Annotated in this window: 123 protein-coding genes, 2 pseudogenes and 1 CRISPR repeat array (1 of these 126 running past the window's edge); of the genes and pseudogenes, 83 read left to right on the top strand and 42 right to left on the bottom strand. The window is 69.5% G+C overall.

Going from position 1 to position 111416, the window contains the following annotated elements:
* Positions 1-571, top strand: the 3' end of a protein-coding gene (locus ACFHWE_RS04130; protein ID WP_416599246.1) for an ABC transporter ATP-binding protein. 1220 nt of this gene lie to the left of the window's left edge; 571 of the gene's 1791 nt are visible here — the last part of the coding sequence; its start codon lies off the left edge, out of view; it ends in the stop codon at positions 569-571.
* Positions 572-628: 57 nt separating this feature from the next.
* Here ACFHWE_RS04130 and ACFHWE_RS04125 read toward each other — a convergent pair whose 3' ends face one another.
* The 3 genes from ACFHWE_RS04125 to ACFHWE_RS04115 form a co-directional block, all read right to left on the bottom strand.
* Complete coding sequence (locus tag ACFHWE_RS04125) at positions 629-2059, bottom strand: pyridoxal phosphate-dependent decarboxylase family protein (RefSeq protein WP_416599245.1); 1431 nt, start codon at positions 2057-2059, stop codon at positions 629-631.
* Complete coding sequence (locus ACFHWE_RS04120) at positions 2049-3416, bottom strand: MFS transporter (RefSeq protein WP_416599244.1); 1368 nt, start codon at positions 3414-3416, stop codon at positions 2049-2051. Before ACFHWE_RS04120 ends, ACFHWE_RS04125 begins: the two co-directional genes overlap by 11 nt.
* A gap of 129 nt (positions 3417-3545) precedes the next feature.
* Complete coding sequence (locus ACFHWE_RS04115; RefSeq protein ID WP_416599243.1) at positions 3546-3812, bottom strand: hypothetical protein; 267 nt, start codon at positions 3810-3812, stop codon at positions 3546-3548.
* 38 nt (positions 3813-3850) lie between these two features.
* On the opposite strand from ACFHWE_RS04115, the pseudogene ACFHWE_RS04110 reads away from it, so the two are divergent.
* Positions 3851-4687 (top strand): annotated as a pseudogene (locus tag ACFHWE_RS04110) (aminoglycoside phosphotransferase).
* A 169-nt stretch (positions 4688-4856) separates the two neighbouring features.
* Here the strand turns inward: ACFHWE_RS04110 and ACFHWE_RS04105 are convergent.
* Both ACFHWE_RS04105 and ACFHWE_RS04100 read right to left on the bottom strand, forming a co-directional pair.
* Positions 4857-5036, bottom strand: a complete 180-nt coding sequence (locus ACFHWE_RS04105; RefSeq protein WP_416599242.1) for a DUF397 domain-containing protein — start codon at positions 5034-5036, stop codon at positions 4857-4859.
* A complete protein-coding gene (locus ACFHWE_RS04100; protein ID WP_416599241.1) occupies positions 5033-5842 on the bottom strand; it encodes a helix-turn-helix domain-containing protein in 810 nt (269 codons plus the stop codon). The genes ACFHWE_RS04105 and ACFHWE_RS04100 overlap by 4 nt, the downstream gene beginning before the upstream one ends.
* A gap of 303 nt (positions 5843-6145) precedes the next feature.
* Between ACFHWE_RS04100 and ACFHWE_RS04095 the strand changes: the two genes are divergently transcribed.
* Positions 6146-6592: an ATP-binding protein gene (locus ACFHWE_RS04095; protein WP_416599240.1), complete on the top strand. Its 447-nt coding sequence runs from the start codon at positions 6146-6148 to the stop codon at positions 6590-6592.
* Positions 6589-6792, top strand: coding sequence for a hypothetical protein (locus tag ACFHWE_RS04090; RefSeq protein WP_416599239.1), 204 nt, complete (start codon positions 6589-6591; stop codon positions 6790-6792). Before ACFHWE_RS04095 ends, ACFHWE_RS04090 begins: the two co-directional genes overlap by 4 nt.
* A gap of 77 nt (positions 6793-6869) precedes the next feature.
* Here the strand turns inward: ACFHWE_RS04090 and ACFHWE_RS04085 are convergent, their stop codons facing one another.
* The 9 genes from ACFHWE_RS04085 to ACFHWE_RS04045 form a co-directional block, all read right to left on the bottom strand.
* Complete coding sequence (locus ACFHWE_RS04085) at positions 6870-8072, bottom strand: cytochrome P450 (protein WP_416599238.1); 1203 nt, start codon at positions 8070-8072, stop codon at positions 6870-6872.
* Complete coding sequence (locus ACFHWE_RS04080) at positions 8069-9304, bottom strand: cytochrome P450 (protein WP_416599237.1); 1236 nt, start codon at positions 9302-9304, stop codon at positions 8069-8071. Before ACFHWE_RS04080 ends, ACFHWE_RS04085 begins: the two co-directional genes overlap by 4 nt.
* A 24-nt stretch (positions 9305-9328) precedes the next feature.
* Positions 9329-10375 carry an ABC transporter substrate-binding protein gene (locus tag ACFHWE_RS04075; protein WP_416599236.1) on the bottom strand — a complete coding sequence of 349 codons (1047 nt, stop codon included), beginning with the start codon at positions 10373-10375 and terminating at the stop codon, positions 9329-9331.
* Between the two features lie 54 nt (positions 10376-10429).
* Positions 10430-12211, bottom strand: a complete 1782-nt coding sequence (locus tag ACFHWE_RS04070; RefSeq protein ID WP_416599235.1) for an ABC transporter permease — start codon at positions 12209-12211, stop codon at positions 10430-10432.
* Complete coding sequence (locus tag ACFHWE_RS04065) at positions 12208-13347, bottom strand: ABC transporter ATP-binding protein (protein ID WP_416599234.1); 1140 nt, start codon at positions 13345-13347, stop codon at positions 12208-12210. The genes ACFHWE_RS04070 and ACFHWE_RS04065 overlap by 4 nt, the downstream gene beginning before the upstream one ends.
* 184 nt (positions 13348-13531) lie before the next feature.
* Complete coding sequence (locus ACFHWE_RS04060; protein ID WP_416599233.1) at positions 13532-14533, bottom strand: PaaX family transcriptional regulator C-terminal domain-containing protein; 1002 nt, start codon at positions 14531-14533, stop codon at positions 13532-13534.
* 117 nt (positions 14534-14650) lie between these two features.
* Positions 14651-15916, bottom strand: a complete 1266-nt coding sequence (locus ACFHWE_RS04055) for a 2-hydroxyacyl-CoA dehydratase (protein WP_416599232.1) — start codon at positions 15914-15916, stop codon at positions 14651-14653.
* Positions 15913-17034: a 2-hydroxyacyl-CoA dehydratase gene (locus ACFHWE_RS04050; RefSeq protein WP_416599231.1), complete on the bottom strand. Its 1122-nt coding sequence runs from the start codon at positions 17032-17034 to the stop codon at positions 15913-15915. Before ACFHWE_RS04050 ends, ACFHWE_RS04055 begins: the two co-directional genes overlap by 4 nt.
* A 2-nt stretch (positions 17035-17036) precedes the next feature.
* Positions 17037-18272 (bottom strand): CaiB/BaiF CoA transferase family protein, encoded by a 1236-nt coding sequence (locus ACFHWE_RS04045; RefSeq protein WP_416599230.1) that lies wholly within the window; start codon positions 18270-18272, stop codon positions 17037-17039.
* Between the two features lie 290 nt (positions 18273-18562).
* Between ACFHWE_RS04045 and ACFHWE_RS04040 the strand changes: the two genes are divergently transcribed.
* A complete protein-coding gene (locus ACFHWE_RS04040) occupies positions 18563-20944 on the top strand; it encodes a lysylphosphatidylglycerol synthase domain-containing protein (RefSeq protein WP_416599229.1) in 2382 nt (793 codons plus the stop codon).
* Here the strand turns inward: ACFHWE_RS04040 and ACFHWE_RS04035 are convergent, their stop codons facing one another.
* Complete coding sequence (locus ACFHWE_RS04035; RefSeq protein WP_416599228.1) at positions 20945-21790, bottom strand: Sir2 family NAD-dependent protein deacetylase; 846 nt, start codon at positions 21788-21790, stop codon at positions 20945-20947.
* Positions 21791-21827: 37 nt separating this feature from the next.
* Complete coding sequence (locus tag ACFHWE_RS04030) at positions 21828-22331, bottom strand: hypothetical protein (protein ID WP_416599227.1); 504 nt, start codon at positions 22329-22331, stop codon at positions 21828-21830.
* A gap of 138 nt (positions 22332-22469) precedes the next feature.
* Here ACFHWE_RS04030 and ACFHWE_RS04025 point away from each other — a divergent pair, with 138 nt between their 5' ends.
* Positions 22470-22835, top strand: a complete 366-nt coding sequence (locus ACFHWE_RS04025; RefSeq protein WP_416599226.1) for a YrdB family protein — start codon at positions 22470-22472, stop codon at positions 22833-22835.
* A 1482-nt stretch (positions 22836-24317) separates the two neighbouring features.
* Positions 24318-26945, top strand: a complete 2628-nt coding sequence (locus ACFHWE_RS04020) for a hypothetical protein (protein WP_416599225.1) — start codon at positions 24318-24320, stop codon at positions 26943-26945.
* Positions 26946-27044: 99 nt separating this feature from the next.
* Here the strand turns inward: ACFHWE_RS04020 and ACFHWE_RS04015 are convergent, their stop codons facing one another.
* The gene (locus ACFHWE_RS04015; protein WP_416599224.1) at positions 27045-28841 is read right to left on the bottom strand and encodes an acyl-CoA dehydrogenase; all 1797 of its coding nucleotides are present in this window, start codon (positions 28839-28841) and stop codon (positions 27045-27047) included.
* Positions 28842-28975: 134 nt separating this feature from the next.
* On the opposite strand from ACFHWE_RS04015, the gene aroQ reads away from it, so the two are divergent.
* Complete coding sequence (gene aroQ, locus ACFHWE_RS04010) at positions 28976-29440, top strand: type II 3-dehydroquinate dehydratase (RefSeq protein WP_416599223.1); 465 nt, start codon at positions 28976-28978, stop codon at positions 29438-29440.
* A 112-nt stretch (positions 29441-29552) separates the two neighbouring features.
* Here aroQ and ACFHWE_RS04005 read toward each other — a convergent pair whose 3' ends face one another.
* Positions 29553-30188: a histidine phosphatase family protein gene (locus ACFHWE_RS04005; protein WP_416599222.1), complete on the bottom strand. Its 636-nt coding sequence runs from the start codon at positions 30186-30188 to the stop codon at positions 29553-29555.
* 162 nt (positions 30189-30350) lie between these two features.
* Between ACFHWE_RS04005 and ACFHWE_RS04000 the strand changes: the two genes are divergently transcribed.
* Together ACFHWE_RS04000 and ACFHWE_RS03995 are read left to right on the top strand one after the other, a co-directional pair.
* Positions 30351-31004, top strand: coding sequence for a hypothetical protein (locus tag ACFHWE_RS04000; RefSeq protein WP_416599221.1), 654 nt, complete (start codon positions 30351-30353; stop codon positions 31002-31004).
* Positions 31005-31083: 79 nt separating this feature from the next.
* Entirely contained in the window at positions 31084-32427 is a 1344-nt protein-coding gene (locus ACFHWE_RS03995; protein WP_416599220.1) for a TIGR01777 family oxidoreductase, read from the top strand.
* Between the two features lie 15 nt (positions 32428-32442).
* Here ACFHWE_RS03995 and ACFHWE_RS03990 read toward each other — a convergent pair whose 3' ends face one another.
* On the bottom strand, positions 32443-34740 hold the full coding sequence (locus ACFHWE_RS03990; RefSeq protein WP_416599219.1) for an FdhF/YdeP family oxidoreductase: 2298 nt from the start codon (positions 34738-34740) through the stop codon (positions 32443-32445).
* 167 nt (positions 34741-34907) lie between these two features.
* Between ACFHWE_RS03990 and ACFHWE_RS03985 the strand changes: the two genes are divergently transcribed.
* Entirely contained in the window at positions 34908-35693 is a 786-nt protein-coding gene (locus ACFHWE_RS03985) for an SAM-dependent methyltransferase (RefSeq protein ID WP_416599218.1), read from the top strand.
* A gap of 45 nt (positions 35694-35738) precedes the next feature.
* Here the strand turns inward: ACFHWE_RS03985 and ACFHWE_RS03980 are convergent, their stop codons facing one another.
* Positions 35739-36578, bottom strand: a complete 840-nt coding sequence (locus ACFHWE_RS03980; protein ID WP_416599217.1) for a siderophore-interacting protein — start codon at positions 36576-36578, stop codon at positions 35739-35741.
* Between the two features lie 559 nt (positions 36579-37137).
* Between ACFHWE_RS03980 and ACFHWE_RS03975 the strand changes: the two genes are divergently transcribed.
* From ACFHWE_RS03975 to ACFHWE_RS03950, 6 genes are all read left to right on the top strand, one after another.
* The gene (locus ACFHWE_RS03975) at positions 37138-38544 is read left to right on the top strand and encodes a family 2B encapsulin nanocompartment shell protein (RefSeq protein WP_416599216.1); all 1407 of its coding nucleotides are present in this window, start codon (positions 37138-37140) and stop codon (positions 38542-38544) included.
* Between the two features lie 35 nt (positions 38545-38579).
* On the top strand, positions 38580-39908 hold the full coding sequence (locus ACFHWE_RS03970; RefSeq protein ID WP_416599215.1) for a family 2 encapsulin nanocompartment cargo protein terpene cyclase: 1329 nt from the start codon (positions 38580-38582) through the stop codon (positions 39906-39908).
* A gap of 55 nt (positions 39909-39963) precedes the next feature.
* On the top strand, positions 39964-40824 hold the full coding sequence (locus ACFHWE_RS03965; protein WP_416599214.1) for a geranyl diphosphate 2-C-methyltransferase: 861 nt from the start codon (positions 39964-39966) through the stop codon (positions 40822-40824).
* Positions 40825-40907: 83 nt separating this feature from the next.
* Positions 40908-41501, top strand: coding sequence for an isopentenyl-diphosphate Delta-isomerase (gene idi, locus ACFHWE_RS03960; protein WP_416599213.1), 594 nt, complete (start codon positions 40908-40910; stop codon positions 41499-41501).
* A gap of 18 nt (positions 41502-41519) precedes the next feature.
* Positions 41520-42077 (top strand): class IV adenylate cyclase, encoded by a 558-nt coding sequence (locus ACFHWE_RS03955; RefSeq protein WP_416599212.1) that lies wholly within the window; start codon positions 41520-41522, stop codon positions 42075-42077.
* A gap of 183 nt (positions 42078-42260) precedes the next feature.
* Positions 42261-42857, top strand: coding sequence for a TetR family transcriptional regulator (locus tag ACFHWE_RS03950; protein WP_416599211.1), 597 nt, complete (start codon positions 42261-42263; stop codon positions 42855-42857).
* Between the two features lie 201 nt (positions 42858-43058).
* Here the strand turns inward: ACFHWE_RS03950 and ACFHWE_RS03945 are convergent, their stop codons facing one another.
* A complete protein-coding gene (locus ACFHWE_RS03945; protein WP_416599210.1) occupies positions 43059-43523 on the bottom strand; it encodes a DUF3237 domain-containing protein in 465 nt (154 codons plus the stop codon).
* A 156-nt stretch (positions 43524-43679) separates the two neighbouring features.
* On the opposite strand from ACFHWE_RS03945, the gene ACFHWE_RS03940 reads away from it, so the two are divergent.
* The gene (locus ACFHWE_RS03940) at positions 43680-44960 is read left to right on the top strand and encodes an MFS transporter (protein WP_416599209.1); all 1281 of its coding nucleotides are present in this window, start codon (positions 43680-43682) and stop codon (positions 44958-44960) included.
* Between the two features lie 59 nt (positions 44961-45019).
* Entirely contained in the window at positions 45020-45943 is a 924-nt protein-coding gene (locus tag ACFHWE_RS03935; RefSeq protein WP_416599208.1) for a LysR family transcriptional regulator, read from the top strand.
* 30 nt (positions 45944-45973) lie between these two features.
* On the opposite strand, the gene ACFHWE_RS03930 is transcribed toward ACFHWE_RS03935, so the two are convergent.
* Positions 45974-46930 (bottom strand): SDR family NAD(P)-dependent oxidoreductase, encoded by a 957-nt coding sequence (locus tag ACFHWE_RS03930; RefSeq protein ID WP_416599207.1) that lies wholly within the window; start codon positions 46928-46930, stop codon positions 45974-45976.
* A gap of 246 nt (positions 46931-47176) precedes the next feature.
* On the opposite strand from ACFHWE_RS03930, the gene ACFHWE_RS03925 reads away from it, so the two are divergent.
* Positions 47177-48505: a glycoside hydrolase family 6 protein gene (locus tag ACFHWE_RS03925; protein ID WP_416599206.1), complete on the top strand. Its 1329-nt coding sequence runs from the start codon at positions 47177-47179 to the stop codon at positions 48503-48505.
* A gap of 114 nt (positions 48506-48619) precedes the next feature.
* Here ACFHWE_RS03925 and ACFHWE_RS03920 read toward each other — a convergent pair whose 3' ends face one another.
* The gene (locus ACFHWE_RS03920) at positions 48620-49900 is read right to left on the bottom strand and encodes an isochorismate synthase (protein ID WP_416599205.1); all 1281 of its coding nucleotides are present in this window, start codon (positions 49898-49900) and stop codon (positions 48620-48622) included.
* A gap of 144 nt (positions 49901-50044) precedes the next feature.
* On the opposite strand from ACFHWE_RS03920, the gene ACFHWE_RS03915 reads away from it, so the two are divergent.
* On the top strand, positions 50045-51637 hold the full coding sequence (locus tag ACFHWE_RS03915; protein WP_416599204.1) for a glycoside hydrolase family 10 protein: 1593 nt from the start codon (positions 50045-50047) through the stop codon (positions 51635-51637).
* 272 nt (positions 51638-51909) lie between these two features.
* Positions 51910-53439, top strand: a complete 1530-nt coding sequence (locus ACFHWE_RS03910) for a hypothetical protein (RefSeq protein ID WP_416599203.1) — start codon at positions 51910-51912, stop codon at positions 53437-53439.
* Positions 53440-53472: 33 nt separating this feature from the next.
* Here the strand turns inward: ACFHWE_RS03910 and ACFHWE_RS03905 are convergent, their stop codons facing one another.
* Positions 53473-53679, bottom strand: coding sequence for a DUF5988 family protein (locus tag ACFHWE_RS03905; RefSeq protein WP_416599202.1), 207 nt, complete (start codon positions 53677-53679; stop codon positions 53473-53475).
* Between the two features lie 236 nt (positions 53680-53915).
* Here ACFHWE_RS03905 and rhaI point away from each other — a divergent pair, with 236 nt between their 5' ends.
* The 9 genes from rhaI (at position 53916) to ACFHWE_RS03860 (ending at position 63558) form a co-directional block, all read left to right on the top strand.
* Positions 53916-55157, top strand: coding sequence for an L-rhamnose isomerase (gene rhaI / locus ACFHWE_RS03900; protein WP_416599201.1), 1242 nt, complete (start codon positions 53916-53918; stop codon positions 55155-55157).
* On the top strand, positions 55145-57241 hold the full coding sequence (locus ACFHWE_RS03895; protein WP_416599200.1) for a bifunctional aldolase/short-chain dehydrogenase: 2097 nt from the start codon (positions 55145-55147) through the stop codon (positions 57239-57241). Before rhaI ends, ACFHWE_RS03895 begins: the two co-directional genes overlap by 13 nt.
* On the top strand, positions 57238-58731 hold the full coding sequence (locus tag ACFHWE_RS03890; RefSeq protein WP_416599199.1) for a rhamnulokinase: 1494 nt from the start codon (positions 57238-57240) through the stop codon (positions 58729-58731). The genes ACFHWE_RS03895 and ACFHWE_RS03890 overlap by 4 nt, the downstream gene beginning before the upstream one ends.
* Positions 58732-58927: 196 nt before the next feature.
* Entirely contained in the window at positions 58928-59782 is an 855-nt protein-coding gene (locus tag ACFHWE_RS03885) for a helix-turn-helix domain-containing protein (protein WP_416599198.1), read from the top strand.
* The gene (locus ACFHWE_RS03880; protein ID WP_416599197.1) at positions 59779-59994 is read left to right on the top strand and encodes a DUF397 domain-containing protein; all 216 of its coding nucleotides are present in this window, start codon (positions 59779-59781) and stop codon (positions 59992-59994) included. The genes ACFHWE_RS03885 and ACFHWE_RS03880 overlap by 4 nt, the downstream gene beginning before the upstream one ends.
* Before the next feature lie 78 nt (positions 59995-60072).
* Entirely contained in the window at positions 60073-60306 is a 234-nt protein-coding gene (locus ACFHWE_RS03875) for a hypothetical protein (protein WP_416599196.1), read from the top strand.
* 149 nt (positions 60307-60455) lie between these two features.
* A CRISPR array of direct repeats spans positions 60456-61948; the repeat unit is 29 nt; unit sequence CTGCTCCCCGCGCACGCGGGGATGGACCC.
* Positions 61949-62088: 140 nt separating this feature from the next.
* A complete protein-coding gene (locus ACFHWE_RS03870) occupies positions 62089-62895 on the top strand; it encodes a sporulation protein (protein ID WP_416599195.1) in 807 nt (268 codons plus the stop codon).
* An 84-nt stretch (positions 62896-62979) separates the two neighbouring features.
* Positions 62980-63111, top strand: coding sequence for a hypothetical protein (locus ACFHWE_RS03865; protein WP_416599194.1), 132 nt, complete (start codon positions 62980-62982; stop codon positions 63109-63111).
* A 300-nt stretch (positions 63112-63411) separates the two neighbouring features.
* Positions 63412-63558 carry a hypothetical protein gene (locus ACFHWE_RS03860; protein WP_416599193.1) on the top strand — a complete coding sequence of 49 codons (147 nt, stop codon included), beginning with the start codon at positions 63412-63414 and terminating at the stop codon, positions 63556-63558.
* A gap of 43 nt (positions 63559-63601) precedes the next feature.
* Here the strand turns inward: ACFHWE_RS03860 and ACFHWE_RS03855 are convergent, their stop codons facing one another.
* Together ACFHWE_RS03855 and bla are read right to left on the bottom strand one after the other, a co-directional pair.
* Positions 63602-63946 (bottom strand): DUF3817 domain-containing protein, encoded by a 345-nt coding sequence (locus tag ACFHWE_RS03855; RefSeq protein ID WP_416599192.1) that lies wholly within the window; start codon positions 63944-63946, stop codon positions 63602-63604.
* 65 nt (positions 63947-64011) lie between these two features.
* Positions 64012-64959, bottom strand: a complete 948-nt coding sequence (gene bla, locus ACFHWE_RS03850; RefSeq protein ID WP_416599191.1) for a class A beta-lactamase — start codon at positions 64957-64959, stop codon at positions 64012-64014.
* 332 nt (positions 64960-65291) lie between these two features.
* On the opposite strand from bla, the gene ACFHWE_RS03845 reads away from it, so the two are divergent.
* Positions 65292-66254 carry a LysR family transcriptional regulator gene (locus ACFHWE_RS03845; RefSeq protein ID WP_416599190.1) on the top strand — a complete coding sequence of 321 codons (963 nt, stop codon included), beginning with the start codon at positions 65292-65294 and terminating at the stop codon, positions 66252-66254.
* An 87-nt stretch (positions 66255-66341) separates the two neighbouring features.
* On the opposite strand, the gene ACFHWE_RS03840 is transcribed toward ACFHWE_RS03845, so the two are convergent.
* From ACFHWE_RS03840 to ACFHWE_RS03785, 12 genes are all read right to left on the bottom strand, one after another.
* Positions 66342-67253, bottom strand: a complete 912-nt coding sequence (locus ACFHWE_RS03840) for a hypothetical protein (protein WP_416599189.1) — start codon at positions 67251-67253, stop codon at positions 66342-66344.
* A gap of 66 nt (positions 67254-67319) precedes the next feature.
* Complete coding sequence (locus tag ACFHWE_RS03835) at positions 67320-68552, bottom strand: vWA domain-containing protein (RefSeq protein WP_416599188.1); 1233 nt, start codon at positions 68550-68552, stop codon at positions 67320-67322.
* Positions 68536-69270, bottom strand: a complete 735-nt coding sequence (locus ACFHWE_RS03830; protein WP_416599187.1) for an SRPBCC family protein — start codon at positions 69268-69270, stop codon at positions 68536-68538. The genes ACFHWE_RS03835 and ACFHWE_RS03830 overlap by 17 nt, the downstream gene beginning before the upstream one ends.
* Positions 69271-69286: 16 nt before the next feature.
* Positions 69287-70174 (bottom strand): AAA family ATPase, encoded by an 888-nt coding sequence (locus ACFHWE_RS03825; RefSeq protein ID WP_416599186.1) that lies wholly within the window; start codon positions 70172-70174, stop codon positions 69287-69289.
* A 3-nt stretch (positions 70175-70177) separates the two neighbouring features.
* Entirely contained in the window at positions 70178-71092 is a 915-nt protein-coding gene (locus tag ACFHWE_RS03820) for an XdhC family protein (protein WP_416599185.1), read from the bottom strand.
* 34 nt (positions 71093-71126) lie between these two features.
* Complete coding sequence (locus ACFHWE_RS03815) at positions 71127-73490, bottom strand: aerobic carbon-monoxide dehydrogenase large subunit (protein WP_416599184.1); 2364 nt, start codon at positions 73488-73490, stop codon at positions 71127-71129.
* On the bottom strand, positions 73490-73999 hold the full coding sequence (locus ACFHWE_RS03810) for a (2Fe-2S)-binding protein (RefSeq protein ID WP_416599183.1): 510 nt from the start codon (positions 73997-73999) through the stop codon (positions 73490-73492). The genes ACFHWE_RS03815 and ACFHWE_RS03810 overlap by 1 nt, the downstream gene beginning before the upstream one ends.
* 2 nt (positions 74000-74001) lie before the next feature.
* A complete protein-coding gene (locus ACFHWE_RS03805; RefSeq protein WP_416599182.1) occupies positions 74002-74874 on the bottom strand; it encodes an FAD binding domain-containing protein in 873 nt (290 codons plus the stop codon).
* 260 nt (positions 74875-75134) lie between these two features.
* On the bottom strand, positions 75135-75524 hold the full coding sequence (locus tag ACFHWE_RS03800; RefSeq protein ID WP_416599181.1) for a hypothetical protein: 390 nt from the start codon (positions 75522-75524) through the stop codon (positions 75135-75137).
* 436 nt (positions 75525-75960) lie between these two features.
* Positions 75961-77118, bottom strand: coding sequence for a tyrosine-type recombinase/integrase (locus ACFHWE_RS03795; protein WP_416599180.1), 1158 nt, complete (start codon positions 77116-77118; stop codon positions 75961-75963).
* A 141-nt stretch (positions 77119-77259) separates the two neighbouring features.
* Positions 77260-77442: a helix-turn-helix domain-containing protein gene (locus ACFHWE_RS03790; RefSeq protein ID WP_416599179.1), complete on the bottom strand. Its 183-nt coding sequence runs from the start codon at positions 77440-77442 to the stop codon at positions 77260-77262.
* 47 nt (positions 77443-77489) lie between these two features.
* A complete protein-coding gene (locus ACFHWE_RS03785) occupies positions 77490-77984 on the bottom strand; it encodes a helix-turn-helix domain-containing protein (protein ID WP_416599178.1) in 495 nt (164 codons plus the stop codon).
* Positions 77985-78201: 217 nt separating this feature from the next.
* On the opposite strand from ACFHWE_RS03785, the gene ACFHWE_RS03780 reads away from it, so the two are divergent.
* Complete coding sequence (locus tag ACFHWE_RS03780) at positions 78202-79485, top strand: hypothetical protein (RefSeq protein WP_416599177.1); 1284 nt, start codon at positions 78202-78204, stop codon at positions 79483-79485.
* A gap of 290 nt (positions 79486-79775) precedes the next feature.
* Here ACFHWE_RS03780 and ACFHWE_RS03775 read toward each other — a convergent pair whose 3' ends face one another.
* Complete coding sequence (locus ACFHWE_RS03775; protein WP_416599176.1) at positions 79776-80462, bottom strand: helix-turn-helix domain-containing protein; 687 nt, start codon at positions 80460-80462, stop codon at positions 79776-79778.
* A 133-nt stretch (positions 80463-80595) separates the two neighbouring features.
* On the opposite strand from ACFHWE_RS03775, the gene ACFHWE_RS03770 reads away from it, so the two are divergent.
* The 6 genes from ACFHWE_RS03770 (at position 80596) to ACFHWE_RS03745 (ending at position 82749) form a co-directional block, all read left to right on the top strand.
* The gene (locus tag ACFHWE_RS03770) at positions 80596-80862 is read left to right on the top strand and encodes a hypothetical protein (RefSeq protein ID WP_416599175.1); all 267 of its coding nucleotides are present in this window, start codon (positions 80596-80598) and stop codon (positions 80860-80862) included.
* Positions 80863-80924: 62 nt separating this feature from the next.
* Positions 80925-81242 carry a hypothetical protein gene (locus ACFHWE_RS03765; RefSeq protein ID WP_416599174.1) on the top strand — a complete coding sequence of 106 codons (318 nt, stop codon included), beginning with the start codon at positions 80925-80927 and terminating at the stop codon, positions 81240-81242.
* 44 nt (positions 81243-81286) lie between these two features.
* Positions 81287-81712, top strand: a complete 426-nt coding sequence (locus ACFHWE_RS03760) for a hypothetical protein (RefSeq protein WP_416599173.1) — start codon at positions 81287-81289, stop codon at positions 81710-81712.
* Positions 81709-81879, top strand: a complete 171-nt coding sequence (locus ACFHWE_RS03755) for a hypothetical protein (RefSeq protein ID WP_416599172.1) — start codon at positions 81709-81711, stop codon at positions 81877-81879. Before ACFHWE_RS03760 ends, ACFHWE_RS03755 begins: the two co-directional genes overlap by 4 nt.
* Positions 81866-82282 (top strand): hypothetical protein, encoded by a 417-nt coding sequence (locus ACFHWE_RS03750; protein WP_416599171.1) that lies wholly within the window; start codon positions 81866-81868, stop codon positions 82280-82282. Before ACFHWE_RS03755 ends, ACFHWE_RS03750 begins: the two co-directional genes overlap by 14 nt.
* A complete protein-coding gene (locus ACFHWE_RS03745; RefSeq protein ID WP_416599170.1) occupies positions 82279-82749 on the top strand; it encodes a hypothetical protein in 471 nt (156 codons plus the stop codon). Before ACFHWE_RS03750 ends, ACFHWE_RS03745 begins: the two co-directional genes overlap by 4 nt.
* A gap of 265 nt (positions 82750-83014) precedes the next feature.
* Here the strand turns inward: ACFHWE_RS03745 and ACFHWE_RS03740 are convergent, their stop codons facing one another.
* Together ACFHWE_RS03740 and ACFHWE_RS03735 are read right to left on the bottom strand one after the other, a co-directional pair.
* Positions 83015-83155 (bottom strand): hypothetical protein, encoded by a 141-nt coding sequence (locus ACFHWE_RS03740; RefSeq protein ID WP_416599169.1) that lies wholly within the window; start codon positions 83153-83155, stop codon positions 83015-83017.
* 24 nt (positions 83156-83179) lie between these two features.
* The gene (locus ACFHWE_RS03735) at positions 83180-83428 is read right to left on the bottom strand and encodes a hypothetical protein (protein WP_416599168.1); all 249 of its coding nucleotides are present in this window, start codon (positions 83426-83428) and stop codon (positions 83180-83182) included.
* A gap of 106 nt (positions 83429-83534) precedes the next feature.
* On the opposite strand from ACFHWE_RS03735, the gene ACFHWE_RS03730 reads away from it, so the two are divergent.
* The 11 genes from ACFHWE_RS03730 (at position 83535) to ACFHWE_RS03680 (ending at position 90024) form a co-directional block, all read left to right on the top strand.
* On the top strand, positions 83535-83957 hold the full coding sequence (locus tag ACFHWE_RS03730) for a hypothetical protein (protein WP_416599167.1): 423 nt from the start codon (positions 83535-83537) through the stop codon (positions 83955-83957).
* Between the two features lie 225 nt (positions 83958-84182).
* Complete coding sequence (locus ACFHWE_RS03725) at positions 84183-85001, top strand: helix-turn-helix domain-containing protein (RefSeq protein ID WP_416599166.1); 819 nt, start codon at positions 84183-84185, stop codon at positions 84999-85001.
* Complete coding sequence (locus ACFHWE_RS03720) at positions 85001-85651, top strand: hypothetical protein (protein ID WP_416599165.1); 651 nt, start codon at positions 85001-85003, stop codon at positions 85649-85651. The genes ACFHWE_RS03725 and ACFHWE_RS03720 overlap by 1 nt, the downstream gene beginning before the upstream one ends.
* Positions 85652-85708: 57 nt before the next feature.
* Complete coding sequence (locus tag ACFHWE_RS03715) at positions 85709-86296, top strand: WhiB family transcriptional regulator (RefSeq protein ID WP_416599164.1); 588 nt, start codon at positions 85709-85711, stop codon at positions 86294-86296.
* Positions 86293-87111 carry a hypothetical protein gene (locus ACFHWE_RS03710; protein WP_416599163.1) on the top strand — a complete coding sequence of 273 codons (819 nt, stop codon included), beginning with the start codon at positions 86293-86295 and terminating at the stop codon, positions 87109-87111. The genes ACFHWE_RS03715 and ACFHWE_RS03710 overlap by 4 nt, the downstream gene beginning before the upstream one ends.
* Before the next feature lie 513 nt (positions 87112-87624).
* Positions 87625-88104, top strand: a complete 480-nt coding sequence (locus tag ACFHWE_RS03705; protein WP_416599162.1) for a single-stranded DNA-binding protein — start codon at positions 87625-87627, stop codon at positions 88102-88104.
* 116 nt (positions 88105-88220) lie between these two features.
* Positions 88221-88550, top strand: coding sequence for a hypothetical protein (locus ACFHWE_RS03700; protein WP_416599161.1), 330 nt, complete (start codon positions 88221-88223; stop codon positions 88548-88550).
* A 61-nt stretch (positions 88551-88611) separates the two neighbouring features.
* Positions 88612-88902 (top strand): hypothetical protein, encoded by a 291-nt coding sequence (locus ACFHWE_RS03695; protein WP_416599160.1) that lies wholly within the window; start codon positions 88612-88614, stop codon positions 88900-88902.
* A gap of 160 nt (positions 88903-89062) precedes the next feature.
* Positions 89063-89269 (top strand): hypothetical protein, encoded by a 207-nt coding sequence (locus ACFHWE_RS03690; protein ID WP_416599159.1) that lies wholly within the window; start codon positions 89063-89065, stop codon positions 89267-89269.
* Complete coding sequence (locus ACFHWE_RS03685) at positions 89266-89691, top strand: hypothetical protein (protein WP_416599158.1); 426 nt, start codon at positions 89266-89268, stop codon at positions 89689-89691. The genes ACFHWE_RS03690 and ACFHWE_RS03685 overlap by 4 nt, the downstream gene beginning before the upstream one ends.
* Before the next feature lie 132 nt (positions 89692-89823).
* Positions 89824-90024 (top strand): hypothetical protein, encoded by a 201-nt coding sequence (locus tag ACFHWE_RS03680; protein WP_416599157.1) that lies wholly within the window; start codon positions 89824-89826, stop codon positions 90022-90024.
* A gap of 19 nt (positions 90025-90043) precedes the next feature.
* On the opposite strand, the gene ACFHWE_RS03675 is transcribed toward ACFHWE_RS03680, so the two are convergent.
* Positions 90044-90382, bottom strand: coding sequence for an SHOCT domain-containing protein (locus ACFHWE_RS03675; protein ID WP_416599156.1), 339 nt, complete (start codon positions 90380-90382; stop codon positions 90044-90046).
* Positions 90383-90520: 138 nt separating this feature from the next.
* Between ACFHWE_RS03675 and ACFHWE_RS03670 the strand changes: the two genes are divergently transcribed.
* The 33 genes and pseudogenes from ACFHWE_RS03670 (at position 90521) to ACFHWE_RS03510 (ending at position 111403) form a co-directional block, all read left to right on the top strand.
* On the top strand, positions 90521-90778 hold the full coding sequence (locus tag ACFHWE_RS03670; RefSeq protein ID WP_416599155.1) for a hypothetical protein: 258 nt from the start codon (positions 90521-90523) through the stop codon (positions 90776-90778).
* Positions 90779-90860: 82 nt separating this feature from the next.
* On the top strand, positions 90861-91661 hold the full coding sequence (locus ACFHWE_RS03665; protein WP_416599154.1) for a hypothetical protein: 801 nt from the start codon (positions 90861-90863) through the stop codon (positions 91659-91661).
* Positions 91654-92172 carry a hypothetical protein gene (locus tag ACFHWE_RS03660; RefSeq protein WP_416599153.1) on the top strand — a complete coding sequence of 173 codons (519 nt, stop codon included), beginning with the start codon at positions 91654-91656 and terminating at the stop codon, positions 92170-92172. Before ACFHWE_RS03665 ends, ACFHWE_RS03660 begins: the two co-directional genes overlap by 8 nt.
* A 124-nt stretch (positions 92173-92296) precedes the next feature.
* Positions 92297-92488: a hypothetical protein gene (locus ACFHWE_RS03655; RefSeq protein WP_416599152.1), complete on the top strand. Its 192-nt coding sequence runs from the start codon at positions 92297-92299 to the stop codon at positions 92486-92488.
* Positions 92489-92548: 60 nt separating this feature from the next.
* Entirely contained in the window at positions 92549-93265 is a 717-nt protein-coding gene (locus ACFHWE_RS03650; protein WP_416599151.1) for a DUF2786 domain-containing protein, read from the top strand.
* A gap of 65 nt (positions 93266-93330) precedes the next feature.
* Positions 93331-93531 (top strand): hypothetical protein, encoded by a 201-nt coding sequence (locus tag ACFHWE_RS03645; RefSeq protein ID WP_416599150.1) that lies wholly within the window; start codon positions 93331-93333, stop codon positions 93529-93531.
* The gene (locus ACFHWE_RS03640; protein WP_416599149.1) at positions 93521-93700 is read left to right on the top strand and encodes a hypothetical protein; all 180 of its coding nucleotides are present in this window, start codon (positions 93521-93523) and stop codon (positions 93698-93700) included. The genes ACFHWE_RS03645 and ACFHWE_RS03640 overlap by 11 nt, the downstream gene beginning before the upstream one ends.
* 130 nt (positions 93701-93830) lie before the next feature.
* A complete protein-coding gene (locus ACFHWE_RS03635) occupies positions 93831-94022 on the top strand; it encodes a hypothetical protein (RefSeq protein ID WP_416599148.1) in 192 nt (63 codons plus the stop codon).
* A complete protein-coding gene (locus tag ACFHWE_RS03630; protein WP_416599147.1) occupies positions 94019-94390 on the top strand; it encodes a hypothetical protein in 372 nt (123 codons plus the stop codon). The genes ACFHWE_RS03635 and ACFHWE_RS03630 overlap by 4 nt, the downstream gene beginning before the upstream one ends.
* Before the next feature lie 35 nt (positions 94391-94425).
* Entirely contained in the window at positions 94426-94668 is a 243-nt protein-coding gene (locus ACFHWE_RS03625; protein WP_416599146.1) for a hypothetical protein, read from the top strand.
* Positions 94665-95447 carry an exonuclease domain-containing protein gene (locus tag ACFHWE_RS03620; protein ID WP_416599145.1) on the top strand — a complete coding sequence of 261 codons (783 nt, stop codon included), beginning with the start codon at positions 94665-94667 and terminating at the stop codon, positions 95445-95447. The genes ACFHWE_RS03625 and ACFHWE_RS03620 overlap by 4 nt, the downstream gene beginning before the upstream one ends.
* Positions 95444-95614 carry an SLOG family protein gene (locus ACFHWE_RS03615; protein ID WP_416599144.1) on the top strand — a complete coding sequence of 57 codons (171 nt, stop codon included), beginning with the start codon at positions 95444-95446 and terminating at the stop codon, positions 95612-95614. The genes ACFHWE_RS03620 and ACFHWE_RS03615 overlap by 4 nt, the downstream gene beginning before the upstream one ends.
* Before the next feature lie 244 nt (positions 95615-95858).
* Positions 95859-96119 (top strand): hypothetical protein, encoded by a 261-nt coding sequence (locus tag ACFHWE_RS03610; protein WP_416599143.1) that lies wholly within the window; start codon positions 95859-95861, stop codon positions 96117-96119.
* The gene (locus tag ACFHWE_RS03605; RefSeq protein ID WP_416599142.1) at positions 96119-96391 is read left to right on the top strand and encodes a hypothetical protein; all 273 of its coding nucleotides are present in this window, start codon (positions 96119-96121) and stop codon (positions 96389-96391) included. Before ACFHWE_RS03610 ends, ACFHWE_RS03605 begins: the two co-directional genes overlap by 1 nt.
* Before the next feature lie 3 nt (positions 96392-96394).
* The gene (locus ACFHWE_RS03600) at positions 96395-96625 is read left to right on the top strand and encodes a hypothetical protein (RefSeq protein ID WP_416599141.1); all 231 of its coding nucleotides are present in this window, start codon (positions 96395-96397) and stop codon (positions 96623-96625) included.
* Between the two features lie 118 nt (positions 96626-96743).
* Positions 96744-100094: a type ISP restriction/modification enzyme gene (locus ACFHWE_RS03595; RefSeq protein ID WP_416599140.1), complete on the top strand. Its 3351-nt coding sequence runs from the start codon at positions 96744-96746 to the stop codon at positions 100092-100094.
* An 83-nt stretch (positions 100095-100177) separates the two neighbouring features.
* On the top strand, positions 100178-100996 hold the full coding sequence (locus ACFHWE_RS03590; protein WP_416599139.1) for a hypothetical protein: 819 nt from the start codon (positions 100178-100180) through the stop codon (positions 100994-100996).
* 100 nt (positions 100997-101096) lie between these two features.
* Positions 101097-101693, top strand: a complete 597-nt coding sequence (locus ACFHWE_RS03585) for a hypothetical protein (RefSeq protein WP_416599138.1) — start codon at positions 101097-101099, stop codon at positions 101691-101693.
* A 34-nt stretch (positions 101694-101727) separates the two neighbouring features.
* Positions 101728-102240, top strand: coding sequence for a flavoprotein (locus ACFHWE_RS03580; RefSeq protein ID WP_416599137.1), 513 nt, complete (start codon positions 101728-101730; stop codon positions 102238-102240).
* 81 nt (positions 102241-102321) lie between these two features.
* The gene (locus ACFHWE_RS03575) at positions 102322-103527 is read left to right on the top strand and encodes a helix-turn-helix domain-containing protein (RefSeq protein ID WP_416599136.1); all 1206 of its coding nucleotides are present in this window, start codon (positions 102322-102324) and stop codon (positions 103525-103527) included.
* A gap of 113 nt (positions 103528-103640) precedes the next feature.
* A complete protein-coding gene (locus ACFHWE_RS03570) occupies positions 103641-103865 on the top strand; it encodes a hypothetical protein (RefSeq protein ID WP_416599135.1) in 225 nt (74 codons plus the stop codon).
* The gene (locus tag ACFHWE_RS03565; protein WP_416599134.1) at positions 103856-104071 is read left to right on the top strand and encodes a hypothetical protein; all 216 of its coding nucleotides are present in this window, start codon (positions 103856-103858) and stop codon (positions 104069-104071) included. The genes ACFHWE_RS03570 and ACFHWE_RS03565 overlap by 10 nt, the downstream gene beginning before the upstream one ends.
* A 99-nt stretch (positions 104072-104170) precedes the next feature.
* Positions 104171-104608 (top strand): hypothetical protein, encoded by a 438-nt coding sequence (locus tag ACFHWE_RS03560; RefSeq protein WP_416599133.1) that lies wholly within the window; start codon positions 104171-104173, stop codon positions 104606-104608.
* 119 nt (positions 104609-104727) lie between these two features.
* The gene (locus ACFHWE_RS03555; protein WP_416599132.1) at positions 104728-104949 is read left to right on the top strand and encodes a DUF397 domain-containing protein; all 222 of its coding nucleotides are present in this window, start codon (positions 104728-104730) and stop codon (positions 104947-104949) included.
* Positions 104942-105100: a hypothetical protein gene (locus ACFHWE_RS03550; protein WP_416599131.1), complete on the top strand. Its 159-nt coding sequence runs from the start codon at positions 104942-104944 to the stop codon at positions 105098-105100. The genes ACFHWE_RS03555 and ACFHWE_RS03550 overlap by 8 nt, the downstream gene beginning before the upstream one ends.
* A gap of 61 nt (positions 105101-105161) precedes the next feature.
* Positions 105162-105557 carry a DUF397 domain-containing protein gene (locus ACFHWE_RS03545; RefSeq protein WP_416599130.1) on the top strand — a complete coding sequence of 132 codons (396 nt, stop codon included), beginning with the start codon at positions 105162-105164 and terminating at the stop codon, positions 105555-105557.
* Between the two features lie 371 nt (positions 105558-105928).
* Entirely contained in the window at positions 105929-106402 is a 474-nt protein-coding gene (locus tag ACFHWE_RS03540; RefSeq protein WP_416599129.1) for a hypothetical protein, read from the top strand.
* 635 nt (positions 106403-107037) lie between these two features.
* Positions 107038-107169: a hypothetical protein gene (locus ACFHWE_RS03535; protein ID WP_416599128.1), complete on the top strand. Its 132-nt coding sequence runs from the start codon at positions 107038-107040 to the stop codon at positions 107167-107169.
* Positions 107170-107781: 612 nt separating this feature from the next.
* Complete coding sequence (locus ACFHWE_RS03530) at positions 107782-108504, top strand: hypothetical protein (RefSeq protein ID WP_416599127.1); 723 nt, start codon at positions 107782-107784, stop codon at positions 108502-108504.
* 146 nt (positions 108505-108650) lie between these two features.
* Positions 108651-108842, top strand: a pseudogene (locus tag ACFHWE_RS03525) (transposase); the annotation flags it as partial.
* Between the two features lie 16 nt (positions 108843-108858).
* On the top strand, positions 108859-109500 hold the full coding sequence (locus ACFHWE_RS03520; RefSeq protein ID WP_416599126.1) for an IS5 family transposase: 642 nt from the start codon (positions 108859-108861) through the stop codon (positions 109498-109500).
* 171 nt (positions 109501-109671) lie between these two features.
* Entirely contained in the window at positions 109672-110286 is a 615-nt protein-coding gene (locus ACFHWE_RS03515) for a hypothetical protein (RefSeq protein ID WP_416599125.1), read from the top strand.
* Positions 110287-110980: 694 nt separating this feature from the next.
* A complete protein-coding gene (locus ACFHWE_RS03510; RefSeq protein WP_416599124.1) occupies positions 110981-111403 on the top strand; it encodes a hypothetical protein in 423 nt (140 codons plus the stop codon).
* The last annotated feature ends 13 nt before the right edge of the window (positions 111404-111416 follow it).

Genomic DNA, 111416 nt, shown 5'->3' with positions numbered 1-111416 from the left:
CAAGGACGTGCAGATGGTGTTCCAGAGCCCCTACTCCTCACTCAACCCGCGCGTGACCGTCGGCGACGCGATCGGCACCGCGCTGCGCGTGCAGGGCGAGAAGGACACCAAGAAGGTGCGCCTGCGCGTCCAGGAACTGCTGGAGCGCGTCGGGCTGGAGGCCGCCCACTACAACCGGTTCCCGCACGCCTTCTCCGGCGGCCAGCGCCAGCGGATCGCCATCGCGCGGGCGCTCATCCTCAAGCCCAAGCTCATCGTCTGCGACGAACCGGTGTCCGCGCTGGACGTGTCCACCCAGGACCAGGTGCTCAAGCTCCTGTCCGAACTCCAGGACGACTTCGGCCTCACCTACATCTTCGTCGCCCACGACCTGGCGGTGGTGCGCCAGATCTCGGACCGCGTCGCGGTGATGAAGCAGGGCGAGATCGTGGAGCTGGGCGACAGCGACAGCGTGTACGAGAACCCGCGCAGCGACTACACGCGCAGCCTGCTCAACGCCGCACCGCTGCTGGACCCCGACGAGGCGCGCCGCCACCGCGCCGAGCGCGAGGCCGCCCGCGCCGCAGTCTGACCCGGGCACGGCGCGGGGCCGGTGGCGGCCCGTCGCGGGCGGCCACCGGCCCCGCGCTCACTCCGGGGACGGACCCGCGTGCGGCGAGTACAGCGCCGACAGGAACCGCACCAGCAGCGCCTCGCGGGTGGCCGGGTCCAGGGCGTCCAGCACCGTGTTGACCACCGCCATCGAACCGCCGCCCACACCGGACAGGTCCACACCCACCGCCGACAGCAGTTCGGTGAAGGCCGCGTCGTCCAGCTCCGACAGGTCCATCGCGGCCACGGCCTCCGCCAGCCCCTCGGGGACCGCCACGCGCCCGCGCGCCTTCGGCACCGCCTCGGCCAGGGCGGCCAGCAGGTCGTCCACCCCCGCCAGCGACACCCCGGTCAGCGTCAGGTGCAGGTTGGCGGGCATCCCCGCGTGGGAGAGCTGCGACTGGAGGAACCAGCCGTGCTCGGCCACCGCGTCGGCCAGCGCGAACACGTCCACGCCGTCCTCCCCGGCCAGCGCCACCAGCGGCGCGTCCGGACGGCCCAGCACCCGCAGCCCCCCGATCCGCGCCACCCCCGCCACCAAGCGGTCCGCGGCGGCCATCGCGTCCCGGGCCAGCGTGCGGTAGCCGTCGGCGCCCACCGCCATCAGCGTCGCCCACGCCCCGGCCAGCGGCCCGGCGCCCTTGCTGCTCTGCACGGTCGAGTTGATCACCGGGTACCCGGGCCAGCCCGCCGACGCGAAGTAGGCGGCCCGGCGCGACTCCTCCTCGGCGAACAGCACCACCGAGGCGCCCTTGGGCGCGTAGCCGTACTTGTGCAGGTCCACCGACAGGGACGTCACCCCCGGCACCGACAGGTCGAAGTCGGGGGAGCCCTCCAGCCACGGCAGCACCCACCCGCCCACACAGGCGTCCACGTGGCAGGGCACGCCCCGCGCGGCGGCCGCGGCGGCGATCGCGGGAACCGGGTCGGCCACCCCGTGCGGGTAGGACGGCGCCGAGGCCACCACCAGGACCGTGTCCGGGCCGATCGCCCGCTCCACGGCCGCCGCGTCCGCGCGCAGCGACTCGGGGTCGACCGGCACCTCCACCACCCGCAGCCCCAGGTAGTGGGCGGCCTTGCGGAACGCCGGGTGCGCGGTCGCCGGAAGGACCAGCGCGCCGCGCTCCACCGGGGAGCGGTCCCGGGCGGCCTTGACCGCGAGCATGATCGACTCGGTGCCGCCGCTGGTGAAGATCCCCGGCGTCCCGGGTCCGCCGCCCAGCACCCCGGCAACGGTGGAGACCACCTGCCGCTCCAGCGCGACCGTGCTGGGGAAGGCGGTCGGGTCCAGCCCGTTGACCTCCAGCATCTCCAGGTAGGCGCGGTGCCCGGCCTCCCGCGCCTGCGGCAGGCCCGGGTCGTAGACGTAGGCGGCCACCCGCCCCTCGCGCACGGGCACGTCGCCGCCGCGCAGCGCCTTCAACTCGGCGAGCAGGTCCTCGGCGGACCGTCCGGACTCAGGAAGCATCGTTCTCCTCACGGGTGTGGGCCGCGGCCAGGCGGCGGTAGAGCAGCACCGCCGGAAGGCTCACGGCGAGCAGCACGGCGGGCAGGACGGTGAAGCCGAAGGTCAGGCCGGCGACCGCCGACGCGGGCTGGGCCACCTCGGTCTCCACGTTGCCCGACACGAACGCGGTCGCCGCCAGCACCACGGAGAACAGCCCCGGCCCGAGCGCCATCGCGCCCGTCTCGGCGGCGGTCCACACGCCGGTGAACGCGCCCGACTGGGCCTGGCCGGTACGGACGGCGTCGGCGCGCACGGTCTCGGGCAGCAGCGACAGCGGCAGCAGTTGCAGCGCGGCGTAGCCTACGCCGACCACTGCCAGCAGCGCGAACACCGAGACGGCGGATGCGGCCGTGGCGGCGGGGAAGAGCGCGGCGCACGCGGCGGTGACGGCGAGCAGGGCGGCCAGGTAGCACGGCACGGTGCCGAACCGGCGGGCCGCCGCCGCCCACAGCGGGACACACAGCATGCTCGGCCCCACCACGCACGCGAACATCACCGTGGTCAGCGAGTAGTCGCCCAGCCGGTAGACGGCCACGTAGGGGGCGCCCGCGAGCATCACGGCGATCGCCATCGCCTGGAGGGCGAAGCCGGTGAGCAGGGCGAAGAAGGGCCGGTTGCCTCGGGCGGCGCGCAGCGCGGCCAGCGGCCCCAGCACCCGCTCGCCGGGGCGGCTGGGCACCCACCGGGTGGACAGGGCGGTGACCAGCATGGTCGCGCACATGAGGGCGCCCATGGTCAGCCCCATCGCGGTGTGCCCGGCGCGGCCGCCGCCGAAGGCGTCCACGACCACCGTGGCCAGGCCGCCCGCCGCCAGGATGCCCACGGTGAGGAAGACGATGCGCCAGGAGATCGCGCGGGCGCGCTGGTCCTGGCGGGGGGAGAGTTCGGCGGCCAGCGCGATGTAGGGGACCTGGAAGCAGGAGTAAGCGGTGGCGGCCAGAACGAACATCAGCCCGGTCCATACCAGCGCGGCGGTGGGGGAGGAGAAGGGCGAGGTGAACAGGGCGGTGAACAGCAGCGGCAGGCCGAGGGCGCCCACGAGGAGCAGCCGGGTGCGGCGGCCGGTGCGCACCGCCTCGCGGTCGCTGAGCAGGCCCACGACGGGGTTGCACACCGCGTCCCACACCTTGGCGGCGACGATGACCGCCCCGGCCGCGGCGGCGGGGACCGCCATGACCTCGGTGAGGTAGAAGAGCAGCAGCAGGCCGGGGACGGCGCCGAACACGCCGTTGCCGACCGATCCGACGGCGAAGCCGAGGACCCGGCGCCGGGGCAGGGGGTCGGCGGTGGGGGATGGTGTGATCTGGGGTGATGTCACCCGGTTACGGTATCCGTGCCCGTTTCACCAGGCAAGAGGCTTGCGGGGCTGGCCGGAAGGCGTGTCCGGATCGTGTGGAAGACTGCCCTTTTCCGAGGAGGAGGGAGAGAGGATTCGTGTTCGAGAGGTTCACCGGCCAGGCGCGGACCACGGTGGTCCTGGCGCGGGAGGAGGCGCACGGCCTCTCAGCTCAGCCGGGTCGAGGTTGATCTGCTCTAGCCGTTCCCTGCCGAGCACGCCCCCGTCGAAGACGAAGAGTTGCTTGTCGCCCTCGGCGGGGTTGGGTGCCCAGTCGATGACCAGAAGCCGTCCGATCGGTGGGGTGATCCCCACCTGGCCGTGCACGGGTTCGGCCACGTGCGGGTGTGGCAGGAGCCCGCACCGGAAGCCGACCACGTGGGCACCGTGATCGGAGTCGCTTCCCGGATCGAACCATGACCTCGGACCGGGCAGTGGCGAACCGGCGCCACCGGGAGTACATGCGGGGGCTTCTCACCCGAGCGGCGGAAGGCCTTGGTCTCACCCTGGACGGCGAGGCGGTGTTCGGGTGGCGCGACCGCAGTATCGGCGCACCAGCACACGGCCCTCAGGGGGATCTGTGGGTGCGTGTGACCACCGAGCACTTCGCCTGGGCGCACGGCACCTCTACTGGACGGGCAACGCCGACTCCTCAGCGGTGGCGGGCGTACCCAAACCGGAGATCGTGGGGGTCACCGAGTGGGAGGAGACGCCCGACCGTGTCCGGGCCGAGGCGATGACCCGCCCCCCGGGAGGACGTGCTCGCCGACCGCTGAACTCCACCACGATCCGCAGGTGCCCGCCGCCTGGTGGACCGGCCTGCGAGGTGCGCTCGACCGGATCGAGCGGGTTCCCACGGAGCGGGTGGCGGTCGGCCAGGAGGCCGTCACACGCCGGTTGACGGTGTTCTTCGGCGACGCCGTGGACCCGACCGTCCACGAGTGGCGGACCGCCCACGCCGACCTGCACTGGAACAACCTGCTCGGCCCGGAGCTGGCCATCCTCGACTGGGAGAGCTGGGGCCGCGTGCCCCGGCAGGGCTGGATGCCGCGACCCTGCTCTGCCACAGCCTGTTGCGGCCGGAGACGGCCGGACGTGTGCGGGAGGTCTTCGCCGACCGGCTCGACACCCCGGACGGGGTGCGCGCCCAGCTCTACGTCATCGCCCGTCTGCTGCTGCGTATCGAGCGCGGCGACGATGCGGAACTCGCGGTGCCGCTGCACCGGCACGCCGCCCGGCTGCTCCACGGGTGAGCCGTGGTCGGCTGGGGGCCGAGGTTCGTCCTGGGGCGAACCTTGAACCCGAAAATTCGTCGCAGGGTGAACCTCGACGGCAGGACACACGCGGGGCACGGTCGGCCGGGAGACCCGGACAACGGGGAACCGACCTCGCCGAGGGGAGGGGCGGGGCCGGTTCGGTGGTTCAGCGGTCGGTGCGGAGGGCGGTCAGGAGCGCGGACCACTCGCGGGCGGGGATGTCGAGGTGCCCCAGGTCGCGGTTGCGGGTATCGCGGACGGCGGTGACCTTCCCCTCCGCGACCTCGACACACTCGCCACCACGGCCATCGCTGTAGCTGGATTTATGCCAGGTGCGTGCACTCATTGCATGCCTTTCATGACGCTACGGATAAAACTGATCGAACGAGTGGGTGACAAAGCCTCTGCCTGAAGCGCTCCGAACAGCGCTGACATCTCGTCAACCGCGTCCAGCTTCTCGAAGGTCGCCCCGCCGAGCGTGTGCTCCATGCGCACGACCTTCCTACTGTCTCGCATCGTCATCAGCCGAAACGGAGAGCACAGACCGCAATGTGCTCGGACATCTCCCGGGACCACCTGAAAACGGATCGTACCCTCTTCGGCCAACGCCACGATGTGTCCCAACTGGCTCACCATGGTCTTCTCATCACCCACGATGCGCGTGATGACGATTTCGTCCACGACGAACCACAGGTTCGGCCGGTTCGGTTGGATCTTGGGGAGCCGCTCCGATCGGACTCTCACGAGTTCCTTGATCTCGTCCTCGGAAGCTCCGACCAGACGTGCTCTGATGAGGACTCGTGAGTAGTCCGTTGTCTGCAACAGGCCGGGGATCAGGATGGAGTGGTATTCGCAGATGGCGCGCGCCCTGCGTTCCATCTCCAGAGCGTCCTTGAACCACGGGAGGACGTGGCGGCCTTCGATGACCTCCAGCCATTGTTTCAGCATCTCGCCTTCGGTAGCGAAGATAGTGTCCAATTTTTCCGCATGATCCCTACTTGGAACCCGTGTCGCCCTCTCGATGTGGCCGATCATACCGCCGGTCAGTTGCAGGGACTTGCCCACCTCGGCTTGGGAAAGACCTGTTCGCGCGCGGTTCCTGCGGACTTCACGACCGAACTGTTTCCACTCCTGGTGCACCTTGTCAGTCATGTGACCATTGAACTACAGAAAGTCTTGGCCAACAACGGAAACAAAACCTTCTCACCCTGTTCTGTTGTATCCATGGCATTCTGACCTGCGGTCTTCCATAGTCGTGGGTGTCGCCGGAGGGAGTTTCGGACATGCTTCCGGTGGCGCTATGGCGCGGCTGCCTCGTCTTCCTGTCCCCTCGGCGGGGCAGCCGTACACACTGAAAGGGACAAAGCTTCCCTTGAATGGAAAACGCCCCGAAACCGGTACCAGCGGTCTCGGGGCGCGGATTCCCACCCGCGACCATACCGAGGTGAGAACGACATGCACTCTACCGCCGACCCTCCCGGACTTCCGCGCCGACTGTGCGGCACCGCCACCAGGTCGGGCATCGTGCTCGGCCCGGACCTCCACCACATCCGCGAGGCCCGCCGCTGGGCGGTGCGCGCCACCCGCGCCCGCGCGAACGTCTCCGAGGCGGTGGGCCTGGCCGTGTCCGAGCTGGTCACGAACGCGCTCACCCATACCGCCTCCGGACTGCCCGGCGGTCAGGTGCTCGTCGAACTCCACCGCGCCGCCCGCCTGGAACTGCGGGTGACCGACGACGGCCCCCGCCCCGGCCTGCCTCCCACCCTGCCCGCCGTGCCCGAAGCGAACCCGCTGCGGCCGGGTGGGCTGGGGCTGCGCCTGCTCGAAGGGGTGTGCGCCTACTGGGACTGGACGCGCGCCGCCGACCGGCGCGTCACCGTGCGGGCGGTGTTCCGCCGGTGACGGGCTCTCGCATCGGACCTTGGACCGACCGGTTCGAGGAGCTTCGGCGTGAGGCCGCGCTGCGCGGGTTCGTCCTGAACCGGGGCAGGCGCCTGGTCGGTGCCCTGTACACGCTCACCCCGCCGCGCGGGGAGACACTGATCCTGCATGACTTGGGTGAGGTGGAGCGCCGTCTCGGCCTTCGGGGTCCGACACGGTGAGGCCCCGTCCCCTCAAGGGGACGGACGGGGGAGTACGGCGCGTGCGCCCCCGCCCGCCCCCATGAGGGGACGGGGCCTCATGCCGCTTCCAGGCGCAGCGGCACCGACACCGCGCCGACCTCGGGCATCCGGGCCCCCTCGACCTCGCCGTCCAGGGTGAACAGCCGGGTGCGCTGCAACAGGGTGCGCAGTGCGGTGAGCAGGCCCAGCCGCGCCAGCGGCATCCCCGCGCAGTGGTGCCGCCCCCGCCCGAAGGCCAGGTGCTCGGCGATGTTGGGCCGCCCCATCCGGAAGGTGTCGGGGTCGGGGAAGACCGCGCCGTCGCGGTTGGCGGAGGCGTAGGACAGCGTCACCGGCTCACCGGGGCGGATCGTGCGCCCGTGCAGGGTCTGCTCGGTGGCCACGGTCCGGGCGAACCCCCGGTAGGGGGTGTACAGCCGCAGGAACTCCTCCATCGCCTCCGGCAGCAGTTCGGGCCGCTCGCGCAGCTCGTGCTGCAGGGCCCGGTCCAGGGCCAGGTGGCGGCAGACCGAACCCAGGATGATGGGGGGCGCCACCATGCCCACGACCAGGCACTGGCGCAGCGCGCCCACGACGCCCTCGCGGTCCAGGGGGACCCCGCCGGGCCGTTCGGCCAGCAGCGAACTGGCGGGGTCGCGCTCCACGGGCAGCGGTGCGCGCTCACGCGCGGCCACGAGTTCGCGGGCGATGTCGTACATGCGCCCGCTGTGCTCGTTCACCGCCTCGCGGTCCTGCTCGCGCCAGGCGTTGACCCAGCGGGAGGCGTGGTGGGCGAGTACGGGCGCCGTCTCCGGGCTCAGGTTGAGCCACTCCACGGTCACCCACGCGGGGAACCGCGCCCCGTACTCCTGGGCGATGTCGCCCCCGCCGCGCTCCAGCAGCGGCCGCAGCTCGCGCTCGGCGTGCCCGTTCAGGGGATCGGCCAGGGCCGCCACGCGGGCGCGCTGCAAGGTGCGGTCCAGCGCCCTGCGGTAGGGGGTGTGCTCAGGGGCGTCGTAGTTGAGCGGGGGGCGCCGCAGACCCCGCGGGTCGCTGGGGACCACGGCGCGCACCGAGGAGATGAAGGTCCGCGCGTCGCCCGCGGCGGCCCGGACGTCGGCGTAGCGGCTGAGCGCCCAGTGGCCGCCGTAGGCACCGCTGTAGGCCACCGGGCACTCGCTGCGCAGCCGCGCGTACATCGCGTACACGTCCGCGGGGTCCTGGCTCGCCGACGGGTCGAAGTCGTCGGCGAGGCCGGTGTGCGGGCAGGACCCGCTCATGACGGTCTCCGGGCCGGGGTGAAGCGCATCGGCACCTTGTTGGTGCCCCACTCCGCCCACTTGGCCATCTCGACCTCCCCGGTGACCGCGAAGTCCTCGGTGCGCGCGAGCGCCTCCTCCAGGGTCACGGTCATCATGATGCGGGCGAGCGGGGCGCCGGGGCAGCTGTGCACCCCGCCGCCGAAGGAGATGTGGTCCTTGAGGTTGGGCCGGTCGAACTCGAACTCCTCCCCGTTGGGGAAGACCTCCGAGTCGCGGTTGGCGGAGGTGTACACCAGGGCGATCGGCTCCCCGGCCTTGATGAGGCGCCCGCCGAAGACGACGTCCTTGCGGGCGGTGCGGGCCATGCCCCGGTAGGGGCCGTACAGGCGCAGGAACTCCTCCACCGCGGCCGGGATCCGCTCCGGCCGCTCGCGCAGCGTGCGCGCCAGGTCCGGGTGGCGGTCCAGGTGCACGAACATGTTGCCGATGAAGACGCTGGGCGCGACCATTCCGGTCACCAGCAGTTGGCGCACACAGCCCAGGACCATGTCCGGGGGCAGGGGCTGGCCGTCGTGGGTGGCCTGCATCAGGGCGGTGGTGAGGTCCTCGGCGGGGTCCATCGGGCTTGCGCGGCGCTCGTCGATGACCGCTTGGGCGATCTCGTAGAGCCTGCCGCTGAGCCGTTTGACGGTGGCGTCGTCGACCTGGATGATCGCGGCGACGTAGTGGGAGCTGATCTCCTTGATCAGCGCCGACTGCTCCCGCCGCAGGTTGAAGAACTCGGCGAAGACCACCGCCGGGAACGTGCGGGCGTAGTCGCCGGACATGTCGCCGTAGCCGGCGTCGATCAGGGGTTGCAGCAGTTCCACCGAGGCCTCGCGCACCCTGGGGTGGATGGCGCGCATCTTGCCGGGGGTGAAGAACCGGTTGATCACCCTCCGGTAGGAGGTGTGCTCGGGGGGATCGAGGTGCAGAGGAGGGCGCCGACCGGTGAAGGCGAACTTGGGGACGGTGTTCTGCACCGACGTGGTGAAGGTGTCCGGGTCGCGCAGGACTCGGTTGACGTCCTCGTGCCGGAACAGGGCCCAGAAACCGTCGTAGGTCTGGCTGTGCGCGACGGGGCACTCCCGGCGCATCCGGGCGTAGTTCTCGTGTGCGCTGGTGAAGGTCTCCGGCGCCCTGGGGTCGAAGTCGTCGGTCAGTTCGCGGACCGCGTGTTCGGGGGTCTCCTCGGTGGGGCGGTCGGTCATCGGTGCCCTCCTCTGCTTCTGGTGTTAGTTGGTGCCCAACAGCTCCGCGATCTGCGCGGCCTGTTCATCGGAGACGGCGATGGGACGGTTGAAGGTGTCCAGGCCGTAGCCGTAGGGGGAGGCGGCGTCGGAGATCTCGGCCAGGTGCGTGCTGCCCGCCTCGGAGAGGATGTAGTGGGCGAACAGCGCGGCGGCGTTGGGGTTGGCGGACTCGGCCGACAGGCCCAGCGCGATCTCCGGTCCGGTCGTCGGGCCGGGCAGGACGCCCTCCAGCGGGGCGCCCTCGCCCTGGAGGTTGTTCACGATGGCCTGCACGCCGGGGTGGCCCAGCGAGTCCTCGCCGGCGGCCACGGCCTGGGTGCCGGGCACGGCGCTGTTGTGCCAGGTGGGCTCGTTGGCGGCCACGCCCTCCAGGAACGCGTCGCCGTACTCGTCGCGCATCAGCTGCCAGAAGGCCAGGTTGGCCGGGGAGCTGGAGGGGTCGGCGATGGCGAGCTGGCCCTTGTACTGGGGATCGGCGTAGGCCTCCCAGCTCTCCGGCGCCTCCCCGACCGCGTCGGTGTTGTAGACCATGAGGGTGGGCACCAGGCTGACCAGGGCGGTCTCGCCGTCGTCGACGAGGTAGTCCTGCGGGTAGTCCTCGGGCATGCCCGGGACGCCCGCCTCCGACAGCGGCGTGATCCACCCCTCGGCGAAGGCCTCCTCGTAGAAGGGGGAGTGGGTCAGCAGGAACGCGTCGGCGGCGGGGCTGCCCGTCTCGGCCTCGGCGGAGTAGCGCTGCGCCAGGTCGGAGGAGACCAGGCGGACCGGCTCCACGCTCACGTCGTACAGGGCGGTGAACTCCTCGGCCACGGCACGCAGCAGGTGCTCGTCCGGCGCGCCGTACAGGGTGAGTGAACCCTCCTCCTGGGCGGCCTCGATGAGCGCCTGGAGTTCGGGGTCGTCGACCTGGTTCGCCGCGTCGCCGCCGCCGGTGCCGCCTTCTTCGGAGCCGCCGCCGCAGGCGCTGAGCGCGAGCACGAGCGCGGCGCCCGCTCCGAGCCAGGGGAGGCGGTTTCGGTTGATCATCATGGTCTTCCTCCGGGGGGTTGATTCATCGGGGGGGAACGGACCGGTCGGCGTGTGTCACACGCCGCCGACCCGGGCTCTGGTGCCGGTCCTTCGCGCGGCGAACCGGGTGTAGGACAGGACCGCGACGAGCACCACGGCGGTCACCAGGACCAGCACGGTGGACAGTGCGGCCAGGTCGGCGAAGGAGCCGTTCTCGAAGCGTTCGAGGATGCGGAAGCCGACCACGGAGTTGCTGGTTCCGGCCAGGATCGCCGAGGCGGTCAGGTCGCCGACCATGCGGATGAACAGCATCGCCCAGCCGGCGACGAGTCCGGGCAGCATCAGCGGCAGGTGGACGGTGCGGAACACGCGCAGCGGGGAGGCCCCGGAGACCGCGGCCGCCTCCGGCAGTTCCTCGCCCACGCCGCTGACCGCCGCGTCGGCGGCGATCGACGCCTGGGGCATGTACAGGGCCAGGTAGCCGATGAGCAGGATCACCAGGGTGCCCGAGAGCATGAACGGCGCTCCGCCGAACACCAGCAGGATGCCCACCGCGATCACCATGTTGGACACCGCCGCGGGGAGCTTGATCCCGGCGTCCATGGAGCGGGCCAGGACGGTGCGGTGGCGGGCGACGTAGAGCGCGACGACCGCGGCGCTGAGGATGCCGATGATCCCGCCGACCACGCCCAGCCCGAGGCTGTTGGCCAGGGCCTGCTGGGTGAGCGGGTCGTCGAACACGGTGCGGCGCAGCGAGTCCAGGTCCAGGTCGCCCCAGGCGATGTTCGGGGTCCAGTAGCCGTTGAGGGAGACCAGCACCAGGGCGATCACCGGCAGGATCGTGGAGAAGAACACGTATCCCAGGACCAGGGCGCGCATCGGCCACTTCCAGGCGCCCAGGTCGATGCGGCGGGTGCTGCCGCCCTTGCCGCCGACGGTGGCGTGGTGCCCGCGCCGCAGGATCCAGGCCTGGATCATGTAGGCGATGCCCACGAAACCGACCACGAACATGCTCAGGCCGACCGCGACCTCGGTGTCGGGCGGGTAGGTGAAGGTCAGCAGTCGGACGATCTCCACCGAGAGCACGTCGATGCCGGCGGGGGCGCCGACGATCGCGGGCAGGGAGAACATGCCCGCGCCGAACCACACGCACAGCAGCAGGCCGGCGCCCAGGCTCGGGGCGACCATGGGCAGGGTCACCTTGCGCATCGTGCGCCACACGCTCGCCCCGCTGAGCCGGGAGGCCTCCTCCAGGGAGGAGTCCAGGTTGCGCAGCCCGGCGGAGGTGGTCATGAACACGAAGGGCACGGCGTAGAAGGCGAACACCATGATGACGCCGTACCAACTGTGGATGTCGAAGGGGCCGCTCTCCATCTCGATGCCCACGAGCCCCACCGCGTCGCGGATCCAACTGTTGAGCAGGCCCGCGTTGGGCGAGAGCAGCATGACCCAGCCCACGGCCCCGGCCACCGGGGGCAGCAGGAACGGCAGCAGCGGCAGCGAGTCGGTGAGCAGGCCCATCCGGGCGTTGGTCCGCTCGTTGAGCCAGGCCAGCAGGGCCCCGATGACCCAGGCCGCCAGGCTGCTGCCCACGACCACGATCACCGTGTTCAGGAGCAGCTCGCCCAGGCCGGGGTAGCTGAGGGTCCGGGTGATCGGGCTGGCGGTGAAGGCGCCGTCGACCCAGAACAGGCCGACCGCGACCCGTAGCAGGGGCACCATGACCAGGGCGACGAGGACGCCGCCGATGATCAGTCCGGCCTTCTCGAAGGAGGAGCGGTCGCGCAGGCGGCGGAGCGGGCCGCGTGCGGGCGGCAGGGGAGGAGTGGGGGGTGCGGGGGCGGTCGCGGTGCTCACACGTCCTCCAGCGGCATGACGAGGGTGTCGGCCTCGGCGGCCTCGACCCAGACCTCGGAGCCGTGCTCCTGGAGGGCGGCCCCGGCGCTGCGCACCCGCAGTTCGCGTCCGGCGGCGTCGACGACCTGCTCGGTGTAGGCGCCGACGAACAGCGAGGCCTTGACCCGGCCCCGCAGGCGGTTGGCTGCGACGGGCTCGCCGGTGGTCAGGGTGCCGTTCTCGGGGCGCCACATGGCCGCCGCCCGGTCGCCCACGCTGAGGCCGCCGCTGACGCGGCCGGTCAGGGTGCCCAGCTCGGTCTCGACCTCGGCGGTCTCGCCCTTGACGGCGGTGACCCGGCCCGGGCACTCGTTCATCGTCCCCACGAACGAGGCGACGTAGCGGTTGGCGGGCTGGGTGTAGACCTCCAGGGGCGGGGCGAGCTGCACCAGGCGGCCGGAGTCCAGGACGGCGATCCGGGTGCCGAGCTGCATCGCCTCGTCCTGGTCGTGGGTGACGAAGACCGCGGCGAAGCCCAGTTCGCGCTGGAGGGAGACCAGTTCGACGCGCAGTTGCTCGCGCACCTTGGCGTCGACGTTGGACAGCGGCTCGTCGAAGAGCACCAGCGAGTCGCCGCCGACCAGGGCGCGGGCCAGGGCCACGCGCTGCTGCTGGCCGCCGCTCATCTGGGAGACGTGGCTGTGCTCCAGTTCGGGGATACCGACCATCTCCAGGACCTCCCGGACCCGCCGGGCGGTCTCGGAGCGCGAGATGCGTGCGCCCTTGCGGGACTGGAGAGGATAGGCGACGTTGCGGAAGGCCGTCATGTGCGGCCACAGGGCGTAGGACTGGAAGACCATGCTGACGCCACGCTTCTCCGGCGGTACGTTGACTCCGTGCTCGGGAGAGAACTGCGGCCTCCCGGCGAAGCTGATCGTGCCGGCGTCCGGGGTCTCCAGCCCGGCGAGGGAGCGCAGCAGCGTCGTCTTGCCGCATCCGCTGGGGCCGAGGAGGACCAGGAAGTCCCCGGCGTGGACGTCGAAGGAGACGTGGTCGATCGCCTTGACGGGGGAGCCGTCGCGGCGCTGGAACTCCTTGACGAGCTGTTCGACCCGGACGACGGGTTCACGGCCGTCACTGGGGGAGGGGTGGTTCATCGACGGCCCTCCTAAGGGCGGTGCGGTGCGGGGGCGGAAACTGTGGTGCAGGACACTATCGTCTAAATTGTGTCGGTCGTCAAGATTTTGACGTACTTCATTCGCGACGCCTGTGCAGGATGGTCACCCGGGGTGAGAACGGCTGGTCGGATGACCGGGTAGCCGGGCGACGGGCGGACGGCTCTTACCTGTGGTGTTCGTCGGAGTGCCGAGGGGAGCCGTTCTCGGCGTCGCGCAGGCGGCGTGCGTCGGCGGCCCTCTCGAACGGAGTGTCACCACTGGGATGTTCCGCGAGTGACTCGTACAGTTCGGTGATCCCCGCCAGGCGGTGGCGGGCCGACAGCTCCGCGAGATCGGGGGAGATCCGCCCGACCACCTGGCGGAACCGCAGTTCGGCGAGGGTACCCAGCCGCTCGTAGATCCCCAGGAACACCTGGTAGGCCCGGTCGCGCTCCCAATCGGCGGGCAGCAGCTCGGCGGGCAGGTCCGGGTCGGTCTCCTCGAAGCGGCGCCACCGCGCCCCGACCACGGTGCGCACGCGCAACGCCTCGGCCGGGTCCACACGGCCGGCCTCGGCGCGTTCCAGCAGCGGTTCGTAGTGTTCGGCGAACTCCCGGTAGCGCCGTGTGTAGGGGGCCAGATCGAAGGCCCGCTGCAGCCGTTCGGTGCCCCCCGCCTCGGTGGAGCGCAGCACGGTCGCGGTGGTGGTGCCCAGCTCGTCCAAGGCATCCGAGACGCCCTCCACCCGGTCGTGCGGGGTGACCCACACTCCGTCGTAGAGCGGCGCGAACCGCAGGACGCGCAGCCGGGAGCGCAGCTCTGAGCGCAGGGAGCGCTCCCTTTCTGGCACGGAGAAGACCACCACGGTCCACAGGCCGTCCCACGAGGGCGCAGAGGCGCCGAAGGAGAGCATGCGGTAGGCATGCTCCACGATCACCGCCGCCGAGCGTCGCGGGATGCCGTAGGCGGTGGTGCGCCCGTTGCGCTCCACCGTGAGCAGGCCGCGGGCGGCCAGGCGCCGCAGCGCCGACCGGGCTCCGGCGGGGGTGACGTCGAAGTCGCCGAGCAGCTCCACCAGAGCGGCGGAGGGCAGGTGCTCCTCGCGCCAGTGCCAGAAGTCGCCGAGCAGGGCGCGCAGCAACTGCTGCGGCTTGGCGTCCTTGGGGCCGGGGGCCGCCGGGTTCACCGCTCTCGCCCCCTCATCGGCATCGGTGCGGTCGGAGACGGGTGGCCGCACTGGGACCGAGGTTCGACCGGATCGGCTGGGGGGCCGTACATTCACCGCATTATTCCATGTCCGCCCTCACTGTGCATCCGGCCGGTCCGCACGCGGTGCGACCTCGCGTTCCAGCCACTCCCGGACGGTACGACCCAGTACCTCCCCTCCGGTACGGGCGTCCACGTTGTCGGCGTGCAGCTCCAGGACGGGGATCCCCGCCGCCTCCAGCGCGCGGGTGGTGAAGTATCCGCCGCGCTCGTCGTCGGAGACCAGGTGCACCACCCCGTCCACGCCGTGGTGGCGGGCCTCCTTCACGTACCACTCCGAGGACCACGGCGGCGTGTAGAGCTGGTCGGAGAAGGCCGCGAAGCGCGCCGCCAGGGCGCGCATCGGCTCCCCGCCGTGGCGGGCGTAGCCGTCGGCGGCGATGGCCAGGTACATCGACCACACGAACACCGCGCCGTGGGAGTCCTCGAACCGCCGGTAGAAGTCCAGGTCGAACCACAGGCCGCGGCCCACCCACATCAGCCGGAGCCGCTCGCCCCCGCACGCCGCCCGCCCCGAGCGCACCCGTTCGGCCACCTCGTCGTGCAGCGCCCGGGCGGCGTCACGCGCCCACTCGGTGCCGCGGTGCCACTGCGGCACCATCACCGCGGGGAAGGTGTCGGTGACGTGCACCGGGCAGGGCCGCGCCGCCGCGATGAGGTCGCGGGTGCGCCGGTTCCACTCCGCCTGCTCGTTGGCCAGCGCCATGACCTCGTCGAAGCGCGCCTCGGAGAACACCCGGCCGGTGGTGGCCTCCAGGAAGCGGACCAGCCCCGTCAGCTCCTCGGCCATGAGGTCGATCCGGTCGGTTCCCACCGCCTCCTCCCACCGGTGCGGCATCAGCTCCCACCAGCGCTCGGGCACCTCGGCCTCGGCCGCGCTCTCCAGCGGGAAGAACGTGGTACCGGGCTCGGCGCCCCACACGTCGAAGATCTTGCGCGCCGCGTCGCCGGTGGTCTCGCCCAGGACGAGGGAGGGGCGCGGCAGGCCGCCCCAGGGCGCGGACTCCGGCTCCGGGTCCAGCAGCGAGCCCAGGGACAGCGCGTTGTACTGCTCGATGTCGTCGGGCAGTCCGCGCTCGCGCACCAGCCGCAGGTAGTCCTGGCCCCGGCCCTTGGCGGCGATGATGGAGGTCCACCACTGGGCCACCACGTAGGGGATGTCCATGGTGCGCAGGATCTCGTGCGGGGTGTCGGCGTTGACCAGTGCCACCGGAGTGCCCTCCGCGGCGCGTTCGTGCAGCCGCGCGAACCACGCCCGCTGGTGGGCCAGTGCGGCCCGCGCCGTTTCCAGTCGCTCGCTCAATCCGACCCCGCAATCGTCTCGCGCAGCGCCGCCGCACGCGACGACGCCTCCTCGGTGAGCCCGCCGTGGGGCTGTCGGTCCAGGAGCACGGCGGGCAGGCCGGCCGCCTCCCTCTGGGCGGTGAAGTCCCACGGCGGGGCGTTGTCGTGCTCGCGCACGTAGCACACCAGGGCCTTCGCCCCGCAGGCCCGCGCCGCGGCGGCGGTGTGTCCGGCGCGCCGGACGATCGACGCCCGCTGCGACGTCGGCCCGTTGTACTGGTAGCGCTCGGCCAGCGCCGCCTCGGTGGTCCCGCCCACGAGCCGGTGGGAGAGCAACTCGCCCCAGTCGTGGTCCTCCCCGGCGATGAGCAGGCCGAGCCGCTCCAGCTCCGCGTAGACCGCCGGGGTGTCGTGGGAGCTGCCGGTGGCGAACACGCGGACCCCCTCCGCGCCAGGCAGGAAGGCGGGGTCGGCGAGCACGGCCTCCAGCAGTTCGGTGGCGCGCTCCACCGGCATGCGTGTGGTGGCGGCCACCGCCTCCAGCAGGTGGGTGCCGCCCAGTCGGGCCGGGCGGCTGCGCCGCAGGTCGGAAAGGCGGGAGAGCAGGCTCCGCAGCCGGTCGTGGGCGGTGATCGCCTTGGCCAGGGCGTCCGCGTCGACGGTCCGGCCGGTCCAGGACCCCAGCACCTCGCGCAGCCGCCCGATCTCGGTGCGCACGTAGCGCGTGGTGGAGCGGTGCGGCAGGTGCAGCACGTCGACCAGGTGCACCGGGACGGGCACCGTCTCCGGTTCGATCCGGCGCAGCTCGCGCAGAGCGTAGAACAGCCGCGCGGACGCCTCGCAGTCGCGGGAGACGACCACGGCGTCCAGGCCCTCGAAGGCGCCGCCGACCAGGTCGGAGAGCAGGGCCCGCGCGGCCGGGTCGAGGCCGCGTCCCAGGTAGCGGTCCCCGGTCGAGGGGTCGGAGCCGGGTATGCCGCGCAGCCGCACCCCCAGGGCCCCGGCGGCCGTCAGCGCCTCCACGGGGACGTCGGCGCCCACGTAGCCCACGACCGGGCCCTCGGGCGCCCACCGGGCGCGGGCTTGGGCGGGAGTGTCGGCGGAGCGGGCGGAGAGTTCCTCCCAGGCTGTGGCCATGGTCAGATCACCGCTTCGGCGGTCAGGTCGGCGATGCGCTCCTCGGTGTAGCCCAGCAGGTCGCCGTAGACGCGGTGGTTGTCCGCGCCCAGGCCGGGGGCGGGGCGGTCGAAGCCCACCCGGGAGTCGGAGAAGCGGATGGGCAGGCCGGTGGCGGACAGGCCCTCCACCGTGCCGAACTCGGGGTGGTCCACGGGCACGACCTCCTCGCGGGAGGTGACCAGGGGGTCGCGGGCGGCCTCGACGGGGCCGCGCACCTGGGCGGCGGCCACCCCCTCGGCGTTGAGGGCCGCCACCGCCTCGGCGGCGGTGCGCCCGCGGGCCCAGTCGCCGATCAGGGCGTGCAGCGCGTCGGCGTTGCGCACCCGCTCGTCGCGTGTGCCGAACCGGGGGTCCTCCACCAGGTCGGCGCGGTCCATCGCGCGCAGGACGCCGTGGGCGAAGGGGTCGGTCGGCGCGCACAGGGCGATGTGGCCGTCGGAGGCGGCCAGCAGTCCGAAGGGGGCCAGACGCGGCAGCAGGTTCCCGGTGCGCTGCTCCAGGCCCACGGCCTCCTGGGCCTCGAAGGGCTCGCAGGCCACTAGGGAGGTCAGCGCGCCCAGCATGGACACGTCCACGTGCTGGCCCTGGCCGGTGCGGTCGGCCTGCACCAGCGCCGAGAGCGTGCCGATGACCGCGAACAGCGGCGCGAGCAGGTCTCCCACGGGCAGGCCGAAGCGGACCGGCGGCTCTCCGGGCTCGCCGGCGGTCATCATCACCCCGCTGAGCGCCTGGACGATGGTGTCCATCGCCTTGCCCGGGCCGGGGCCGCCCTCGGGGCCGAACCCGGTGATCGAGGTGTAGACGATGCGGGGGTTGAGTCCGCGCACGGTCGCGTAGTCCACCCCCAGGCGTTCGGTGACGCCGGGGCTGTAGTTCTCCACGACGACGTCGGCGGCGCGCACCAGGTCGGCGAAGACCTCCCGGGAGCGGGGGTTCTTCAGGTCGAGGGTGGCGCCGAGCTTGTTGCGGCCGCGCACGAGCATCGAGACCGACATGTCCTCGTCCCCGCGCGAGGCGAGGGAGAACCCGTCGCGCCCCGCGTAGGGAGCGTTGCCCCGCGCGGGGTCGCCCCCGGCGGGGTTCTCCACCTTGACGACCGTGGCGCCGAGCCCCGCCAGGAGCAGGGTCGCGTACGGGCCGGCGAGGGCGTTGGTGAGGTCGATGACGGTGCGTCCGGCCAGTGGCTGTTCAGGCATGTTCTCCCCTCGGCGGTGCCGTGGTGCGGCTCCGGAACAATACATTCGTCTAAAAGATGACGATCGTCAAGATATTGACGAGTATAATGTCCGGGGGTTCATCGGGCCCCGAGGGGAATGGTGGAGCCCGTGGCCGCGCGAGCGGCCACGGGCTCTCCGGGGGCGGTGCGGGATCAGTCCCGCGGCCGCGCCATCTGCCGGGCCGCACGCAGGCCGAACACCGCACCGTCCGGCGCGAAACACCCGGGCCCGTCGTGCGCCGAGCACCGCGGTTCCGGCAGGCTGGGGACGTGACAAGCCCGACCCGAGAGACCACCCGGCCGGGGCGCCGCTCCCCGAGCGCCCCCCGCAGACCCGTCGACCTGCTCGCGGGTGCGGCCGGACTGCTCGCCGTCGCCGCGATCCTGCTCACGGTCCGCGCCCTCTCCAACGGCGAACAGGTCACCGCCCCCGCCGAACTCGGCGCCCTGCTCCCCCGCGGCCTGCTCTTCCTCGCCGGGGTGAGCGCCAACCTCCTGCTCATCGTGCTCATGTGCTTCGTCGTGCTGCGCACCCTCGTCAAGGGCAGCGGACGCGACCTGCTGCGCGTCGCCGCCGCGGCGGTCAGCGCCTACGCCTTGGCCGCCCTCATCAACGCGGCACTGGTCGCCATCCTGGGTTCGCGCGACGTCGTCGCCATCCTCACCGGGTCCCCCGCCGACGTCGTCACCAACGCCACCCTCGGCTACGCCGCGGCCTGCGTCGCCTTCACCCTGACCATGCCCGCCGGACTGCCCCGGGTCCGCTCCCTGATGTGGACCGGCATCGCCGTCGTGGCCGTCGGCGCGCTCCTGGCCCTGGTCACCACCGCACTCGCCCTCGTCCTGACCGGCCTGTCCGGCCTGCTGTGCGCCGCGCTGGCCCGCTACGCCGTCGGCGTGGTCCCCGTCGACCCCACCGACACACGCCTGCGCGACGAACTGCGCAGGTTCGGCATGCACGCCACCGCCGTCCGCCCCGCCGACACCGACGACGAGGGGCACCCCCGCCACATCGCCGAACTCGACGACGGGACGCGCGTGGAACTGACCGTCCTGAGCTCGGAGAACACCGCCGGATTCTGGCGGCGGCTGCGCGACCTGCTCCTGTTGCGCGGCCCCGTGGCGCCCCGCATGCTCTACGGGGTGCGGCGCCGCGCCGAGCACGCCGCCCTCCTGGGCTTCGCAGCACACGACGCGGGCGTCACCGTCCCCCGAGTCCTGGCCCTGGGCGAACTCGGCCCCGAGACCGTCCTCCTGGCACGCGAGATCCTCGACACGCGCGCCCTGGACGGCCTGGAGCCGGACGAGTGCACCGGCGACCTGCTCGAACGCTGCTGGAGGACACTGGGCGACCTGCACCGGCGCCGTATCGCCCACGGCCGGATCAGCGGAGCCACCGTCGGCGTCCAGGGCGACGGCTCCGTGGCCCTCACCGGTATCGACCGCGGTGCCGTCGCCGCCCACCCGCTCAAGACCGCCCTGGACAACGCCGCCATGCTGACGCTGCTGGCACTGCGGGTGGGCCCCGAACGCGCCGTCGGGTCGGCCGTGCGCGCCCTGGGCCTACCCGCCACCGCCGCCCTGCTGCCCCTGCTCCAGCCCGCCGGCCTCCCCTCCGACCTGCGCAGACGGCTGCGCGCGCACTCCGGCCTGCTCGCTGACGTACGCGCCCGCATCGCCGCCGCCGCGCCCGAGGCCCCCGCCGCCCCCGCCCGCCTGGAACGGATGCGCCCGCGCACCGTCGTCAGCGTGATCGTCGTGACCGCCGTGGGCCTGGCCCTGGCCTACCAGCTCGCCGGGGTCGACCTACGGGGTATCGGCGCGGCCCGGCCGGGATGGACCGCCGCGGCCTTCGCCATGGCCACGCTGTGCATGGTCGCCGCCGCGATGGCCCTCATCGGGTTCGTCCCCGTCCGCCTGCCCTGGTGGCGCACCCTCATGGTGCAGTACGCCGGATCGTTCCTGCGCATCGCCGCCCCCGCCGGACTGGGCGCGCTGGCCATCAACACCCGGTTCGCCGTCAAGTCCGGCGCGCCCACACCGCTGGCGGTCTCCGCAGTGGGGCTCAGCCAGCTCGTGGGCTTCGCCCTGCACGTCCCCCTCCTGCTGGTGTGCGCCTACCTGACCGGCACCTCCTACTGGACGGGCTTCACCCCATCGCCGACCGTCGTCGCCATCGCCGCCGCGGGCACCGCCGCCGTCGCCGCCGTCCTCTTCCTGCCCAAGCTGCGCCGGCCGATCGCCGACCGCGCCGCCCCCTACCTGCGGGGCGTGCTGCCCCGGTTGCTGGACACGCTGCAACGGCCCGCCAGCCTCGCCCTGGGGGTGGGCGGAACCCTCCTGCTCACCGTCGGGTTCGTCCTGTGCCTGCACTTCTCGGTGCTGGCCTTCACCGCCCCCCGAACCGGGGTCAGCCTCGTCGCGGTCGCGGTGGTGTTCCTGGCGGGCAACGCGATCGGGTCGGCCGCGCCCACCCCGGGCGGACTCGGCGCGGTGGAGGCCGCCCTGATCGGCGGTCTGACCACCGTGGCAGGGGTGCCCGCCGAGGCCGCCTTCCCCGCCGTCCTGCTGTTCCGGGTACTCACCTTCTGGTTCCCCGTGCTGCCGGGCTGGGCGGCCTTCTCCCACCTCCAGCGCCGTGAGGCCATCTGATCAGGCGCGGTACGACTCGGCCAGGGACCGCAGGACGGGGGAGCAGCCCGCGTCCACGGTGAGCGCCGCCAGATGGTCGGCGCGCGTCGCGCCCCGGTTGACGATGACCACCGGCTTGCCCTGCTCGGCGGCGTGCTTGACGAAGCGGCGCCCCGACAGCACGGTCAGCGAGGAGCCCGCCACGAGCAGGGCCCGTGCCTCGTCGACCATCCGGTAGGCGTCGTGGACGCGCCCCTTGGGCACGTTCTCGCCGAAGTAGACGATGTCGGGCTTGAGCACGCCGCCGCAGGAGGCGCAGTCGGCCACCCGGAAGCCCTCGGTGGAGGTCAGGGCGGCGTCGGCGTCCGGGGCGATCTCCACGTCGGGTACGTCGGCGGTGAAGCCGGGGTTGAGCGCGGCGAGGCGCTCGGCCAGGCGGGCGCGGGAGGTGCGTTCGGAGCACGACAGGCAGACCACCCGGTCGTAGCGCCCGTGCAGGTCGATGACGTGCTCGCTGCCCGCGACCGAGTGCAGGGTGTCCACGTTCTGGGTGATGACTCCGCGGACCGCGCCGAGGCGTTCGAGGTCGGCCAGTGCGCGGTGCCCGTCGTTGGGGCGGACCCGGTCCATGTGGTGCCAGCCCACGTGGTTGCGCGCCCAGTAGTGGCGACGGAAGGCGGGATCGCCGGTGAACTGCTGGTAGGTCATCGGCGTGCGCGGTGGTGAGTCCGGGCCGCGGTAGTCGGGGATGCCGGAGTCGGTGGACATCCCGGCCCCGGTCACGGCGGCCACGGGCCCCGGCCCCAGGGCCCGGCGGACGCGCGCGGCCCAGTCCGCGGCCTCGCCGGTGTGGAGCGTGCTGGTCACGCTGCCGAGGATACGCGCCGCGTCCAGCCCGGTCCGGTCAGCCGCCGGAGCGCTCGCCCAGTTCGGTGTCGACCCACTCCTCCAGGGAGGCGCGGTACCCGCTCGCCGCCTCCGACAGGAACTGTGGGTCGGCCTCGCTCAACTCGTTCTTCAGTTTCAAAGCGCTGGCGATGCCCACCCGTTCGTGGAAGCTTTTCTCGATGGCTTTCGCGACGGTTCGGTCGGTGCAGACCGCGCCTGTGTCGTAAAAACGGACGTGCTGCACCCATGAGTCCATCTTCTTTGCATATGAGCTTTGCAGGGTTGGGGCGATGTGCCGGTCATAGCTTTCGCCGAGCATCTGGCCGCCGACGAAGCCACGCGTCAGCGACGGATCCTCCTCCTGGCACACCCGTTCCAGGAGTGCGCTGACCGCGTGGACTTCGGTATGCAGCTCTTCAGGCATGATCCCGAGCGCCGTGTCGCGTGCCGCGGTGCAGCCGGTGAGAGTGAGTACCGTGCAGACGGCGAGGGGCAGGGCGAGTCGGCGCAGGGCACGCATGGAGCCTCCATGTGACTTTTTGTAGTCACGATGATACATAGGGCTGCGAGTTCGGTGTGCGGTGGCGGACCTGCCCACCGGCCGCTACTCTCCCGGTGAAGGGCCCGCCCCCGGGGCCCGAACGCTGTGGAGTCGGCCGTGCTGAACCTCGCCAAGGGTGCCAACCTCCTCCTCATGTTCCTGCTGGAACTGGGGGTGCTGTTCTCCGTCGGATACTGGGGGTGGACGCTCGACGCCCCGCTCCCGCTCCGGCTGGCCGCCGCGGTCGGCGCCGTCGCGCTCTTCGTCGGGGTCTGGGCAGTCTTCGGCGCCGCCGCCAACGCCCGGATCCCCCTGCGCGGACCCTCCCGCGCGGTCCTGGAGGTCCTGTGGTTCGGTGGGGGAGCCGTGGCGCTCGCCTTCGCCGGAGCCGTGACCGCCGCGCTCGTGTTCGCCGCGCTCTTCGCCGTCAACGCCGCGCTGCGCTTCCTCTGGCAGGAGGGGAGCGAAGAGGCCCCGCGGTGACGGCGGCGCGCGTTCAGGCGGACCACGTTGAGCCCTTCCCGGATCGGCGTCACCGTGGGAGCCGCGCCTGTCATCAACAGGCAGCGGAAATGATCTTCGTCGAGAAGAACTCAGCGGAAGCGTCACTGCCCCGAGAAGGCGCTGTATTTGACTTTGTCCACGCCTTTGACCTATTGGATTGATTATCCAAGGTGACTGAATCCTTGTGAGTGCTTGGCATTCCGTTGTGGCCGGTGTAGCGGCGGGTGAATCAAGGAATCCGGGATCTCGACTCGCCAGTGCCGCACACAGCTTTTCCCCGCGTATCCATCTAGTGTGGCTTCAGGGCTTCGCTGAGCGAGCGAATTTCCCGCGTTTTCAAGAGCGACGAGCTCATCCGTGATGTGTGTGGAGGGATCAGCAATGACTATACATACCGGACAAGAGGTGGCTGTCCCATATGCTCGCAGTTCCAGGGAGCTTCCCACCGTACAGGGGAAGGTTCCGGACCTGTCGAATGCGAGCATGCAGAGCTCGTTCATCGACTCCCGCCCGGAGAAGCCGGATGCGGCGAGCACGCTCTACATCCGGCGGTTCTCCACGAAGACCGCGGCGGGGCCGGAGGACCACACGGTAGTGGGCGTGCACGTCGTACTCCGGAAGGGCCACCCGAACGGGCTCTGGGAGGCTTTCCATGTCGACCGGAGTACTCAGAGGGTCGACGGCGACAAACCCCGGGTGTCGGTCGGATCGCTGCGGATCTACTGCGACACACTCGAAGTGCACGGGGCTTTCTCGCTGCCGGAGGCGGACGTGGAGATCTTCGCCCGCCGCCTCAAGTGGGCCGACGACACTGCCAGCATCAATACATCGCCACTCCTCTGGACGGTGGACAAGGCACGGAACGCCGCCAACGGAACTCCGGGTGCGAACGGCGCCGAGGGGCGGAACGCCGGTTCGCTTCGTGTATTCGTTGACGAGGTGGACCCGTCCGGTGATTCCGGCCTCCGGGTTATCGCCGAAGGTGGGCGCGGCCAGGATCCGGGGTCGGGCGAAGACGGAAAAAACGGCGATGACACGGGGGTGTACTACCATCAGAAGTTTACAGTAACCAGCAGGGCGCCGTGGTTTACGGAATTCAAATGCACTGCCAATGTAAATTTTGACCCCGGAGCCTCCTACTATGAATATAAATGGAAGTGGGCAGGTATTGCCTCCACGTCAGGAAATAGCGGAGCCAAACGCTTCCCCGGAGACGGGACGGATGCCCTGGCTCCGGGTGTCCCTGGCAATGGTGGAAACGGTGGATCTCTGACGACAAATCTGAACCACCATGCCTTGAAAATCTCAAACAAGGGGGGATCTGTTGGGGTCCGGGGGCGTGACTGCAAAGGTGGAAGGGCCGGGTGGCCGGAGAAATCTGCCCATTACAAGGTCACGATGGTGATGGATGTCACTGGAACGGATAATGCCGATTATGAGCGTGAGGAAATAGATTCCCGTGTGACCAAAGCGGGGGCGGACGCCCCGGGCCGGCCCGCGACCCGAGGTGCGGGACGCACACCGGAACCGGTCTTCCTCGACATCTCCAATGCCTGGGTGCACCCGCTCGGTGTGCAGGCGGCACTGGAGTACGCCCGCGACCTGTTCCTCGCAGGAGCGCAGGAAGAGCTGCGGGCACTGCTGCCTGTCTACGACAAGGCTCTCGCCCAGCCCGTCCCGGCCACCGAAGCCTGGGACGGCGTGCCGCCGTCGGTCTGGAGGGCCGCCCAGACCGAGTTCGCCACCATGCTGTACCGGCACCGATCCCATCTCGACTACTTCGGCAACCCCGCCGGATACACCCCCCTGCTCTCACTCTCCGGGTCGATCGAGCTGTACAAGGAGGAGACCAGGCGCGCGCTCCGGATGATGTTGCTCAGCGCATGGGTCACTGCTGCGGACCGCGATGCCAAGGAATCGGGTGCCATCCTCGGCGACACGATCCGCACCGTGAACGAGGACAGTGACGCGGCGGCAGAGCAGGTCACCGTCGGTGAGAAGAAGATCAGTGAGGTCAGTGGCTCGATCGACAGCATCACCCGCGACCTCAAGGACCTCGCCAACCGACTGGCCGACCTCCGCAACAGGCTGCTCAGCGAAGCGCAGAACGACCTGAGGCGGCAGGCCACGATCAAGTTCGGTATCAAGATGGCCGGCGCGCTGTGCCAGGTCATCCCGGTCGGCCAACCCGTCCTGGGAGCCGTCGGATCACTGGCGGGGGTCTCCGCCGACCTGGTGGGCGCGGACCAGGACTCGGCCCCCGACACCATCTCGAAGATCGGCGGTGCCCTCACGAAGGTCGCGGAGGCCGCGGAGCAGGCCCGTGAGGCCGGGAAGAAGGCCGGTGACGCGGCGTCCTCGGAGAAGTCGGTGGACTGGATCACGGTCGGCAAGGGGCTGGGGCCCGCGTTCTCCTCGGCTTCCGAGGGCATCAAGGCGCTCCAGGTGCCCAAATCCGAGGTGGAGGCGGCACTGGCCAAGTTGGAGGCCGAGAACCCCGAGTGGAACGACTTGACCCGTCGTATCCGAGAGGTCAACGAGAAGAAGACAGCGCTGTTCGGCGACCTTGCGAAGGCCGTCAACTCTGTGGGCGAGGGTTTCAGCCGTTTGGCGGCCAACGCGGGCACGGTCGTCCGCTTGCAGCAGAAGAAGGGGAGGATCTCGACCGACCCGGAGGCGGTCTTCGCCGTACGGCAGATGGACCAGCGGGCACGGCTCACGCTGCAGAAGTACCTGTATCTGCTGGTCAAGTCCTACGAGTCGGCACTTCTCAAGAAGCCCTCCGTCGACTGGCGGCTGCCCAAGGTCACCGAGAAGATCGCCGACCTTGCGAAGTCGAACACGGAGAAGGATCTGACCAGGATCAATACCGAGGCCGACCAGCTCAGCGGCCTCTTCGAAGAGAACCTGTCGGTCCTCCGCGAACAGTTGCTGAACGACAACGCCCTCGTGCAGGAGGCCACGGGCGTACAGCAGTTCGCGCTGACAGCACGGCAGACCCCGCAGGCGATCGACGCGCTGAACAGGGGAGGGAGCCTGGCCATCGACCCCCTGTCGTTCGGCCTGATCAGGCCGGACCGCCAACGCGCCCGGCTGAGCGGGGTGGAGCTGGTGGAACTGGTCTTCGACCCCGAAGGTCCGCCGGTGCCCGAGGACACCAACGTCGTGCTCAACCTCGTCCCCGCCGAGAAGGGCATCATGCGCCGGGACCAGGACCTGTACCTCTTCAGCTCCGAGTCCCCGGTCCGCTGGGGGTGGACGATCGATGCGTCCGGAGGGATCACCCCCGATACGCAGAGCCTCGCGAGCAAGGACCTACTCGATTTCATCCTCGGTGAGAAGTCCGCGAACACCAGGGGGAAGGTCTCCCTTCCGCCCGCGTGGTCGGAACTGGCCCTGTCCGTGCTGTACTGGCCGTCGCTGAAGCGCAAGGACCGCCCGAGGATCAGCAAAGTCCGCTTCAAGGCCAGGATCGACAGCAGCCCCGCGCCAGAGGACCAGCGGGTCCTCACCGTTCTTCCGGAGGGGGTCGTGGGCGACTCCGTGATCACGTGCTCCGCCGACCTCGCCGGGCGGGGCGACGGGTACGGCCCGATGATCCGGATCTACAGAAAGGGCCGGACCGTCGACCTGACGGCCCCTTCGCTGTCCGGAAACGCCGTCTTCGAAGGTTGGGACACCAGCGAGGAGGAGCCCGAGCCCGGGGTGGCTTCCGTGCGGGTCAATCTCGATAACCATGTGCAGGCGGTACCGAGCTGGACCCGCGACGGCGTGGTGGTCCACTCCACCGTGGACCTGGCCCAGATGGTGCGGACGATGGGGGAACAGGAATTCGCTGCGGCCGTGGCGGAGGAGATCGAGAACGAGGAGACCCGCCGCGAGCTGATCGCACGCGCTTACGCGCAGGAGGTCACCCCCGCCGTTCCCGAGCCGAAGACGCGGTCGATCCGGGTGGAGCCGGACGTCAGGAGCGCGGCCGTCGGGTTTGTCCCTCCGCAGGGGGAGCCCGACGTCATGGAGCACGGTGCGGGCTGGAACCTGGTGAACTACCGGGGCGTCGTGGGCTGGGTGGAGTCCACCCGATCGTAGGAGCCGGCCCGTTCCGCGGTGGCCGAGGCCGATCCGCTCACCGGGGCCGACACGGCCGCCGTGGTCCAGGGCGATTCCTGGGCCACGGCGGCGCGTCCGCTAGAACACGCTCGGGTCGGCGTCCAGCGTGGTGCGGTCGCGCGAGGCGACCAGGTCGAACTGCGGGCCGGTGCGCGGCAGCTCGTAGTGGAAGAAGTACGCCGCCGCCGTGCGCTTGCCGTCGTAGAACGCGCCGTCCTTGCCGTGCGCCGCCACGGCCTGCTCCAGCCACAGCCACGCGATCACCACGTGCCCGACCGCCTCCAGATACGGGGTGGCGTTGGCCAGCGCCACGGCCGCCTCGCCCTCGGCCCAGGCCGCGGCGGCGGTCTCGGTGACACGGTTCAGCGCCGCGTCCAGCAGGTCCGCGTACCCGGCCTCGGCGCCGCCGAGCCCCCGGGCGCGCTCCACGGTCTCGCGGACGGTCTCCACCAGGATCGCCAGGCGTCGGCCGTCCTCCATCACGGCCTTGCGCCCCAGCAGGTCCTGGCCCTGGATGCCGTGGGTGCCCTCGTGGATCATGTTGAGGCGGTTGTCGCGGTAGTGCTGCTCCACGTCGTACTCGCGGGTGTACCCGTAGCCGCCGTGCACCTGGATCGCGAGGCTGTTGGACTCCAGGCACCACTGCGACGGCCAGCTCTTGACGATGGGTGTGAGCATGTCCAGCAACAGGTCGGCGCGCTCGCGGCCCTGCTCGTCCTCAAGGCTGACGCTGTCGTCGTACAGGCGCGAGGCGTACAGTACCAGCGCCAGCGCGCCCTCCACGTAGCTCTTCTGGGCGAGCAGCATCCGCCGCACGTCGGCGTGCTCGATGATGGGCACCTGCGGCTGCTTCGGGTCCTTGGCGCCCAGCGGGCGGCCCTGCACCCGCTCGCGGGCGTAGTCGAGCGCCTTCAGGTAGGCGGTGTAGCCGAGCGAGGTGGCGCCCGAGCCCACGCCGATCCGGGCGCTGTTCATCATGTGGAACATGTACTTCAGGCCCTTGTGGGGCTCGCCGACCAGATAGCCCACGGCACCCGGGGCGCCGCCGGGCGTGTGCTTGCCCTCGCCGAAGTTGAGCAGGGTGTTGGTGGTGCCGCGGTAGCCCATCTTGTGGTTGAGCCCGGCCAGGACCACGTCGTTGCGCTCGCCCACGGAGCCGTCGTCGTTCACCAGGTACTTGGGGACGATGAACAGCGAGATGCCCTTGACCCCGGGGGGACCGCCGGGGATCTTCGCCAGCACCAGGTGGACGATGTTCTCCGACATCTCGTGGTCGCCGCCGGAGATCCACATCTTGTTGCCGAAGAGCCGGTAGGTGCCATCGTCGGCGGGCTCGGCGCGGGTGGTGATGTCGGACAGCGAGCTGCCCGCCTGCGGCTCGGACAGGCACATGGTGCCGGTGAAGCGGCCCTCCAGCATCGGCGCCACGAAGGTGTCGATCTGCTCCTTGGTGCCGTGGGTGAGCAGCAGGGCGGAGTTGCCGCCGGTGAGGGAGGCGTAGGCGAACGTGCCCAGGTTGGCGGCCTGGAACCAGGCGTTGCAGGCGCTGGCGACCAGTCTGGGCGCCTGGGCGCCGCCGACGGACTCGGGCATGGCGAGCGTGGCCAGGCCGGTCTCGGCGTAGACCTCCAGGGCCTTCTTGGCCTCGGGGTTGGTGTGGACGCGCTCGCCGTCGAAGGTGGGCTCGTTGGTGTCGTTGAGCTTGTTGTGCGGCGCGAAGTGGTCCGTGGCCACGCGCTCGGCCAGCTCCAGGGCCCCGTCGAAGGTCTCCCGCGAGTGGTCGGCGAAGCGCGGCCGCTCGGTGAGAGACTCGGCGTCGAGCCACTCGTAGAGCAGGAACCGCAGATCGCGTGCGGACAGGATGGTGGACGCCACGGGGAGCCTCCTAGAAGACGTAGACCGACTGGTCGGTATGGTATCCGTCGCGGCAAGTGTCCGTGCAGGCGGGGCCGCGGTTCCGTTCTAGGGTGGACCGGTCAGAACGCCTCAGCCACAAGGAGCACCGCCCGATGACCGGCCCCGCCGACCCCTCCCGCACCGTCCTGCTGCTCAACGGCCCCAACCTCAACCTGCTGGGCACCCGCGACCCTGAGCAGTACGGCACCACCACCCTGGAACAGGTCGAGCGGCGCGTGAGCGGCCTGGGCGGGGAGCTGGGGGTGGAGGTGGTCTGCGCCCAGAGCAACAGCGAGGGCGCCCTGGTCGACCGGATCCACCAGGCCCGCCACTGGGCGGGGATCGTCATCAACCCCGGCGCCTACGCGCACTACAGCATCGCCCTGCGCGACGCCATCGACGCGATCGAGGCGCCGGTGGTGGAGATCCACATCTCCAACATCTACGCCCGCGAGGAGTTCCGCCACACGTCCGTCACCTCGCCCGTGGTGGCGGGCTACGTCGCCGGGTGCGGCGTGTTCGGCTACGAACTGGCCCTGCGCGCCGTGCTCCAGCGCGACGCCGAGCGCCGCGCGTAGTCCGCGTGCGCGCCGGACCCGCTGTCCGGGTCTGCCGGAGCGGAGCGCGGCACCGGCCGGTCGGCATCCGCGGAATCGGGAACCGACCGGTCGGTTTGTTCTGGGCGCGCGTCTACCGGTAGGTGAGCAGCGTCGGGCCGCCCCGCTCCAGGTGCGCGTGGTCGTTGAGCGACAGCGCCTGCGTGCCGCCGCGCCCGTGCGCGATCTTGCTGATCGAGGCGTTGACCACCACCCGGTTCATCGCCACGAACGACGCGGGCGGCATGTCCAGCAGGAACGAGTACGCCGCCGAGATCACCCCGCCCGAGGTGAACACCAGCGCGGTCTGGCCGCGCTCCAGCCCGGACGCCAGGTCCCCCAGCGCCGCCACGACCCGATCCCGGAAGACCGTCCAGGAGTGATCACCGTCGGCGGGGTCGGAGGTCCACGCGTGCAGGCAGGCGTCGAGCCGCTGCTGGACTGTCCCCTCGCCGATGTCGTAGCGCTCCAGCATCGACACGTGGTCGTACTCGTTCCACCGCTCGTCCACGCTCGCGGAGGCGTCGAAACCGGCCTCCTCCAGAGCGGTGGCGGCCGTCTGCCGCTGGCGGCGCAGGGAACCGGTGACCACGGGCCCCACCTTCAGCCCGCGCTGGGCGAGTTCGGCGCCCACCAGGCGGGACTGCTCGTAACCGGTGGTGCTCAGTTCGTCGTAGTCGTCGGCCTCGGGGGAGGCCTTCCCGTGGCGGATCAGGTAGATAGCTGGCATGCCGACACAGTACGCGGGGGTCCTCCCCTCCCCGCCCGCCGGGTGGGGAACCGTCCTCGGATAGAGTCGGAGTGAGACGCGGTATCGGCCCGGCCGCCCCCCGCCACGGGCCCTTCGAGAGGTCCTCGTGTACCAGCGTGTCCACCACCCGCGCAGGCCCTGATGGTGTGGCGCAGGGTCCGCCCCGGCACCGGCTCCCCGCCCCCGCCGGACGGGCGTCCTCCCGGGTTCGTCCGTGTCCGGGTCCGTGCCCAGCGCGATCCGGTCCGGTACGCGACCATTGTCGGAACCGTCGTCGGAGCCACCGCGGGCGGCTTGGCGGCCGTGCTCGCGACGTTCGTGTTCTCGCTCCTGGCGGTAGGGGCGGTGGGTGCTCCCTCCCTTCTGACAGGTGTGGCCGTGGCGGTCCCCTTCGGCCTCTTCCACGGCGTGACCGCCTTCAGAGGGCTGCCGTCGACTCCGATGCCGCCCGACACCGACCGCGCCCGGCTCACAGCGGCCAGGGATCTGCTGCGCAGCGGCGCACCCGGCGCCGGCCCCGAGACCGGCCAGGTCGCCCGCCACCTGGCCGAGACGGCACTGGGGGCGACGGACTGGAGCATGCACCTGGTCATCGCCCATGTCACGGTCCTCTCGATATGTGTCTGGAACGCGGTGGCCGCGGATCCGGTGCACTCGGCGGCCGGCATCGGCATCGCCCTCCTCTCCCTGCTGCTGTCCGCGCTGATGGTCGCCTACGTCTACCTGTGGAGGCCGCAGCGCGCCCGGGCCAGGGCCTTCCTCGACGCCTGTGGGCGACACGAGCCGGTGGACTAACCTCCAGCGCGCCCTTCCCCGGCTCCGCGTGCCCGCGCGCTACGGTGGCCGAAGGCCGCAGCGACGAGGAAGGGACGGCATGGTCTTCCGCTACGAGAGCACGGTGTTGGCACCGCGCGACGAGGTGTTCGCTTGGCACGAGCGGCCCGGGGCGTTCGCGCGCCTCACCGCCCCCTGGCAGCCGGTGCGGCTGACCGCTGAGGCCGACTCCCTGCGCGACGGCACGGCCGTGCTGACCCTGCCGGGCGGTCTGCGATGGAGAGCCGCCCACCTGCCCGACCGCTACGACCCGCCGCGCCGGTTCGCCGACCACCTGGTGGGCCGCCCGCTGTCGACGGTCCTGTCGTGGACCCACGCCCACGACTTCCTCGAAGAGCCCGGCGGCGGCACCCGCGTGGTCGACCGGGTCGCCACCTCCGTCCCCGAGGCGCTGCTGCGCCCCATGTTCGCCTACCGGCACGCCCAGCTCGCCGACGACCTGGCCGCCCGCGCCCGCTTCCGCGAATGGAGCGACCGCACGCTGACCGTCGCGGTCACCGGCTCCAGCGGACTGGTCGGCCGCAACCTGTGCGCCCTGCTGACCGTCAACGGCCACCGCGTGGTGCGGCTGGTACGCCGCGACCCCGCTTCCCCCGGTGAGCGGCGCTGGGACCCCGAGGAACCCGCCCCCGACCTGCTGCACGGCGTGGACGCGCTCGTGCACCTGGCGGGCGAGCCCCTGTTCGGACGGTTCACCGAGCGGCACAAGCGGGCGCTGCGCGAGAGCCGTCTCGGCCCCACCCGTGCGCTGGCCGAACTGGTGGCCCGCGAGGACGGCCCGCGCGTGTTCGTCACGGCCTCCGCGATCGGCTACTACGGCCCCGACCGGGGCGAGGAGGTCCTCACCGAGGACAGCCCGCGCGGCGAAGGCTTCCTCGCCGACCTGGTCGCCGACTGGGAGGAGGCGGCCCGCCCCGCCGCCGACGCCGGGACGCGGTGCGTCCAGGTGCGCACCGGCATCGTCCAGAGCCCGGCGGGCGGGGTGCTCGGGCTGCAGTACCCGCTGTTCGCGGCCGGTCTGGGCGGCCGGATCGGCGACGGCCGGCAGTGGCTGTCGTGGATCGGGGCCGACGACCTCTCCGACGTCTACGTGCGCGCCCTGCTCGACGACACCCTGTCGGGTCCGGTCAACGCCGTGGCGCCGAACCCGGTACGCGGTGCCGAGCACGTGCGGCTGCTCGCCCGCACCCTGCGCCGCCCGGCGCTGCTCCCGGTCCCCGCACCGGCCCCGGCGGTCGTGCTGGGCCGCGAGGGGGCGCAGGAGGTCGCACTCGCCGACCAGCGGGTGGCCCCGGCCCGCCTGGCGGCGTCCGGACACCGGTTCCGGTATCCCGAGTTGGAGGGGGCACTGTCCCACCTGTTCGGCCGCCCCCGCCCGGAGTGAACCTCCCGGCGCCGGTCAGAGCCCGGTGTCGGGCTCCAGGCGCACCACCACCGACTTCGACGTCGGGGTGTTGCTCACGTCGGCGGTGGAGTCCAGCGGCACCAGCACGTTGGTCTCCGGGTAGTAGGCGGCGGCGCAGCCCCGGGCCGTGGGGTACTCCACCACCAGGAAGTGCGGTGCGCGCCGGTCGACACCGTCGGACCACTCGCCCACCAGGTCCACGTACTGACCGCCCCGCACCCCCAGGTCGGCGCAGTCCTCGGGGTTGACCAGCACCACCCGGCGCCCGTCGGTGATACCCCGGTAGCGGTCGTTGAGCCCGTAGACCGTGGTGTTGTACTGGTCGTGCGAGCGCAGGGTCTGGAGCAGCAGCCGCCCCTCGGGGATCTCCGGGGCGTATCGGCCGTTCACGGTGAAGTTGGCCCTCCCCGTCGCCGTGGGGAAGCGCCGGTCGTCGCGCGGGGCATGCGGCAGGGTGAAGCCGCCCGGTCGGCGCGCCCGGGCGTTGAAGTCCTCGAACCCGGGGACGACCGCCGCGATGTGGTCGCGCACCCGGTCGTAGTCGGCCAGGCGCGACCACGCCACCGGGCTCTCCCCGAACAGTCGTTCCCCCAGGCCGCGGACGATGTCCACCTCCGAGCGCATCCCCTCCGACAGGGGCGGCAACACCCCGTGGGAGGCGTGCACCTCGCCCATGGAGTCCTCCACCGTCACCCAACGGCTGCGGTCCCCGTGCAGGTCGCGGTCGCTTCGGGCCAGGGCGGGCAGGATGAGCGCCCGCGTGCCGGTGACCACGTGCGAGCGGTTGAGCTTGGTGGACACGTGCACCGTGAGCCCCACCCGGCGCATCGCCTCCTCGGTGGCGTTCGTGTCGGGACTGGCCGCCACGAAGTTGCCGCCCATCGCGAGGAACACCCGCACGCGCCCCTCGGCCATCGCGCGGATGGAGTCCACCGTGTCCAGGCCGTGTGCGCGCGGCGGCTCGAACCCGAACTCGGCGCCCAGCGCGTCCAGGAACGCGGCCGGAGGGCGCTCGAAGATCCCCATCGTCCGGTCGCCCTGCACGTTGGAGTGCCCTCGGACCGGGCACACGCCCGAGCCGGGGCGGCCCACGTCGCCGCGCAGCAGCAGGAGGTTCACCACCTCGCGGATGGTGGGCACCGAGTGCTTGTGCTGGGTCAGGCCCATCGCCCAGCACACCACGGTCCGTTCCGAATCCATCGCCATCCGCGCGATGCGCTCGACCAGCTCCCGTTCCAGCCCGGTGGCCCGCTCCACCCGCGGCCAGAACTCCGCCTCGGGTTCGGAGAGCAGTTCCTCGGCGTAGGCGTCGAACCCGTGGGTGTGCCCGTCGATGAACGCCCGGTCCAGCACCGGCTCGCCGCGCCGGTCGGCCTCCAGCAGCAGCCGGTTCACGGCGGAGAACAGAGCCAGGTCGCCGCCCAGGCGGACCTGCGCGAACAGGTCGGTGAGCTCGGTGCCGAGCCCGGCCAGGCCCCGCGCCGTCTGCGGGTTGCGGAACTCGCGCAGCCCCGCCTCCGGCAGCGGGTTGACCGTGACGATCCGGGCCCCCGCGCGCTTGGCGCGCTCCAGGGCGCTGAGCATCCGGGGGTGGTTGGTGCCCGGGTTCTGCCCGGCGACGATGATCAGATCGGCCTTGTACAGGTCCGACAGGGACACGCTGCCCTTGCCCACGCCCAGGGTCTCCGTCAGCGCCGACCCGGAGGACTCGTGGCACATGTTCGAGCAGTCGGGCAGGTTGTTGGTGCCCAGGAGGCGGGCGAGGAGCTGGTAGCAGAACGCGGCCTCGTTGCTGGTGCGGCCGGAGGTGTAGAGCACCGCCTCGTCCGGGGAGTCCAGGGCGCGCAGCTCCCCGGCGACCAGGTCCAGCGCGCTCTCCCAGGTGATCGGCGCGTAGCGGTCGGCGCCCTCGGCGAGGTAGAGGGGTTCGGTGAGTCGGCCCTGCAGCCCCAGCCAGTAGCCGGAGCGCTCCGCCAGTTCGGAGACGGGGTGCTCGGCGAAGAACTCCGCGGTCAGGGCCCGGCTGGTGGCCTCCTCGGCGACGGCCTTGGCGCCGTTCTCGCAGAACTCCGCCGTGTGCCGCCGCCCCGGTTCGGGCCAGGCGCACCCGGGGCAGTCGAAGCCGCGCTTCTGGTTGACCGCGAGCATGGCGGGCACCCCGCGCCGGACCCCGGCGTTCTCGCCGACCTGGCGGAGGCTGTTGAGGACGGCGGGCAGGCCCACGGAGGTGCGCTTGGGCGGGTCCACCCGGGGCGCGTCCTGGGCGGGGTCGTTCTCGGCTTGGCGTGTCACGTCTCCGATTGTCGCATCTGTGGCCGTTCCGGGGCGGTTCAACACAGTGTGCGCGCCGTCGCGGGGAACCCGCAAACCCCGGCGGGGCAGGCGATCCGGTTTGCGTGGGGCCGTCCGCAGGGCGGACAATGCTTCTGATTCGTCCCTTGTAAAGAATTAAGGTGCCCATGCCGGACGTGCCGCACATCGATACGACGATCCCTCACTCCGCGCGGGTCACCAACTACTGGCTGGGCGGCAAGGACTACTATCCGGTCGACCGAGAGATGGGCGACCAGGTCCTGGACGCCTTTCCCGAGCTGGCGGCCTGTGCCAGGGCCGGCCGCCAGCTCCTGATCCGTGCGGTCACCCACATGGCCGCGAAGGAGGGGATCCGCCAGTTCCTCGACGTCGGCACCGGACTGCCCACGCAGAACAACGTCCACGAGGTGGCCCAGGGCGTGGCGCCCGACGCGCGCGTGGTCTACGTCGACAACGACCCCCTGGTCCTGGCCCACGCCCGGGCACTGCTCACGAGCAGCCCCGAGGGCGAGACCCACTACGTCGACGCCGACCTGAGTGATGTGTCCGCCGTTCTGGAGCGGACCCGCGCCCACCTGGACCTGTCCCGGCCGGTCGGGCTCACCATGATGGGCACGCTGGGCCACTTCGACGGCGCCGAGGCACGCCGGATCGTGCGCGGCTACGTCGACGCGCTGCCTTCGGGCAGCCTCCTGGCGCTGGGGGACAACACCGACACCAGCGAGACGGTGGTGGAGGCCGCGCGCCGGTGGAACGCCACCGCGAACGTCCCCTACCACCTGCGTTCGCCGCAGGAGATCGAGGACCTCTTCGAGGGGACGGAACTTCTCGAACCCGGGGTGGTGTCCTTCCCGCTGTGGCGGCCCGAGGACTCCGAAGTGGGCGCTCCCACCGAGATCGACGCCTACTGCGGGGTCGCTCGCAAGCCCTGACCCGGAGCCGGCCGGGGCGGCGCGCGGTGCCCCGGCCGGCTTCGCTCAGCCCATCGCGGCCTTGCCGTGGCGCCAGTAGCCGATGAAGGCGATGTCGGCCTTGGCGACGCCGTGTTCGCGGACCAGGTGGCGCCGCAGGCCGGTGGGCAGGTCCTTCTCGCCGACCAGGAAGCAGTACGGGCGTCCCTCGGGCAGCTCGGCGGCCCGGACGGTCTCCAGAGCCAGGCGTCCGGGGACGGCGCGGGTGTCCTCCCGGGGCAGCCAGTGCACCGTCACGCCTTCGGGAGCCGACAGTTCCCGCACGTCGGCCTTGGCGGGAACCTCCAGGTAGACCTCGGCGCGCAGGTCGTCGGGGGCCTGCTCCAGGATCGAGGCCACGGCGGGCAGCCCGCTCTCGTCCGCGACGATGAGCTGCCAATCCGCCCCCTCCGTGGGCAGGTAGCACGCCCCTTCGGTCAGGAGTCCGACCTCGTCGCACGGCTGTGCCGTGGTGGCCCAGGCGGAGGCCGGTCCGGCGTCGCCGTGGTCGATGAACTCGATGTCCATCTCCGGCTTGTCGGCGTCGAAGCGCCGCACCGTGTAGTTGCGCACGTGCGGGCGCTTGGCCCTGGACATGGCCAGGAGCTGCACGTACCACCCCCTGTTTCCGGTGGAGGTGGGCATGTGCAGCTCCTCCTGGCCTTCGCGGGGCAGGAAGAGGCGTACGAACTGGTCGCGGCCGAGGAACTCGAAGCCCTTGAGCCCGTCCCCGCCGAGGGTGATGTTGACGAAGTGGTCGCTGACGCGTTCGGTGCGCACCACACGGGCGCGGATCAGCGCGCGCTGCTCGGGCTGGCGGATCTGCACGGGGGACTCTCCAGGGGACAGGACTGCGGCCGGTTGCATAGTTAGGTTAGCCTAACCAAATTTCGCTGTCGACCGGGGTGGTCCGTCCGGTGGCCGATCCTGTGCGGTCGGATGGGATGTCGTTTATGTGAGTTTTCCTCCTGTGGTTCTGTGGGTCCGGAATGGTGGGGGAGCGGGGATCTTAAATCTGTGGGGTTCTCTCCTGAATATGGGGAAGAATGTCATGAAATAAAGGGCGAAGCGGACGTGTGGGCGGGGTGTGGACGTGCCTCTTTCCCCTTGGCTCCGAGAGTCTGCGCAGGTGGAGGTCGATTTTTGCGGTCGGTGGCGTGTGTGAGGAAGTTGGAGTGTCATTCGCATTCCCCGGGATTAGGACTTGTCGGGAGAGGACTCCGACTCCCGGGGGTGTGGGGGAAATCCGGGAATCGGTTGTGCGGCCAAGACGGCACTTTTAGTGTGTTCCTCGGTTTACGGAGCGTGCCCGAAGGTCGACGTGCCTGTTCGGCCCGGGTGCCCCACTGCACACGACCCAGCGGATACCCGCCCGCGGCACGGCCTGCGGACGGGTTCGCGAAAACCACGAGGAGAGACACCGCGGATGTCGATCGACTCAGTCCCCGAGGTGCGAACCGAAGAACAGCGCAGCCTCGCCACCAGGGCGGCGCGCAACCTGGCCACCACCACCAAGTCCGCCCCGCAGATGCAGGGGATCAGCTCCCGCTGGGTCCAGAAGACGCTTCCGTGGGTGCAGACCGACGGCGGCGCCTACCGGGTCAACCGGCGCCTGACCTACACCATCGGCGACGGGCGGATCGAGTTCAACCAGACCGGCTCGCACGTCCGGGTCATCCCCCAGGAGCTCGCCGAGCTGTCCCTGCTGCGGGGCTATGACGACGAGGAGGTCCTGGAGGCCCTCGCCGACCGCTTCGTCCAGCGCGAGTTCGAACCCGGGGACGTGCTCGCCCAGCAGGGTGCGCCGGCCACCCACCTCTACCTCCTCGCGCACGGCCGGGTGCACCAGACCTCCCAGGGCCACTACGGGGAGACCAACCGGCTCGGCATCCTGGCCGACGGCGACAAGTTCGGCGAGCGCCACCTCCTCGACTCCGGTGAGCCCACGTGGGAGTACACGGTCAAGGCGGCCACCGCCGGAACGCTCCTCGAACTGCCCCGGGAGCGGTTCATCTCCCTGGTGGACGAGTCACCCAGCCTCCAGGCCCAGATCACCCGGATCCAGAGCCTGCCCCAGCAGCGGCAGAACTCCCACGGCGAGGCCGAGATCGCGCTGGCCTCCGGCCACGAGGGCGAGCCCGACCTGCCCACCACCTTCGCCGACTACGAGCTCCGGCCCCGCGAGTACGAACTCAGCGTCGCCCAGACCGTCCTCAAGGTGCACAGCCGCGTCGCCGACCTCTACAACAAGCCGATGAACCAGACGGAGCACCAGCTCCGCCTGACCATCCAGGCCCTGCGCGAGCGCCAGGAGTACGAGCTCGTCAACAACTCCGACTTCGGCCTGCTCAACAACTGCGACTTCAAACAGCGCATCCAGACCCACAGCGGCCCGCCCAGCCCCGACGACCTCGACGACCTGTTGACGATGCGGCGCAACACCCAGTTCCTCTACGCCCACCCGCGGGCCATCGCCGCCTTCGGCAAGGAGTGCAACAGCCGGGGCCTCAACATCCCGACCATCGACTTCAACGGCAACCAGGTGCCCTCCTGGCGCGGTGTGCCGATCCTGCCCTGCGGCAAGATCCCGATCTCCGACCACCAGACCTCGTCGATCATCGCCGTGCGTACCGGCGAGGACAACGAGGGCGTCATCGGCCTGCACCAGACCGGCCTGCCCGACGAGGTCGAGCCCGGCCTGAACGCGCGCTTCATGGGCATCGACGACAAGGGCATCATCTCCTACCTGGTCAGCACCTACTATTCCGCCGCGGTGCTCGTCCCGGACGCCCTCGGTGTCCTGGAGAACGTCGAGGTCCACCCGCGTGGCTGACCGCCCGCCGCAGACAGGGAAGGAGGACTGAGACGGTGTCACTGCTGTCCCGGATGTCCGCCTCCGCCGCCACCCACACGGCGGCGGACCTGGTGGACGTGCTGCTGCGCGACCCGCAGCGGCCCGGCCGATCCGACCTGCTCGCACCCCGGCCCGCTCCGGCGGGTACCGGGGATGCGGCCGCGGCCACCCGGCTGCCGACCGGCCCGCGAGGGCTCGGCAGCGCGGCGGCCACGGCCCTGCTCCCCGAGCGTCCGCCCACAGTGGGCACGGCAAGGGGCGCCTCCGCGGCCGCGGTGCTCCCACCCGTTCCACAGGCCCCCTCCGGACCCCGGCTGCCGCCCTCCGACGGCGGCCCGGCGGCCCGGGCCGCCGGGCACCCCGGTAGGCGGGGGGACGGCCGGACCAACCTGGTGCTGTACTGCCCGCCCGCCGTCCGGGACGACCCGGCCCTGGGCCGGGAGGTCGACGCACGGCTGGTGGAGTGGGCCGAGGAAGTGGGGATCTACCCCGGACAACTGGACAAGATCCGCAGAGCCGAGTTCGGACGGCTCATGATGCTCGCCCACCCCGCCACCGACGACCCCGACCGCCTGCTGGCAGCGGCCAAGTGCGCACTGTCGGAGTGGGCGGTGGACGACCACTACGTCGACGGCGAGGTGGAGGAGGCCCGTCCCGAACTGCTCGGCCAGCGCCTGGCCATCGCCCACTCCGTCATCGACCAGGCCCACCTGCCGCTCGACTACGCCCCGCAACTGGAGGAGGAGGTGCGGGCCGACCCGGTCGCGGTCGCCCTGCGCTCGGCACTGCGCAACCTCTCCACCATGGCCACCTCCGCGCAGGTGCGGCGCCTGCGCCACGAACTGGCGATCATGTTCGTCGCCTACAACCAGGAGGCGGTCTGGGCGACGGCCGGCCAGCGGCCGCCGGTCTGGGAGTTCCTCATGCACCGGCACGAGAACAGCTTCGTGCCCTGCATGGTGCTGGTGGACACCATCGCCGGCTACGAGATCTCCCAGGAGGAGTTCGCCGACCCGCGCGTGCGCCGCGTGTTCACCATGGCCGGCACTGCCAGCGTGATCGTCAACGACCTGTACTCCATGGGCAAGGAGGACCCCGGCGACTTCAGCCTGCCCAGACTCATCGCCTCGGAGGAGGACCTCTCCCTCAGCGACGCCGTCGCACGGACCGTCGAGATCCACGACGAGGTGATGCACACCATCGAGGCGGAGGCCTTCGCCCTCGCCACGGCCGGATCGCCCGAGCTGCGCCGCTTCCTGGCCGACCTGTGGGCCTGGATCGGCGGCAGCCGCGAGTGGCACGCCCAGAGCGGCCGGTACCACGACACGAACAACGACACCTGAGGGCCCCGCTTCCCCTCGCAACCCGGTAAGTCGAACACGAAGGAGCCATCCCTACATGACGTCCACCATGCCCCAGGCCGACCACGTCCTGCGCACCGACTACCAGCGCTCCGTGGCCGAGTACTGGAACGCCGAGAAGGACCCCGTCAACATCCGCCTCGGTGAGGTCGACGGCTACTACCACCACCACTACGGCCTCGGCGACTACGACCCCTCCGTCCTGGAGGGGCCGGAGGAGACCCGCAACCAGCGCATCATCGAGGAGCTGCACCGCCTGGAGACGGCCCAGGCGGACGTACTCCTGGACCACCTCGGCAACATCCGGCCCGAGGACCGCATCATGGACACCGGGTCCGGCCGGGGCGGCACCAGCTTCATGGCCCACCAGCGCTTCGGCTGCCACGTGGACGGGGTGAGCATCTCCCAGCAGCAGGTGGACTTCGCCAACGGCCAGGCCGAGGAACGCGGCGTCTCCGACAAGGTCGCCTTCCACTTCCGCAATATGCTGGACACCGGGTTCGACACCGGTTCACTGCGGGCCAGTTGGAACAACGAGTCGACCATGTACGTGGACCTGTTCGAACTCTTCAGTGAGCACGCCCGCCTGCTCCGGCACGGGGGCCGCTACGTCACCATCACCGGCTGCTACAACGACGTGACCGGAGGCCGGTCCAAGGCGGTCAGCCGCATCGACGAGCACTACACCTGCAACATCCACCCGCGCAGCGCCTACTTCAAGGCGATGGCGGCCAACGGCCTCGTGCCGATCAACGTCGTCGACCTCACGGACCAGACGATCCCGTACTGGGAGCTGCGCGCCCAGTCCTCGGTGGCGACCGGTATCGAGGACCCGTTCCTGACCGCCTACAAGGAGGGCAGCTTCCACTACCTGCTCATCGCCGCCGACCGGATCTGACCCGGTCGGTCCCGGGTGCCCGCCGCCACTGCGGCGGGCACCCCGCCCCTGACCGCAGCGTGCCCAGGCCCCTACCGCGAAGGATGCCCATGTCCACCAGTTCCGTCGCCGCCCGCGCCGCCTCCGCGGACCGCGCCGACGCACCGATCATGCTCGAATTGGTCGACGAGGACGGTGCCACCATCGGCACCGCCGAGAAACTGTCCGCCCACCGGGCGCCGGGGCAACTGCACCGGGCCTTCTCGGTCTTCCTCTTCGACACCGAGGGCAGGATGCTCCTCCAGCGCCGCGCCCTGGGCAAATACCACTCGCCCGGGGTGTGGTCCAACACCTGCTGCGGCCACCCCTACCCCGGGGAGGAGCCCTTCGCCGCTGCGGCCCGGCGCGTGGCCGAGGAGCTGGGCACGGCACCCGACCTCATGCGCGCCGCCGGAACGGTGCGCTACCACCACCGCGACCCCGACTCCGAACTGGTCGAGCGGGAGTACAACCACCTCTTCGTGGGGATGGCGCACGGCGATCTGAAGCCCGATCCCGAAGAGATCGCCGAAACCGTGTTCGCCGACCCCGCCGAGCTGGAGCGGATGGTGTCCCGGCACACGTTCTCGGTGTGGTTCCCGACGGTTCTGGACGCCGTGCGGCCCGCGGTGCGCGAACTCGTCGGCGGGGCCTGGTAGACACCCCCGGGCCGACCGATGCGTGAGATCGAGACCAAGTACCGTGTGGCGGACCTCGACGCCCTGCTGAACGCCCTCGAACGGGCCGGCGTCGAACTGGGGGAGCCGGTGCTCCAGGACGACCAGGCCTACGCGCCCGCCGACTGGGATCCGGGGATGCCCAAGGCGGGGCGCACCTTCTGCCGTCTGCGCACCCAGGACGGCATGCACGTGTTCACGACGAAGACCCCCTCGGCCCTGCCGATGGAGTGTGTGGAGCACGAGTCGGTCGTCGCCGACCGCGCACAGATGCACGCCGCCGTTCTGGCGATGGGCTATGTCCCGAGCCTGCGCATCGTCAAATACCGCAGGGTGGGTGTGGTCGACCGGATGCTGGTCTGCGTCGACCTCGTCCGCCGGGCGGGCGTGTTCCTGGAACTGGAGGTCGTCGCCGACGACGATCGCGACGCCCGAGTCGTCCAGGGGGAGCTGGCCGCCTGGGCGCGGGGCCTGGGGGTGGACCTGGAACCCACCAGCGACACCTACGACACGCTCGTGCGTGCAGCGGGGGAGCCCGAGGGCGACCGCGTCGAGTGACACCGGCCCCGGCCGCCCACCCGTTCAGCGGTCCGCCATGCCGGCGTGCGGTCCTTCCCAGCGTGCCGGAGGAGGGCTCGGCCCAGGACCCGGCGCTTCGGACGGTTCCCTCGCGGACTACTCCGAGTCGACCGAAGAATCGGATATCGCCCCAGGTAGGAGAGCCGGCCCTAAGATGGTGGTATGGAACGACCACTGGGGCGGACCGAGTCGCTCCGTGAGCGCAAGCGGCGGCGCACGCGCGAGAGCATCGTCGCCGCCGCGCTCGCCCTGTTCGCCGAGCGCGGCTTCGACCGGGTTACCGTCAGCGACATCGCCGACCGCGCCGAGGTCGGCCGGGCCACCTTCTTCCGGTACTTCGGCGACAAGCAGGAGGTGGTCTTCGGCGCTCAGCGCGTGCCCGGCCCCGAGGAGGTCGGCCGCCTCGCCCCGCCGCCGGGACGGCCAGTCGGGGACTCCCTGTCGGCGGCGCTGGCGTACCTGCGCCGGGTCGTGGACGTACTGGCGACCGCCCGGACCGAGGACCGTGAAGCCTATCTGCGCCACGAGCGCCTGCTGGCGGAGAACCCCGACCTGGCCGCCCGGGAGCTCACCAAGCAACGCGACTACGCCGAGGCCATGGCCGGGGCCCTCATCGACCTGGGCACCGAGCGCTCCGTGGCGGTCCTGGCCGCCGAACTCGCCGCCGCCTGCTACCGCTCCGGCCGCGCGCAGGCGGGCGGGGCCCCCGAACGCCTCCCGGCGGCGGTCGACGCCGCCTTTGCCCGCCTGCTGGAGTGAGCCCCCGAAGGAGCCCGGCCCGTCGGGCACCCGGTACGGGACGCGCAGTCCGGCTCCGGTTCCGCTCCGCAGCGCCCCTCAGGGCTCGGGCACCCGCCCATCGGGAACCCGAGGATGCCATAGCGCAGCCCGACCTTCTCCAACAGGTCCTGGTGCGCCCCTGAAGTAATGAAATGGGCCCGGATGCGGTGCGTCACGCGGTCAATCCACGGTGAACAGGGTCAGGCGGACCTCGTCGGGGTGTCGCTCGCCGGTGCCCACGACGATCCGTGAGCGCAACCACTCCCACCGCCGCCCGGCGGGCTCCAACCGCGGGGTGCAGCGGAAGTAGATCCGGGCCGGGTCCACCGGCTCGCCCCGCACCAGGGCCGCGACGTCGTCACGGCTGCCCGAGCGCAGGCCGAAGTTGGACACCTGGATCCGCTCGCCGTCCTCGGTCTCGATGGCGTACTCCGCCCTCAGTTCGGTGAGGGTGTCCGTGCGCAGCACCTGGAAGTCCGCGCCGGCCGGGAGCACCCGTCCCCGCAGCAGCGGCCCCGCCACGCTGCCCCCGGTGATCGGGATGATGCGGCGGTGCCCGTCCGCGGTGGGGCCCACCTCGACCGGGGCGGCGACCTGGACGGAGATCGTCGCGAGGAACGACAACTGCGGCGGAGTCGGCAACATGGCCAGAACATAGCACCAGCGCTTTCTCACGGTCGATGACACTTTTACCGGCATCCCATGCCTGGAGAATGGTGTTGACGATGTTTCGGGGCGATTACATAATCGGCGCAATCGATTCATGGATTTCGGGGGAGACACTCGGACACGGAGGAGAACATGAGCCTTGCGACCGCAACTTCCAAACGCCGCAGAGACCTGGTGGCGGTCAATATCGGTAACGCTCTGGAATGGTTCGACTGGAATATCTACGCGGTTTTCGCCCCGTTCTTCGCCGCCCAGTTCTTCCGGAGCGAGGACCCGGTCTCGGCTCTGCTGGCCACCCTCGCCGTCTTCGCCGCAGGGTTCCTGATGCGGCCGGTCGGCGGCTGGCTCTTCGGCCGGATCGCCGACCGGCGCGGGCGCCGCTTCAGCCTCACCCTGGCCATCACGCTCGCCGCGGCGGGCAGCCTCGTCATCGCCGTCGCCCCCACGTTCGACTCGGCCGGTGTGCTCGCCTCGTTCGTCCTGCTCGCGGCGCGGCTGCTCCAGGGGCTCTCACACGGCGGTGAGACGGGTTCGGCGTTCACCTACCTCGCCGAGGTCGCCCCCGAGCACCGGCGCGGCCTGTGGGCCGCCACCCCGTGGCTCGGGGTGGGCCTGGGCTCGCTGATGGCCACCGGCCTGGGCGCCCTGCTCACCGGGGTGCTCAGCGACGAAGCCATGGCCGCCTACGGGTGGCGGATCCCCTTCCTCGTCGGCGCGGCCCTGGGCCTGTACGCGCTCTACATCCGGCTGACGATGGCCGAGTCCGAGGTCTACGAGCGGGCCAGGGACGACTCCTCCTCCGCCGCCACCGAGCGCGGATCGTTCAAGGAGCTGTGGCGCGAGCGGGCGGGGGCCCTGCGCATCGTCGGGCTCACCGTCAGCGGCGTCGTCGCCTTCTACACGTGGATCATCTTCGCCCCCGGCTACGCCTCGTCCGAGTACGGCATGGACTCCACGACCGCGCTGATCGCCGGGGTGTGCGCCCAGGCGGTGTTCATCGCCGCGATCCCGTTCATGGGCCTGGCCTCCGACCGGTGGGGGCGCCGCCCGGTCCAACTGGTGTTCGCGGTCGGCTTCGCCCTGGCGGCCTTCCCCCTGGAGTGGCTCCTGGGCCCCCGCCCGCTGAACCTGTTCCTCACCATGGCCGCGGCGGCCGTCCTGCTCGCCGCCAACTGCGCCCCGCTTGGGGCGGTCTTCGCCGAACTCGTGCCCACCCGCCAGCGGGCCACCGTGATCGGTATCGCCTACGCCACGTCCGCCGCCGTTCTCGGCGGCACCGCGCCCTATCTCAACACCTGGCTGGCCAGTATCGGGCTACATTGGGTCTTCGTCGGTTACATCTCGGTGCTGTGCGTCATCACCGCGGTCGTGGTGCTGTTCATGCCGGAGACCCGTGGCCGAACACTCAGGTGAGCCCTCTCGGCTCCGATATCCCCCGGAGGCTGGCCGTGCCGGATTTCACCCTTCGCCAGTTGACCTATTTCTGCTCGATCGCCTCCACCGGGAGTATCAGCGCCGCGGCGGAACGAGAACATGTCTCCCGTTCCGCCGTGGCGGCGGCGCTGGACGATTTGGAACGGGCCCTGCGCACCCGGCTGTGCACCCGCCACAAGTCCTCGGGGGTCGTCCTCACCCCCGCCGGAGAGCACGTGTTCGAGAGCGCGCTCTCGCTGCTGCGCGAGGCCGACGAGCTCCGGGCCGCCGTCGACGGGCGCGGGCTCTCGGGCACCCTGTCGGTCGGCTGCTTCCCCTCGCTCGCCCCGACACTGCTGCCCACCATGTTCACGCTGTTCGAGCGACTGCACCCCGACGTCACCCTCGACCCGGTCACCGCCGACCAGGAGACCCTCCTGCGGGGCCTGCGCTCGGGGGCGGTCGAGATCGCGGTCATGTACAACATGCACCTGGACCGGGCCTTCAAGGCGGTGCGCCTCTACGACACCGCCATGCACGTCATCCTGGCCGGCGACCACCCGCTGGCGGCGGGGGACACCGTCTCCGCGGCCGACCTCGAACCCGAACCACTGCTCCTGCTGGAGGTCCCGCCCAGCGCCGAGGACGTGCTGGGCTACTTCCGGACGCAGGGGCTGTCCCCGCGGGTGCGGCTGCGCACACCGCACTTCGAACTGGTGCGCTCGCTGGTCGCCCAGGGGGTCGGATACTCGCTGTTCATCCAGCTTCCCCGCATCCGCCACAGCTACGAGGGGCTGCCCGTCGCGGCCAGGGCGCTGGAGCCCAGACCGCACCTGGAGCGGGTCTCGGTGGTGTGGCCCGCGGGGCGCCGCCTCTCCGGCCGGGCGCGGCGGTTCGTGGAACTGGCCCGGGAGAACGTCGACGCCTACGCGCCCCAGCCGCTCTACCCGGACACCGGCCCCGGGGCGTACCGCGCCGGGTGACCCGGCCGGCTCCGGTCGGCGGGCCCCGCCTCAGGCGAAGGCGTCCACACCCGTGAGTCCGGCGGAGAACGCCCACAGCCGTTCGGCCTGTCCGGGGTCGACGGCGTAGGGGCGCACCCCGGGGCGCGTACCGTCGGTCCCCGCGGGCACGGAGACGTCGCAGTCCTCGCAGTAGACACCGCCCATCCCCGCCAGGCGGGGCGAGGTGGCGGCCCAGACCTGCGTGGCCGCGCCCTGCTCGGCGGTTTTGAACGAGGGGTCGGCCAGGGCGCCGTCCTCGTCGATCCACCCGTTGGCCACCATCTCCTCCCGGGCCATGTGGCGCTGCAGCGGTGTGAGGATCGCCCCCGGGTGCAGGGAGAACGCCCGCACCCCGGACGCCTCGCCCAGTCGGTCGAGGTGGACGGCGAAGAGCACGTTGGCCGTCTTGGCCTGGCCGTAGGCCAGCCACCGGTCGTAGCCGCCCTCGAACCACGGGTCGTCCCATCGGATCGGCGAGTTGTGGTGTCCGGCCGAGGAGACCGACACGACCCGTGCGCCCCCGTCTGCGAGGGCGGGCCACAGCCGGTTGGTGAGGGCGAAGTGCCCGAGGTGGTTGGCGGCGAACTGGTACTCCCAGCCGGGGCCCGCCGTCCACCGGGGGCAGGCCATGACACCGGCGTTGTCGATGAGGATGTCGATCGTGCGGCCCGTGGCCAGGAACCGGTCGGCGAAGGCGTGCACGCTGTCCAGGTCGGACAGGTCCAGGGCGTCGACCTCGGTGCCCTGGATCCCGGCCAGTTCCCGCTCCGCCGCCTCCGGGCGCCGCGCGGGGACCACCGCCCGTGCGCCCGCGGCGGCCAGGGCCCGGGTCGTCTCCAGGCCGATCCCCGAGTATCCGCCGGTGACCACGGCCGTCCGTCCGGTGAGGTTGATCCCCTCCAGGACCTCCTCGGCGGTGCTGTGCGCGCCGAAGCCGGAACCGATCATCTGCTGCGGTGTCGTCATGGCCCGAACACTAGGACCTGGACTGCGCTCCAGGTCAACCGGACACTCCCGAGGTCCCGAGCCGAGCGTCCGCGTGGCGGCGGACGGGACACCTTCTCAGCCCCCCTAGTCACGGAGAGGCGCTCGGTGTAGCCTCCCGGTGACTGGGAGCGCTCCCACCCCCCAGGGGCGCCTTTCCAGAAGCCCGGCGGGACGACCGGCGGGCCGGAGGAACGCGACGGGGAGAGTTTGCGAAGGAATAGAGTCATGTCTCGAACACGAACGGCCGCAGGAGGCACCTTGGCCGCCGCCGCGGCCCTGGCCACCACGGTGGCACTGCTCGGCACGGTGCCGGCCTCGGCCGACGAGAGCGAGTTCTACGTCAACCCCGACACCTCGGCCGCCGTCTGGGTCCAGGAGAACCCCGGCGACCCCCGGGCCGACGTCATCGGCGACCGCATCGCCTCGGTCGCCCAGGCCACCTGGTTCACCCAGTACAACCCCGACGAGGTCCGCGGCGAGGTCGACGCCCTGGTCGGCGCCGCCGACGCCCAGGACCAGGTCCCCATCATGGTCGTCTACAACATCCCCGGCCGCGACTGCGGCAACCACAGCAGTGGCGGAGCGCCCGACCACGCGTCCTACCGCGCCTGGGTGGACGAGGTGGCCGCCGGGCTGGAGGGCCGCCCCGCCACCATCGTCCTGGAACCCGACGCGCTTCCGCTGGTGAGCGGGTGCAGCGACCCCACCGAACTCCTGGACTCGATGGCCTACGCGGGCCAGGCGCTCATGGCGGGCTCCTCCCAGGCCCGGGTCTACTTCGACATCGGGAACTCCGCCTGGCTGTCCCCCCAGCGGGCCGCCGAGCTGCTCAACGGCGCCGACATCGCCGACAGCGCCCACGGCATCGCCACCAACACCTCCAACTACAACCACACCCACGATGAGGTCGCCTACGCCGAGGCGATCATCGCCGCGACCGGGGTGTCCGGGCTGGGCGCCGTGATCGACACCAGCCGCAACGGCAACGGCCCCGCTCCCGGCAACGAGTGGTGCGACCCGCCGGGGCGGATGATCGGCACCCCCAGCACGACGGACACCGGGAACCCGCTCATCGACGCCTTCCTGTGGACCAAGCTTCCCGGTGAGGCCGACGGCTGCATCGCTCCCGCCGGGCAGTTCGTGCCCCAGGCCGCCTACGACCTGGCGGTCGACGCCCCCGACCCCACCGAGGAGCCGACCGACGAGCCCACCGACGAGCCCACGGAGGAGCCCACGGACGACCCGACCGACCCCGGCGGGGACTGCACCGCCGAGTACGAGATCGTCTCCCAGTGGTCGGGCGGCTTCCAGGCGGCGGTGACCGTCACCGCCCACACCCCCGTCTCGGGTTGGACCGTGGTGTGGGACTACACCGACGGCCAGAGCGTCAACCACGGGTGGAACGCCCAGATCAGCGGCAGCGGGTCGCGGGTGACCGCCTCCGACAGCGGCTGGAACGGCACGCTCGGCGCCGGCGACACCGCCGAGTTCGGCTTCACCGGCAGCCACAGCGGCACCAACGGGGTGCCGGACCCGGTGTGCTCCGCCGGGTGAGGCCGCCTCGGGCGTGACGCCTGAACCGCACGGCGGTCGGTACCGTCACGCCTCCTCCGAACGCGGGTGCGCCCCGTGTGCCTCCAGCGGGGCGCACCCGTCCACCGGCCCCGATCAGCGCGGGTCGGCGAGGGCCTCGCGCATCACCCGGAACTTCGCCTCGGTCTCGGCCAGCTCCGCCCGCGGGTCCGAACCGGCCACGATCCCGCAGCCGGCGAACAGCCGGGCCCGCGCCCCCTCCACACGCGCCGAGCGCAGCGCGATACCCCACTCGGCGTTGCCCGCACCGTCGAGCCAGCCCACCGGCCCCGCGTACCCGCCACGGTCCATCCCCTCGACCTCGGCGATCAGCCGCATGGCGTCCGCGGTGGGCGTCCCCCCGACCGCGGCCGTGGGGTGCAGGGCGGCCACCGCCTCCAGCGCCGACACGCCGGGCGCCAGCCGAGCGCTGACCGGGGTGGCCAGATGCTGGACGTTGGCCAGGGCGAGCAGTTCCGGTGTGTCGGGCACGTCCAGTTCCCGGGTGAGCGGACCCAGCGCGGTGCGCAGGGAGTCCACGGCCAGCCGGTGCTCCTCGACGTCCTTGGGTGAGGACACCATCTCCTCGGCCAGGCGCCGGTCCTCCCCGGCGTCCCGGCCGCGTGGCCGCGTCCCGGCCAGGACCAGGGAGGTCAGCCGGTCCCCCTCGCGGCGCAGCAGCAGTTCCGGTGTGGCGCCCACCATGCCGTCCACGGAGAACGTGAAGCAGCCGGGGTAGCGCAGCCGCAGCCGCTCCAGGAGGGTGCGCACGTCGATGGGGGCCTCGGCGACGGCGACGGCGTCGCGGGCCAGGACCGCCTTGTCGAGCAGGCCGGAGCGGATGCGCTCGACGGTGCCGCCGACGGCGTCCGTCCACGCGCCGCCGGTGAGCGACCCCGGCTCCCAGGAGAGGGGGCCCACCGGCCGCGCGGCGGAAAAGGGGGCGGGGAGCGCGTCGGGACCCCCCGCAGGTTCCCCTCCCACGGTGGTCATCCAGGCCCGGCCGCCGCGCCTGCCGACCAGGACCCGCGGGACCACCAGCGCGGAGCCCTCGGAGGCGGGGGCGAAGGTGAAGGTGCCGAAGGCGACCAGACCGGTCCCGGGGAGGGCGACCCCGTCCTCGACGACGGCGTGCTCCCGCAGCCCGGCGAACCAGCGCGCGCCCTCCGCGAACCGGCCGGTGTCGGTGGGCACGGCCGGCTCGGGCGCGCCGCCCACGTCCAGCCGCGCGGCCGTGCCCCATCCCACGATGCCCTCGCCGCCGTTCAGCCAGGCCAGCGGGGCCTCGGGCGGCAGACGGCGCACCAGGCTCTCCGCGTCGTCGGGCACGGGGACGGTACGGACGAACAGTTTCGGCGGGGGCGGGAGGGCGTTCACGGGAACCGAGTGTAGGACCTCTCCCCGCCGCTCGGTCGTGGGTGCCCTGCCTGCTCAGGAAGGGCCCGGACTTGACCTCCGCTCCGCGGTCGGGTTCAGTCCCCTGTGGCGGGTGATGCGGGAGAGTACTGGAGGGGCGGTCTTATGGTCAGGGGCACGCGGAGCGGGGCATCGTCGGCGGCTGCGGCCGTGGCCACGGCGCTGTTGTTGGCGGGGTGTGCCGCTGCTGGGAACGGTGACGGGAACGGCGGCGGGGACGCGGAGGGCGAGCAGGACCCCGTGGGCCTCGCCGCGTGTGCGGACGCCCCCGACAAGCGCGCGATGCGCGGTGCCTGGCTCACCACGGTCCGCAACATCGACTGGCCCTCCGAAGCAGGGCTGTCCGCCGACGAGCAGCGCGAGGAGCTCGACGGCCACCTCGACGCCGCCGCCGACCTGGGCCTGAACGCCGTCTTCCTCCAGGTGCGGCCCACCGCCGACGCGGTCTACGCCTCCGATCTGGAGCCGTGGGCGCGCTACCTCACCGGCGAGCAGGGCGGCGACCCCGGGTACGACCCGCTGGAGTACGCGGTGGCGGGCGCCCACGAGCGCGGTCTGGAACTGCACGCGTGGTTCAACCCCTACCGGATCGGGTTCCAGGACACCGACGTATCGGACCTCGCCGACGGCCATCCGGCCGTGGAGAACCCCGACTGGGTGGTCGAGCACGGCGACGAGGCCTACTTCGACCCCGGCGAACCCGAGGTGCGCGCGTGGGTCACCGGCGTCATCCTCGACGTGGTCGAGCGCTACGACGTGGACGGCGTGCACTTCGACGACTACTTCTACCCCTATCCGAAGGAGGGGGCGGTCTTCGACGACGACGCCACCTGGCAGGCCCATGGCGACGGTTTCGACGACCGCGACGACTGGCGCAGGGACAACGTGAACCGGCTCGTCGCCGACGTGCACGCCGGAATCGAGGAGACCGAGCCGTGGGTGAGCTTCGGCATCTCCCCGTTCGGCATCTGGCGCAATGACGACAGCGACCCGGACGGGTCGGCCACCTCGGGGCTGGAGTCCTACAGCGCCCAGCACGCCGACACCCTGGCCTGGATCCGGGAGGGCACGGTCGACTACGTCACCCCGCAGCTCTACTGGTACCGCGGACTCGACATCGCCGACTACGAGGTCCTGGCGGACTGGTGGTCGGCACAGGTGGCGGGCACCGGTGTGGACCTGTACATCGGCCAGGCCGCCTACAAGGCGGGTGACGACCACTGGCGGGGCGAGGACGCGCTGAGCGCGCAGCTCGACTACTCCGCCGACCTGCCCGGTGTCGCCGGCGACGTCTACTTCTCCCTGGGCAGCCTGCGCGGGAACGCCGCCGACGCCTACGGGTACCTCGCGCGCACGCACTACACCCGCCCGGTGCTGCCCGTGGCGACCGCCCCCGCCGACCAGGGGTCCCTGACCGGCCCGGTCGGCGGAGTGGCCGCCGCCTCTGCCGGGGAGGGGGTCGAGGTGTCCTGGGAAGCGGCCGAGGGCGCCCGCTTCTACGCGGTGTACCGCCTGCCCGACGTCGCGGAGGAGGATGCCTGCGCGGCCGTGGCACCGGAGAACCTGGTCGGCGTCACCGGGGGCACCGCCCTGACCGACCCGGCTCCGGCCGGTGCGGGCTCGGGGTACGCGGTCACCGCCCTGGACGACTACCGGCTCGAAGGGCCGGTCGGCGGGGTCGCCGCCGTCGACGGTTAGGGGATGGGCACGGGAAGACCGGAACTCTCCTGAGGCCGGCGGGGACGTTCGTACCCCCTTGTTTCGTTTTCCCTGATCAGGACAGGGGAGTCCGAGTGCACGTCTTCGTGTGGGTGCCCCCTCGCCGGTGCGGAGAGCGTTCCGGACCGTCCGGGCACGGGGAATGGTGCCGGAGCACCGGTCCTGTCCCCGAGGCCGTTATTGATGGCCGGGAAGGGGGACCGTACACTCCTCTTCTGTGCGCGGCCCCCTCCGCGCGCACGAAGGGTGGGATGTTGACCGGCACGCAGAGCACGGCCAGCGGCGCCATGCACCAGATCCACTTCAGCGGCGAGGGCGGCCTGCTGGGTCCCGGGCCCGGACCCAGCGCCACGTCCCTGCCCGGGACGCGGGCGGACCACGATCGGCTGGCCACCTGGAACAACCGGCTCGCCTCCGTCGCAGTACCGCGGTTCGCCGCCGGCCAGGCCCGGACCGGGTACTGGTACCGGCGCTTCGACGACGGCCAGGGGGTGCTGCTGTACCGCCTCCCCGAGAGCGGTGGCCGGGGGGGTACCGCACGGGCCCTGTTCGGTACGAACGTCACCCCCACGATGGCGCTGATCTGCGCCGCCAGCGACTGGCTGGGAGGGACCGCGGACGCGCCCCCGGGCTGGGGCTCCCTCCAGGCCGTGGGCCTGCCGAGCCGGGAGCAGGCGGTGCACATCAACAGCACCCTGGACAGCGACGCCCTGGCCCACCCCGCGCTGGTCAACCTCGTCACCGCGGTGCTGGCCGACCCGTTCTCCCCCGTCGACGTCCTCACCTCCTACGGCACCAGGGAACTGGAGCAGCAGGAGCGGATCGTGCTCATGTGGGGGCTGTACCGGGCGCTGTACCGCGTCCTCGGTCGCGGTTCCCGGCCGCGGTTCCCCGGGATCGACTGGTCGTTCGCCACCCACGAGCCCTGGCCCACGCACGAGGAGAGCGGCCTCGTGCCGCCGCGGATCGCCTTCCGCCCCCCGTACCGGGGTATGCGGGTCAACGGGTCGGGCCTGGTCGACCTCTCCGCGCCGCCCCGCCCCCACGGTGCCTACCGTGATGTCGCCGGGTGGCTGACCAACCGGCTCAACTCCGGGGACGAGATCCTCTCCGAGGAGGAGTGGCGCGTCCTCACCGCCGACCCCGACGGCGCCTACGCGAGGGTGCTGGAGCGCCTGCACGCCCGGGCCGCGCAGGAGGGCATGGCCACCGGATCGGCCCCGGCCGTGCGGGCGGCCGGTGAGGAGGCTACGGAGCGGGTTCCGCCGCGGCCGACGGACGGCGAGGAGGCGGATCGGATCCCGCCGCCGGTGGACGAGGAGGCCACGGAGTCGCTCGCGGGCGGTGAGGCCACCGACCGGATCGCGCCGCTCCCGGCGGCCCGGAAGGAGCCCGTGAACCGGTCTGCGCAGCCACCGGTGGACGACGAGGAGACCGACCGGGTCCCGCCGCCGGTGGACGGCGAGGCCACGGATCGGATCGCGCCGCTCCCGGCGGCCCGGGAGGAGTCCACCGAGGAGCTCCCCACGGGCGGCGCGGTGGACCAGCGGCTGAGGCTCCTGCTCCAGGCGGTCGAGGAGGCCCGGGACGTCCCGTCGCTGGAGCGTGCGGTCAATGGCATGGTGCACCAGCTCAACCCCGGGTTCATGGGGGAGTTGGAGGTGCGCGGCTCCCAGGAGGCGCCCCAGCGGCCCCCGATCACCGCCAACACCCCGTTCCTGGTGGCGGTGTCCGTCGCCGCCGTCCTCTTCCTGGTCTGTCTCCTGCTGCTCGTGTCCTGAGTCGGCGGCGGGCACCCGTGCCCGCCGCCGTTCCTAGGAGACCATCTCCGTACGTGAGGTCCACTCGTAGACGGGCAGGTCGCCCTCCCGCGTCGTCTCGTGCCGCGCCGTGGGGCTGAAGTGTTCGTAACCTCCGCGGAACGGCACCTTCACGTCGTCTCCCGCGCGCGGGGCCGGCACGATCCGCTGTGTGAGATCGTCCGGTCCTCCTGACAGGACCGCCTTCTGTTTCTCGTCCATGGGGCCAGCGTTCCACCCGAGCACAGGACTGTCACGGATATCGGTGCGGTCTTTACCCAGGTGGGAGCGGGTTCGGGGGCACCTTGGGGTCGATCGCCGACGCTGATCTGGGCTACTATGATGATAAAACGTTTCAATCACTGCTGGGTCGGGGTTCTGTGCTTTCCGTGACAGGAGCTCTTGACAGGCGTGGAGCGCCGAAGGTAGCTTCAGCGCAACCTCAGTGAAACGATTCAATGCCGTCGGTCCTCCCTGCCCCCGGCGGTCCCACCACCGTCCCATCCGAACGGAGAATCACCGTGGCAGCTCCCTCCGACCGCCGGGCGGCCGCCCTGGAGACCCTGCGGCGCCAGCACATCGAGCTCCCCTCCTGGGCGTTCGGCAACTCCGGCACCCGATTCAAGGTCTTCGGGCAGCCCGGTGTCCCCCGTGACCCCTGGGAGAAGATCGCCGACTCCGCCGAGGTCCACCGCCTCACCGGCGTCGCGCCCACCGTCGCCCTGCACATCCCCTGGGACAGGGTGGACGACTACTCCGCGCTCGCCGCCCACGCGCGGGACCTGGGCATCGCCATCGGCACCATCAACTCCAACGTCTTCCAGGACGACGACTACAAGCTCGGCAGCGTCACCAACCCCGACCCCAAGGTCCGCCGCAAGGCGATCGACCACCTCCTGGAGTGCGTCGACGTCATGGACGCCACCGGGTCGCGCGACCTCAAGCTGTGGTTCTCCGACGGCACCAACTACCCCGGCCAGGACGACCTGCGCGCCCGCCAGGACCGCCTCGCCGAGGCCCTCTCCGAGGTCTACGGCCGCCTCGGCGACGACCAGCGCATCCTGCTGGAGTACAAGCTCTTCGAGCCCGCCTTCTACGCCACCGACGTCCCCGACTGGGGCACCGCCTACGCCCACTGCCTCGAACTCGGCGAGAAGGCCGTGGTCTGCGTCGACACCGGCCACCACGCCGCCCACACCAACATCGAGTTCATCGTCGCGTTCCTGCTGCGCGCCGGGAAGCTCGGCGCCTTCGACTTCAACTCGCGCTTCTACGCCGACGACGACCTCATGGTCGGCGCCGCCGACCCCTTCCAGCTCTTCCGCATCATGTACGAGGTCGTGCGCGGCGGCGGCCTGGCCGCCGATACCGAGGTGGCGTTCATGCTCGACCAGTGCCACAACATCGAGCCCAAGATCGGCGGGCAGATCCGCTCCGTCATGAACGTGCAGGAGGCCACCGCCAAGGCCCTGCTCGTCGACGGCGAAGCGCTCGCCCGCGCCCAGGCCGAAGGTGACGTCCTCGGTGCCAACGCCGTCCTCATGGACGCCTACAACACCGACGTGCGTCCGATGCTGGCCGAGCTGCGCGAGTCCCTCGGCCTGGACGCCGACCCCATGGCCGCCCACGCCCGCTCCGGCTACGTCGAGCGCGTCATCGACGAGCGCAAGGGCGGCCAGCAGGCCGGGTGGGGCGCGTGAGCGAGCGCACTCCGCACAACTCCGACCACACCGAACAGGGGAGCACCGTGGCCGACGACGTCGTCGCAGACCTCATCAAGCGCAGCAACACGCTGGGCGCCGACCCGCGCAACACCAACTTCGCCGGCGGCAACACCTCCGCCGCAGGCAGCCAGATCGACCCCGTCACCGGCAAGCCCGTCGACCTGCTGTGGGTGAAGGGCTCCGGCGGCGACCTGGGCACCCTCACCGAGGACGGCCTGGCCGTCCTGCGCCTGGACCGGCTCCACGCCCTCGTGGACGTCTACCCGGGCGAGGAGCGCGAGGACGAGATGGTCGCCGCCTTCGACCACTGCCTCTTCGGCAAGGGCGGGGCAGCACCCTCCATCGACACCGCCATGCACGGCCTCGTGCGCGCCCCGCACGTGGACCACCTGCACCCCGACTCCGGTATCGCCCTGGCCACCGCCGCCGATGGAGAGAAGCTCACCGCGGAGTGCTTCGGCGACCGCGTCGTGTGGGTGCCCTGGCGCCGCCCCGGCTTCCAGCTCGGCCTGGACATCGCCAAGATCGCCGAGGAGAACCCGCAGGCCATCGGCGCCGTCCTGGGCGGCCACGGCATCACCGCCTGGGGCCAGAGCAGCGAGCAGTGCCAGGCCAACTCCCTGGAGATCATCCGCACCGCCGAGCGGTTCCTCCAAGACAAGGGCCGCCCCCAGCCCTTCGGTGCCAAGCTGGCGGGCTACGGCGCGCTGCCCGAGGCCCAGCGCCGCGAGCGCGCCGCCGCCCTGGCCCCGGTGATCCGCGGCCTGGCCTCCACCGACCACCCGCAGGTGGGCCGCTTCACCGACAGCGAGGTGGTCCTCGACTTCCTGGAGGGTGCCGAGCACCCGCGCCTGGCCGCCCTGGGCACCTCCTGCCCGGACCACTTCCTGCGCACCAAGGTCCGCCCGATGGTCCTGGACCTGCCCGCCGACGCCCCGCTGGAGCGGGCCGTCGAACGCCTGGGCCAGCTCCACGAGGAGTACCGCGCCGACTACCGCGCCTACTACGAGCGCCACGCCACCGAGGACAGCCCCGCCATGCGCGGCGCCGACCCCGCGATCGTGCTCGTGCCGGGCGTGGGCATGTTCTCCTTCGGCAAGGACGCCAAGACCGCGCGCGTGGCCGGGGAGTTCTACGTCAACGCCATCAACGTGATGCGCGGTGCCGAGGCCGTCTCCACCTACACGCCCATCGAGGAGTCGGAGAAGTTCCGCATCGAGTACTGGTCCCTTGAGGAGGCCAAGCTCCAGCGGATGCCCAAGCCCAAGCCCCTGGCCACCCGCGTCGCCCTGGTGACCGGCGCCGCCAGCGGCATCGGCAAGGCCATCGCCGCCCGCCTGGCCGCCGAGGGCGCCTGCGTGGTCGTCGCCGACCTGGACGCGGACAAGGCCCGGGAGGCCGCCGCCGAGATCGGCTCGTCCGACGTCGCCGTGGGGGTGGCCGCCGACGTCAGCGACGGCTCCGCCGTGGCCGCCGCCTTCGCCGAGGCCGCACTGGCCTTCGGCGGGGTCGACCTGGTGGTCAACAACGCCGGACTGTCCATCTCCAAGCCGCTGCTGGAGACCACCGAGCGCGACTGGGACCTCCAGCACGACGTCATGGCCAAGGGCTCCTTCCTCGTCTCCCGTGAGGCCGCGCGGGTCATGAAGGAGCAGGGGATGGGCGGGGACATCGTCTACATCTCCTCCAAGAACGCGGTGTTCGCCGGCCCCAAGAACATCGCCTACTCCTCGGTCAAGGCCGACCAGGCCCACCAGGTCCGCCTGCTGGCCGCCGAACTCGGCGAGGACGGCATCCGCGTCAACGGCATCAACCCCGACGGCGTGGTCCGCGGCTCGGGCATCTTCGCTGGCGGCTGGGGTGCCAAGCGCGCCGCCGTGTACGGGGTCAAGGAGGAGGACCTGGGCGCCTTCTACGCCAAGCGCACCCTCCTGGGCAAGGAGGTCCTGCCCGAGCACGTCGCCAACGCCGTGTTCGCGCTGACCGCTGGGGAGCTGTCGCACACCACCGGCCTGCACATCCCCGTCGACAGCGGCGTGGCCGCCGCGTTCCTGCGATGAGCGCAGGGCACACCGTCCACGCCGCGGTCGACCTCGGCGCCTCCAGCGGCCGGGTCATCACCGGCCGCCTGGAGGGTGGGCGCGTGCACACCCTCCAGGCGGCGCGCTTCCCCAACGGCCCGGTCTCCGTCCCCTCCCAGGGGCGGGACACCCTGCACTGGGACATCCTGTCCCTGTACCGGGGGGTCCTGGCGGGGCTGCGCCGCGCCGCCGAGGCGCACGGCCGTCTCGACTCGGTGGGCATCGACTCCTGGGCGGTGGACTACGGCCTGCTGGACGCCGACGGCGCGCTCCTGGGCAACCCGGTCAACTACCGGGACGCCCGCACCGAGGGCGCGCCGGAGCACGTGTTCGAGTGGCTGCCCGCCGCCCGGATGTACGCGGTCAACGGGCTCCAGGTGCAGCCGTTCAACACGGTGTTCCAGTTGGCCGCCGCCTCCGGTGACGCCCAACTGGCCGCCGCGCGCGACCTGCTGCTCATCCCGGACCTGCTGGGGTACTGGCTGACCGGGGAGAAGGCGGCCGAGCTGACCAACGCCTCCACCACGGGCCTGGTCGACGTGCGCGCCCGCACCTGGGCGGACGCCTGCCTGGACGTGCTGGAGGGACCCTTCGGGGTGCCCGTGCGCGGCCTGCTGCCGCCCCTGGTGGAGCCCGGGACGGTCGTGGGTCCGCTGCTCGGACGGGAGTCGGTGGGAGCGGCCGCGGGGGCGCCGCTCGTCGCCGTCGGCTCCCACGACACGGCCGCGGCCGTGGTGGCGGTGCCCGCGACCACGGCGAACTTCGCCTACATCTCCAGTGGGACGTGGTCGCTGGTCGGGGTGGAGCTGGACGAGCCGGTGCGCACCGAGGAGAGCCGGGCCGCCAACTTCACCAACGAGCTGGGCGTGGACGGCACGGTCCGCTACCTGCGCAACGTCATGGGGCTGTGGGTGCTCTCGGAGTCCCAGCGCACCTGGCGCGAACGCGGGCACGAAGTGGACCTGCCCGACCTGCTGGAGCGCGCCGCCCGGGTGCCCGCGCTGTCGTGCGCGGTGGACGTGAACGATCCGCGCTTCCTGCCGCCGGGCGACATGCCCGCGCGCCTGGCCGAGCTGGCGGTGGAGACCGGGCAGCGCCCGCCCTCCACCGACGCCGAGGTTGCTCGCTGCGTGGTGGACTCGCTGGCCCTGTCCTACCGCCGGGCCGTCCACCAGGCCGCCGAGCTCAGCGGCAAGGCGGTCGACGTCGTGCACATGGTCGGAGGGGGTTCGCTGAACACCCTGCTGTGCCAGCTGACGGCCGACGCCACCGGGCTGCCCGTCGTCGCGGGGCCCACCGAGGGCGCCGCGATCGGCAACATCCTGGTGCAGGCCCGCGCCGTGGGGGCGATCGACGGGGACCTGGCGGAGCTGCGCCGGATCGTCGCCGCCTCCACCGAGACCCGCCGGTACGAACCGTCCGGCGACACGCGGCCCTGGGAAGAGGCCCACAAGCGCCTCTGGCCCTGACCGCGCCCGCACCGTGCGGCCCCGCCGAGACCGGCGGGGCCGCACGGTGTTCTGCTGTCCGCCCTGTGGGCCTTCTGATAGTTCATGGTGTTTCGCAGGGTCCAGTGGGGCGAACAGCTCACAGAAATTTCAATGAGCGGGTTTCATTCGATTGCTGATCGTGTCATCATGCTGGCAGAGCGAAGGAGGCTCGGGCATGGGGAGTCCAACGGTTGGCCGACGACGGCTGGGGATAGAACTACGCAAACTGCGTGAACAGAACAAGTTCACGATGGAGCGTGTGGCTGAGGACTCCGGACTGTCCGAGCCGACTCTCAGCCGTGTGGAGAATGGTAAGCGCGTTCTCAAACAGGTCGAACTGCGAGGACTGCTCGACCTGTACGGGGTGCGGGACCCGCTTCAGTTGCAGCGGCTGCGTGACATGGCCAAGGTCGCGGCCGAGGACGCCTGGTGGGACCAGTATGACGATGTGCTGCCCTCGGGGCTCGGTAGTTATGTGGGTCTTGAATCGGAGGCAGCGGCCCTGCGCTCCTTCTCGGACCGCCTGATCCACGGCCTTCTGCAGACTGAGGACTACTGCCGCGCCGTCGTGCGTGCTGGGGACCACCGTGCCAGCGAGGAAGCGGTCGAGCGGCGAGTCCAACTGCGTGTGCAGCGTCAGGAGGTATTGCAGAAACGGCGGCCTCCCCTACTGCGCTCGATCATTGACGAATCCGCCATCCGAAGGACTGTCGGCGGACGGGCCGCGATGGCGGCCCAACTCCGCCATCTCATTGCCGTGAGTGAGTTGCCGGATGTGTCAGTGCAGGTCGTTCCGTTCTCTCTGGGTGCGCATGCTGGAGTGGACGGCCATTTCACTCTCATAGAGTTCGAAGATCCCGAGGTGCAGCAGCACGTGTATGTCGAGTCCTCGGCAGGCAACCTCTTCATTCAGAAGCGCACATCGGTGTCAGAATTCCGTGAGCGCTTCGATCGGCTGCAGATGGAGGCGCTGTCTCCACGGGAGTCGTTGACTCTCATCACGGAAGCCGCAGAGGAGTACGAGAGATGAGTACCGCCCCCGACCTGCGTGGCGCGACATGGTTCAAGGCTCAAGCGAGTGAGGGATCTAAGGGCTGCGTCGAGGTGGCTCACCTAGACGAGGGGACCGCCGTGCGCAACTCCCGGGACCCGCAGGGCAGTGTGCTGTTCTTCACCCCGCACGAGTGGGAGTGCTTCCTGGACGGGGCGCAGGGGGGCGAATTCGCCCGGCCCACTCGGTGACCGATAAACCACTGCCCGGGGCGCTTGTGAGTTGGCGCTCGACCGCCCCGGGCAGTGCCGACCGAGGGGAGATCGACGATGAACGACGACCACACCGACGGCACTACTTCTGTGTACCACGACGAGCCCGGCGCGGAGTTCTTTGAGCTGCGGCTGGCCCGGGGCGAGCACAAGGGGAGGGCCTTCGCCTGGGGGATGGAGTTGCCCGACGGCTGCACGCTGACCTACAACCTCTTGGATGGCTCGATCATTAAAGGGAGCCTCCCGGAGACGACCGCCCGACGGCTGCGTGCCGAGCTCGTGTGGTTGTAGGTGGTAGCCGGTCCGGTGCCCACCACGAGCACCGGCCGAAAATAGAGTGGGTTATTTGTGGCTTGTGTGGGGCTCTGGGCTCTGTGTCTGTTTTTCGAAAGCTTGCAGATTTGGGCTATCCAGCGATATAAAGTCCCAGGTCAATAAGACTGCTCCCCGCGCACGCGGGGATGGACCCCGGCGGGGAAAACGCTCCGTGACCCCAAAAATCTGCTCCCCGCGCACGCGGGGATGGACCCGCCTTGATCGCCCGCGAGGCCGCCAGCGGCATCTGCTCCCCGCGCACGCGGGGATGGACCCACCCCGGCGGGTGAGCTTCTCAACCCGAACTCCTGCTCCCCGCGCACGCGGGGATGGACCCAGGCGGAACCCCCACTCCTCCAACTGCTGCACCTGCTCCCCGCGCACGCGGGGATGGACCCACGAACGGGGCTACGTCCTGGTCGTCGTACTCCTGCTCCCCGCGCACGCGGGGATGGACCCGGTGGAGGAGAACCCCGACGTGTTCTCCGGCACTGCTCCCCGCGCACGCGGGGATGGACCCTCCACGAACGACTGCCATCCGTAGCGCACCCCCTGCTCCCCGCGCACGCGGGGATGGACCCTCCACGAACGACTGCCATCCGTAGCGCACCCCCTGCTCCCCGCGCACGCGGGGATGGACCCCCGGAGGAGCCCGGTGACGATCGAGACCGCAGCTGCTCCCCGCGCACGCGGGGATGGACCCAGGGAGTCCACAAGCTTCAGAACCTGGCCGTGCTGCTCCCCGCGCACGCGGGGATGGACCCCAGCGGCGGCACGCACTCGCTCGTCTACGTGGCTGCTCCCCGCGCACGCGGGGATGGACCCGTGTACGTCATCAACCGCAGCGGCACCACGAACTGCTCCCCGCGCACGCGGGGATGGACCCCCGAAGAAGTCTTCGGGCCTCTCCGTCTCGTCCTGCTCCCCGCGCACGCGGGGATGGACCCTGGGTCTCGGAGACGCCGCCGCCGTAGACCTTCTGCTCCCCGCGCACGCGGGGATGGACCCTTCTCCAGCGCCAGCACCCGCGAGGCCAGCAACTGCTCCCCGCGCACGCGGGGATGGACCCGAGCAGTTGGACGCCGGGGTGCTGTGACATCCCTGCTCCCCGCGCACGCGGGGATGGACCCCAGCAGGGCGGCGCGGTGCCTGTGCAGAACCACTGCTCCCCGCGCACGCGGGGATGGACCCTCGGTCCTACAGATCCACCGGATCCTGTCCCGCTGCTCCCCGCGCACGCGGGGATGGACCTCCGACACGGCCACATGCGACACATACAGCGGACTGCTCCCCGCGCACGCGGGGATGGACCCAAGCGGTTCGTCTCCACGGCGGCGGAGTTGGGCTGCTCCCCGCGCACGCGGGGATGGACCCAAGCGGTTCGTCTCCACGGCGGCGGAGTTGGGCTGCTCCCCGCGCACGCGGGGATGGACCCGCCTCCTGGCCGCCTCAGTTGAGCACCTCCTCCTGCTCCCCGCGCACGCGGGGATGGACCCGAGCGGATGGGCCACTCGGACTCCTCCGTGTCCTGCTCCCCGCGCACGCGGGGATGGACCCACCGGCCCGGCGCGTTCGACCGTGGAGGAGAGCTGCTCCCCGCGCACGCGGGGATACGGCGGCCCGTGCCACCAGTGGTTCCCTGTACGGCTCCGACACGGCATCCTGGGGAGGAGCGCCCATCTCCCCCTGAAAACCCCCGTACCGGCCCACTGCTCCGCGCGGCGCTCAGGGGCAGAACGGGCCTGAGGAAAGAGCTTCGTGAACTTCAAGCGCATGCTCGCGACCGTCGGTATCGGCGGAGCCACCGTGGAGTCCACGCTGGACAGCGATCGCGTCGAGCCGGGCGGTACCGTCTCCGGCACCATCAAGGTCACCGCAGGCAAGGTCGCCCAGACCGTCGAGGGTGTCACCGTCGGCCTGCGCGCCACCGTGGAGAAGGACATCACCTACAAGAACCTCGAAGGTGAGAAGTCCAAGCGCGAGCTCAACGTCGACGTGGTGGTCGCCAAGAACGCCGTCAGCGAGGCGGTGGTGACGCTGGAGCCGGGGCAGGAGCTGGAGCTGCCCTTCGAACTGGCCATCCCCATGGAGGCGCCGGTCACCTCGTTCAACAGCATCCGGTTCCTGGACTACGTGGGCCTCAACACCAGCGTGGCCATGGACAACGCCCTCGACCGCAAGGACGTCGACCCGCTGAGCATCACGCCGCTGCCCGCCCAGGCCGCGGTCCTGGAGGCGCTCATCGCCCTGGGCTTCGAGATGCGCGGCAGCGACCTGGAGAAGGGCGAGGTCAGCGGTGCCCGCCAGAAGCTGCCCTTCTACCAGGAGTTCGTGTTCGGGGCCTCGGAGCAGTACGCGGGGCTGGACTCGCTGGAGCTGAGCTTCTTCACCGATGACGCGGGCGTGGACGTGGTGCTGGAGTTCGACAAGGAGCCGGGCGCACTCCTCGGCGGGGGCGGAGAGGAGCCGCTGCGCCTGAGCGTCGAGCACGGGAGCGTCGACCCCGAGGCGGTCACCGGGCAGCTCCGGGAGTGGCTCGACGCCAAGGCCGCACAGGGCGCTTGACCTGAGGGCGGCGGCGCCTCCCGGAGACGACGAGGCCGGGAGGCGCCGCCGCGCCCGCTCGGCCGCAAGGCGGTCAAGCACCAGATGGTCGTCGCGGCGATCGACTACTACCAGCTCTACGGCACGTACACGGGCACGGTGCGAGGCGCGGATGGGACGGTGCACGAGATCCGGGACGCCCACGGCGTGCGCGAGGGCATGCGTGCCCGCCTGTGAGCGCACCGGGACGGGCCTGTGCCGGGAGCCGTCGGCAGGTTCGCCGTTGGCACCGGCAGTTTCGTGCCCATGCCTTGTTCCAGAGAATCGCCGGTGGATACGCTCGTTTTCGATTCGTTCGGATTGTTTCCCGGCCGGAACGACTCTTTTCAGTTTTTGAATTCGATGGCGCAATGATTTCCGTGAAGTGTGCCATCGGGCGTGCTGCGGCTGACGAATCCTTCGAACGGCCTGTTCAGAGGGTATGTCTACTGTCGGTCGCGGCGCCGGGTTCGGTTCCGCAGATGTGAGGAGAATGCAGTGAAGAAGATCATCGCGCGTGTCGCCGTCGCCGCTTTCGTCTCCGCTGGAATGGCCGCTGCGGCCATCGGTCCGGCTTCGGCCGACGGGCCTCGAATCATCGACGGTCCCGGCTGTGGCCCCATCATCGTGTGCGCGCAGAACTGAGTGTCGGTGCGTTCCGGGCACGGGAGGTCCGTGCCCGGAGCCGTTAGGAGACCGGCCGGGGTTCCCGCCCCCGCTGGCCCGGGGCCAGGCGGCCGGTGCGGTGCAGCCACCAGTCCGCGGCCAGTGTGCACAGCGGGGGCACGGAGGCGGCCAGTGCCACCAGGGTTGGCCACACGCCCCAGCGCAGATGGAACGCCGCGACCAGCGTCAGCAGGACGTAGGCCATGAACGCCCCGCCGTGTAGCGGGCCGAAGACGTGCACGCCCGTCTCGTCGCCGTTGACCAGGTACTTGAAGGCCATGCCGATGAGCAGGCCGACCCAGGTGAAGGCCTCGAAGACGGCCACGGCGCGGAAGGCCGTCGCGGTCCAACGGGGATCGATGCGCACGCTGTTCCTCGGGCTCGGGGCGGACACGGCACGGCCCGGCGCTCGTGGCGGGGGCCGCGTCCAGACTAGGCCAGCGCCCCGACCGCCTGTGCCGCGGCCTGCGCGACCAGGGCGTCGTCGTAGGCCGCGCCCGCCTGGTCGCGGCCCGACATCACCGCGAGGACGACGGGTCCGCCTCCGGGCGGCCACACCAGGCCGATGTCGTGGCGGGTGCCGTAGCCGCAGGCGCCGGACTTGTCGCCGACCTCCCAGCCGTCGGGGACCCCGGCTCGGATGAGGCCGTCTCCGGTGGTGTTGGCGCGCATCATGTCCACGAGGACGGTGCGTCCTTCCTCGGACAGGACGTCGCCGAGGGCGAACGCGTGCAGGCTGGTGGCCATCGCGCGCGGGGTGCTGGTGTCGCGGGTGTCGCCGGGCAGGGCCTGGGCCATCTCCGGGGCGAAGCGGTCCACGCTGGTGGTCTCGTCGCCGATCGCCCGCAGAACCCCGTTCAGCGCCTCGGGCCCGCCCAGCTCCTCCAGGAGCAGGTTGGACGCGGTGTTGTCGCTGTGGCGCAGGGCGGCGTCGCCGAGTTCGCGCAGCGTCATACCGGTGGACACGTGCTCCTGTGCGACGGGGGAGTGGAAGACCAGGTCGGAGCGGTCGAACGTGACGACCCGGTCGAGTTCTGCGGCCGGGGTCCGCTCCAGGACGGCGCCGAAGGCCAGGACCTTGAAGGTGGAGCAGTGGGCGAACCGGTCGTCGGGGCGGTACTCGACCGTCCGGCCGGTGGCGGTGTCGAGGGCGTAGACGCCGAGCCGGGCGTCGAAGTCCTCCTCCAGCCGGGCGAACTCCGCGTCCCTGCGGACGGGTGCGGGGGGATCCGTCGGCCGCGCCGACTCGGCGCTCGTCACCGAAGGAGACGGGCCGAGGGGGTCGGCGGGCTCTTCCAGGGGGGTGCAGCCGGTGAGCGCCGCCAGAGCGGTCGCGGCCAGTGCCGCCAGTGTCCTTCGCGGGGTCGTGGACCACGGCACCGCGCCACCTCCTCTGCCGCCGGACGGTCACCCTCTGCAGTCTCACGGGTGGTCCGCGCGGTGTCGACGGCGCCGGTCCCGCGTGTCTCCTGCCTTCGAGCGGGGCACGGAGTACCTTATGTAACTTTCAAGGTTTTTAACGCTCAATTTCCTTTTAGGGAACAGTGTCACTTGCGGGGCGGTTGAGCCCTTTCTAGTATGGCGCGCATCACTGTTTGAGAGGCCACAGACCCCCGGCTCCGGACGCGACGGCCAACCCCCGCATCGGCCCCCTGCCCGGAGCGCCCGCACGGCCCGCACCGTGCGCTGAGCTGAGGACGCCCCACGCCCCCATGACCCCTACACAACTCCGCGCCTACTCCGCGGTCGCCCGCCTCGGATCGGTCAAACGCGCGGCCCGCGAACTCGACGTCTCCGAAGCGGCCGTCTCGCTGCACATCGGCAAACTCCGCAAGACCTTCGACGACCGCCTCTTCGTCCCCACCGCGGCGGGACTGTCCTTCACCCCCGGCGGGCTCCGCCTGGCGGTGCGCGCCACCGAACTGCTCGGGTTGCAGGACCGCACCCTGCGCGAGGTCAGCCAGGCCCGGCACCGCTCCCGCCTGCTGCGCGTGGCCACCTCCAGTGTGTTCGCCGAGTACGCCGCGCCCGGCCTCCTCGACCTCTTCGTCTCCCGCGCCGACGACCTCGACGTCGAACTGAGCGTGCACAACACCGGACGGTTCGACGAGCTGCTGCGCGAACGCGCCGTGGACGTGGCCATCGGGCCGGACCGCGAGTTCGACGCAGGACTGAGCGGGCAGACCATCCTCAACTACGAGGTCCTCACCGTCGTCGGCCGCCGCCACCCCCTCGCCGGACACCGGACCGACCTGGCGCGGCTGCGCGAGCAGACCTGGCTGCTCGGCCCCTCCGCGGTGGACCGCGTCGGCCTGGTGCCCTCCGTGCTGCGCCGACTGGAGATCCCTGAGGGGCGCCAGCGCCTCTTCCAGAGCCACGCGGCCGCGCTGGAGGAGGTCAAGAAGGGCAGGGGGGTGGGACTGGCCCCCGGGTTCTCCGTGGCCGCCGACCTGGCCTCGGGGGCGCTGGTCACCCCCAAGGGGCCGCCCGTGCGCACCAAGGGGTCGTGGTCGGCGGTCCGCGACGGCTGCCACGACCCCTCGGGCGTGGTCGCCGAGTTCCTGCGCTTCGCCACCACACCGCGCGCCACCCAGGCCATGCTCCACGGTTCGGGGGTGCACCGGGGCCGGTTCCGCCCGGCCGTCCACGTCACCCTGTGGAACCAGGCGCACTGACCGCTCCCACTGCCGGACCCACGGGTGCCCCCGCCCGGAGCGGGGGCGCCCCGGTGCCGTGTTCGGAAGCGGACGCTCCTATAGACGTCAGTCGAAGAGCTCGTCGGCGCGGCCGACGGTGGCGGCGCGCTCCAGCCAGGTGTCGAGCTGCTCGGTGTCGGTGCAGGCGGTGATGCGGCGCCGTGCGGCGGGGGTGACCTGGACCTTGCGGGCCTTCAGGAAGCGGACGATACTCTCGGCCTTGCCGCGTGCCTCGCCGCGTGCCTCGCCGCGCGCCTCACCCTCGGCCCTGCCCTCCCGGAGGCCTTCCTCGCGTCCCTGGCCGACGTACTTGCGGGCGAAGTCGCTCTGCCACTCGTAGGTTCCGGTCGCCATGAGTTCCTCCCACATCTGCCGAGCCGCGCCACTGAGCTTGGACTCGATGAAGTCATAGTAGATCAGCCGAAGGTCCTCCGGCACGGTGTCCAGTGCCGCTTCCGCGGCCTTGAGCGTGCCCGGATCCGCGCCGTGCGCCGCCGCGGAGAGCACCGCCAGCTCCGGCAGGTCGCGGGCGCGTTCGATGTCCCGTACCGCCGGCGTGTTGCTCAGGCCCATGACGGCCGGGGTGTAGGGGGGCAGACTCGTCTCGATGGTGAAAGGCGTACGAGCCCACCGTTCTGTGGCCGAGTCAGGGCACAGAACCAGCAGCCGGACCGGGCATTTGACCACCTCGCGGACCGTGGCGATGTAGACCGGCCAGCTGTAGGGCTTGTGACGGTCGGGCTTGTTCTGCACTTCGGTGATGATGGCCATCACCTTGTCACCACGGTCGTCGTAGAGGACGACGACATCGTCTGACTTGAACGGTTTGGGCTTGAGGCGGGTGTGGTCGGTGCAGCCGAGTTCGGCGCGGGCGTGGTCGGGCAGGGGCTCGCCGATGACGTCGCGCAGCAGGTCCGGGGCCAGTTCCGGGTGGCGGTGGAACAGGTGCACCTTGAGTTCGTGGTCGAATCCAGGCATACGGCGACGCTACAGCGAGTAGCGCCACCTGTGCCGAAGGTTTCGGAAATCTGTGGACAGCCGTGATCAGCCCGTCCGCCGGGGGCGGGACGCCGTCTCGGCGGCCACCGCCGCCACCACACCGCGCAGCGCCGCGAAGGTGTGCGCCGGGACCAGCGCGTCGCAGAAGGGCAGCGCCGCAGCCATCCCGCCGGTCGAGGGCTCGAAACCCGGCGCCGCCGCCCTCGGGTTGGCCCACACCACCCGGTGCGCGCGCCGCCGCAGCCGCGCCATGGCCGCCGCCATCTCCTCGGGCGGGTCGCCGTCCCAGCCGTCGGAGGCCACCACCACGACGGCACCGCGCACCGCCGACCCGTGGTGGGAGGCCAGGAGTTCGCGCAGGCTGGCGGCGATCCGGGTGCCCCCGAACCGGTCCCGCACCGCGCCCGTGGCCCGCGCCACCGCCTCCTCCGCCGTGCCGTGCGCCAACAGCGGGGTGAGCCGGGTGAGCCGGGTGCCGAACGCGAAGGCCTCAGTGCCCGCGACCAGCGCGAACGCCCGCATCAGGTGCACGTAGGCGGCGGCCTGCGAGCGCATTGACCCGCTGACGTCGCACAGCACCACCACCCGGCGCGGCCTGGGCACCGGCGCGCTGCGCACCAGTTCCAGGGGCTCCCAGCCGGTGCGCCGGGCGCGGGCCAGGGTGGCGCGCATGGCGATGCGGCGGCCGCCCGGGCCGGGGGAGTGGCGCCGACCGCGCCGCCGGGGCAGGCGCGGCCGCAGCTCCTCCAGCCACCGGCCCAACTGCCGCACCTCGTCCTCGGAGAGGCGGTCGAAGGGCGCCTCCGCCAGGACCTCCAGGGCACTGGGCCGCAGCTCGGGCAGGGCCCTGGGGTCGTCCTCCCCGTCGGAGGAGGGGTCGCTGTTCGGCAGGGTCGCCCACGGCAGCCCGCCGCCGACCGCTCCCTGGTCCTCGGGGCCCTCGTCCGGTGCCCTCTCGCCCTTGGTCCTGACCGAGGCCGGGGGAGGGGAGAGCTGCTCGCCGACCAGGTCCGCGTCGCCGAACACGGCGGCGAACACCGCGTCGAAGGCCTCCAGATCGCCCCGGCGCCGGACCAGGCACACCCGCGCCGTCCAGTACAGCTCCCCGAGCGAACGGGGAAGGGACAGGGCCAGGGCCCGGGCCAGGGAGCGCGCGGCGTCCAAGTCGGTGCGCACGCCGTTCTCGCGCAGCCGCACGGTGAGCGCGACCACCAGGGCGGCTCGGTCGACCCCCTGGAGGAGCGCCGACCCGGGCCGGGGCTCAGGCGAAGAGGACATAGCCGATGCCGATGCCCACCCCCACCAGGAGCAGTGCGAACACCGGCCACAGCCGCTGGAGCACGGCGCCCCGGGAGGCCGCGCCCAGGTCCACCGGCTCGGGCTCGGCGCTCTCGATCGTGCGCTTGGCGGTGGCCGTCGCGGTCCCGGCCGCGGCGGCCACCGGTTCGGGGGTGCCCGACTCGGACGCGGCGGGCGCGCTCTCGGCCGGGGCACTCTCCGGCGCGGCGGGCGCCTCGGCGGCCCCTCCGTCCTCGGGGGCCTCTCCGCTCTCGGGCGCGGTCAGCTTCTCCTCCAGTGCGGCCGTGAACTGCCCCAGGAGCTTCTCGGACACGTCCTTGATCATCCCGCCGCCCATCTGGGCCAGTTTCCCGGTGATCTTCAGGTCGGTCTCCACCGCGACCTTCGTGCCGCCCTCGGCCTCGCTCAGCTGGAAGGTGACGGTCGCCGAGGCGTTGCCCGCGCCCCGGCTGGCCTTGCCGGAGGCCTCGATGGCCGCCCGGTGGGCGTCGGCGTCCTGCTCCACGAACCGCGCGGTGCCCTCGTAGGCGGCCACGACGGGGCCGACCTTCACGCGCACCTTCCCCGAGTAGACGTCGCCCTCCACCCCGGTCAACTGCGTTCCGGGCATACAGGGGGCGATGGCCTCCACGTCGGTGAACAGGGCCCACACGCGCTCGGCGGGGGCGTCGACGGTGAACTCGTGCTCGATCTTCATGTCGCTTCCTTCGAAATCAGGGGGATGTGTCCGGGGCCGGTCCGTCCGCGGGGGCGCCCCTCAGCGCGGCCGCGACCGCCTCCCGGTCGTCGGGGGTCTTGGCGAGGGCGGACAGCGAGTGCACGACGTCGTCGCGGACCAGGTCGGTGGCGCCCAGCGCGCCCAGGGCCGACACCCAGTCGATGGCCTCCGCCATGCCGGGCGCCTTGTCCAGTTCCAGGCCCCGGACCCGGGACACGAACTCGGCGGCCGACGCCACCAGCGCCTCGCCGGCCTGGGGGACGCGGCGGCGCAGGATCCGCGCGGCGCGCTCCGGAGAGGGGAAGGGGATCCAGTGGTAGAGGCAGCGGCGGCGCAGTGCGTCGTGCAGGTCCCGGCTGCGGTTGGAGGTCAGGACGACCAGCGGCGGGTGCTCGGCGGTGAACGTCCCGATCTCGGGCACCGTCACCGACGCCTCGCCCAGGAACTCCAGCAGCAGCGCCTCGAACTCGTCGTCGGCGCGGTCCACCTCGTCGATGAGCAGCACCGGCGGTGCGGCGCCCTCGTGGCGCACCGCCCGCAGGACCGGCCGCTCCAGCAGGAACTCCTCGGTGAACAGGTCCGCCTCGGCGAGCCGTTCACCGCGGGACTCGGCCAAGCGGACGGCCAGCAGCTGGCGCTGGTGGTTCCACTCGTAGAGGGCCTCGGCGGCGGTCAGACCCTCGTAGCACTGCAGACGCAGGAACGGCGCGCCGAGCACCTCGGCCAGGGCCTTGGCCACCGCCGTCTTGCCCACGCCGGGCTCCCCCTCCAGCAGCAGGGGGCGGCCCAGCGCCATGGCCAGGTGGAGCGCGGTGGCCGTGCCCTCGTCCACCAGGTAGTCCAGGGCGTCCAACCGGTGTCGGACCTCGTCGGCGTCCAGCACCGGCTACACCCCGGCCGCGTAGCGGTCCCGGCACCCGGGCGCGCAGAACCAGTACTCGTGCCCGCTCACCTCCAGGCGGGGGGTGTCGGCCTCCACGGTCACGGACATGCCGCACACCGGGTCGAGGGCGGTCTCCGGGGCGGCGGGTCCGGGCGTGCCCGAACCGGAGCAGCAGCCGACGGGCTCGGGCGCCGTCAGCCCCTCCACCCGTACCGCCCGGACCAGTTCGGCCAGGATCGACAGGGCGATCTCGGCGGGGGTGGCGGCCCCGATGTCGAGTCCGACGGGGGTGCGCACCCGGGCGCGCTCCTCCTCGGACAGGGCGAGGGCCTCCAGTACGGCGGCGCCGCGGCGGCGCGAGGCGACCAGCCCCACGTACCCCGTCCCGGCGTCCAGGGCGGCCCGGACGGCACCCTCCTCGTCTCCGCCGTGGGAGGCGACGACCACCGCCGTCGCGCCCGCCACGACCGAGGCGTCGGACCCCGCCGACACGACGAAGCCCAGGGGCCCCGCCTGCTCGGCCAGGGCGGACACGATCGGGGAGTCCCCGACCACGCCCACCACGGGATCCGGCAGACGGGGCTGGAGGAAGATCTCCATGGCACCCCCGGACAGGCACGGGTTGACGACCACGTGCGCCCCGGGCGCCTCCGGGAAGGGCTCGCCCTCGTCCGGCAGCACCCGCAGCAGCACGCTGCGGCGTTCGCGGATCGCCTCCAGCGCGGCGGTGCGCACCGAGTCCCGGGCGCACCGACCGCCGACGAACCCCTCGATGGACCCGTCCGCGAGGACGATCGCGCCGTCCCCGGCCCGCACCGAGGCGGGCACCTGGGCCCGCACCACGGTGGCCTCCACGAACGGCACCCGGTCGGCCAGCAGTTCGCGGCTGCGGCCGGTCAGGTCGGGGGCGGTCGCCATCACGTCAACTCCTCTGTGTTCTCGCTGCGGCCGACTAGAACGACGGCTTCGCGTTACCGTTCATCGCCTCCCACACCCGGGAGGGTGTGAGGGGCATGTCCGCGTGGCGCACCCCGAACGGCTTGAGGGCGTCCACCACCGCGTTCACCACGGCCGGGGGGGAGCCGACCGTGGCCGACTCGCCCACGCCCTTGGCGCCGATCGGGTGGTGGGGGGAGGGGGTCACCGTGTACCCGGTCTCCCACTCGGGGACCTCCAGCGCGGTGGGCAGCAGGTAGTCCATGAGCGATCCGCCCAGGCAGTTGCCGTCCTCGTCGAAGGAGATCATCTCCATCAGCGCCATGCCGACGCCGTCGGTGAGGCCGCCGTGCACCTGGCCCTCGATGATCATCGGGTTGATGCGGGTGCCGCAGTCGTCGACGGCCACGAACCGGCGCACCTTGACCTGCGCGGTGCCCGGGTCGATGTCGACCACGCAGATGTAGGCGCCGTGCGGGTAGGTGAGGTTCTCCGGGTTGTAGCAGATCTGGGCGTCCAGACCGCCCTCGATCCCCTCGGGCAGGTCGCCTGCGCCGTGGGCGCGCAGGGCGATCTCCTGGATGGTGACGCTGCGCTCGGGGTCGCCCTTGACGGAGAAGGCGCCCTTGGTCCACTCCAGGTCGGCGACCGAGGCCTCCAGCATCCCCGAGGCGATGATGCGCGCCTTGTCGCGCACCTTGCGGGCCACCAGCGCGGCGGCGGCGCCCGAGACCGGGGTGGAGCGGCTGCCGTAGGTGCCCAGGCCGAAGGGCGTCTGGTCGGTGTCGCCGTGAACCACGTCGATGTCGTCGACGGGGATGCCGATCTCCTCGGCGACGATCTGCGCGAAGGTCGTCTCGTGGCCCTGGCCCTGGGTCTGCACCGACAGGCGCACCACGGCCTTGCCGGTGGGGTGGACGCGCAGCTCGCAGCCGTCGGCCATGCCCAGGCCCAGGATGTCCATGTCCTTGCGCGGGCCGGCGCCGACCGCCTCGGTGAAGAACGACAGGCCGATGCCCATCAGCTCGCCGCGGGCGCGCTTCTCGGCCTGCTCCTTGCGCAGCTCGTCGTAGTCGGCGATGCGCATCGCCTCGCGCAGCGTCGGCTCGTAGTCGCCGGAGTCGTACACCCACCCGGTCTTGGTGGTGTAGGGGAACTGCTCCGGCTTGATGAGGTTCTTCAGCCGGAGCTGGACCGGGTCCATGTCCAGCTCGTGGGCCAGGCAGTCCACGATCCGCTCCACCAGGTACACGGCCTCGGTGATGCGGAAGGAGCAGGCGTAGGCGACGCCGCCAGGGGCCTTGTTGGTGTAGACGGCCGTGAGCTTGGCGTGCGCGGCCTCGATGTCGTAGCTGCCGGTGAAGACCCCGAAGAACCCGGCGGGGTACTTGGTGGGCGCGGCCTGGGCGTTGAAGGCGCCGTGGTCGGCGAGCACGTTGGTGCGGATGCCGAGGATGCGCCCGTCCCGGGTGGCCGCGATCTCCCCGCGCATGATGTAGTCGCGGGCGAAGCCGGTGCTGATGAGGTTCTCGGAGCGGTCCTCCACCCACTTGACCGGCTTGCCGACCACGAGGGAGGCCACGATCGAGCACACGTAGCCGGGGTAGATCGGCACCTTGCCGCCGAAGCCGCCGCCGATGTCGGGGGCGATGACCCGGATCTTGTGCTCGGGCAGGCCCGCCACCATCGCGTACAGGGTGCGGTGGGCGTGCGGGGCCTGGGTGGTCGACCACAGGGTGAGCCGTCCCTCGACCGGGTCGAAGTCGGCGACCGAGCCGCACGTCTCCATGGGGGCGGGGTGCACCCGCGGGTAGACGATGTCCTCGGTGACCACCACGTCGGCCTTGGCGAAGACCTCCTCGGCGGCGTCGGCGTCGCCGGTCTCCCAGTCGAAGATGTGGTTGTCGGCCTTGTCCTCCAGGTCGTCGCGGACCACGGGCGCGCCCTCGGCCAGGGCGCTGCGCACGTCCACGACCGGGTCGAGCATGTCGTACTCGACGTCGATGAGCTCCAGGGCGTCGCGGGCCGAGTAGTGGTCCTCGGCCACCACGAAGGCGACCTCCTGGCCCTGGAAGCGCACCTTGTCGGTGGCCAGGACGGCCTGGACGTCGTTGGACAGGGTCGGCATCCACGCCAGGCCCTTCTCCGCCAGGTCTGCGCCGGTCACCACGGCCACGACCTTGGGGTGGGCCTGGGCGGCGCTGGTGTCGATGGAGACGATGCGCGCGTGCGCCATGGGAGAGCGCAGGATGGCCAGGTGCAGCATGCCCGGCAACTGGACGTCGTCGACGTAGCGGCCGCGCCCGCGCACGAACCGGGGGTCCTCCTTGCGGAGCATCCGGCCGTGGCCGACCGGCTTCTCCTCCTCCACTGCGGTCATCAGACCTCCTCCTTGACCTGGTCGGCCGCGGCGGACGTGCGCTCGGCGGCCTCGTGCTCGGCCGCCCAGCACACCGAGCGGACGATGGTGGTGTAGCCGGTGCAGCGGCAGATCTGCCCGGAGATGGCCTCGCGGACCTCCTCCTCCGAGGGGTCGGGGTTGCGGTCCAGCAGGGCGCGGGCGGTCATCATCATCCCGGGCGTGCAGAAGCCGCACTGGAGGCCGTGGCACTCCATGAACCCCTGCTGGACGGGGTCGAGGCTGCCGTCCGGCCGGGCCAGCCCCTCGACGGTGGTGACCTCGTGGCCGTCGGCCATCGCCGCGAGCACGGTGCACGACTTGACGGGCTCGCCGTCCATGCGCACCACGCAGGTCCCGCAGTTGCTGGTGTCGCACCCCCAGTGGGTGCCGGTGAGTCCCAGGTGGTCCCTGAGGAAGTGCACCAGGAGGAGGCGGCCCTCGATCTCCTTGGTGACCTCTTCACCGTTGACGGTCATGGTGACGCGCATGGTCAGGCCCTCCCGGTTCCGGCGACGGCGCGGCGCAGCGTCCGTCGGGTGAGTTCTTTGGCGAGGTGGCGCTTGTACTCGGCGCTTCCCCTGGTGTCGGTGACGGGGTCGCAGCTCTGGGCCGCGATCTCCCCGGCCCTGGTGTAGAGCTCCTCAGAGGGGCGCTGTCCGCGCAGCGCCTCGGCGATCCCTTCGACCCCGACGGTGTCACCGCCCACGGCGGCCAGGCCGACCCGGGCGTCGGTGAACGCGCCCTGGTCGATCCACACCGCGGCGGCGGCGGAGACGACGGCCCAGTCGCCGACGCGGCGCTCCACCTTCTCGAAGGCGCTGCACCCGCCCGGGCGCACCGGCAGGCGCACCTCGACGAGCATCTCGCCGGGGGCGACGGCCGTCTCGTAGGGGCCGACGTGGAACTCCTCCATGGGGACGAGCCGTTCGCCGTCGGTGCCGCGGATGACGCAGACCGCGTCGAGGGCACCGCAGACGGCCGACAGGTCCTCGGAGGGGTCGGCCTGGCAGAGGGAGCCGCCGATGGTGCCGCGGTTGCGCACGATCGGGTCGGCGATGACCTTCTCCGCCTCCATGAAGACGGGGAAGAGCTGGGCGAGGATCTCGGATTCGAGGAGTTCCCTGTGCCGGGTCATGGCGCCGATGCGGATCTCGTCGCCCTCGCGCCGGACGTACCCGAGTTCGCCGTGCAGGCCGTTGATGTCGATGAGGTACTCCAGGTCGGTGAGCCGGAGTTTCATCATCGGGAGCAGACTGTGCCCTCCCGCGACCAGCCGGGCGGACTCACCCAGGCGGTCCAGTAGGCCGATCGCGTGGTCCACGCTGGTCGCGCGCTCGTATTCGAACGGTGCAGGGACCTGCATGCGTGCCCTCCTTCGCCGTGTGGTGTGTCGCAGTGCACACCCGGCGGTGGGAGGAGGTCAACGGCGACCTAAGGTGTCGCTTAATCCCCCAGGAAGCGTCCTGTGCCAGGGAATCGGAAGTAAGGCTGGCCAAATGCCACCCCAAGGGGTGTCCGGTGGCGGTACGGCCGATGGTGGCCCCCACCGGGGGCTTCACCCCTCGCGGGGCGGCGTGTTCTCAGTCGTCGCCGCGACGCCGCCCCTCCGGTGGGAGCCGGTCCCTAACCCTGCCTCACGATCACAAAGCAGTGCTGTCCACTGACCCTGAGCGTTTCGATGACCTCGTCAAGGGTCTCGCTGTCGATTCCCTTAAGTTCCTTGGTCGCGGAGTTCTCGATATTCTCGATAATCCTCTGCTCGTCATTCTGGCTTTTGGGGGACATGTCCTCCTTCATGATCTCTCGGTCGATGATGTCGGTCAGTTTTTTCAATTCGGGCTCCGGAAGCTTCCATTTCCTGTTCTCGCTGGTGATTTCCTTGTTGACGCATTCGATGAACTTCTTTCTCGTTTCCGTGGTGTCCTGGGCCTGGGCTGGGGAGGAAAACGCGATACCGGACATCGCGAGCATCACGGTGATCGATGCCGAGGTGAGCGGCCGGAGGAACTTCATGTGGACTCCTGAAGACGGAGGGATCCTGCACGTCATGCGGATGTTAGCGCTGGTGCAGGTCTTTCGCCTGCTCTTCGGCGGTGGTGTCGCGAGCGTGCGCGGACGTTTACCCGCGATGGGAGCGGGTGCACGAAAGGTCGGACACATCCATGTGCCCGACCTTGCGCGTCTCCCTCTGTTTCCGCCGGAAACAGGTCCGGAAACAGTCGTCCGCAGAATCCCGGATGATCCCGGTGAGAACCGGCGCCGTCCCGTCCCGCCGCCGATCCCGGCGTCGTGGACCACATGTTCGCTTCCAGTCCTATGAACCGCCCAAACCTCAGCGCAGCGGCTGGCCGGTGACGGCGCGGCCGATGATGAGCTTCTGTACCTCGCTGGCGCCCTCGAAGATGGTGAAGATCCTCAAGAAGGAAGCAGTTTCCGCAGGTCAAACCCCTTAACCGGAAACAGGAGCAGCCGAATCGGAAACACCCATCCCGTCCACTGTCTTCGGCAGCTCCCCGAACGCCGCATCCATCGCCGCACGCGCCTCCGCCGCCACGGTCGGCACCATGTGGCCGTAAATCGCGAACGTCGTCTGGATCTGCCGATGGCCCAACCAGCGCGACACGTGAGTGATGTCGACCCCCCGAGCCAACATGACCGACGCCCACCGATGCCGCAGATAGTGGCTGGTCATGAAGTCCGGCAGCTCCGCCGCCGCCACCGCAGCCCGGAAATGCTCCAGATACGAGTTCCGCACCACCCGAGGATGCTTCCGGCCCGGGATCACATACCCGTCCTTGTCCGGAGGGAAGAACTCGACATGCCGCCGGTACCGCTCCTGCACGAACCCGGGCACAGGCACGTCCCGAAACTCTCCAGTCTTCCGCCACTTACACGGGATGAGCTTCCCTTCCGGGTTCACCTGCTCCGCAACGCGATACGTCGCCCCGCCATCCCGGAACTGGTTGGCGTTGAGCGCCAGAGCCTCACCGATCCGCAGCCCACACCCGTACTGAAACCACGACGGCAGCCGCCAGTCTGCCGGGAACCGGCCCACGAACCGCTCAAGCTGTTCCAGAGGAGGGTCGATGAGGATCGCAGCGGAGACCACAGCAGGAAGCTCCACCTGAACACACGGCGACTCCGCAACCCGCTTCGACAACCGGGCCTCCTTGAACACCGCAGCAACCGCGATGTACACCCCAGCGACCGTGGACGCCGAATGCAAGGCCCTACCAGTCTCGTCGGTGGCGTTCTTCAGATCCGTCACCAGATCAGTGATGTCCTCACGGGTGATGTCCCGCAGCATCATGCGACCGATCCTCGGGTAGGCGTGTCGGCGCAGAGAAGACCGGTAGGTTTTCGCCGACGAAGCGGCGCCAGGCCACTTCTTCAACCGCTGTTCAGCGTAGGTCTCGAACCTGACCCGTCCACGCTCCCCGGCATCGGCCTTCGACTTCTCGCCTGTGGCGAGCGCCGCCTCGATCTGCTTCTTCTTCGCGTCAGCTTCCGCCCAGGTGTCGAAGCTGACCGTCTTCTGACCCCCCGTATACCCGTTCGGCCGCCAGGTGACCTTCCATGTGTGAGGGCAGCGGTGCCACTTCTTCATTCTGTCGGCGCGTCCTTCACGGCCCTTCTTGGGGACGTCGGACGCGCACCCACACTTCTTTAAGACGTTTGCCACAAGGGGGTCTCTCTCCTCGTCGGGGGAAGACAGGGGTTCAACACACCCCGCGCAGAGAGACAGCAGTTAGGCGGCCTGCTGGCCTAGCCATGCTTCGACATCACGCTCACGGAACTTCAGGGACCGGCCGACCTTGTGGCCCTTCAACCCCCACTCCCTCCAGTTGTTGTAGAGGGTCTGGCGGCTGATCCCCAGCATGTCCGCAGTGCTCTGGGCGGACAGCATCCGGTTTGATCCTCCGGGTGGCATCCCGATCCCTTCCCTTGTGGCGCGGCACCGGGAACGGGGGCCGGTGCCTAGTCGAACGGTGTCTTGTTGAACACCTGCATCTGGCGGGCGGCCTCATCTGCTGGCTGGTAGGGGGCCATGCCGTCCGGGCGAGCGGTGAGGTTGTAGTCCATGAGTTGTCGGCGTAGCTCCTCCGGGTCTGTCGACCAGGTGAGGGGCCACTGGCCGTCAGCCCACCGCCATACGTGCGCGGCAGGCTGCGGGGAGGTGCCGGTGATCTCCATGTCACCCACTGCGGTGGGGGCGAGGAGGAGCGTGTTGGGGGTGACGTCCAAGACGAGAGCGAGTGCGACTAGGTCGTCGGCGTCCACGCGACGTTTGCCTGACTCCACGTCGGTGACTGCGCCTGGGGTCCATCGGCGTTGGTGTTCTTCGGTGAGCCGTCGGGCCGTCTCCCGGACGGTGAGCCCGCGTCGGTGGCGGAGGCGTTTGACGTTCGCAGCGACCTGCCTTCCTGTTGGCCCCATCTGGTTGGGGCGTCGCCCCGGCTTGTCGTCGCTCATAGGGCGAGTTTGCCAGCCCTGCACGGGGTGTGTTGAATCCCTGTCAATCTTCTGGGATCATGGTAACAGATGTTCGTATGATGCGAACAAATGAAGGCAATTTAAGGACACTTCTGTTGCCGAACCGGGCGTGTTCAAGGCTCTGGCCGGTGTTCGCCCACCGGCCAGAGCCGACCGTCCGGCCCCTGACAGCCCTAGCAGAACCCAGGAGCCGAACATGGCTGATCGTATCGGTGCTGTTGCCACATCGACCGGCACCGCACCACCGGCCAACCACCGGCAGGATGCCCCTTCTTCGGTCGCCGCCCGGTTGGCGTCCCGACGCCAACGGCAGGCAACCCGCCGCCATGACCGGGTGGAACGCCGCCGGGCCGCTGGTGAGCACCGCACCAGCCTTCGAGATGTCGCAGAGGAGATCCGCAAGGCCGAGCATGAACGTGTGCAGCGGGCCGCCGACCGTTCCGAGCAGGCCGCCCTCGGCGTGCTGTGGCGGCGCGCATCGGTGTCGGGTGCGCGCGCCCGGCTGACCGCGCAGATCACCCGGTCCGCGGAGGCCCGCCGCCTCCGGGTGGATGCGGTCCGTACCTGGACCCTGCGGATCGGCATCCCAGTGCTGTTGGCGTTCGGGGCGTGGTCCACTGCGGGCGTGCACGCTGGGATGGTGACCGCCCTCGGCCTCACCTTCGGGGCTCTCGGCTGGTGGATGGCGTGGCTGGTCGAGCCCGGACTGATCACCGTAGTGGCGGCCGTCATCATCGGCCGCGCGGTCCTACGTACCGCAGGGGGTGACGTGGACTGGCGGGCGCTGACGGTGATGGGGAGCGCGCTGGCCGCGTCCCTCGCCCTGTCGGTGCTGCCGGTATGGCCCACCAGTTTGGACCCCGAGTCGGTGGCTGCGCTGGTGTCGAAGGCCCTCGGCCCTGTCGGGACAGCGGTGGTCGCACACCTCATCGGCATGTTCGACGACTACGCCAGCCGAGCCCGCCCCGAAGACGGCGCGGTCGCCCTGGACGACATGAAGCTGGAGAGCCCCGTCCCGGCCGGTACCGTCCCGCCACTCCCCCACACCACCCTGGAGGGGTCCGACGCTCCCACATTCGACCTGCGGGAGAACGCTCCACACACAGCGTTGGACGAGACCGACCCGTGGGGCGACGACCCTGATGGTGACGCCTTCGCGGCTTGGGCGAACGGGACCGGCCCCGCCCCGGCCCCACGACACTCCGGAGTGGGGTCGCAGGTGACCCGGCATCCCGCACCCGCCGTCCCCCCAGTGCTGCCGGTTGATGAACGGGGCCGACAGATCACCCCCAAGCAGGGGCAGACCGCGTTCCAGGCAGCAGTGGACGACTATCTGAACAGCGTGCGGGACGGCGACGAGTTGACCGGTCGGGAGCTGTGCCGCCGCCACGGCGTCAACGCCGACAACCGGTTGTGGCGGCAGGCTGTCGTCCGTGCCGCGAAGGAACAGGAAGCCATGAACGACCACGCCCTGTCCTAACCCTCCAGAAAAGCTGAAGGCCGGGCACAGCCATGTGCCTGGCCTTTCGTGTGTCTGCAAAGACAGCAGTGACGCGTTGTCGAAGAAGAGGGGCGCATTCGGCAACACCGTAGGGAGCCGACAGCGAAGGGAGCTTCGGCCCGCTATACGGGCGTAGCGGTGGGGCCGGTTGCTGATGTGTCAGAGGTCGGGAGAGGGTCTGCGGAAGGGCGGTTGTGCGAGACGGCTGATCAGCACCGCCCGGCCCATGGGCTTGGACCCCGTGGGCAAGCCGCAGTGCTTCCCCACCATCAGTCTCCCGGTGCGGCGGGCGGCAGCCCTTCAGCCCTGCGCAGCGTGTCGATGATGTCGAGAACCGGGCGGAGACTGTCCGCCGGGAGCCCGGAAGCACGCATCGCGATGTTCTTCACGTTCGCGTCGCCCAGGGCACGCACCAGTTGGAGTTCGTCCTGGACCTTCCGGGCGGTGTCCGCGTCGGTGAAGTACCTGGCCCCTGCGGGGATCTCGAAGTACTCGGTGAGCTTCTCCAGCTCTACACGGGTCGGGGCGGCGGCGCCGTCCAGGATGTCTTGGGCGCGCTGCTCGGTGATGGTGTTGTTGAGGCCGCCCGCGATCGTTTGGGCGGTGTGGCGGTCCCCGTGCGTTGGGGGCAGGTTCTCCAGCAGGAAGTGCAGCCGTTCGGTGAACTCGGGGTGCGGCGTGGGGGCGGCCGGGGCGGGGGGTTGGCCGTTGCGGGCGTCCTCGAACCCTCCGGGAGCCCAGCCGGCGGCGGCTTCGATGGCTTCGATGCTGCGTCGGTGTGGGCTGGTGGTGCCTCGCCTGATGTTGTTGAGGGTCTGCTCGCTGATGCCGCAGTGTTCGGCGAAGCTGTTCCAGGTGTGTCCCTGGGTGTTGCGGGCGTGGGTGAGGTGGTGGTCGAGGTTTTTGGCCTCGGTGTTCTTGTACCAGTCCGCGGGTGGGGACGTGTTGGGTGGCATGTTGCTGATGTTAGCGGTATTTGACCAAGTTTGGTCATTTGTGGCCTGGGTCACACAAGTTTCAAGGGTGAAATTTGCGCAAACCAGTCAAAACACGTTGAAATTTGGGCAAATAACACCTAGTGTGGCCACCATGGCCACCATCCCCCTCCGCCCCCACCAGCGGGTCAACCTCGACACCGAAACCGTCTACCGCATCCTCCGCCACCACCGCCTCCCCGTGGCCCACATCATCGCCAACACCCGACTGAGCCCAAGCCACGTGTACAAGGTCCTCGAAGAAGAACGACCGTGCACAAAACGGACATACGACGCCATTCAATCAGCCCTCCACCCCTACCTCACCGAAGAGGACCACCTCCTCCTCGACGACCACCCCCAACACATGGCCGCCGCCTGAACCCCAAAGCCACCCCGAGAAAGCCTCCACCCGCCTTCCCCACCCTCGAAACGAGACCCCTCATGCCCACCCGCACCATCGAGTTCGTCGACGATGTCCCCCGCACCACCCAGGGCCGCAACGCCACCCCCTGGGGCATCCCCGAAGCCGACGCGCTGCGCGCCAACCCCCACACGTGGGCCATCATCGCCCGCGTCCCCGACACCCGCCGCCGCGACGCCGCCCGCCTGCGCACCCGCGTCGGCACCATCAAACGCGCCAACACCCGACCGTGGGCCGACCCGCACGGCCGGTTCGAGGCGCACTCGCGCGCCGTCGGCGGCGAAGTGCGTCTCTACGCCCGCTACGTGCCCCACCCTCCCGCTCTCCTCGCAGCCTGACCGGCCCCACCGGCCTCCCTTCACCCCGCTCACCGAAGGACACCGTGACCACCCCACCCCCGCCGCTGCCCGAACCAGCCAAAGCCCTGGTCGGCAGGATCGTCAAAAACACCCACGCCCCCATGCCGTGGGAAGTCAACGCCGCCATCGACACCATCCGTCTGGAGATCGACGCCGGAGTACGGCGCCTCGACGAGGAACGCACACGCCTACCCCACCTCGCACGCACCTACCGGGCGAAGAAAGCCCGCGCCTTCCTCACCGGCACCGGCACCGTCAAAGACCGCGAAGCCCAAGCCGAACTCGCGAGCCTGTCCGAACGCATGGACGTCGAGGTGTGCGAACAGACCATCCACGCCGGACGCGAAAACCTCGACGCGCTCCGCACCGGCCTGTCGGCGTTGCAGACCATCAACGCGCAGATCCGCACCGAGATGACCGCCCTCACCGGGTTTGGGGGCAGACCATGACACCCCGGGCACACTACGAGGCTGCGGACCGGCTCCTGGACCTGTGGGACCTGACCGGCCAGCCCCGCCTGTTGGAGGCAGCGCAACAGCACACCGCCGCAGCGGAAACCCACCTGGTGGCCTGCCCGAACGCCGCCGTGGAGGTGATCGCCTGTGGTGGATCGTGACCAGCTCGCCCTGGACCTCGACACCATCAACCCGGGGCTGGCCGACACGCTGCGCGCTACCTCCGGCGACTGGTGGTCCCGGGCGTGGCGGGCCGTCCTGTACCTGGCCTCCACCGGGCAGCCGTTCCAGGCATACGACCTGGTGTCGGTGTGCGGCATCGAGGAGCCCGACAACACCGGCACGCAGTGGGGGGCGCTGTTCATGGCGCTGCACAGGGCGGGCCACATCGAGTACGCGGGCGGCGCGCCGTCGAAACGGCCGACCGCGAACGGGTCGATGTGCCGCCAGTGGATCGGCCGCCCAGCCGCCGCCAACTGTGGAGAGGCCACCGTCGACCAGCAGACGGAAGGCAGCAGACCGGACGGGTGCCGTCCCGGCGAGCCGGTGGAGGCGGTCGCATGACGACGTGGACTGTGACCCTCCCCGCCGGGCTGCCGATGATGAACTCCAACCACCGGCCCCACCCGATGCAGAAAGCCCAGCACACCAAGCAGGTGCGCGAAGCCGCGCAGATCGCCGCACTCGCCTCCGGGATGCCCCGGCTCGAACGGGCGTGGGTGATCGCCTACATCCACCCGAAAGCGAACTACGCCCGGTGGGACCCCCCGAACTATTGGCCGATGGTCAAAGCCGCTGTCGACGGGGTCGTGCTCGCTGGCCGTCTCGACGACGACTCCCACCAGTTCGTGTCCGGGCCGGACATGCGGCCCGCCCCGAAGGTGCCCAACCTCGGACAGCTCCGGCTGGTGTTCGTCGACCCTTGGCGGTGCCTGTGTGGCCACGACGTTCTGGAGCACTTGGACGGCCCGTGTCTACGGCCCGCCTGCGGGTGCGGCACGTACCGGGAACCGCCGGGGGGTGCGCTGTGAGGTTGGTGCGCCGACGCGGGGAGTGCGCCTGCTGCGGGGTATGGGGTCTGCTGTCGGACCGGGGTTTGGTGGCCGAGTGCACGGCCCGTTTCGAGACCACTGGACGACTGGGGGAGTGGCCGACCCGGGAAGAGCTGGTAGCCGAAGACGTCCAGATGGTGGCGGCGACGGGCGCATCGAGGCGTGTGGTCGCGGCCCGGTGTGGGGTGTCGGCGCGGACTGTGCGCGCGGTGCTGTCCTCCGGGGAGGGGGCTGGGGTGTGAGGTCAGTTCGGAGCTTTGTCGGCGGCCTTCTCCCACAGGCGGATGTTCTCGCAGGACATTCGGTAGCGCTTGCGGGTGCAGACGTGGTTGCCGCTGATGGTCCCGTCATGGGTGGCCTGCTGGTTGAGGGGGGCCATCTTCATGGCGTGGATCTCGGTCGTCGTGTCCTACTTCTTCTTCCTGCTGGTCACGGTGGGTTCGCGGAGGCGCTTGATGTCGTGTGCTCGGGCGAGGGTGCGGACCTTCTCGTAGCTGACTTCGGCTATGGGGGCGATGTCTTTGGGTCCCATCCCGTCGCGGAGCAGGGCAACGATTCCTTCGTCGATGGCGGTACGGGCCTTTTTGAGCTGTTCTTCAGCGGCTTTCCTCTGTTGAACGGCTTCTTCGAGTTTCTGCACGGCTTCCTCTTGGCGCATGGGCTGATTCTCTCATCCACCCCAAAGCTAGCTTGCCCAACTGCTTTGCACAAGTAACTTGTGCAAGCTAGCTTGGTCGTGGGGGAACGCCGTGAAGAACCTCCCCATGAGGGCACTCAACGCAGCGCTCGCCCGCGCCTTCTACGTCTTCGCGCAGCAGACCAACAGCCGCCACCAGATGAACACCGCCCCTAACGAGCCCCCGCCCCTGGAAGGACCCCTGATGGCTGAGAACGACGTGCTTGACCCGGACGCCGGGAAGCCCCGGCTCCTCGCAGAGAAGTGTTCGACCTGCGTATTCAGGCCCGGCAACCCCATGCGTCTGGTGGAGGGCCGGCTGGCTGAACTGGTCCGGCACAACCGTGAGGTAGGGGCCGGACTGACCTGCCACCAAACCCTGTCCGCCTCCGGCGCCGACGCGCCGAACGCCTGGTGCAAGGGATTCCACGACGCCTACCCCGACACGACCGCGATCCGCTTCGCCCACACCGTGCTGGGCGGCGTCGTTGAGGTTGAACCCCCCAAATAGCGCAACGGTGCGGTCGGCCACGAGTTGGCGGAGCATGCCTGCTGTCCTCAGTTGCTTCTTCGCCTTGTCGTGGCTGACCGCGATGGCCGATGGAGGAGCTACTACCACACCGAGACCGATGTTCTTACCCGCGCGGCGATTCTCGTTGCCAGTGCCGATACCGACCACTGAGCAGCGACACCACGAACCACCCGCGCCCGCGCGCACCGTAGAAAGAAGCACCACGTGAGCAACGAGGCCACCGCATGGGCCTACCGTCAGGACATCCGCAACAGCAGCGCGAAGTTCGTCCTGGTCGTCCTTGCTGACTTCGCCGACGAAGAATGGTCCTGCTACCCGGGGCAGCAGCGGATCGGTCGCATGACCGGCATGTCCGAGCGGACCGTCCGCCGGTCTCTGGACTGGCTTGAGGAACACAGATTCATTACCCGCAGTCACCGCCATGCCCAGTACGGGCGGCGTACATCGGACCGGTACTGGCTTCTCCAAGCGGCCAGCATGTCCGGTGGCGGCGACCAGCAGGGACACGACGAAAAGCCTGGTGGGAACCACCGGTCAGAACGACCGGATGGCCAACCGGCCATCCTGACCACCGGCCACAATGGCCGGTTGGCGAAAGACCAGGTCAACACCACCGGCCAGAATGACCACCGGTCAGACTGTCCGACCCAACCGGCCATCCTGACCGGGCTTGAACCATCAGTAGAACCATCAGTCTCTTCTCTTAAGAAGAAGCGCCCCACCAAACGCAACACCCCCGAGGTCGAACTCCCCGACGACTTCGCTCTCAGTAACAACATGAGGGAGTGGGCCGCGCAGAACGTGCCCGAAGTCGACGTCGAGTTTGAGACCGCCCAGTTCATCGACTACTGGACCTCCCGCTCAACCCGACGCAAAGACTGGATCGCCACGTGGCGGCAGTGGATGCGCAACCAGCAGAAGTGGTCCAAGGACCGGCTCCGCACCGCCACGACTGGCGGGAGCCGCACGTCGAACGTCGACGTGTGGGACCTCTACGCCGCCAGCCTCGGAGAGGACACCTGATGACCCCCACGGAAATCGGCAAGCTCGGCCGCAAGATCGCCGCTGTATGCCCTGCTCAGAAGTTCAACGAAGAGACCCCGAAGGCGTGGGCGGCACTGCTCGGCTGGGTGGACTACGACGACGCGCTCGCCGCCCTGTACGCCCTCGGCCAAGAGCAGCAGTTCATCGCCCCCTCGGACATCATCCGCCAGGTGAAGAGGGCCCGCCGCGACCGGCTGCGCACCCGTGTGGTGCCTGCCCCCACCAACCCGGACGACGCGGCGGGGTATCGGCGGCAGTTGCGCCGCTTCGCCTACCAGGTGGCAAATCCGCCTGCCCCGGGCCGGTTGGCGCTCACCTCCGGCCCGGACGAGGTGACGGCCCGGCGTGCAGCCCAGCTCCGTGCCGCTGGCGGCGGTCAGGTTGTCGACCCTGGGGCTGCGCCGAAGACGCCACCTGCTTCGGTGCGTGAAGCTCTGGCTGAGGCTCGCGGCCGGTGCGAGGAGGGGGCGCGCCAGTACCGGGGCGAGGACCCCCTGAGGAAACGGTGGACGCCGCCCGCAGATCCGTCTCAGCGCCGGGGCGATCTGGCTCCGCTGTCGGAGGAGTCGCTGCGGACTGTGGTCGACGCACTCCCCGGTGCCCCCAGGGCGCGCTCAAATCAACGCTGAGAGTCGAACATGCGTCCGTGTGGGGGGATTCCCCCGCGGCCGCACTGGAAGGACATGATGGCCGTCTGGATGGCCCAAGCCCGATGCCGGAACCTCACCCCCGCCCTGTTCACCGGCCCCAACCGCCAAGAACCCCCCCACACCCAACACACCCGCGAAACCCGAGCCCTCGCCGTCTGCGACCGCTGCCCAGTCCAACAACCCTGCCTCGACCACGCCCTCACCAACCCCCACAACTCGCCAGGCGTCATCGCCGGAGCCACCACCCACACCCAACGCCAACACATCGCAGCAGTACGCGAACGCGCCGCCGACCGGCTCCGCAAACCCAAAGCCGCCGCCACCTACCGCACCCTGTGGGACGGAGGCACACCCACCGACGCCCGACACACCACCGGACCGGTCGGCGCCGACCACGCCCGCAAAACCGCCACCCGCCATCTCGCCGAAGACGGCGAAGCCGCCCAAGTACTCGGCACCCGAAGGGTGATGCAAGAAGCCGTCCACCCCGTCAACCGGGAGCTGCGCATCGCGGTCGCCGACCGCGACCAGGACGCCATCACCCACATCCTCGACGGGCTCCCCACCGCACACCGGGCCGCGCTTCTGATCGAGTTCGCCGACGCTCTGGGAGCGGCCCCGTGAACACCAGCACAACCCCTCACGGGACACCGTCCACCTACCGGTACCACTCCTGCCGATGCCGCCCCTGCACGAAAGCGAACACCGACTACGGCACCATGCGCAACAGGCTCATCGCCTACGGCCGGTGGCAGCCGCACGGCGACCTCGACGAGGTACGCACCCACCTGCAACGCCTCATCTCCGCGCACTGGTCAGCAGCACTCATCACCGAAACCGCGCAAGTCGGCCACACCGTGGTGGCCCGAGCACTGAACGACCCCACCTACCAGGTCAGGGCGGCAACCGCCACGAAACTGCTCGCACTCGACCCCGGACAGGTCCGCCCCAGATCCCTGCCCGCCGTCGGAGCAGCACGACGGCTACGCGCTCTCGCCGCACTCGGCTACGGCCTTCCCGCCCTATCGACGGAAACCGGCATACCGACGTCGGTGCTGTCCGCGATCCGCCGCGGAGTCCACAAACGGGTGCGTACAAGCACACACGACGCGATCGCGTGGGTCTACGACAGGCGGTGCATGACGCCGGCCCCGGACGGAAGGTCGGCGCGTGCCACGTGGGGGGTGGCCCGGCGCGAGAAGTGGCCCACCCCGCTCGGGTGGGACGACGAGCTGATCGACCTTGGAGAGGCTGAGCTGGCGGCCGAGTTGGACCGGCAGGTGAGCCGGATGGAGCGGTCCGATCTGCGGAGCTGTTATCGGGCGATGTTGCAGGGTGAGCTGTCGCCGTTGGTGGTGGCGGCCAGTGAGGGCTTTTTGCGGTTGAAGCAGAGGCCGGGTGGGGGTTCGTCGCTGGCTGTGGGGAAGGTGGCGGCCTGATGGCGGGTCGGCGCGGCAGCGGGCCGACGAGGGTGACGAGGCGGAGGGTGTGGGCGCGGGACCGGGGTGTGTGCGCCTGGTGCGGGGAGGCTGTGCCTGTAGACGACCACAGTTTGCAGCATCGGCGGGCGCGGGGGATGGGCGGTACACGCAGGGCCGATGCGAACAGCCCGGCCAACTTGGTGCTTGTGCACGGGTCGGCGACGACGGGCTGTCATGGGTGGATTGAGGCGCATCCGCAGGAGGCAGCCCAGCGCGGGTTTCGTGTGGGGCAGTGGGAGGACCCGGCGCAGACGCCGGTCTTGTACTGGGGGCGGTTGTGGGTGTGGTTGGGGCATGAGGGCGGCGTGCTACGGCACAAGAAATTTGCGTAAATCTCATAGGGAATGTACTAGTTTGGGTAAATATTGGTAGAATGGGGCTACCCCACCGGGCAGCGGTCAGGCCCGAAGGCAGGGGGTGACCTGTGTGAAAGAGACGGCAGGCACCCACGAGCAGAGAGAGGAACCCCCTGTGGCAGGCGAAACCCCAATCACCCTGGTCGGCAACCTCGTCGACGACCCCACCCTGAACTTCACGAAGGGCGGCGTCGCGGTCGCCAACTTCCGTGTGGCGTCCACCCCCCGAGCCTTCGACCGGGAGTCGGGGGAGTGGAAGGACGGCGAGCCGCTGTTCCTCACCTGCACCGTGTGGCGCCGCTACGCCGAGAACGTGGCCGAGACCCTGACGAAGGGACTCCGCGTCATCGTGCAGGGCCGACTCAAGCAGCGCTCCTATGAGAACCGTGAAGGCGAACAGCGCACCGTGTTCGAGGTCGACGTGGACGAGGTTGGCCCGGCCCTGCGCAGCGCCACCGCGAAGGTGGTCAAGACGCAGCGCCAGGACGGCAGCCAGCGCAGCCAGCAGGGCGGCGGGTTCGGCGGCGGCCCAACCCCGGCGGCCGACCCGTGGGCCAACGGTGGTGGCGGGTTCTCCGACCAGCCCCCGTTCTAGACCACTTCCCCTCAAAAGCGGGCGTGCATCTCCACCATGCCCGCCCAAGGGGCCGCCCCAGCCCCCGCTCCCGGGGCGGCCCCACCCCTCAACCCCACACCTGGAAGGACAACCCCATGAAGCTCGGACCGCTCCTCGAAAACGGCCCAGAAAAGACCCACACCCTCCCACGCCAAACCGCCGAAGCCCTCCACGAACTCAAGACCTACAGAACCCCCTACGGCGGCTACACACCCATCCACGACGAGCAGACCGACACCCGCCGGTGGGTGTCGACGCACAGGCTCATCATCCGCCGCGACAGCGACCACTCCCTGTGGGCTCTGCCCTACGAGATGCCGCTCACCGAGTACCAGGACTGCGACACGTTCCTCGAACCCGGCGCCGTCACCGTGCACCGGGTGCGCGCCGAGCAGGTCACCGTCAACCGCTACGTCGACGTCTGAGACCGCAGTGAACAGCATGAATGGCTTGACGGCCCCACCTTGTAAAAGCAAAAGCACCCTCATGCACGAAGCCCCGCAGTCCCCGTTCAACCCCGCCGCCCATCAGCTGTCAGACCACGACTTGTTGGAGCTGGTCATGTTCGATGCTGTGTGCGTGAGCCAGGGGTCCGGCTGCGCCATCGAAGAGTACGCACCCAGGTTCGAGAACGAAACCCTAACCGCCGCGATCGGCTGTGCCCCCCTCGACCGGCTTAAAACCCTCCTGAACTACCACCGCAAGGCCGTGGACGCCTGGTGGAAGCGCCCGGATGCTGTGGATCTGTTCGGTTCCTACCACGCCGCGCGAGCCTGACTCCTCCCTGTACCGCCTGCCGTGGCTGCCGGACATACGAGCCCGGCCACGGCAGGCCCCCAACTCTTGGAAGGACTCTCGGTTGACCAGCAACGCCAGCAACGAACCGGAGGCTGCTCGTGACCGCGCGGACCGGCTGTGGACCATATGGCGTCACGCCGTGGCCGGAAGAGCAACCGAACGCGCCCACGCCCGCAGGCTCCGTGAAGAGCGCGACGCCGCACGTACCCTCGCCGTCCGATACCGGCAGCGGTGGGACGAAGCCCTCGACGACGGCGAACGGTTCAAAGAGGAACGCGACCGGGCGCGCGCCGAGCTGCGGACCCGCAGCATGCAATGCCACCCCGCCGGGAGGTGCAGCAGGTGACCAGCACCGCCGCCACCTCACGCCGTCTGCGCGCGCTCCGCCGCCAGGTCCTCGACCGCGCCGAACACGAACTCGCCCCCGCCGACGCCGCGCTCCTGGCAGACATGCTCGACCTGCACGGCCGGGACGACACCAAACCGTGCACCGGACCGTGCGGGCGGGACAAGCCCGTCACCGCGTTCGGGCTGGACCGGGGCTACCGGCGCGGCCGGTGCCGCGAATGCGAAGCCGCAGCGAAACGGCGACCGGGAACCCCTCCCCGCGCACAGCGGCCGATCTCCCCGTGCGGCACCCCGGCCGCAGCGTTTCGCCACTACCGGGCCGGGGAGAAGCCATGCCGCCCTTGCGCGCAGGCGCTCGCCGACAAGGAACGCGCCCGCGCCCGCGCCCGCCGAGAACAGCGCCGCGCGCCTGCTGTGTAAACCCTGCCGCTACTCGACTCCCTCACCCCCAGCCGCCGCCGCGGCCTGCCCCAGGACGGACGACCACCCATGCCCCACCCCTTCCCGACCGATGCGTTTGGCCGCATCGTCAAGACCGGAGACACCGTTGTGGTGCCTGGCAACAGCAGCACCCCCAACCCAGGGCTGGTGCACGCGGTCGTCATCGGCTTCTCCCCGTCCAAGAGGTCGGTGGATCTGATGGTGACCGCTGTGGGCCGCGACCAAGGGCCGGACCCTTCTGCGGTGGGCGCGGCCTTCCGCAGCCAGACCAGTCGTGTCCAGGTGCTCGACTCCGGCTGGAGTGCGTCGTGAACGGGTGGTGTTGTGCGTCCTACAGGTCGAGGAGCTGGGTTTTCTTCGCTGCGTATTCCTCGCGGGTGATGAGCCCTTCGTCCAGGCGGGCTGCCCACTCTTTCAGTTCGGCGGCGGGGGTGGGGGCCGGCGTTTGGGGCGTCTTGGGTTTGGGGCCTCGGCGGGCTCGGCTGTCGAGGTGTTCGCGGGCGAGGGTTTTCTCTTCGGGGGTGCCGTCGCGTTCGATGTCGGCCATGGCGTGTTCGACCATGCGGGCGGCCAGGTTGGTGTTTTGGCGTTTGTATACGGCGTCGAGGGTGTTCAGGAACTCGACTGAGGGCCAGCGGATGGCTCGGGTTTTGCTTTCGCCTATGGGCATGTGGGTGCCTTCCTGTGGGGTTTTTCGTGTGCACGCAATCATGCCACACCTAATTTCGTGCACACGAAATATGTGCTAGACTGTGCATACGAAATAGGGGGAGGGAAGCCCCCGCACACCCACCAGAAAGGCCCCCGCATGGTCACCACGCTCACCCGCCCGGCCGTCGCCCTCCCCACCCCCGCCGTGCTGGACATCGAAGACCTCGTGAGCGTGGTCGCCCTCACCCACGACGGTGAAGCGTCCTGCCACCACTGCGGAGAAGACATCTACACGCTCGACTCCGCGCTCTCCCCGTGGATCGACACCAACACGATCGACGACGACGCCCACAACGCCCTCCGCGAGCACCTGGAGAACCCGGAAACCCGCCGCTCCTGCCACCTCGGCGGATAGCCCGACCCGGCCGCCCCGGCCCGCTCCCGGGGCGGCCCCGCCAGTTTGTATCCATCCCGCTCATGGAAAACAGGAATCCGCTTTGACCAGCGAAGCCACGACAACCCGCCCCAGCGAGCAGACCGCACGCCAGGTCAGCGACCAGCTCCGCGCCCACTTCCCCAGCAAACTCGTGGGCAAGCTCCCACGCATCACCTGCGGGGCGTGCTCCAAGAACAAAGGGCAGTGCCCCGAACACCGGAAGACCAAGTGCAAGACCTGTGACGTGTACACCACCCCACGCCACATCCACATCGACTTCGTCGGACACGCCGACGTCACCGACCGCCTCTTGGACGTCGACCCCGCATGGGACTGGGAACCCCTCGGCGTCGACGAGAACGGAATGCCGATCCTCGAACACGACCGCGCCGGTAACCCGGTCGGCCTGTGGATTCGCCTCACCGTGGGAGGAACCTCCCGCATCGGATACGGGTCATGCCCCTCCGACCAGTACGACGCGGTGAAGGTCCTCATCGGTGACGCGCTCCGCAACGCCGCCATGCGGTTCGGTGTGGCACTCAACCTGTGGGCCAAGGGGGAGAGGCAAGACCCCACCGCTGAGAACCCCACCGCGTCCGGCGGCAAAGCCACCCGGCGTCTGCGCAGAGGTGAGCAGCCTGAACGCATCACGGACCGGGACTGGCTGCTCGACATGTTCCGGCAGGTTCAGGAAGCACCGGACGATGCCACCTTGCAGGTGTTGACGGCAGCGGCGGCGAACAAGTACCACGCGCTGGAGATCACCGAGCACGACGCGAAGGGGCTGCGCGCCGAGATCGACAAGCGCGGCCGGATGCTGGACCAGGCGGCCCGTGGCGGTAAGGAGGCTGCCGGTGAGTAGCTCTGAAGAGATGCGCGCGGCCGTGCTGGCGCTACTCAAAGGCGACGTGACCGCAGAGTACGACAAGGCGCGCGCCGATGTCGGGTCGACGCTGATGGAGGGCGACCGTCGCGGGATCGCTCTGCCCGGCCCGGATGGGCGGCCGGTGCGGATCGGTACCGCCTACAAGCCCAACGACACCGTGACGGTGCTGGTGGACGACGATGCGGCGTTGCGGTGGCTGAAGGAGTATCTGCCGCACGAGGTGACGGAGGCTCCCCGCCCGGGGGTGATGGACCGGCTCAAGGACGAAGTGCGCAAGTTCGGCGGTGTGCTCGTGCGGGGCGAGGTGGTGGAGGTGCCGTGGGCGGAGATGGACCGCAGGTCGGCTGCGCCGTATGTGAAGCGTCCGGCGGGTGAGGAGCAGGAGCGGGCGAAGGCGGCGGTGTTCGCGGCGTTTGAGCGTGGCGAGTTGTCGTTGGAGGGGTTGTTGGCGCGGGGGATCGGTGCGGGGGAGGGGCCGCCGGACTAACCAGTATTGCGTATGTACGAAATAGACTGTAATATGTGAACACGAAAAGCGGTTGATGTTGGACCGCCCCAGGGGGTGCCCCACCCCTCCGGGCACCCCCTGCCACCACAGAAAGAACCCCCGCATGCCCCCGCACCACACCTACCGCGACAGCGACGGAAACACCCTCACCGCCGAAAACGGACGCCTCACCCTCGACATCGCCGGAACCGAAGTCGGCGGCGTCACCACACCCCAAGGCACAGACGCCCTCACACTCGCCCGCGCCCTCCTCGACCACGCCGGACTCACCTACCAACTCACCACCAACCAATAGACCCCAGCCCACCGAAGGCGGGAAGGGAAGCCCCGCCCCCACCCCAGAAAGACACCACCCGTGAGCACCATCCCCGACAACATCCTCCGCAAAGTCCGAGCCCTCCTCGCCAAAGCCGAAGCCGCCTCCACCGACGCCGAACGCCTCGCCTACACCGCCAAGGCCGACCAGTGGATGGCACGCCACAGCATCGACGCCGCACTCCTCAACGAACAGCACGGCACCACCGACGCCCCCACTTTCAAACGTGTCCGCGTCACCAACCCGCGCGCCCTCGCCAAGGCCGAACTCCTCATGGCCATCGCCGACGCCGTGCGCTGCAAGGGCCTACGAGACCGACTACGCAACGGAGCCGTGCACGTGTCCGTCTACGGCTACCCGACCGACATCGAACGGGTGGAGATCCTGTACACCTCCCTGCTCCTCCAAATGGCGAACGGCCTCGAAACCACCGAAGTCCCCCGCTGGGCGGACACCCGCACCTTCCGCCGCTCCTGGCTCTACGGGTTCGCCCTCCAGGTCGGGCAGCGCCTCACCGACATCCAGAAGACCGCAGAGCACGACACCACCCCCACCGAAGGACAGTCCACCGCCCTGGTGCTGCGGGACCGGTCCAAGGCCGTCGAAGACCTGGTGAACGGCCAGGTTCCGAAGATCAACAAGCCGAAGGTCGCGCCGCTCGACCCGGACGGCTACGAGGCCGGTCAAGACGCCGCCGACCACGCCGACCTCGGACAGACCCGGATGGACTCAGGCCGCCGCGCCCTCAACCCGTAACCCGCTTCAGAGGCGGCCCCACCCGCTGCTGGGGCCGCCCCGCACCCCTCAAGGAGCCGCACCCGATGCCCGGCACACACCGACGCCCCAGCACAGGAAACCTGTTCCTGCCCCAGAGACCCGAACGCACACACCACACCGAAGCCGCGCGCCGCCGCGACCTCTGGGCCAACCTCCGAACCGGGCAGAACCGCGCCCAACAAGCCCTGCCCAGCCGATACCAGCCCCGCCACGCCAAGAAGGAGACCCCCACCGATGACCGATAGCACCCCACCCGTGGAGGAGATCCACGCCACCAGCACCCCCGACATGGAGACCGTCGACATGCTGCACGCCGCCGCCGAACGCATGGCCCCGATCGCCGTCACCACCCGCCACGGCCAGCGCGTCCTGTTCACCCCCGCCCCCGCCACCTTGGGGGTGCGCTTCCCATAACCCACCCGGCTACCCGCTCGTCACCAACCCCCAACCGGTGACCCGCCCCCCACACGCAGAACACCCCGCCCCGGGAAGCGCAACCATCCAAAACACGCCACCCCAACAACCCCTGGAAGGACAGCCCACGATGGCCCCCCACCAGAAGGCGGTACAAGCCGCCACCACCCACACCGACACCGCCGCCCACCACCTCACCCAGGTCAACACCCACCTCGACACCGCATGGGACAACCCGGACCACATCCGCGACGCCCACCAAGCCCTCCGCGACCTCGTCGACGCCGCCCAAGCCGCCAGCTCGGAACTACAAGCCGCATGACCCGCCACCAGCCCTCCGGACAACTCACCCTCGGCGACGCCGACCCCAACCACACCATCATCCGCCACCAGCTCACCACCCAAATCGGCGAAGCATGGGACGAACTGGAGACCGCACGCAAACACGCCACCGCGCTCGGCCGCGAGTACGGCGCCAACGACCGTCTCGCCCGCGCCCGACTCCGATTCCTCATCCTCCTAAACCGAGCCCCGGACCCAGCCGAACTCGCCATGGCCTACCGGCACGGATGGCTCGAAGGCATCGAACACCTGGCCCCGCCCAACCCCGCCCGCACCACTGCCGAACCCGCACTCGACCCCGTCATCCTGCGAGCCATCGCCTACGCGGAAGAAACCTCTACACCATGACCACCCCCCTTCACCGAACAGGAGAACCCTCCCCGATGGACCCCCAAAACCCGCCCCACATCCGCCCCGGCCAGGTGTGGGTCAGCGCCCACCCCCTGGACGACATCACCGTCCGCGTCACCGGCATCAACGCCGGACGAGTCGAGGTGGTCGACGCCCACACCGGCACACGCCCCCGCCACATCTGGGCGAGGGTCTTCCACCCCACCGGGACCACCCGCACCGGACAGCCCCGCCGCACCGGCTACATCCCCAAGGAACAGGAGCAGCCGCGATGATCCCCATGACCGGATTCGACCTGGAAACCACCAGCCCCGACCCCCACAAGGCACGTATCGTCCAACACGCCTTCGTACACACCAGCCCCGACCAGCCCGACGTCGAACAACTCGTTGATCCCGGAGTGCAGGTACCAGCAGAGGCCACCGCCATCCACGGCTTCACCACCGACCAGGTACAAGCCCACGGCATCCCCGCCCCCGACGCGGTATCCGACATCGTCGCCCACATCACCGCCTGCGTCTCGGCGGGCCGGCCCCTCGTCGGGCACAACATCAGCTTCGACTTGACCATCGTCGATCGGGAGTGCCGTCGTCACCTGGGGCAGGGCCTGGAGGAACTGGTGGGCGGACCGGTCCACCCGGTGGTGGACACCCTCGTCTTGTCGAAGAAGATCGACCCGTACCGGCGCAGGGTGTCCACCAGCCAGGGCGCACACCAACTGCGCACCTGCGTAGAACACATGGTCACCCCCCGCTGGCCAACCGTGGTGTGGGACGAGGAGCAGGCGCACGGCGCCGCCTACGACTGCCGCATGTCGCTGTACGTGGCTGCCATCGCAGTCACCCACCCGGCACTCCGCTGCTACACCCCTGGGGAGCTACACGACGCCCAAACCGGGTGGCGAGCCGAGCAGTGCAAGTCCTTGCAGTCCTACCTGCGCAACCCCAAAGCGGGAGAGAGACACGACCCTCACGCCGTTGTGGACGGCCGGTGGCCCATCATCCCGAACGAACCCCGCCAGGACACGCTCACCCTGTGGAGGTCGGCCGCGTGAGAATCATCGTCACCGGAGGCCGCAACTACACCGATGCCCGAACCGTCAGCGGCACCCTCACCGTCTACGCCGCCCAGCACGGCCAGTTCCACCGGCTCGTGCATGGCGGCGCGACGGGAGCCGACACACTCGCCGCCGCGGTCGCCCCACGCTCGGCTGGTCCGTAGAGGAACACGCCGCGGACTGGCGCACCCACGGGCGAGCTGCGGGGCCGCGCCGCACCCATCCTCACCCCGAATCTGGAGAACCGACGGTGGCTGACGCCCCTATGCCCGGCCGGGTACGCCCCTCCTGGTGCCCGCACTGCCGAGCTGCACCCGGCCCCGACTGCCCCGATGTAGGCCGCACCCCTCGACAGGTCCGCCGCACCGAACAACACGAAACCGCTCACCTGATCCGTGAAGAGACCTGATGGACCCCCACCTCATCATCCGCAACACCACAAGCAACCTCGCCGACGCCGACACCACCATCGCCCGCCTGCTCGACCACATCCAGTCCACCGTCTGCGCGTGGACCCCCGACAACCTGCACACCGTCCAAGGAGGGCCGGTGAACGTCGCGGCACTGATCGCGGAACTCGCTGCCGCGACCGCCCGCCGCGACACCCTGCGTGAGTCCCTGGTGAAGCTTCACACCGCCCACCCCGACACCGTCGAAGAGGAGTCCTGATGATCGGCCTGCGCGCCCGGCTCGCCAACACCGTCCACGCCCGGATGGACGCCTACCCCTACACCCACACCACCATCACCGACGCCGTCATGAACGTGGTGGAGGCCGAACTTGAGCGTGCACGCCTGGAGGCGTTCGCTGAAGCCGCCGCCATCCTCGACCACGACCTGGCGGTGCTCCAACGCCAACCACAGCCACCAGCCGAAGACGTAGCCGAAGGTTGGCGGCGTGCTGCCCAGCACATGCGCTGGTACTCCCGAGACGAGGAGTAGACGGTGCACGGAAAGACCACCAGCGCCTACCCCCCGGGAGAGAGCCGCATGTCCGCTGCCGACTGGTTCCGTGCCGCCCGCATCAGAGGCCGCGCCTACCCGTACTCGTGGCGGTGCGCCGCACCCGACCCGGCCACACCGGGGGAGGAGTGCGGAACGTTCTCCTTCGCGGCCACCCGTGAGCAGGCTGAAGCCGCACACCGGACCCACTACCAGCACAACCACACACGGTAGAGACAGGCCACCAAGAGGAAGAGCTTCTGTGAGCGAGCCCTGCCCACACACGCTGATGCTGTATTGCTGAAGACCGAAGACATTTTCCCATGACCTGTGCCGTCAATGCTTGGTATGAATGGGCTACACCATCCACCTCGTAAGGATCGGAGCCCCCAGGTTGCTGAAAGACTGGCTGAGCACAGCCATCGCCGAGTACGGGCAAGAGTGCGCAGACAAGCTACAAGATGGTGTCGGCCAGCCCGAAGCAGCGATCCGCGGCCCCGTCGAAAGCCTGCTCACTAAAGTCGGCGAAGCAGCAGAGCTCAAGGTCGTCGTCCACGACGAAGCCCACATGGCGGACAAGAACGCCCGCCCAGACTTCGCCATACGGGTGGCCGGTGCCATCACCGGCCATGTCGAGCTCAAGAAACCCAACCAGAACCTGGACCCGGCCAAGTTCAAAGGCCACAACAAGAAGCAGTGGGAGCGCCTTCGGGACCTGCCCAACCTGCTGTACACCAACGGCACCGAGTGGCGACTGTACCGGTACGGGGACCTCCAACTCAAGCTGGAGTTCGATGGCGACCTGCACTCGTCCGGGGCAGCCCTGACGTGCACAGACATCGCCACCGAGAACTTCTTCCGCACCTTCCTCAAGTGGACGCCGCCGCCCATCACCACGGTCAAACAGCTCGTCGACACGGTCGCCCCCCTGTGCCGTCTGCTGCGCGACTCGGTCCTGGAACAGTTGGCCGCAGAGACGAAGGCGCGCAGGGCCGGCGCGGAGATCTACGACCTGCCATTCACTCTCCTGGCAGAGCGTTGGCGGGACCTGCTGTTCCCGAGTGCGACCGATGAGGTGTTCGCTGACGGCTACGCGCAGACGGTCACTTTCGCGTTCCTGCTTGCCCGCACTGAAGGTATCGACGTTGCTGGCCTGCACACCGGGCAGATCGCGCGCAAGCTCGGCGCGGGCAAACCACACGCTCTGATGTCGCAGGCTTTGAAGCTGCTGACCAACAGCGCCGTCGACTCTTTCGAGGCCACCATCGACCTTCTACGCCGGGTGGTGGGCGCGGTCCAGTGGGAACCCATCTGGCAGCAGCGAGAAGACGCCTACATCCACCTGTACGAGTCGTTCCTGTCGGTGTACGACCCGGAGCTACGCAAAGAGTCCGGCGTCTACTACACGCCTGTTGAGGTCGTGCGGAACATGGTGCGTCTGACCGACGACATCCTCACCACACGGCTGGACGCCGAGCAGGGATACCTGTCCCCTTCGGTGACCACCGTGGACCCGGCGATGGGTACCGGCGCCTACCTGCATTCCATCATCGACCACGCAGCCCAGCGGGCCGAAGAACTCGAAGGCCCCGGATATGTGGGACCGGCGATCACCGACCTTGCGCAGCGGCTCATCGGGTTCGAGCTGAAGATGGGCTCCTACACCGTCGCGGAGATGCGCGCGGTCGACATCCTCAAAAGCTACGGTGCGTCCCTACCGGCCGGGGGTGTGCGGTTGCACGTGACCAACACCTTGGACGACCCGTTCCAGGCTGAAGCTGCTGTGTTCCCGGATCTGACGGCGTTGGCGAAGTCCCACATGCAGGCTAACAAGATCAAGGCGAACACCCCGGTCACGGTGGTGATCGGCAACCCGCCCTATCGGGAACGCGCTCAGGGACTCGGTGGCTGGGTAGAGGAGGGCTCAGACAACACCGACCAGGCGGCCCCTTTGGACCGGTTCCGAAAAAAGGGCAACGGGCGTCTAGAGAACAAGCTCAAGAACCTGTACATCTACTTCTGGGCTTGGGCCACATGGAAGGTGTTCGACACCCACCCGCAGGACCGACACGGGGTGGTTAGTTTCATCACCACCTCGGGCTATCTGAAAGGTCCCGGGTTCAAGGGGATGCGCCGCTACCTTCGGGAAACCTGCTCGGAAGGGTGGATCATCAACGTCAGCCCTGAAGGTATGCGACCTGATATTCCTACTCGTGTGTTCCGGGGCGTGCAACAACCCCTGGCGATCGCGATCTTTGTTCGTAAGAAAGACGCTGATCCTCAAACCCCAGCAGAAATCCACTATACGAAGGTTACCGGCGTCAAGGAAGATAAATACGACCAGCTTGATGCCCTGTCTCTCGACAACGAATCCTGGCAGACCGTCCGGACCGGCTGGGAAGACCCCTTCATGCCTGCTGTGGAATCTGCGTGGGAGGACTACCCGGCTTTGGAGGATATTTTCTGTTGGTTCAGCCCGGGGTTCACGCCTAATCGTAACTGGGTGACAGCGCCGTCCCCAGAGATCCTGAATGAGCGTTGGAACAGGTTGGTCCATGAGTCCGACGAGGATCAAAAAGCGGTTCTTTTCAAAGAAACACCAGATCGGACTATCAAGGGATCAAAAAAGACGCTTCCGGGAGTTGAGGGACGCAAAGGGGCAATTGCTGAGGAGACCGAACCATTCTCTGCTCCACAGAGGATTTCCTACCGTTGCTTTGATCGCCAATGGATCATTCCTGATAGTCGTCTAATCGACAGGCCAAGGCCGAGCTTGTGGGCAGGTTTGAATGTCGAAGGACAGCTCTTCATCAACGAGCAGCACATGCACGCGATAACTAGCGGACCCGTGCTGGCCTTTGCATCACTCATTCCTGACGTGCATCACTTCAACGTCCGAGGCGGACGATTTTTCCCACTCCTGCACCCTGACGGATCTCCCAACATCGCTCCTGGTCTGCTCACACAGCTAGAAGCCTCCCTCCAACAAGCAGTGACAGCACAGGATCTTGTTGCCTACATCGCCGGTGTCACCGCTCATCCCGCCTTCACCGAGGAGTTCGTAGAAGAGCTTGACGCTCCCGGTGTGCGGGTTCCACTCACCACCGACCCGGAACTGTGGAACGAGGCTTGCAAGCTCGGCTGCCAGGTGGTGTGGGCAGCCACCTACGGTGAAGCCTTCGCAGACCCGACGGCAGGACGCCCCAAGGGGAAGATCAGCTTCGATCCGAAGGACTCGCGCCGCCCCAAGAACCTGTCACAGATCGGTGCCGTGCTGCCCACCAGCATCACCTACATTCCAGCAGAAGACGGTGAAGGGCGCGTGCGGGTCGGAGAGGGAACCTTCGGCCCCGTCACCGAACGCATGTGGAACTACGACGTCGGCGGCATGAATGTCATCAAGAAGTGGTTCTCCTACCGTAAGGACAACCCAGGCGGGAAGAAGACCAGCCCACTCGATGACATCCACCTCGACATGTGGCCGAAGGAATGGATTACCGAGTTCAACGAACTCCTCACAGCACTTCGCCGCGTCACGGAGCTTGAAGCCAGTCAGAGGGAACTCCTGCACAAGGTGCTTTCAAGTCCAACTTTGACGCTTGCTGACCTCATTGCGAAAAAAGTCAAGTTTCCTGAAAGCGACAAGGATCGCAAGCCTCGCTATGATCTTTCCTCTACTGCGACACAGGAGGGGATGTTCTGAGATTCTGCTGCACCCTCTGTTGAAAAAAAGACATAGTAGTATCTTGATTGGTAAGAATCTTCGATTAATATTTTGGATGCAAGATGCCCGATTGGGAAATAATTGTTCGCCCTGGCGCACACCCCCCTGAGGGGCTTGGGCGTGAAATATCTTCAGAGGAATTGGAAGATTCGAAGGTTAAAATCGTATGGAGTGGATTCTCCGCAGCTGTTCTGATCGTTCTGGCGCTCGCCGCCGTAGAAAACGAATGGTACACAGCTTCCGCGCTCCTGCTGCCATTTATTATTGCTTCTGCATTTTTCTTTATCGTTTACCTGTCTACAATTAACGCAAGTGGGCAAGCAGATTCGGCCAAGAAAAAAATTAAGAGACTTTCCGGAGTGGACTACGTAGATCCGGCGACCCTGGAGCACCAGGACCGGGATCGGGCCCGATTGCTTCAGGAGGCAGTGGAAGTAATCCTGTCCTCTCCGCTTCATCGTTCAGGAAAAGTACTTGACAGGGAAAGAAACGAAGTCGTTCTTGCGGATCTGAAGTGGCAGATAGCGAAAGATCTGCAAAAAGCTACTACAGCTGATAGAAAAATGCAGGATATCGGAATTCCGACAAGCGATAACCCTCGTGCTTCAACTTCCCACAAGCAAGCTTTGTTGGCGCTTCAGAAAATACGAATGCAAGCGGATGTTAACATAGAGAAGATTGCTGTATATTCCAATAAAGTGAAGTATGCCGAGAGTCTTTTAGAAGATGAAAAGCGGGCTGATGCTTATGGTGAAGTTTTTGCTGAACTAGAAGTAGAGTCAGTCAGGGAAGGGCAACAGAGTGAAGCCCTTGAATCTCTGGTTGCAGCTCAAGAAGCTGCCCTGGAAGTGGTTGAACTTCACACAAAGATGAATTTGTGAAAAATGGAATTGTTGCAAATGTAGGCTTGTTCCATGGGGAAGGTGATTCACTATTTCAGTGTTACCGTAGGATTCTCTCGCCAATATTCCTGGAGGCCCTATGAACATCCTGCTCAGCCCATCAGAGTGGACACCCGAATGGGTTGCAGCGATCGCTGGAGTCGTCGCATCGCTAGGTGCGGTCGGAGCGTTCACCGTCGCGGTCTTCCTGTTCTGTGACCAACGCAGGAGCCTCAAAGCCACCACCCGGACACTCACTGAAGAACTCCGATCGCTGCGGGAAGAACGTACCCGCCACCGCCGCGCACAAGCCTCCCTCGTCCACATCCGCCACCCGCAGGAAGAACCCGACCCCCGCGACGTCGAAGCCCTCCGCAAGACGTTCGCTGCGGACGGCATCAACGACACCTGGACGCTCCCTCACGTAGAGGTCGTCAACCACAGCCCCGAACCTGTCCAAGACGTGAACGTCACGGTCGAAGACGCCGGACCGGCTGCCCGCTATGTCGCAGATTTCGATCGTTGGCCTCGTGTCGGAGCTGTGTCTGTTCTGTCGCCGAAGCAGTCCGTCCGCGTGTACTGGAAGGCCGGGTTCCTGCGGCCGGAGATGACGCGGGTTGAGTTCACCGATGAATCCGGGGTGCGGTGGTGCCGCCCGTTCCAGGGGAAGCTGGTTGAGGTGCCCGAAGAACAGTAACCACGAACGGACGCAACCCCCTTATACTGCGCGCATGGCGGAAACCCTCTACCTCGTCACCTCCGGAGCGCCCACCACCGAAACCGAAACCCTCCCACACCTCATACAACTCCTAACCGCCGAAGGCTGGAACATCACCGTCGTTTCCACCCCCACCGGGGCACGCTTCCACGACCTCGAAGCCGTCGAAAGACTCACAGGTGAACCCGCCCGAATCGAGTTCCGGCACCCAGGAAAAGGGAAAACCTTGCCTCCGCCCACCGCGATTCTCGCCTGCCCCTGGTCCTTCAACAGCACCAACCGGACAGTCCTCGGGCTCGCCGACACCTTCGCCGTCGCTCTCCTGTGCGAAATGATCGGCCGTCGCACACCCACCGTCATCGTGCCCAAAGCCGGGCAGGCCCTTGCCCAACACCCCGCTTTCGACCGCAGCCTCCGCGCTCTCACAGAGATCAGCCAGGTCAACGTCCTGTACAGCCCCCAGCGCAAACTTCCCTCATGGCGAGAAGTCGCCGATGCACTGTCGGAAGCCGTCAGCGGTCGGTAACAACAACGCTGTACCCCTGACAACGGCAAAAGCCCCGACCTACCCTGAGAGAGCGACCACACAGGGAAGGACGGGGCTGATATGTCCCACGATACCGAGACCACCGGCCAACGTGTAGCCCGACTCCGTAAACTCCGCGGACTCACCCAACACGGCCTCGCTGGACGAAGCCACGTGTCCCGAGGTCTGATAGCTAAAGTCGAAGCAGGTGAACGGGTAGCGACACCGGCATTCATCTCCGCTGTGTCCACCGCCCTCAACGTGGACCCCACGGAACTCTCCGGGCAGCCCTACCGGGGAGACACCACCGCCACCGACCGAGTGCACGCCACCATCCCGGAAGTGCGCCGAGCACTCGACACGATCGACGTCCCCCTGGATTTGGGTATGGAACCGCGCCCCGTGGCAGTGCTGGCCCGCGAAGTCGAAGCTTTGCGTCTCGCATCGAAGGACGCCAAACACCTCCAAGTCGGCACCCGGCTGCCAGCGCTGCTCTCCGAACTCGCCGTCCACGTCCACACCAGCAGCGACCCGAAAGTATGGCGGCACGTCAACGCCGCCCAAGCGCTCGCGGTGTCTCTTGCCCGCAGGCTCGGCTACACCGACCTGGCCACGTCCACGATCAAAGACGCCGCCCTGTCTGCATCCCGTGGCGACGACCCGAACCTGCCCGCCCTCGCGCAACTCTCCCGTGCGCTCATGATGATGATGTACGGGTCGTGGGTGGCCGGCCTCAACCTGGTGCGTGCCGCCGCCGACCGTGTCGACCAGGACTCGCCGCAGGCTCTCGCCGTGCACGGCGCGCTCCAGCTCCGCTCTGCTGTGCTGTCGGCGCGCGGTACCCAGACCGGTGACACCACCGCTTCGCAGGCGTGGGACCACCATGAGCAGGCTGTTGAAGCGGCCCGGCGGCTCCCGGCCCGTGTCCAGGACTGGTACGCGCTCCAGTTCAACACTTCCAACGTGATGATTCACGGTGCTGCGGTCGCGGTGGAGATGGGCGACTACGATGAGGCGCTGCGCCGCGACCAGGCCATCACTGCGCCTGTGCTCGCCGGTCTGCCCGCTGAGCGTAAAGCCCATCACGGTATCGACATGGCGCGCGCCTACGTGGAACTCGGACAGCGGGACAAGGCGTTGAAGCGCATCATGGAGGCTGAGAGGGCGGCTCCGCAGATGACCCGCTACCACCCGTCTGCCCGTAACGTTGCTGCACATCTGGTGGACTATCACCGGTCGATCCCTGACCCGCTGCGGGGTTTGGCGAAGCGTATGCGGATCAGCTAGCGCCTGTATCGAAGCCGGTCAAGGCTGGTCAAGGAGGCTGGTGTCCCAAGTTGGGACACCAGCCTCCGTTGCTTTCCGTACCGTCATGATCACCACAACATTCGAGGTGAGACATGACTCCACATCCCACGTCCCCAGGCGCGTTATGGGCGACTGAAGACCACGACCCGCGCATCGTCGCGTTCCAGCAGGAGTTCCCCGACTGGCGAGTGTTCATCGGCCACGATGCCTGCTGGGCTGTCCGCCTCGGCGTGTACGACGGTCTGGCCGGTGTGAGCGCCCCAACCCTCGACGAGCTGTGGCAGCGGCTCGTCGAAGCGTTGGAGACATGCCCGTGAGCGACCTCGACCAGCTCCGGGAACAGTTCGGCAGCCGGTACACGATCCGCAAGGTCGGTGGCCTCTGGGTCGCTACCGACCGCGACCCCTACACCGGAACCGAGCCGACGTTGACCGCTGACTCGCTGGACGCTCTCGCCGACCAGATGCGCCATCCCGGGCCGCGTCTGGGCGGCCCCTTCCCCAATCGGACGTTCGGCAAGTGACCGTCCGGCACCGCCAGCCCAGCTCGGGTTTGCGTGCCCTGGCACCCCTGCTGTGACCGCTGAAAACCGCCCTCGACCTTGATCTTCCGGAGAAGCGCAGTGACTGACAGGCTGACCCGCTGGGAACAGCTCATCCTCGACCTCATACGGGCCGCCGAACAGGCCGGATACGACCCGGTCGCGGAGATCCCCGACGACGCGCCGCCCCGCACCGTCGACCTGCGGGTCATGGACGGCCTCCACGTCGCCGCCGCGATCCGTGCGCATCTCACCGCCCAGACGTGGCGGTACGAGATCCCTGTCCGTGTCCAGGGCAGGCCCCGAGCAGCCATCAGGACCCGCCACCTGGCGCACCTCGACGAACCGCTCACCGTTGAGACGCTGCGCCCTTTGGACCACTACTTCGCGAGAGCCACCGACCTTCGCCCTCCCACTCCGCGGCCTCCGTGGAACCGGTTGGACACCCCCGGGTGGATGCTGCCCGGCTACTGGGAGAGGCACGGGCTCCCCACCTGTCAGGATTCCGTGCGCCGTTGACGGCGCGCGGGCGCACACGTCGCCCCAACCGGGTGGGTTGGGGCGACCCCCGGGGGGTTGCGCGGATGGGAGCCGCGCCCCGGGAATCCACGGATGGATACACGAGAAAGGTAGAACGCATGGACACGATCAGCCAGAGGACGAAGGTCACTGTTCTCAGCGACGGAATCACCACGTCGGACGGGTTCAGGAAGCCGCGCCGCAGCAACAGCCAGGGGGCGTGCGTGGAATGCCGCCCCGCCCCCGCTCCGGCGATCCGCGACACCCGGAACCGCGACGCCGGGCACCTGCCGTTCCCCGTCCGCGAGTGGGCCGGGTTCCTCGCCTCGGCCCGTGCCTGAGACCGAGGCGGGGGCGTGGGAGCCCGACCGCGACAAGGTCGCCGCCGCAGACCGCCGCAGCATAGCCCGCGACATCGCGGCGATCGTCGCCGGTGACAGGACCGGCGACGACACGGCGGCCGACGACGCGAAACACAAGTACGGCAAGTAGCAGATCTCCGCGCACCCGCCCGGGGCAGGGGCGGGTGCGCGGGCCGAGCGAGGAGATCCTGATGAGCGACACCGACAGGGAACTGCCCCCTGAGGCCATGGGCAACACCAAGTGGCGCGACACCACCCACGTGGTGTGGATGCGCTCGTCCCTGTCCAAGGAGACCTCCGACGCCATCGTGGAGGTCGCCGCGTTCGACGACGGGCACCGCGCGGTCAGGGACGGCAAAGCCCCCGGGAAGGGCACCCTGTTCTTCACCCCCGCCGAGTGGGAGGCCTTCGTGCTGGGCGCCCGCGACGGCGAGTTCGACATCCCCGCCGAATACCTCACCGAGGAGGAGCGCCGCATCCAGAACCGCGAGGTCGAGGTGGAGGCGGCGTGGGTGCCCTCGCCGCTGAACACCCCCGAGGCGATGGCCGAGTACCACCGCCGCGAACAAGCCTCTCAGCCTTCGTGAACTGCTGCGACGGGTGACACGACGGCGGGATGGCCGGGGCCGGCCCCGAGCATGCCCTGTAGAGCGTCTACCGGTCGGCCACCTGAGCCCCCTGCCGCTGTTGGAGGCGTTCCGCATCGAGGTGTGGGGTTCTGGCTGCGGTCGGGACCAGGCCCGAGCACTGGGGGCAAGGCCCGCTTCCGCCCGGGACTGTATGGCCGGATACAACCATTCCCCGTGCACGCAAGGTGACGTTCGGCAACAATAGCCTGGTCAAACGCCCACCACTTGGAGGCACCATGCGCATATCTCCCTTTGCTCTCGCCGTTGGCCTGGCACTCGTCGGGACCGCAGGGTGTGCGAGCGACCCTGCCGATGACACACCTGAAGACATGGAGGAGATGCAGGAGTACGAGGAGACCGCCCCCGGCGGCGGCGAAGAGCTGGATAGCGGGATCGCCGAACTGGGCAGTGCCCACGACTTCGGCGATGGCATCACCATCGCCATGGTCGACTTGCGTCGCGAGATCGCTGAGGACGGGTTCAACGCCACGACCGGAGAGGAGGGGAACCTACCGTATGTGGCGTGGAGCTGGGAGGTGACCAACGAAACCGGGGCGGCTCTGCCGCTGGGCGGGACCACTGTCGCCTGCTCCACTGGTGATCCGCTGACCGAGGCCGAAAAGCCGCATCTGGGTGACTCCTTGAATCCGCCGGACATGCTTGCTGACGGGCAGACAGGGTCCTGGGATGCGGACTGCTGGATGGACGAGGACGAGAGCGCACTCCAGTACACCCTCGATCTGTATACGCCTGACGGCACGCTTCTGCATACGGTCACATTCGCTGGGGACGTCCCGGCGTAGCGGTCATACGCGAAAAGCGCCTCGTCTCCCATGCGGGTTGTCGTCCCCCACGTGATCAGCAGATGACCGAGGCTGTACATGTGGGGGACGCGGGTCTTCGGGAACCAACTCGTCAGGTAGTAGAGGGTTGCGTCACGCTCGACTTGTTTGATGTGGGTTCGGTCGGATCGGCGAGTATCCGGAGCGGTGCCGCCACATAGCCATGAAACTTTCCAGAGCGGAACGTAAGCCTCGTTGATGGCGGCGGTTTCGGTCGCTGGCCGTCTACGGCTCCTGTGGTTCCTTCGTGTTCTGCGGATGGCGGCGAAGTTCCACGAACATAGCCCACCTGTGCAGGAGCGTGTGCACAGCTACCGTGGTGCCGGATTCGGCTGCCTTCTCCTGTGCGCGGTGGACCTCTTGATCGAAACGCACAGAGGACTCCGGAGCGAACTGCTGCATGGCGTCCCGAAGAGTCCGCACGGTTAAGGGAGCTTTCGGGAACAACGCATCACGGTTGCCCGGAGCCATGCCGGAGCCTTTCGTCCTTTTTGGTGGGTTATTTCTCTATAGGTTGGGGTGGGAAGCCCGCCCATCTTGGATCTGCCCTTGTGGATAACTGTTCAACCTGACCGAGTGTGGGCACACCCACAAGCATGAGCGACCACGACGACGAGCCACCGTTCACCGACGAAGAACGCGTTTGGCTCATCGACCTCGTGAACCGAACCGGACCCGAGGGCGCGTACATGCTTGCTGACCTTCTCGGCATCGACCTCGACGACTGACTCGGATTTCCACTGTCCGGATTCGGTGCTTGTCTTCCATCGGGTGTGTGGCTGGAGTCAGCGATCGAGCATGGTGGGGATACGCCGTTGGCAGGCAGATTCTTGCCGGGATGGACAGCCCGCCTGGCATGATCGAACACATGAACGAACAGTGCTCGCGGGTAGAGCAGCCGGAAGCCCGCACCAGACCCGTCGTCTCGTTCGCGAACCGGTGGGGGCCACGCTTCGCCCCCGCTGAACACCCGGCAGGCTTCCACCCCTACGGGCAAACCCGCCTCACCCCTCCACCCGCCCCAGCCCCCGTGTTCAAGCCGGGATGTGACCGGTGCGGCGCGGTCGACATGCTCACATGGGCGGTGGCCAGACAGGGGCGGCTGTCGCGGCTGTGCCCCGTCCACACGGTGCGCGAGCCCGAGCGTGCACGACGGGCTGCCCTCCATGAGCAGCAGATACGCGCCATGATCCGGGCCGCCGCCCACATCAACCATTTTCGGCCTGTTGTGGAGCCGCCCTGTTGACCGCCCGCCCACCTCGGCCAGCTCCGTTCTGGGGCCAGCCCCCGGGACGAACACCACCTTCCACAACCCACCCCGCCTCTGCCCGGAGTCTCACGTGAACACCCACGACAGCTACCAGCAATGCGTCCGCGGCCCCCGCTGTGCCGAAGCGACCGTTAACCCCGACACGGGGGAGCGGACCGGCTCTCTGACGTTCCGGCCCTACTGCGACCCGTGCACCGCCCACATCAAAGCCAAAGTCCAAGATCTGCCGGTGGTGTACCGGGAACTGCGCGCACAGTACGGAATCCAACCCACCCTCGGCTCGGAAGATGTGCGCGTGCACACCTCCCGTGTAGACCCGTCCATCCCCATCCGTGAAGACCTGGACGTGCTGGTGACCGAGATCGAGACCACCGTCGCCTCCTACGAGGACCGTGTCCGCCAGCAGCTCGGCATGGGCCAGGCACCGCCCTCGTCGTGGAAGCGTCGCGCTGACCGTGTAGAGCGGGCGTGCCGCCTGTTGGCCGAGCGGGTCACGGTGCTGCTCAGCCTCCCCCTGGAGTGGATGCGTATCGACGGCGCCCACGACGAACGCGGTGGGGTGGACGCCGGGTTGGACCTGCTCGACCTGCACCACCGTGCGGACCGTGCCGGGGGTTCGCAGCCGGTCCGCTACGTGGTACCGGTGGTGTGCCCGCAATGCCGTCTCCCGGCAGGAGTGACCCGGGTCGCGGGGGAGGACGGGGCGACGTGCTTGTGCGGGTACGTGATCGGTGAGGACGAGTACCGCCAGTTGACCGCGACCCTGGCCGAGGTCGCGGAGGCGGCCCGGTGACGAAGGTGCGGGTGGTGTTCACCGTCGACCTCCCTTACCAGGACGGACCGGCCACCGAGGAACAGCGACCCGAGACCTCAGAGCGTGTTTGAGAAGGGGTAACGGTCCGCGCACTTCGCCCACGCTGCTGGTGTCAGGCCGCGAGCATGACCCCCATGGCGCGACGACCGACCTACCCCTCTGACCTGACCGATGACCAGTGGGCACTGATCGAGCCCCTGCTCCCACCGGCCAACACCGGCGGCCGACCCGAGAAACACCCCCGCCGCGACGTGGTCGACGCGATCCTCTACATCGTGCGCACCGGCTGCCCCTGGCGACACCTACCCGTGGACTTCCCGCCCTGGCAGAGGCGTGTACTGGTACTTCTCCCGCTGGGAGGAAGCCAAGGTCACCGAGCAGGTCATGGCCGCCCTGCGGCGCCGACTGCGCACCGCACAAGGACGTGGGGGCGAGCCCTCGGCCGGGATCATCGACTCCCAGAGCGTCAAGGGCGCCGACACCGTCGGCCAGCAGACCAGGGGCTATGACGCGGGCAAGAAGGTCAACGGCCGCAAGCGGTTCATCGTGACCGACACCCTGGGGCTGTTGCTGGTGGTGTGCGTGATGGCCGCCTCAGTCCAGGATCGCGACGGGGCCAGGACCACCCGGTTGAGCCTGTACCTGTTCACCCCCGTCCGGTTCGTGTTCGCCGATGCGGGGTTCGCGGGCAGGCTGGTGGCCTGGGCCGAGAGGTTCGCGGCCGCAGCGGTGCACATCGTGCGTAAGGCTCCTGACCAGGTCGGGTTCGCGGTGATCCCGCGGCGGTGGGTGATGGAGCGCTCGCTGGCGTGGTTGACCTCCCACCGTCGTCTGGCACGGGACTACGAGCGCGACCCGGCAGTATCCGAGGCCGTGGTGCGCTGGGCCGCGATCGGCCAGATGGCCCGCCGCCTCGCACGCGGACGTGACGCCGTCCGCCAGTGTGCCTGGACGGGCCAGGACCTCGTTTCCTGACCCTTCTCAAACACGCTCTGAGTGGCTCCCACTAGAGGGCTGGCCGTCGCTCAACCTGGATTTTCGGCACGTTATTAACCCCTGTGTCCGGTTCGACCTTGACATATACTGACATGATGCGGATAATGGAATTGATTATAAGTATTTTCACTTAAGTAATCTGGAGCTGCAGTGTCATTTGAAGAAGAATTTAAAGCTCAATTGTCAGAGAAAAAGCGACGCGATCGCGAAAAATCGCTAGAGAAAAGACGAATTCACTCAGAGCAGACCCAGGAGCACCAAGCCGCACTGAGTGAATTGAAGAAGCTTGTCGATGAAGCTCTGGTATTCGCTAAAAAAGAAGGAAAAATAACATGGCTTCACCGGCGGCCTGATTTTTTCCGTAGCCAGAGCTTTCGCAGACTTTCGATTGGGGAAGGAGGGTACTCTAGTTGGCACTGGGTTGACCGAACCAGGCTAAAGTCTTCTGGCTACTACACCAAGCATGGAAGGCCCTTTCTTCTTTCCTTTGACTCCCGTCACGCTGGTGAATATCCGACCAAAATATATGGCGAAGACGGGCGTGAATATTATATGCAGGTGGATATTGAATTTGACTTGTGGTGGGTGAAGTGTTTTGAGCAAGGCTATGATTCTGATCGTCTCATATGGGCTGCGAAAGCGCCCCTTGGCAGGCTTCCAGAAACTCACTTTGGAGATATCGGAGATAGATTTCCCTTTTCTGTAGATAATGAATCCATCGGGTTTCTAAAATCAGCTCTCATAAAAGAGATCATGAAATACTGAAGGTGGATAATCGGGTTAAGTCTTGAATTGTATTTTCCGGTAGGTTTTAATTTCTATATCCTCCATGTTCGGGCGGTCTTGACATCGTGTGCAGATCCGAGCAACGGCCGGGATGTCCACAAGGGTTCGCTGTCGGTCGAGGCGACTTGGATGTTCATGCCGTGCTTTTCTCACCGGGGTGTACACCCCACCTGGCATCATCGAACTCATGAACGAACAGCATTCGCGGGTAGAACAGCCAGAAGATCGCAGCAGAGCCGCCGTCTCGTTCGCGAACCGGTGGGGGCCACGGTTCGCCCAAGCTGCCGAAGACTCGATGGGCTCCCACCCCTACGGCGAAACCCGCCTCACCCCTCCGCTGGCCCCTCCCGCCCCGGTCCCCGTATTCGAGGCGGGATGTGACCGGTGCGGTGCGGTCGACATGCTCGCGTGGTCGGTGAACAGGAGCGGGCGGCTACTGCGGCTGTGCCCCACCCACACGGTGCGCGAGTCCGAGCGGGCACGGTGGGCTGTCTTCCACGAACAGCGAACGCGGGCCATGCTCCGGGCCGCCGCCCACATCAACCGTCCCCGGCCTGTTGTGGCGCCGGTCTGCTGACGGCCTCCCCGCCTCTCAGCGATACCGGACTGCGGGTCGCCCTCAGAGAGAGCATAACCGTCCACACCTCCGCACCACCCCCGCTCGGAGCCCCGCATGAACACCCACGACAGCTACCAGGAATGCGTCCGCGGCCCTCACTGCGCCGCCCCGACCATCAACCCCGACACGGGGGAGCGGACCGGCGCCCTCACCTTCCGGGCGTACTGCGACCCGTGCACCGGCCACATTGCTACCCGCATCCGGGACCTGCCGGTGGTGTACCGGGAACTACGGGCACAGTACGGCATCCAACCCACCCTGACCTCGGAAGATGTGCGCGTGCACACCTCCCGTGTGGACCCCTCCATCCCCATCCGTGAGGACCTGGACGCCTTGTTGACCGAGATCGAGACCACCGTCGCCTCCTACGAGGACCGTGTCCGCCAACAGCTCGACATGAACCCGGCTCCCGACATGTCGTGGGGGCACCCCTCTGTGTCAGGCTCAAGTGGGACACAAGGGGCTAAAGTTCACTAACTAAGACAAGCAG

The organism is Nocardiopsis sp. LOL_012 (assembly GCF_048060475.1).
In the GTDB taxonomy this organism is placed as follows: Bacteria; Actinomycetota; Actinomycetes; order Streptosporangiales; family Streptosporangiaceae; genus Nocardiopsis.
The sequence above is the reverse complement of the archived record's forward strand: the minus strand, read 5'-3'. Positions and strand labels throughout refer to the sequence as shown.

Coding starts and splice junctions, on each gene's coding strand:
- ACFHWE_RS03805 (WP_416599182.1), bottom strand. CDS start 74,874: ATGCAGGTCCCTGCACCGTTCGAATACGAGCGCGCGACCAGCGTGGAC.
- ACFHWE_RS03755 (WP_416599172.1), top strand. CDS start 81,709: ATGACACCCCGGGCACACTACGAGGCTGCGGACCGGCTCCTGGACCTG.
- ACFHWE_RS04100 (WP_416599241.1), bottom strand. CDS start 5,842: ATGACTGACAAGGTGCACCAGGAGTGGAAACAGTTCGGTCGTGAAGTC.
- ACFHWE_RS03820 (WP_416599185.1), bottom strand. CDS start 71,092: ATGGCGACCGCCCCCGACCTGACCGGCCGCAGCCGCGAACTGCTGGCC.
- ACFHWE_RS03905 (WP_416599202.1), bottom strand. CDS start 53,679: ATGGACGAGAAACAGAAGGCGGTCCTGTCAGGAGGACCGGACGATCTC.
- ACFHWE_RS03745 (WP_416599170.1), top strand. CDS start 82,279: ATGACGACGTGGACTGTGACCCTCCCCGCCGGGCTGCCGATGATGAAC.
- ACFHWE_RS03700 (WP_416599161.1), top strand. CDS start 88,221: ATGAAGCTCGGACCGCTCCTCGAAAACGGCCCAGAAAAGACCCACACC.
- ACFHWE_RS04095 (WP_416599240.1), top strand. CDS start 6,146: ATGCACTCTACCGCCGACCCTCCCGGACTTCCGCGCCGACTGTGCGGC.
- ACFHWE_RS03880 (WP_416599197.1), top strand. CDS start 59,779: ATGAGTACCGCCCCCGACCTGCGTGGCGCGACATGGTTCAAGGCTCAA.
- ACFHWE_RS03510 (WP_416599124.1), top strand. CDS start 110,981: ATGAACACCCACGACAGCTACCAGGAATGCGTCCGCGGCCCTCACTGC.
- ACFHWE_RS03640 (WP_416599149.1), top strand. CDS start 93,521: ATGACCGATAGCACCCCACCCGTGGAGGAGATCCACGCCACCAGCACC.
- ACFHWE_RS04065 (WP_416599234.1), bottom strand. CDS start 13,347: ATGAACCACCCCTCCCCCAGTGACGGCCGTGAACCCGTCGTCCGGGTC.
- ACFHWE_RS03785 (WP_416599178.1), bottom strand. CDS start 77,984: ATGAGCGACGACAAGCCGGGGCGACGCCCCAACCAGATGGGGCCAACA.
- ACFHWE_RS03695 (WP_416599160.1), top strand. CDS start 88,612: ATGCACGAAGCCCCGCAGTCCCCGTTCAACCCCGCCGCCCATCAGCTG.
- ACFHWE_RS03790 (WP_416599179.1), bottom strand. CDS start 77,442: ATGCCACCCGGAGGATCAAACCGGATGCTGTCCGCCCAGAGCACTGCG.
- ACFHWE_RS03985 (WP_416599218.1), top strand. CDS start 34,908: ATGCCGGACGTGCCGCACATCGATACGACGATCCCTCACTCCGCGCGG.
- ACFHWE_RS03715 (WP_416599164.1), top strand. CDS start 85,709: ATGGCCGTCTGGATGGCCCAAGCCCGATGCCGGAACCTCACCCCCGCC.
- ACFHWE_RS04125 (WP_416599245.1), bottom strand. CDS start 2,059: ATGCTTCCTGAGTCCGGACGGTCCGCCGAGGACCTGCTCGCCGAGTTG.
- ACFHWE_RS03955 (WP_416599212.1), top strand. CDS start 41,520: ATGCGTGAGATCGAGACCAAGTACCGTGTGGCGGACCTCGACGCCCTG.
- ACFHWE_RS03605 (WP_416599142.1), top strand. CDS start 96,119: ATGATCGGCCTGCGCGCCCGGCTCGCCAACACCGTCCACGCCCGGATG.
- ACFHWE_RS03585 (WP_416599138.1), top strand. CDS start 101,097: ATGAACATCCTGCTCAGCCCATCAGAGTGGACACCCGAATGGGTTGCA.
- ACFHWE_RS03865 (WP_416599194.1), top strand. CDS start 62,980: ATGGTCGTCGCGGCGATCGACTACTACCAGCTCTACGGCACGTACACG.
- ACFHWE_RS03735 (WP_416599168.1), bottom strand. CDS start 83,428: ATGCGCCAAGAGGAAGCCGTGCAGAAACTCGAAGAAGCCGTTCAACAG.
- ACFHWE_RS03610 (WP_416599143.1), top strand. CDS start 95,859: ATGGACCCCCACCTCATCATCCGCAACACCACAAGCAACCTCGCCGAC.
- ACFHWE_RS03635 (WP_416599148.1), top strand. CDS start 93,831: ATGGCCCCCCACCAGAAGGCGGTACAAGCCGCCACCACCCACACCGAC.
- aroQ (WP_416599223.1), top strand. CDS start 28,976: ATGACCGGCCCCGCCGACCCCTCCCGCACCGTCCTGCTGCTCAACGGC.
- ACFHWE_RS03835 (WP_416599188.1), bottom strand. CDS start 68,552: ATGTCCTCTTCGCCTGAGCCCCGGCCCGGGTCGGCGCTCCTCCAGGGG.
- ACFHWE_RS03630 (WP_416599147.1), top strand. CDS start 94,019: ATGACCCGCCACCAGCCCTCCGGACAACTCACCCTCGGCGACGCCGAC.
- ACFHWE_RS04085 (WP_416599238.1), bottom strand. CDS start 8,072: ATGAGCGGGTCCTGCCCGCACACCGGCCTCGCCGACGACTTCGACCCG.
- ACFHWE_RS03775 (WP_416599176.1), bottom strand. CDS start 80,462: ATGCCACCCAACACGTCCCCACCCGCGGACTGGTACAAGAACACCGAG.
- ACFHWE_RS03925 (WP_416599206.1), top strand. CDS start 47,177: ATGTCTCGAACACGAACGGCCGCAGGAGGCACCTTGGCCGCCGCCGCG.
- ACFHWE_RS04005 (WP_416599222.1), bottom strand. CDS start 30,188: ATGCCAGCTATCTACCTGATCCGCCACGGGAAGGCCTCCCCCGAGGCC.
- ACFHWE_RS03875 (WP_416599196.1), top strand. CDS start 60,073: ATGAACGACGACCACACCGACGGCACTACTTCTGTGTACCACGACGAG.
- ACFHWE_RS03810 (WP_416599183.1), bottom strand. CDS start 73,999: ATGCGCGTCACCATGACCGTCAACGGTGAAGAGGTCACCAAGGAGATC.
- ACFHWE_RS03580 (WP_416599137.1), top strand. CDS start 101,728: ATGGCGGAAACCCTCTACCTCGTCACCTCCGGAGCGCCCACCACCGAA.
- ACFHWE_RS03545 (WP_416599130.1), top strand. CDS start 105,162: ATGAGCGACACCGACAGGGAACTGCCCCCTGAGGCCATGGGCAACACC.
- ACFHWE_RS03555 (WP_416599132.1), top strand. CDS start 104,728: ATGGACACGATCAGCCAGAGGACGAAGGTCACTGTTCTCAGCGACGGA.
- ACFHWE_RS03975 (WP_416599216.1), top strand. CDS start 37,138: ATGTCGATCGACTCAGTCCCCGAGGTGCGAACCGAAGAACAGCGCAGC.
- ACFHWE_RS03675 (WP_416599156.1), bottom strand. CDS start 90,382: ATGCCCATAGGCGAAAGCAAAACCCGAGCCATCCGCTGGCCCTCAGTC.
- ACFHWE_RS03670 (WP_416599155.1), top strand. CDS start 90,521: ATGGTCACCACGCTCACCCGCCCGGCCGTCGCCCTCCCCACCCCCGCC.
- ACFHWE_RS03800 (WP_416599181.1), bottom strand. CDS start 75,524: ATGAAGTTCCTCCGGCCGCTCACCTCGGCATCGATCACCGTGATGCTC.
- ACFHWE_RS03945 (WP_416599210.1), bottom strand. CDS start 43,523: ATGTTGCCGACTCCGCCGCAGTTGTCGTTCCTCGCGACGATCTCCGTC.
- ACFHWE_RS03720 (WP_416599165.1), top strand. CDS start 85,001: ATGACCCCCACGGAAATCGGCAAGCTCGGCCGCAAGATCGCCGCTGTA.
- ACFHWE_RS03565 (WP_416599134.1), top strand. CDS start 103,856: ATGCCCGTGAGCGACCTCGACCAGCTCCGGGAACAGTTCGGCAGCCGG.
- ACFHWE_RS03575 (WP_416599136.1), top strand. CDS start 102,322: ATGTCCCACGATACCGAGACCACCGGCCAACGTGTAGCCCGACTCCGT.
- ACFHWE_RS03730 (WP_416599167.1), top strand. CDS start 83,535: ATGAGGGCACTCAACGCAGCGCTCGCCCGCGCCTTCTACGTCTTCGCG.
- ACFHWE_RS03890 (WP_416599199.1), top strand. CDS start 57,238: ATGAGCGCAGGGCACACCGTCCACGCCGCGGTCGACCTCGGCGCCTCC.
- ACFHWE_RS03840 (WP_416599189.1), bottom strand. CDS start 67,253: ATGCCTGGATTCGACCACGAACTCAAGGTGCACCTGTTCCACCGCCAC.
- ACFHWE_RS03950 (WP_416599211.1), top strand. CDS start 42,261: ATGGAACGACCACTGGGGCGGACCGAGTCGCTCCGTGAGCGCAAGCGG.
- ACFHWE_RS03940 (WP_416599209.1), top strand. CDS start 43,680: ATGAGCCTTGCGACCGCAACTTCCAAACGCCGCAGAGACCTGGTGGCG.
- ACFHWE_RS03845 (WP_416599190.1), top strand. CDS start 65,292: ATGACCCCTACACAACTCCGCGCCTACTCCGCGGTCGCCCGCCTCGGA.
- ACFHWE_RS03595 (WP_416599140.1), top strand. CDS start 96,744: ATGGGCTACACCATCCACCTCGTAAGGATCGGAGCCCCCAGGTTGCTG.
- ACFHWE_RS03795 (WP_416599180.1), bottom strand. CDS start 77,118: ATGAAGAAGTGGCACCGCTGCCCTCACACATGGAAGGTCACCTGGCGG.
- ACFHWE_RS03625 (WP_416599146.1), top strand. CDS start 94,426: ATGGACCCCCAAAACCCGCCCCACATCCGCCCCGGCCAGGTGTGGGTC.
- ACFHWE_RS03765 (WP_416599174.1), top strand. CDS start 80,925: ATGCCCACCCGCACCATCGAGTTCGTCGACGATGTCCCCCGCACCACC.
- ACFHWE_RS03885 (WP_416599198.1), top strand. CDS start 58,928: ATGGGGAGTCCAACGGTTGGCCGACGACGGCTGGGGATAGAACTACGC.
- ACFHWE_RS03590 (WP_416599139.1), top strand. CDS start 100,178: ATGCCCGATTGGGAAATAATTGTTCGCCCTGGCGCACACCCCCCTGAG.
- ACFHWE_RS04080 (WP_416599237.1), bottom strand. CDS start 9,304: ATGACCGACCGCCCCACCGAGGAGACCCCCGAACACGCGGTCCGCGAA.
- ACFHWE_RS04075 (WP_416599236.1), bottom strand. CDS start 10,375: ATGATGATCAACCGAAACCGCCTCCCCTGGCTCGGAGCGGGCGCCGCG.
- ACFHWE_RS03980 (WP_416599217.1), bottom strand. CDS start 36,578: ATGCAACCGGCCGCAGTCCTGTCCCCTGGAGAGTCCCCCGTGCAGATC.
- ACFHWE_RS03930 (WP_416599207.1), bottom strand. CDS start 46,930: ATGACGACACCGCAGCAGATGATCGGTTCCGGCTTCGGCGCGCACAGC.
- ACFHWE_RS03570 (WP_416599135.1), top strand. CDS start 103,641: ATGACTCCACATCCCACGTCCCCAGGCGCGTTATGGGCGACTGAAGAC.
- ACFHWE_RS03740 (WP_416599169.1), bottom strand. CDS start 83,155: ATGAAGATGGCCCCCCTCAACCAGCAGGCCACCCATGACGGGACCATC.
- ACFHWE_RS03780 (WP_416599177.1), top strand. CDS start 78,202: ATGGCTGATCGTATCGGTGCTGTTGCCACATCGACCGGCACCGCACCA.
- ACFHWE_RS04050 (WP_416599231.1), bottom strand. CDS start 17,034: ATGGCCACAGCCTGGGAGGAACTCTCCGCCCGCTCCGCCGACACTCCC.
- ACFHWE_RS03910 (WP_416599203.1), top strand. CDS start 51,910: ATGTTGACCGGCACGCAGAGCACGGCCAGCGGCGCCATGCACCAGATC.
- ACFHWE_RS04105 (WP_416599242.1), bottom strand. CDS start 5,036: ATGAGTGCACGCACCTGGCATAAATCCAGCTACAGCGATGGCCGTGGT.
- ACFHWE_RS04045 (WP_416599230.1), bottom strand. CDS start 18,272: ATGCCTGAACAGCCACTGGCCGGACGCACCGTCATCGACCTCACCAAC.
- ACFHWE_RS03830 (WP_416599187.1), bottom strand. CDS start 69,270: ATGAAGATCGAGCACGAGTTCACCGTCGACGCCCCCGCCGAGCGCGTG.
- ACFHWE_RS04030 (WP_416599227.1), bottom strand. CDS start 22,331: ATGCGTGCCCTGCGCCGACTCGCCCTGCCCCTCGCCGTCTGCACGGTA.
- idi (WP_416599213.1), top strand. CDS start 40,908: ATGCCCATGTCCACCAGTTCCGTCGCCGCCCGCGCCGCCTCCGCGGAC.
- ACFHWE_RS03815 (WP_416599184.1), bottom strand. CDS start 73,490: ATGACCGCAGTGGAGGAGGAGAAGCCGGTCGGCCACGGCCGGATGCTC.
- ACFHWE_RS03770 (WP_416599175.1), top strand. CDS start 80,596: ATGGCCACCATCCCCCTCCGCCCCCACCAGCGGGTCAACCTCGACACC.
- ACFHWE_RS03540 (WP_416599129.1), top strand. CDS start 105,929: ATGGAGGAGATGCAGGAGTACGAGGAGACCGCCCCCGGCGGCGGCGAA.
- ACFHWE_RS04000 (WP_416599221.1), top strand. CDS start 30,351: ATGGTGTGGCGCAGGGTCCGCCCCGGCACCGGCTCCCCGCCCCCGCCG.
- ACFHWE_RS03915 (WP_416599204.1), top strand. CDS start 50,045: ATGGTCAGGGGCACGCGGAGCGGGGCATCGTCGGCGGCTGCGGCCGTG.
- rhaI (WP_416599201.1), top strand. CDS start 53,916: ATGCCGTCGGTCCTCCCTGCCCCCGGCGGTCCCACCACCGTCCCATCC.
- ACFHWE_RS03645 (WP_416599150.1), top strand. CDS start 93,331: ATGCCCGGCACACACCGACGCCCCAGCACAGGAAACCTGTTCCTGCCC.
- ACFHWE_RS03995 (WP_416599220.1), top strand. CDS start 31,084: ATGGTCTTCCGCTACGAGAGCACGGTGTTGGCACCGCGCGACGAGGTG.
- ACFHWE_RS03965 (WP_416599214.1), top strand. CDS start 39,964: ATGACGTCCACCATGCCCCAGGCCGACCACGTCCTGCGCACCGACTAC.
- ACFHWE_RS03620 (WP_416599145.1), top strand. CDS start 94,665: ATGATCCCCATGACCGGATTCGACCTGGAAACCACCAGCCCCGACCCC.
- ACFHWE_RS03655 (WP_416599152.1), top strand. CDS start 92,297: ATGCCCCCGCACCACACCTACCGCGACAGCGACGGAAACACCCTCACC.
- ACFHWE_RS03535 (WP_416599128.1), top strand. CDS start 107,038: ATGAGCGACCACGACGACGAGCCACCGTTCACCGACGAAGAACGCGTT.